This window comes from Sphingomonas sp. ABOLG (genome assembly GCF_003950435.1).
Taxonomy (GTDB): domain Bacteria; phylum Pseudomonadota; class Alphaproteobacteria; order Sphingomonadales; family Sphingomonadaceae; genus Sphingomonas; species Sphingomonas panaciterrae.
Map to the genome: position 1 here is coordinate 112263 of NZ_QQWW01000006.1, position 112672 is coordinate 224934.

109 protein-coding genes, 3 tRNA genes and 1 pseudogene (2 of these 113 only partly in view) are annotated in these 112672 nt (G+C 67.4%); 72 read left to right on the top strand and 41 right to left on the bottom strand.

Going from position 1 to position 112672, the window contains the following annotated elements:
* Positions 1-185, top strand: the final stretch of a protein-coding gene (locus CA236_RS09080) for a hemolysin family protein (protein ID WP_125945352.1). 1111 nt of this gene lie to the left of the window's left edge; only the last 185 of its 1296 coding nucleotides appear in the window; the start codon falls outside the window, past its left edge; the stop codon is at positions 183-185.
* 111 nt (positions 186-296) lie between these two features.
* Here CA236_RS09080 and lgt read toward each other — a convergent pair whose 3' ends face one another.
* The gene (gene lgt, locus CA236_RS09085) at positions 297-1178 is read right to left on the bottom strand and encodes a prolipoprotein diacylglyceryl transferase (protein WP_125945353.1); all 882 of its coding nucleotides are present in this window, start codon (positions 1176-1178) and stop codon (positions 297-299) included.
* Positions 1179-1243: 65 nt separating this feature from the next.
* On the opposite strand from lgt, the gene CA236_RS09090 reads away from it, so the two are divergent.
* Positions 1244-2953: a class I adenylate-forming enzyme family protein gene (locus CA236_RS09090; RefSeq protein ID WP_125945354.1), complete on the top strand. Its 1710-nt coding sequence runs from the start codon at positions 1244-1246 to the stop codon at positions 2951-2953.
* 68 nt (positions 2954-3021) lie between these two features.
* On the opposite strand, the gene CA236_RS09095 is transcribed toward CA236_RS09090, so the two are convergent.
* Both CA236_RS09095 and CA236_RS09100 read right to left on the bottom strand, forming a co-directional pair.
* Complete coding sequence (locus CA236_RS09095) at positions 3022-4038, bottom strand: LLM class flavin-dependent oxidoreductase (protein ID WP_125945355.1); 1017 nt, start codon at positions 4036-4038, stop codon at positions 3022-3024.
* Between the two features lie 144 nt (positions 4039-4182).
* Positions 4183-4995 (bottom strand): DUF1134 domain-containing protein, encoded by an 813-nt coding sequence (locus CA236_RS09100; RefSeq protein ID WP_046409383.1) that lies wholly within the window; start codon positions 4993-4995, stop codon positions 4183-4185.
* Between the two features lie 179 nt (positions 4996-5174).
* Here CA236_RS09100 and CA236_RS09105 point away from each other — a divergent pair.
* Positions 5175-5264 (top strand) — tRNA-Ser (locus CA236_RS09105).
* 46 nt (positions 5265-5310) lie between these two features.
* On the opposite strand, the gene CA236_RS09110 is transcribed toward CA236_RS09105, so the two are convergent.
* Positions 5311-6297, bottom strand: a complete 987-nt coding sequence (locus CA236_RS09110) for a bile acid:sodium symporter family protein (RefSeq protein WP_125945356.1) — start codon at positions 6295-6297, stop codon at positions 5311-5313.
* A 295-nt stretch (positions 6298-6592) separates the two neighbouring features.
* On the opposite strand from CA236_RS09110, the gene CA236_RS09115 reads away from it, so the two are divergent.
* Positions 6593-6838 (top strand): hypothetical protein, encoded by a 246-nt coding sequence (locus CA236_RS09115; protein ID WP_346962765.1) that lies wholly within the window; start codon positions 6593-6595, stop codon positions 6836-6838.
* Positions 6839-6883: 45 nt separating this feature from the next.
* Here the strand turns inward: CA236_RS09115 and CA236_RS09120 are convergent, their stop codons facing one another.
* From CA236_RS09120 to CA236_RS18750, 5 genes are all read right to left on the bottom strand, one after another.
* Entirely contained in the window at positions 6884-7300 is a 417-nt protein-coding gene (locus CA236_RS09120; RefSeq protein WP_125945357.1) for a hypothetical protein, read from the bottom strand.
* Positions 7301-7407: 107 nt separating this feature from the next.
* Entirely contained in the window at positions 7408-8181 is a 774-nt protein-coding gene (locus CA236_RS09125) for an SDR family oxidoreductase (protein ID WP_125945358.1), read from the bottom strand.
* A 39-nt stretch (positions 8182-8220) separates the two neighbouring features.
* On the bottom strand, positions 8221-8565 hold the full coding sequence (locus CA236_RS09130) for a hypothetical protein (RefSeq protein WP_206430537.1): 345 nt from the start codon (positions 8563-8565) through the stop codon (positions 8221-8223).
* Positions 8566-8604: 39 nt separating this feature from the next.
* On the bottom strand, positions 8605-10134 hold the full coding sequence (locus CA236_RS09135) for a GGDEF domain-containing protein (protein WP_125945359.1): 1530 nt from the start codon (positions 10132-10134) through the stop codon (positions 8605-8607).
* Between the two features lie 29 nt (positions 10135-10163).
* Positions 10164-10334, bottom strand: a complete 171-nt coding sequence (locus tag CA236_RS18750; protein ID WP_156167238.1) for a hypothetical protein — start codon at positions 10332-10334, stop codon at positions 10164-10166.
* Between CA236_RS18750 and CA236_RS09140 the strand changes: the two genes are divergently transcribed.
* The 3 genes from CA236_RS09140 (at position 10323) to kynU (ending at position 13809) form a co-directional block, all read left to right on the top strand.
* Positions 10323-11660, top strand: a complete 1338-nt coding sequence (locus CA236_RS09140) for an MFS transporter (protein ID WP_125945360.1) — start codon at positions 10323-10325, stop codon at positions 11658-11660. The two genes, CA236_RS18750 and CA236_RS09140, sit on opposite strands and share 12 nt — an antisense overlap.
* A 74-nt stretch (positions 11661-11734) precedes the next feature.
* Positions 11735-12556 (top strand): tryptophan 2,3-dioxygenase family protein, encoded by an 822-nt coding sequence (locus CA236_RS09145; protein ID WP_125945361.1) that lies wholly within the window; start codon positions 11735-11737, stop codon positions 12554-12556.
* Between the two features lie 8 nt (positions 12557-12564).
* Entirely contained in the window at positions 12565-13809 is a 1245-nt protein-coding gene (kynU, locus tag CA236_RS09150; RefSeq protein WP_125945362.1) for a kynureninase, read from the top strand.
* Between the two features lie 41 nt (positions 13810-13850).
* On the opposite strand, the gene egtD is transcribed toward kynU, so the two are convergent.
* The 5 genes from egtD to CA236_RS09175 form a co-directional block, all read right to left on the bottom strand.
* Positions 13851-14828: an L-histidine N(alpha)-methyltransferase gene (egtD, locus tag CA236_RS09155; RefSeq protein ID WP_125945363.1), complete on the bottom strand. Its 978-nt coding sequence runs from the start codon at positions 14826-14828 to the stop codon at positions 13851-13853.
* Between the two features lie 60 nt (positions 14829-14888).
* On the bottom strand, positions 14889-16142 hold the full coding sequence (egtB, locus tag CA236_RS09160) for an ergothioneine biosynthesis protein EgtB (RefSeq protein WP_125945364.1): 1254 nt from the start codon (positions 16140-16142) through the stop codon (positions 14889-14891).
* A gap of 155 nt (positions 16143-16297) precedes the next feature.
* Complete coding sequence (locus CA236_RS09165; RefSeq protein ID WP_046409368.1) at positions 16298-16534, bottom strand: twin transmembrane helix small protein; 237 nt, start codon at positions 16532-16534, stop codon at positions 16298-16300.
* 10 nt (positions 16535-16544) lie between these two features.
* Positions 16545-17372, bottom strand: coding sequence for a tRNA glutamyl-Q(34) synthetase GluQRS (gene gluQRS, locus CA236_RS09170; protein WP_125945365.1), 828 nt, complete (start codon positions 17370-17372; stop codon positions 16545-16547).
* A gap of 66 nt (positions 17373-17438) precedes the next feature.
* Positions 17439-18242 (bottom strand): enoyl-CoA hydratase-related protein, encoded by an 804-nt coding sequence (locus CA236_RS09175; RefSeq protein ID WP_125945366.1) that lies wholly within the window; start codon positions 18240-18242, stop codon positions 17439-17441.
* A 99-nt stretch (positions 18243-18341) separates the two neighbouring features.
* On the opposite strand from CA236_RS09175, the gene CA236_RS09180 reads away from it, so the two are divergent.
* The 12 genes from CA236_RS09180 to CA236_RS09235 all read left to right on the top strand — a co-directional run bounded on the left by CA236_RS09180 (position 18342) and on the right by CA236_RS09235 (position 31536).
* Positions 18342-18911 carry an HNH endonuclease gene (locus tag CA236_RS09180; RefSeq protein ID WP_125945367.1) on the top strand — a complete coding sequence of 190 codons (570 nt, stop codon included), beginning with the start codon at positions 18342-18344 and terminating at the stop codon, positions 18909-18911.
* 23 nt (positions 18912-18934) lie between these two features.
* Positions 18935-19348, top strand: coding sequence for a hypothetical protein (locus CA236_RS09185; protein ID WP_125945368.1), 414 nt, complete (start codon positions 18935-18937; stop codon positions 19346-19348).
* Positions 19349-19380: 32 nt separating this feature from the next.
* Positions 19381-22050, top strand: coding sequence for a phosphoenolpyruvate carboxylase (ppc, locus tag CA236_RS09190; RefSeq protein WP_125945369.1), 2670 nt, complete (start codon positions 19381-19383; stop codon positions 22048-22050).
* A gap of 100 nt (positions 22051-22150) precedes the next feature.
* Entirely contained in the window at positions 22151-22846 is a 696-nt protein-coding gene (locus tag CA236_RS09195; protein ID WP_241212588.1) for a PepSY-associated TM helix domain-containing protein, read from the top strand.
* Between the two features lie 18 nt (positions 22847-22864).
* Positions 22865-23335 (top strand): DUF2271 domain-containing protein, encoded by a 471-nt coding sequence (locus CA236_RS09200; protein ID WP_125945371.1) that lies wholly within the window; start codon positions 22865-22867, stop codon positions 23333-23335.
* Between the two features lie 11 nt (positions 23336-23346).
* Positions 23347-24210, top strand: coding sequence for a DUF4198 domain-containing protein (locus tag CA236_RS09205; protein WP_125945372.1), 864 nt, complete (start codon positions 23347-23349; stop codon positions 24208-24210).
* Positions 24211-24226: 16 nt separating this feature from the next.
* Positions 24227-25219 (top strand): FAD:protein FMN transferase, encoded by a 993-nt coding sequence (locus tag CA236_RS09210; protein WP_241212589.1) that lies wholly within the window; start codon positions 24227-24229, stop codon positions 25217-25219.
* A gap of 163 nt (positions 25220-25382) precedes the next feature.
* The gene (locus tag CA236_RS09215; RefSeq protein WP_046409360.1) at positions 25383-25664 is read left to right on the top strand and encodes a hypothetical protein; all 282 of its coding nucleotides are present in this window, start codon (positions 25383-25385) and stop codon (positions 25662-25664) included.
* An 85-nt stretch (positions 25665-25749) separates the two neighbouring features.
* Complete coding sequence (locus CA236_RS09220; RefSeq protein WP_125945373.1) at positions 25750-27777, top strand: amidohydrolase family protein; 2028 nt, start codon at positions 25750-25752, stop codon at positions 27775-27777.
* A 90-nt stretch (positions 27778-27867) separates the two neighbouring features.
* The gene (locus CA236_RS09225) at positions 27868-28452 is read left to right on the top strand and encodes a GDSL-type esterase/lipase family protein (RefSeq protein ID WP_125945374.1); all 585 of its coding nucleotides are present in this window, start codon (positions 27868-27870) and stop codon (positions 28450-28452) included.
* Between the two features lie 135 nt (positions 28453-28587).
* Positions 28588-30825: a catalase/peroxidase HPI gene (gene katG, locus CA236_RS09230; protein ID WP_125945375.1), complete on the top strand. Its 2238-nt coding sequence runs from the start codon at positions 28588-28590 to the stop codon at positions 30823-30825.
* 120 nt (positions 30826-30945) lie between these two features.
* Positions 30946-31536, top strand: coding sequence for an exopolysaccharide biosynthesis protein (locus CA236_RS09235; protein ID WP_125945376.1), 591 nt, complete (start codon positions 30946-30948; stop codon positions 31534-31536).
* 21 nt (positions 31537-31557) lie between these two features.
* Here CA236_RS09235 and CA236_RS09240 read toward each other — a convergent pair whose 3' ends face one another.
* From CA236_RS09240 to CA236_RS09255, 4 genes are read right to left on the bottom strand one after another with little or no spacing between them, the layout of a single operon-like run.
* Positions 31558-31848 carry a hypothetical protein gene (locus CA236_RS09240; protein WP_125945377.1) on the bottom strand — a complete coding sequence of 97 codons (291 nt, stop codon included), beginning with the start codon at positions 31846-31848 and terminating at the stop codon, positions 31558-31560.
* A gap of 2 nt (positions 31849-31850) precedes the next feature.
* On the bottom strand, positions 31851-34388 hold the full coding sequence (locus tag CA236_RS09245) for a cbb3-type cytochrome c oxidase subunit I (protein WP_125945378.1): 2538 nt from the start codon (positions 34386-34388) through the stop codon (positions 31851-31853).
* Positions 34385-35407, bottom strand: coding sequence for a cytochrome c oxidase subunit II (coxB, locus tag CA236_RS09250; protein WP_125945379.1), 1023 nt, complete (start codon positions 35405-35407; stop codon positions 34385-34387). The genes CA236_RS09245 and coxB overlap by 4 nt, the downstream gene beginning before the upstream one ends.
* Positions 35370-35750, bottom strand: a complete 381-nt coding sequence (locus CA236_RS09255) for a c-type cytochrome (protein WP_241212590.1) — start codon at positions 35748-35750, stop codon at positions 35370-35372. Before CA236_RS09255 ends, coxB begins: the two co-directional genes overlap by 38 nt.
* An 80-nt stretch (positions 35751-35830) precedes the next feature.
* Between CA236_RS09255 and CA236_RS19330 the strand changes: the two are divergent.
* Positions 35831-36385, top strand: a pseudogene (locus CA236_RS19330) (c-type cytochrome); the annotation flags it as partial.
* 79 nt (positions 36386-36464) lie between these two features.
* Here CA236_RS19330 and CA236_RS09265 read toward each other — a convergent pair.
* From CA236_RS09265 to CA236_RS09290, 6 genes are all read right to left on the bottom strand, one after another.
* Positions 36465-37124, bottom strand: a complete 660-nt coding sequence (locus tag CA236_RS09265; protein ID WP_125945381.1) for a cytochrome b — start codon at positions 37122-37124, stop codon at positions 36465-36467.
* A complete protein-coding gene (locus tag CA236_RS09270) occupies positions 37121-37867 on the bottom strand; it encodes a cytochrome c oxidase assembly protein (RefSeq protein WP_125945382.1) in 747 nt (248 codons plus the stop codon). Before CA236_RS09270 ends, CA236_RS09265 begins: the two co-directional genes overlap by 4 nt.
* A gap of 42 nt (positions 37868-37909) precedes the next feature.
* Positions 37910-38620 (bottom strand): peptidylprolyl isomerase, encoded by a 711-nt coding sequence (locus CA236_RS09275; protein WP_125945441.1) that lies wholly within the window; start codon positions 38618-38620, stop codon positions 37910-37912.
* Positions 38621-38708: 88 nt separating this feature from the next.
* The gene (gene coaD / locus CA236_RS09280; protein ID WP_046409351.1) at positions 38709-39215 is read right to left on the bottom strand and encodes a pantetheine-phosphate adenylyltransferase; all 507 of its coding nucleotides are present in this window, start codon (positions 39213-39215) and stop codon (positions 38709-38711) included.
* A gap of 2 nt (positions 39216-39217) precedes the next feature.
* Entirely contained in the window at positions 39218-40114 is an 897-nt protein-coding gene (locus tag CA236_RS09285) for a polyprenyl synthetase family protein (RefSeq protein WP_125945383.1), read from the bottom strand.
* Positions 40111-40347, bottom strand: coding sequence for an exodeoxyribonuclease VII small subunit (locus tag CA236_RS09290; RefSeq protein WP_125945384.1), 237 nt, complete (start codon positions 40345-40347; stop codon positions 40111-40113). Before CA236_RS09290 ends, CA236_RS09285 begins: the two co-directional genes overlap by 4 nt.
* Before the next feature lie 131 nt (positions 40348-40478).
* Here CA236_RS09290 and CA236_RS09295 point away from each other — a divergent pair, with 131 nt between their 5' ends.
* The 8 genes from CA236_RS09295 to pal all read left to right on the top strand — a co-directional run bounded on the left by CA236_RS09295 (position 40479) and on the right by pal (position 47642).
* Positions 40479-41837, top strand: coding sequence for an NAD-dependent succinate-semialdehyde dehydrogenase (locus CA236_RS09295; RefSeq protein WP_125945442.1), 1359 nt, complete (start codon positions 40479-40481; stop codon positions 41835-41837).
* Positions 41838-41937: 100 nt separating this feature from the next.
* Positions 41938-42822 carry a hypothetical protein gene (locus tag CA236_RS09300; RefSeq protein WP_125945385.1) on the top strand — a complete coding sequence of 295 codons (885 nt, stop codon included), beginning with the start codon at positions 41938-41940 and terminating at the stop codon, positions 42820-42822.
* Positions 42823-42874: 52 nt separating this feature from the next.
* Positions 42875-43342, top strand: coding sequence for a tol-pal system-associated acyl-CoA thioesterase (gene ybgC / locus CA236_RS09305; protein ID WP_046406696.1), 468 nt, complete (start codon positions 42875-42877; stop codon positions 43340-43342).
* A complete protein-coding gene (gene tolQ, locus CA236_RS09310; RefSeq protein ID WP_125945386.1) occupies positions 43339-44031 on the top strand; it encodes a protein TolQ in 693 nt (230 codons plus the stop codon). Before ybgC ends, tolQ begins: the two co-directional genes overlap by 4 nt.
* Positions 44032-44075: 44 nt before the next feature.
* The gene (gene tolR / locus CA236_RS09315) at positions 44076-44507 is read left to right on the top strand and encodes a protein TolR (protein ID WP_125945387.1); all 432 of its coding nucleotides are present in this window, start codon (positions 44076-44078) and stop codon (positions 44505-44507) included.
* A 5-nt stretch (positions 44508-44512) separates the two neighbouring features.
* The gene (gene tolA / locus CA236_RS09320; RefSeq protein ID WP_125945443.1) at positions 44513-45592 is read left to right on the top strand and encodes a cell envelope integrity protein TolA; all 1080 of its coding nucleotides are present in this window, start codon (positions 44513-44515) and stop codon (positions 45590-45592) included.
* A gap of 107 nt (positions 45593-45699) precedes the next feature.
* Positions 45700-47064: a Tol-Pal system beta propeller repeat protein TolB gene (gene tolB / locus CA236_RS09325; RefSeq protein WP_241212594.1), complete on the top strand. Its 1365-nt coding sequence runs from the start codon at positions 45700-45702 to the stop codon at positions 47062-47064.
* Positions 47065-47123: 59 nt separating this feature from the next.
* Positions 47124-47642, top strand: a complete 519-nt coding sequence (gene pal / locus CA236_RS09330; RefSeq protein ID WP_046406691.1) for a peptidoglycan-associated lipoprotein Pal — start codon at positions 47124-47126, stop codon at positions 47640-47642.
* A gap of 119 nt (positions 47643-47761) precedes the next feature.
* On the opposite strand, the gene CA236_RS09335 is transcribed toward pal, so the two are convergent.
* The 8 genes from CA236_RS09335 to CA236_RS09370 form a co-directional block, all read right to left on the bottom strand.
* On the bottom strand, positions 47762-47968 hold the full coding sequence (locus tag CA236_RS09335) for a Trm112 family protein (protein WP_125945388.1): 207 nt from the start codon (positions 47966-47968) through the stop codon (positions 47762-47764).
* On the bottom strand, positions 47965-48582 hold the full coding sequence (locus CA236_RS09340; protein ID WP_125945389.1) for an LON peptidase substrate-binding domain-containing protein: 618 nt from the start codon (positions 48580-48582) through the stop codon (positions 47965-47967). Before CA236_RS09340 ends, CA236_RS09335 begins: the two co-directional genes overlap by 4 nt.
* Positions 48579-49475, bottom strand: coding sequence for a tetratricopeptide repeat protein (locus CA236_RS09345; protein WP_125945445.1), 897 nt, complete (start codon positions 49473-49475; stop codon positions 48579-48581). The genes CA236_RS09340 and CA236_RS09345 overlap by 4 nt, the downstream gene beginning before the upstream one ends.
* A gap of 110 nt (positions 49476-49585) precedes the next feature.
* On the bottom strand, positions 49586-50428 hold the full coding sequence (locus tag CA236_RS09350; protein ID WP_125945446.1) for a TorF family putative porin: 843 nt from the start codon (positions 50426-50428) through the stop codon (positions 49586-49588).
* 178 nt (positions 50429-50606) lie between these two features.
* Entirely contained in the window at positions 50607-52136 is a 1530-nt protein-coding gene (locus CA236_RS09355) for a SulP family inorganic anion transporter (RefSeq protein WP_046406683.1), read from the bottom strand.
* Positions 52136-52834 carry a carbonic anhydrase gene (locus tag CA236_RS09360; RefSeq protein WP_046406681.1) on the bottom strand — a complete coding sequence of 233 codons (699 nt, stop codon included), beginning with the start codon at positions 52832-52834 and terminating at the stop codon, positions 52136-52138. Before CA236_RS09360 ends, CA236_RS09355 begins: the two co-directional genes overlap by 1 nt.
* 90 nt (positions 52835-52924) lie before the next feature.
* Entirely contained in the window at positions 52925-54244 is a 1320-nt protein-coding gene (locus CA236_RS09365) for an ATP-binding protein (protein ID WP_125945390.1), read from the bottom strand.
* Complete coding sequence (locus CA236_RS09370; RefSeq protein WP_046406678.1) at positions 54241-54951, bottom strand: response regulator transcription factor; 711 nt, start codon at positions 54949-54951, stop codon at positions 54241-54243. The genes CA236_RS09365 and CA236_RS09370 overlap by 4 nt, the downstream gene beginning before the upstream one ends.
* A 152-nt stretch (positions 54952-55103) precedes the next feature.
* On the opposite strand from CA236_RS09370, the gene CA236_RS09375 reads away from it, so the two are divergent.
* The 7 genes from CA236_RS09375 (at position 55104) to CA236_RS09405 (ending at position 60473) form a co-directional block, all read left to right on the top strand.
* A tRNA-Gly gene (locus CA236_RS09375) sits at positions 55104-55178 on the top strand.
* 155 nt (positions 55179-55333) lie between these two features.
* The gene (locus tag CA236_RS09380) at positions 55334-56134 is read left to right on the top strand and encodes a DUF72 domain-containing protein (RefSeq protein WP_125945391.1); all 801 of its coding nucleotides are present in this window, start codon (positions 55334-55336) and stop codon (positions 56132-56134) included.
* Positions 56135-56193: 59 nt separating this feature from the next.
* Positions 56194-56655: a GNAT family N-acetyltransferase gene (locus CA236_RS09385; protein ID WP_125945392.1), complete on the top strand. Its 462-nt coding sequence runs from the start codon at positions 56194-56196 to the stop codon at positions 56653-56655.
* A gap of 64 nt (positions 56656-56719) precedes the next feature.
* On the top strand, positions 56720-57772 hold the full coding sequence (locus CA236_RS09390) for an SAM-dependent methyltransferase (RefSeq protein WP_125945393.1): 1053 nt from the start codon (positions 56720-56722) through the stop codon (positions 57770-57772).
* Positions 57769-58284, top strand: a complete 516-nt coding sequence (locus tag CA236_RS09395; protein ID WP_125945394.1) for an N-acetyltransferase — start codon at positions 57769-57771, stop codon at positions 58282-58284. The genes CA236_RS09390 and CA236_RS09395 overlap by 4 nt, the downstream gene beginning before the upstream one ends.
* Before the next feature lie 11 nt (positions 58285-58295).
* A complete protein-coding gene (pgeF, locus tag CA236_RS09400) occupies positions 58296-59087 on the top strand; it encodes a peptidoglycan editing factor PgeF (protein WP_125945395.1) in 792 nt (263 codons plus the stop codon).
* 171 nt (positions 59088-59258) lie between these two features.
* Positions 59259-60473: a UbiH/UbiF/VisC/COQ6 family ubiquinone biosynthesis hydroxylase gene (locus CA236_RS09405; protein ID WP_125945447.1), complete on the top strand. Its 1215-nt coding sequence runs from the start codon at positions 59259-59261 to the stop codon at positions 60471-60473.
* Positions 60474-60502: 29 nt separating this feature from the next.
* On the opposite strand, the gene CA236_RS09410 is transcribed toward CA236_RS09405, so the two are convergent.
* The gene (locus tag CA236_RS09410) at positions 60503-61336 is read right to left on the bottom strand and encodes a TauD/TfdA family dioxygenase (RefSeq protein WP_125945396.1); all 834 of its coding nucleotides are present in this window, start codon (positions 61334-61336) and stop codon (positions 60503-60505) included.
* Between the two features lie 190 nt (positions 61337-61526).
* Between CA236_RS09410 and CA236_RS09415 the strand changes: the two genes are divergently transcribed.
* Positions 61527-62183, top strand: coding sequence for a Crp/Fnr family transcriptional regulator (locus CA236_RS09415; protein WP_125945397.1), 657 nt, complete (start codon positions 61527-61529; stop codon positions 62181-62183).
* Between the two features lie 162 nt (positions 62184-62345).
* Here CA236_RS09415 and CA236_RS09420 read toward each other — a convergent pair.
* Positions 62346-62432: transfer RNA gene (locus CA236_RS09420), tRNA-Leu, on the bottom strand.
* Between the two features lie 100 nt (positions 62433-62532).
* On the opposite strand from CA236_RS09420, the gene CA236_RS09425 reads away from it, so the two are divergent.
* The 4 genes from CA236_RS09425 to gltB all read left to right on the top strand — a co-directional run bounded on the left by CA236_RS09425 (position 62533) and on the right by gltB (position 70423).
* Positions 62533-63459 (top strand): complex I NDUFA9 subunit family protein, encoded by a 927-nt coding sequence (locus tag CA236_RS09425; RefSeq protein ID WP_125945398.1) that lies wholly within the window; start codon positions 62533-62535, stop codon positions 63457-63459.
* Positions 63460-63526: 67 nt separating this feature from the next.
* Entirely contained in the window at positions 63527-64327 is an 801-nt protein-coding gene (locus CA236_RS09430; protein WP_046407926.1) for an undecaprenyl-diphosphate phosphatase, read from the top strand.
* A gap of 133 nt (positions 64328-64460) precedes the next feature.
* Positions 64461-65909: an NAD(P)-dependent oxidoreductase gene (locus tag CA236_RS09435; RefSeq protein WP_125945399.1), complete on the top strand. Its 1449-nt coding sequence runs from the start codon at positions 64461-64463 to the stop codon at positions 65907-65909.
* On the top strand, positions 65909-70423 hold the full coding sequence (gene gltB / locus CA236_RS09440; RefSeq protein ID WP_125945400.1) for a glutamate synthase large subunit: 4515 nt from the start codon (positions 65909-65911) through the stop codon (positions 70421-70423). The genes CA236_RS09435 and gltB overlap by 1 nt, the downstream gene beginning before the upstream one ends.
* Positions 70424-70466: 43 nt before the next feature.
* Here the strand turns inward: gltB and CA236_RS09445 are convergent, their stop codons facing one another.
* Positions 70467-72575, bottom strand: a complete 2109-nt coding sequence (locus CA236_RS09445) for a transglycosylase domain-containing protein (RefSeq protein WP_241212591.1) — start codon at positions 72573-72575, stop codon at positions 70467-70469.
* 128 nt (positions 72576-72703) lie between these two features.
* Between CA236_RS09445 and CA236_RS09450 the strand changes: the two genes are divergently transcribed.
* From CA236_RS09450 to CA236_RS09500, 12 genes are all read left to right on the top strand, one after another.
* Positions 72704-73276, top strand: a complete 573-nt coding sequence (locus CA236_RS09450; protein WP_241212592.1) for an NADPH-dependent FMN reductase — start codon at positions 72704-72706, stop codon at positions 73274-73276.
* A gap of 212 nt (positions 73277-73488) precedes the next feature.
* Entirely contained in the window at positions 73489-74601 is a 1113-nt protein-coding gene (locus CA236_RS09455) for a hypothetical protein (RefSeq protein WP_125945402.1), read from the top strand.
* Positions 74598-76007, top strand: a complete 1410-nt coding sequence (locus CA236_RS09460) for a phosphotransferase family protein (RefSeq protein WP_125945403.1) — start codon at positions 74598-74600, stop codon at positions 76005-76007. Before CA236_RS09455 ends, CA236_RS09460 begins: the two co-directional genes overlap by 4 nt.
* The gene (locus tag CA236_RS09465) at positions 76004-78271 is read left to right on the top strand and encodes a CoA transferase (protein WP_125945404.1); all 2268 of its coding nucleotides are present in this window, start codon (positions 76004-76006) and stop codon (positions 78269-78271) included. The genes CA236_RS09460 and CA236_RS09465 overlap by 4 nt, the downstream gene beginning before the upstream one ends.
* 11 nt (positions 78272-78282) lie before the next feature.
* Positions 78283-79086, top strand: coding sequence for a crotonase/enoyl-CoA hydratase family protein (locus CA236_RS09470; RefSeq protein ID WP_046408016.1), 804 nt, complete (start codon positions 78283-78285; stop codon positions 79084-79086).
* 2 nt (positions 79087-79088) lie between these two features.
* Positions 79089-80597, top strand: a complete 1509-nt coding sequence (locus CA236_RS09475; RefSeq protein WP_125945405.1) for an acetyl-CoA acetyltransferase — start codon at positions 79089-79091, stop codon at positions 80595-80597.
* 127 nt (positions 80598-80724) lie between these two features.
* The gene (locus tag CA236_RS09480; protein ID WP_125945406.1) at positions 80725-82767 is read left to right on the top strand and encodes a malate synthase G; all 2043 of its coding nucleotides are present in this window, start codon (positions 80725-80727) and stop codon (positions 82765-82767) included.
* Positions 82768-82903: 136 nt separating this feature from the next.
* Positions 82904-83356: a ribose 5-phosphate isomerase B gene (rpiB, locus tag CA236_RS09485; protein ID WP_046407939.1), complete on the top strand. Its 453-nt coding sequence runs from the start codon at positions 82904-82906 to the stop codon at positions 83354-83356.
* Positions 83353-84675, top strand: coding sequence for a serine hydroxymethyltransferase (glyA, locus tag CA236_RS09490; protein ID WP_046407940.1), 1323 nt, complete (start codon positions 83353-83355; stop codon positions 84673-84675). Before rpiB ends, glyA begins: the two co-directional genes overlap by 4 nt.
* A gap of 7 nt (positions 84676-84682) precedes the next feature.
* Positions 84683-84859, top strand: coding sequence for a hypothetical protein (locus CA236_RS18755; RefSeq protein ID WP_164518900.1), 177 nt, complete (start codon positions 84683-84685; stop codon positions 84857-84859).
* A 62-nt stretch (positions 84860-84921) separates the two neighbouring features.
* A complete protein-coding gene (gene nrdR, locus CA236_RS09495) occupies positions 84922-85383 on the top strand; it encodes a transcriptional regulator NrdR (protein WP_125945407.1) in 462 nt (153 codons plus the stop codon).
* A gap of 61 nt (positions 85384-85444) precedes the next feature.
* Positions 85445-86176 carry a TrmH family RNA methyltransferase gene (locus CA236_RS09500; RefSeq protein ID WP_125945408.1) on the top strand — a complete coding sequence of 244 codons (732 nt, stop codon included), beginning with the start codon at positions 85445-85447 and terminating at the stop codon, positions 86174-86176.
* Between the two features lie 22 nt (positions 86177-86198).
* Here the strand turns inward: CA236_RS09500 and CA236_RS09505 are convergent, their stop codons facing one another.
* A complete protein-coding gene (locus CA236_RS09505; protein WP_125945409.1) occupies positions 86199-86891 on the bottom strand; it encodes a DUF2490 domain-containing protein in 693 nt (230 codons plus the stop codon).
* Between the two features lie 78 nt (positions 86892-86969).
* Here CA236_RS09505 and CA236_RS09510 point away from each other — a divergent pair, with 78 nt between their 5' ends.
* The 3 genes from CA236_RS09510 to CA236_RS09520 are packed head-to-tail and all read left to right on the top strand — an operon-like array spanning position 86970 to position 90300.
* Positions 86970-87932 (top strand): alpha/beta hydrolase, encoded by a 963-nt coding sequence (locus CA236_RS09510; protein ID WP_046407945.1) that lies wholly within the window; start codon positions 86970-86972, stop codon positions 87930-87932.
* A 45-nt stretch (positions 87933-87977) separates the two neighbouring features.
* Positions 87978-89279: a teichoic acid transporter gene (locus tag CA236_RS09515; protein WP_125945410.1), complete on the top strand. Its 1302-nt coding sequence runs from the start codon at positions 87978-87980 to the stop codon at positions 89277-89279.
* Entirely contained in the window at positions 89272-90300 is a 1029-nt protein-coding gene (locus CA236_RS09520; RefSeq protein ID WP_125945411.1) for a glycosyltransferase family 4 protein, read from the top strand. Before CA236_RS09515 ends, CA236_RS09520 begins: the two co-directional genes overlap by 8 nt.
* On the opposite strand, the gene CA236_RS09525 is transcribed toward CA236_RS09520, so the two are convergent.
* Positions 90249-91748, bottom strand: a complete 1500-nt coding sequence (locus tag CA236_RS09525) for a hypothetical protein (RefSeq protein ID WP_125945412.1) — start codon at positions 91746-91748, stop codon at positions 90249-90251. The two genes, CA236_RS09520 and CA236_RS09525, sit on opposite strands and share 52 nt — an antisense overlap.
* 159 nt (positions 91749-91907) lie before the next feature.
* On the opposite strand from CA236_RS09525, the gene CA236_RS09530 reads away from it, so the two are divergent.
* The 5 genes from CA236_RS09530 (at position 91908) to CA236_RS09545 (ending at position 95565) form a co-directional block, all read left to right on the top strand.
* The gene (locus tag CA236_RS09530) at positions 91908-92486 is read left to right on the top strand and encodes a putative colanic acid biosynthesis acetyltransferase (protein WP_125945413.1); all 579 of its coding nucleotides are present in this window, start codon (positions 91908-91910) and stop codon (positions 92484-92486) included.
* Positions 92483-93655, top strand: coding sequence for a glycosyltransferase (locus CA236_RS09535; RefSeq protein ID WP_125945414.1), 1173 nt, complete (start codon positions 92483-92485; stop codon positions 93653-93655). The genes CA236_RS09530 and CA236_RS09535 overlap by 4 nt, the downstream gene beginning before the upstream one ends.
* Positions 93656-93719: 64 nt before the next feature.
* Positions 93720-93881, top strand: coding sequence for a hypothetical protein (locus tag CA236_RS18760; RefSeq protein ID WP_164518901.1), 162 nt, complete (start codon positions 93720-93722; stop codon positions 93879-93881).
* The gene (locus CA236_RS09540; protein ID WP_125945415.1) at positions 93878-94147 is read left to right on the top strand and encodes a hypothetical protein; all 270 of its coding nucleotides are present in this window, start codon (positions 93878-93880) and stop codon (positions 94145-94147) included. The genes CA236_RS18760 and CA236_RS09540 overlap by 4 nt, the downstream gene beginning before the upstream one ends.
* Positions 94144-95565, top strand: a complete 1422-nt coding sequence (locus tag CA236_RS09545; RefSeq protein ID WP_125945416.1) for an SGNH/GDSL hydrolase family protein — start codon at positions 94144-94146, stop codon at positions 95563-95565. The genes CA236_RS09540 and CA236_RS09545 overlap by 4 nt, the downstream gene beginning before the upstream one ends.
* 30 nt (positions 95566-95595) lie before the next feature.
* On the opposite strand, the gene CA236_RS09550 is transcribed toward CA236_RS09545, so the two are convergent.
* The gene (locus CA236_RS09550; protein ID WP_164518902.1) at positions 95596-96129 is read right to left on the bottom strand and encodes a hypothetical protein; all 534 of its coding nucleotides are present in this window, start codon (positions 96127-96129) and stop codon (positions 95596-95598) included.
* A gap of 238 nt (positions 96130-96367) precedes the next feature.
* Here CA236_RS09550 and CA236_RS09555 point away from each other — a divergent pair, with 238 nt between their 5' ends.
* The 3 genes from CA236_RS09555 (at position 96368) to CA236_RS09565 (ending at position 100448) form a co-directional block, all read left to right on the top strand.
* Entirely contained in the window at positions 96368-99511 is a 3144-nt protein-coding gene (locus CA236_RS09555; RefSeq protein ID WP_052742443.1) for a TonB-dependent receptor, read from the top strand.
* Between the two features lie 373 nt (positions 99512-99884).
* A complete protein-coding gene (locus tag CA236_RS09560) occupies positions 99885-100142 on the top strand; it encodes a hypothetical protein (RefSeq protein ID WP_125945418.1) in 258 nt (85 codons plus the stop codon).
* Positions 100143-100190: 48 nt separating this feature from the next.
* The gene (locus tag CA236_RS09565; protein ID WP_125945419.1) at positions 100191-100448 is read left to right on the top strand and encodes a hypothetical protein; all 258 of its coding nucleotides are present in this window, start codon (positions 100191-100193) and stop codon (positions 100446-100448) included.
* A gap of 98 nt (positions 100449-100546) precedes the next feature.
* Here the strand turns inward: CA236_RS09565 and CA236_RS09570 are convergent, their stop codons facing one another.
* Positions 100547-101590 (bottom strand): hypothetical protein, encoded by a 1044-nt coding sequence (locus CA236_RS09570; protein WP_125945420.1) that lies wholly within the window; start codon positions 101588-101590, stop codon positions 100547-100549.
* Between the two features lie 106 nt (positions 101591-101696).
* Between CA236_RS09570 and CA236_RS09575 the strand changes: the two genes are divergently transcribed.
* A complete protein-coding gene (locus CA236_RS09575; protein WP_241212593.1) occupies positions 101697-102950 on the top strand; it encodes an aspartyl/asparaginyl beta-hydroxylase domain-containing protein in 1254 nt (417 codons plus the stop codon).
* 36 nt (positions 102951-102986) lie between these two features.
* Here CA236_RS09575 and CA236_RS09580 read toward each other — a convergent pair whose 3' ends face one another.
* Both CA236_RS09580 and CA236_RS19335 read right to left on the bottom strand, forming a co-directional pair.
* Positions 102987-104600 (bottom strand): AsmA family protein, encoded by a 1614-nt coding sequence (locus CA236_RS09580; protein ID WP_346962766.1) that lies wholly within the window; start codon positions 104598-104600, stop codon positions 102987-102989.
* 60 nt (positions 104601-104660) lie between these two features.
* On the bottom strand, positions 104661-105128 hold the full coding sequence (locus CA236_RS19335; RefSeq protein WP_346962767.1) for an AsmA family protein: 468 nt from the start codon (positions 105126-105128) through the stop codon (positions 104661-104663).
* A 150-nt stretch (positions 105129-105278) separates the two neighbouring features.
* Between CA236_RS19335 and rpmI the strand changes: the two genes are divergently transcribed.
* The 8 genes from rpmI to CA236_RS09620 all read left to right on the top strand — a co-directional run.
* A complete protein-coding gene (gene rpmI / locus CA236_RS09585) occupies positions 105279-105482 on the top strand; it encodes a 50S ribosomal protein L35 (RefSeq protein WP_046407959.1) in 204 nt (67 codons plus the stop codon).
* A gap of 17 nt (positions 105483-105499) precedes the next feature.
* The gene (gene rplT / locus CA236_RS09590; protein ID WP_125945422.1) at positions 105500-105865 is read left to right on the top strand and encodes a 50S ribosomal protein L20; all 366 of its coding nucleotides are present in this window, start codon (positions 105500-105502) and stop codon (positions 105863-105865) included.
* Positions 105866-105976: 111 nt separating this feature from the next.
* On the top strand, positions 105977-107083 hold the full coding sequence (gene pheS, locus CA236_RS09595) for a phenylalanine--tRNA ligase subunit alpha (RefSeq protein WP_125945423.1): 1107 nt from the start codon (positions 105977-105979) through the stop codon (positions 107081-107083).
* 13 nt (positions 107084-107096) lie between these two features.
* Positions 107097-109448 carry a phenylalanine--tRNA ligase subunit beta gene (gene pheT / locus CA236_RS09600; protein WP_125945424.1) on the top strand — a complete coding sequence of 784 codons (2352 nt, stop codon included), beginning with the start codon at positions 107097-107099 and terminating at the stop codon, positions 109446-109448.
* Positions 109449-109501: 53 nt separating this feature from the next.
* Positions 109502-110377, top strand: a complete 876-nt coding sequence (locus tag CA236_RS09605; RefSeq protein WP_125945425.1) for an aldose 1-epimerase family protein — start codon at positions 109502-109504, stop codon at positions 110375-110377.
* Positions 110374-111258 (top strand): class I SAM-dependent methyltransferase, encoded by an 885-nt coding sequence (locus CA236_RS09610; protein ID WP_125945426.1) that lies wholly within the window; start codon positions 110374-110376, stop codon positions 111256-111258. The genes CA236_RS09605 and CA236_RS09610 overlap by 4 nt, the downstream gene beginning before the upstream one ends.
* Positions 111259-111316: 58 nt before the next feature.
* The gene (msrB, locus tag CA236_RS09615; RefSeq protein WP_125945427.1) at positions 111317-111712 is read left to right on the top strand and encodes a peptide-methionine (R)-S-oxide reductase MsrB; all 396 of its coding nucleotides are present in this window, start codon (positions 111317-111319) and stop codon (positions 111710-111712) included.
* Between the two features lie 143 nt (positions 111713-111855).
* Positions 111856-112672, top strand: the start of a protein-coding gene (locus CA236_RS09620; RefSeq protein ID WP_125945428.1) for a PBP1A family penicillin-binding protein. 1319 nt of this gene lie beyond the right edge of the window; only the first 817 of its 2136 coding nucleotides appear in the window; the start codon lies at positions 111856-111858; its stop codon lies beyond the right edge, outside the window.

Consider the following 112672-nt stretch of genomic DNA (forward strand, 5'->3'; position numbering starts at 1 on the left):
TGGCTGAGCGCCTCGGCATCGAGCTTCCCGAGGACCGCGATTATGCGACCGCCGCCGGCCTCGCGCTGGCGATCTTCCGCCACTTGCCGGTCGAGGGCGAAAGCTTCGTCGAACAGGGCTGGCGCTTCGAGGTGGTCGATCTCGACGGCCGCCGGATCGACAAGCTGCTGGTGCGCACCGCCTGACCGGCGCGTGGGGCGGGGGCAGCCCGCTGCTCCCCGTCCCTCTGGCTATCCCCGCCACCATTTGCCGATCATTTCGCCAGCGCGCGCGGTGCGGCCACGCGCGCCGCGCGATCAGGCGACGCTCTGCCCGCCAGCGATCGGTTCCACCCGCTGGCGCCGCCCGGGCGCGGTCAGGATCAGGTAGAGCCCGCCCGCAATCATCGGCAGGCACAGCACCTGCCCCATGTGGATGGTGGTGGCGAAGAAGGTGCCGGCAAATTGCGAATCCGGCTCGCGGAAGAATTCGACGACGAAGCGCGCCGTGCCATAGCCGAGCAGGAACAGCCCGGTCAGCTTGCCCGGCTGGTACCGTGCATTGGTGCGCCAGAAGAAGAAGTAGAGGAGCGCGAACAGCGCCACGCCCTCCAGCCCCGCCTCATACAGCTGGCTCGGGTGGCGCGCCGGCTCGGGCACGCCCGCCGGCACGGTGCGGGAGAAGACGATCGCCCAGGGCACGTCGGTCGGCTTGCCCCACAATTCGCCGTTCACGAAATTCGCCAGCCGGCCGAAGAACAGCCCGAACGGCACCACGCACGCGACATAATCGTGGATGCGCAGCCAGTTCAGCCCATTGCGCCGCGCGAACAGGATGATGGCGAGGCTGGTCCCGATGACCCCGCCATGGAAACTCATGCCACCGTCCCACAATCGCAGGATGCGTAGCGGGTGCAGCAGCATGTCGGGCGCGTAGAACAGGACGTAGCCGATCCGCCCGCCCAGGATGATGCCCAGCGTGGCGTAGAACACCAGGTCGTCGGCATGCCGGCGCGCCATCGGGGCGCCCGGCTGGTCCAGCAGCTTCAGCAGATACCACCAGCCGATGACGATTCCGGCGATGTAGGCGAGACTGTACCAGCGCAGCGTGAAAAATCCGATCGAGAAGACGTCCGGGTGCAATCCCAGGTCCTCGAACCGGATATGGCTCGCTGCGGCGGCGAAGATGGGCAGGATCAAGGCTTTTCCCTCTGGCTTCACGTCTGCATAAGGGCCCTCAAGACCAAGACCAAGCGGAGAGACGCATGAAGACCGAACTGGACCTCAAGATGGACGCGACCATGGCCGCGTTGACGGGAGAGGGCGGTCCGCTTGCGCTCGGCACGATCGAACGTTTCGGCCAGACACTGCCCATCATCGCTGCGGCACCGCCGACGCTGCCGGCCTATTTCGCTCATTATGCGCAGCAGCATGCCGGCACGGAGTTCCTGATCGCCGGGGATGAGCGGCTCACCTATGCCGACGTTTATGGCCGCGCGCAGAAGGTGGCCGACGCGCTGGTAAGCGGCTTTGGCGTGAAGAAGGGCGACCGGATCGGCATCGCCGCGCGCAACTCGCCGTCGTGGATCATCATCTACATGGGCGTGCTGATCGCGGGCGGCGTCGCCACCTTGCTGAACGGCTGGTGGCAGGCCGAGGAGCTACAGGCAGGCGTCGATGACGTCGGCTGCTCTTTGGTATTTGCCGATCCGCCGCGCTGCCGCCGTCTCGCGGCGCTGCCGAACCTGTCGGCCCCGGTCGTGGAGTTCGACGATCTGCAGCCGATCGATGCGGCGCTGGCGCCGATCCTCGATCGCGGCACGGGCAATGCGACGATGCCGGAGATCGGCCCGGACGATCATGCCACGATCCTGTTCACCTCCGGCTCGACCGGCCAGTCGAAGGGCGCCTTGTCGACCCATCGCCAGGTGACCCAGGGCGTGTTCAACTATCTCGGCTCCGCGTTGATGATGCTGGCGATCAGCGCGCAGGACGGAACGGCACCGAGCGATCTTCAGCCCTCGACGCTGCTCAACGTGCCCCTGTTCCACGTGACGGCGGAAGTGCCGGTGTTCCTCCAGTCGTTCGCCATCGGGCGTAAGCTGGTGCTGATGCCCAAGTGGGACGCCGAGGAGGCGATGCGCCTCATCGAAAAGGAAAAGATCACCTATTTCGTCGGCGTGCCGCTGATGAGCTTCGAGATGCTCAACCACCCGAACCGGCACAAATACGACCTGTCGAGCGTCGCGGACATCGCCGCGGGCGGCGCGCCGCGCCCGGTCGAACACGTCAAGCGGATCGATCAGGAGATGGAGGGCAAGCCGCTGATCGGCTATGGCCTGACCGAAACGAACGGCATCGGCACCGGCAATTGGCGCACCAATTACCTCGCCAAGCCGAACTCGGCCGGCCGGCCCTCGCTGCCGCTCGTCGACCTCGCGATCCTTGATGATGCCGGCAAGCCGGTGCCGCAGGGCGAACGCGGCGAAATCTCGATCCGCTCGGTCGCCAATTTCCAGGAATATTGGGGCAATCCGGAAGCGACCGCCGCGGCCTTCACCGCCGACGGCTATTTCCGCACTGGCGACATCGGCTACCTCGACGAGGACGGCTATCTCTTCATCGTCGACCGCAAGAAGGACATCATCATCCGCGGCGGCGAGAATATCAGCTGCCAGGAGGTCGAGGACGCACTGTACCAGCATCCCGACGTGGCCGAGGCGGCGGTGTTCGGGCTGCCGGACGAGAAATATGGCGAAGTGCCCGGCGCGGTCGTCCACCTGCGCAAGGTGGGCGCGGTGGCCATCGAGGATCTATGGGCATTTCTCGCGCAGCATATTGCGGCATTCAAGGTGCCGCAGCGCATCTGGCTCGCCGACGATCCGCTTCCTCGCCTCGGCACGGAGAAGATCGACAAGGTCAGCCTGCGCACCAAATATCGCGAACTGGCGAAGCTCGACGAGGTCGAGATCTGATCAACCGCCTGTCAGGTCCGCCCATGGGCGGACCTGACGGTCGTTACGGGGCGCGCGGACCGATCGGGTCAGCGCCAGCCCAGCGCCGGCGCGACATGCGTCAGGATGCTTTCCAGCACGTGCGCATTGTAATCGACGCCCAGCTGGTTGGGCACGGTCAGCAACAGCGTGTCGGCTTCGGCGATCGCCTCATCCTGCCGCAGCTGCTCGACGAGCCGGTCGGGCTCCGCGGCATAGGAGCGGCCGAACACGGCGCGCATATTGTCGATGACGCCGATCTGGTCGCTGTCCTCGCCGCGGCCAAAATATTGCCGGTCCCGATCGTTCACCAGGGCGAAGATCGATCGTGACACCGACACCCGCGGCTCGCGGGCATGGCCGGCCTCCTTCCACGCCTCACGATAGAGGCGGATCTGCTTGGCCTGCTGGATATGGAACGGCTCGCCGCTCTCATCGGCCTTCAGCGTGCTGCTTTGCAGGTTCATGCCCTTTTGCGCCGCCCAGACGGCGGTCGCATCCGCGCCTGAACCCCACCAGATGCGCTCGCGCAGCCCGGCGGAGAACGGCTCCAGCCGGAGCAGCCCCGGCGGGTTGGGGAACATCGGCCGCGGATTGGGCTTGGCGAACCCCTGGCCCTTCAACAGCTCCAGGAACACCTCGCCGTGGCGGCGGCCCATGTCCGCATCGGTTTCGCCCGGCGCTGGCGTGTAGCCGAAATGGCGCCACCCTTCGATCACCTGCTCGGGCGAACCACGGCTGATCCCCAGCTGCAGCCGCCCGCCACTGATCAGGTCGGCCGCGCCGGCATCCTCCGCCATGTAGAACGGATTCTCGTAGCGCATGTCGATGACGCCAGTGCCGATCTCGATCCGCTTTGTCCTGGCACCGACGGCGGCGAGCAGCGGAAAGGGGGAGGCGAGTTGCTGCGCGAAATGATGGACGCGGAAATAGGCGCCGTCCGCGCCCAGCTCCTCGGCGGCAACTGCCAGGTCGATCGACTGGAGCAAAACGTCGCTGGCCGAACGCGTCGCGGAATGCGGCGCGGCCGACCAATGGCCAAAGGACAGGAATCCGATCTTCTTCATTGTTATCATCCCGATCGCGCCGGCCCGGACAGGGCCGGTCGCGGTTCACGGAACGATATGGGCCTCCCGCACAGGGCGCCCAAGCTGCCGAACAGAGACGCTTCGTTTCGCGTCGCCGCCGGTCGGCTCATCAGCGCGCGGGAATCAGAACGGCAGCCAGTTCGATTTCTGGGTGAACTTCATATAGCCAACGTTGACACCGGCACGGTAGCCGACGCCCAGCCGCACCGGGATTAGCACCACATTGCCGCGCCGCAGGTATGTCGCGGCAAAGCCACCGACGAAGTACAGCCGGCCTTCGGCCGCCGGGAACCGCCGGTACAATTCCGCCGTGTCGTACAGATTGTACACCAGCACGAAGACCTTGTTGGCATCGCCGCCGACGTCAAAGCCGACCGACGGGCCGGTCCAATAAACCGGCATCTGCCCCTCGACCTTGTGGGTCATGATCCCCGAGCCGTAGCGCAGGCCGAGCACGAACGCGCCCGCCGCCTCACGGCCGGCGATATAGGCATTGGGCTCGCCCTGCTCCGACAGGATCTTCTCGATCAGCGAGGCAAAGCCTTCGGCGCCCTTGCCGAACACGCCCTCGCCCGCACCGATCAGGTCGTCACGCTTGAACGTCGCGGCGGCGTCGGTGGTCGCCTGCGCCTGCGGGTCCACGTTGCCCGTGGTCGGTGCCGAGCGGCTGGGTGCCGGGGCAGGGGCCGGCGCGGGGAGTGGCGCCTCCAATGGCGGGGAGTCCTGATCGGCCGGCGCCGTGTCGGAATAGGTCGGCTCACGATAGCTCTGGTCGCGATCGGCGGGCGCTGGCGTGCGCGCCGGCGGGGGCGGAACGCGCGGGCCGTCGAGATCGCTGTCGATCTGTTGGTTGGGGTCGATGGTACGCACCTGCGCCGGCGCGATGCCCGACACCATCGTGGCGATCAGTCCCATCGCGATCATCAACTTGCGCATCGTTACTTACCCCCTGGGCACGCCCGGTTTCACCGCACCATAACGGATAGACGCCTTGCGCGGCAATGAATGGCGCGCCGGAGCGACTCGGCGACAAGTCGGGACGAAGTTGCTTTCCCCCCCACCAGCCAGTTGATCGGCTCCGCGCACCTCGCTATAGGCCCCGTTCCGCCAGGCCCGGAGACGTGGGTGAGTGGCTGAAACCAACGCTTTGCTAAAGCGTCGTACGGGAAACCGTACCGAGGGTTCGAATCCCTCCGTCTCCGCCACTTTGCCTCATCGCCATTGATCCCGGTCGTCGCCAGGCCCCTTGAATCACGCTGGCGCCCGCACCGGCGCGGCTTCTCCGTCCTCCTGAGCATAGCGCTGCGCCAGATGCGCGCAGACCAGCAGCTGGATCTGGTGAAAGATCATGACCGGCAGGATGATCGGCCCGACCTGCGCCGCCGGGAACAGCACGCCGGCGATCGGCACGCCGGATGCGAGGCTCTTCTTCGATCCGCAGAACAGGATGGCGATCCGGTCGGCGCGATCGAAGCCCAACCGCCGGGCGATCCACGCGGTCGCCACCATGATGACCGCCAGCAGGATGGCGCAGATGATGCTGAGCACGGCGAGCTGCCAGATCGGCATCCCCGACCACAGTCCCTCGACCACCGCCGCGCTGAACGCGGTATAGACCACCAGCAGGATCGATCCGCGGTCAACGGTCGACACCAGGCGCGAATGGCGCGCGACGAAGGCCTTGGTCAGCGGGCGGGAAAGATGCCCCGCGACGAACGGCACCAGCAGCTGGAAGACGATCGTCCAGATTTCGTCCCCCGCCACCTTTGCCTCGCCCCCGATCAGCAGCGCGACTAGCAGCGGGGTGAGTGCGATGCCCAACAGGTTGGAGGCAGACGCGCTGCATACCGCCGCCGGGACGTTCCCACGCGCCATCGCGGTAAAGGCGATCGACGACTGGACCGTCGAGGGCAGCAGCGTGAGGAACAACAGCCCGGTCGCCAGCGACGGGGTCAGCATCGTGCCTGCGACCGCCGCGGTGCCGATCCCGAGCAACGGGAATAGGCCGAAGGTGATCGCCAGCACGACCAGGTGCAGGCGCCAGTTCGTCAAACCCTGCACGATCGCCTCTCGCGACAACTTTGCGCCGTGTAGAAAGAACAGAAGCGCGATCGCAACGGTCGTCAGCGCGCCGAACAGGCGCGCGCCTTCGCCCCTGCACGGCAATAATGAGGCGACCAGCACGGTGAAAAGCAGCAGCAGGCTGTAGCGATCGATCTTGCGAATGGCGGAAAGCAGGGCAACTTCCTCTTTGTCATGGCCGGTTTTGAGGTCCGGCGGCCAGGTAGCACATGCGCGCGTGCCTTTGCACAGACCTTTCCCCCGACACCGGTGTCAGGGATCAACCAAGTTCTTTGCCCGAAGCAGCAATGCTGTTGGTGCATGCATGGCGCGTGATGCATGTGGAACACAGCAAGCGGGAAAACTACGTAGCGCTTGTTGATAATCGTCGTTCTGTTGACACTTTGCGGGCAGTCTGGCGTTGCTACGCGCGGCGGCTTCGGCTGCGCCTTGAAGGGAGATATTTGGGATGATGAAGATTCTATCCGGCCTCGCGGCCAGCGCGCTTGTTCTTGCGCCAATCTCGGCCACCGCGGCTCCGGCCGCTTCGGCGTCGAAGCTTTCGGTCGCCTCGTCGGCCCGCGTTGGCACCGCCACCGGCAAGTCCGATCGCGCTGTCGCTGGCGGCGGCATCGTTGCGGCCGTTCTGGCAGCGGCAATCGTTGTCGGCGGCATCGTGCTGATCGCCGACAACGACGACGACTCCGACAGCAACTGATGTAACGCGGCGGTGGCGTCCCATGGCGCCACCGCCGTTGTTCACCTACGCCGCCGGGCTCCCGGCGCCCCCCTCGGCCAGCAGCGCTTCGATCTCGTCGGCCGGCAGGTGGAACGCCGCGGCGAGGCTGGCGATCGACGCTCCCTTGGCGGCGAGAGCACGGACGCGCTGACGATCGACCACCATCGTATAGCCCGACGTATCGCGCTGCTCCCGGACAATATCCTTGCGTCCCGAACCGCGGCGGCGCTGCTCGGCCGCGCGATGGGGGTCGCTGGCGGTCAGCTCCGCATCGGCACGACGTCGCTCCTGCCGCAGCACCTCGCGTGCCTGCGCCGCTGCGGCGCGCTCCGCCGCCCGCGCCTCGAGACGGGACAGCGTCGCATCGTTCCTAGCGGGTCCCGCGCCGGGCGCGTGGCGTTGGTCGGCGCCAGCGCCTGCGCCCCAACTCTTGTGTACCATGGCGCGATCTACTCCTCGTTTGCGCACTCCATTGCGACCCGGCGACCATGCGGCGGCTACGCGCGGAGGGGCTCCTTAGCGATCACGCCTGCTTTTTGAACCCGGTCCTATCGGTCCTGCCCGCCATCGACCGGTACGATCGCGCCGGTCACGAAACTCGCCATCGGGCTGAGCAGGAAGGCTGCCACCCGGCCGATCTCCTCCGGCCTGCCGAACCGCTGCAACGGCACCTCGCGCCGAATCCAGCGCCACCATGTCTCGGCGCGCGGGCCGGTCGACCGCTCTTCCCAGTCCCCGCCAGGAAAGATGATATTGCCCGGCGCGATGGTGTTGACCCGCGCCCCGCTCGGCCCCGCGATCGCCGCCAGCTCCTTGGCCAGATGCCCCAGTGCAGCCTTGGCCGTGCCATAGGTGAGGGGCGTGCCCAGCGCCGCCAGCCCGGCGATCGATCCGATCATCAGCACCGACCCTTCCTGACGCGGGGTCAGGCGGCGCAGGGCGGCGCGGGCTAGAAAGAAGGCCGAATCCAGGTTCTGCGTCATCCCGCCGCGCCACGCATCGTCGGGAACGTCGAAGCCTGGCGGGCAGGGATGCAGCCCGACATTGGCCACCGCGCCCCACAAGGGGCCGAGCGCCGCTTCGGCGGCGGCCATCGCCTCCTCCACCGCTCCTGGATCGGTCATGTCGCCGGCGGCGCTCCATAATCGGTCCGCGCCAAAGCGCGCGCTGAGCGCCTCATGAGTCTGCGCCAACGCCTGTGCGCCGCGCGCGGTGAAGGCGACCTTCGCACCCTCGGCGAGACAGGCTTCCACGATGCCAAGACCGATACCGCGGCTTCCTCCGGCAACGAAAATGGTCTTGCCCGAAAGTCCCAGGTCCATGCGATCCTCTCCCCTATGCCGCCGCCTGCCGGACGGTTGTTACGTCGTGGCGGGCAGGTCCTCGGCCGCCGCCGCCCGCACCGGTGTCCGCTCGCGCCGCCAGCGCAGCCCGAGGAACAGCACGGTGGGCCAAAACAATGTGTTGATCGTGTCTGCGATCGTATCAGGCCAGCGCCACGATCCGTGATTGTAGCGGTCGATACATTCGTTGAGCAGCTGGAGCGCGGCGACACAGGCGAGCGGGATCGGCGTCGACAGCGATCGGCGGGTGATCAGCCGCGCCAGCAGCAACACGGCCATCCCCCCATGCATGTGCGCCAGCGCATCGGGATTGGCGGGCGTGATCAGGCCCGCCACGACATTCTTCAACGCGACATAATCCATGCGCTGCTTGTGCGGCGGCGCCGATGGGAGCGCAACTGTTCAGCGAGGGGCTGCGCGGGGATAGCGTATCTGGTTGGGCCGGTCTGCCGATGGCCCGGTGGTTTCCGGCGGCAGGTCGCTCAGCCACTCCACCCGGTTGCGGCCCTTGCGCTTGGCCCGGTACAGCGCCTCATCCAGCTTCCGGAACAGATCAACATGGTCGACCGCCGCCCGATCGAGACAGCAGGCAGCGACGCTGACGGTCGCATTGACCACTCGGGCGTTCCAGAAGATCCGCTGCGCGGCGAAGGTGTCCCGCAGCCGCAGCACTAGCGCTTCGGCACTCGCCGGATCGGCGACCCGCGCGATGATCGCGAATTCCTCCCCGCCCAGCCGCGCGATCAGATCGCCCTCCCGACAGCAATCGCGCGCCGTCTTGGCGAACAGCTGGAGCATCGCATCGCCCGCCAGATGGCCATGCTGGTCGTTGATCCGCTTGAAATGATCGATGTCGAGCCACAGCACCGCCAGATGCCCGCTGTCGTCACGCCGCGCGGCCAGTCGCTTGCGCAGCTTTTCCTCGAACGCGCGGCGATTGAGCAGGCCGGTGAGCGGATCATGGTTCGCGGCATCGCGCAGCTTGTGGAGCAGGCCATCATGCACCGCGATCGCGCTGCTGATGGTCAGGGGGACCAGCACCAGGAATGCCACCGCGACCCGAACGGACACGACATTGTACGGATTGGCCATGTCCTGGCCGATGTCGATGATGCCAAGGCCGATTGCCGTCAGGCACCCGACGCCCATCGCCATGGAGATGACGGCCGTTGCAGGAACGCTATAGGCTAGGGCACACAGCAGCAGCCCCGGCATGGGAAACATGATGCTGCCCGGCCCATCGAAGCGCACCGCGGCGATGCACGACGCCACCAGCAGTAGCAGCGGCCAGCGCGGCCTGGTCGAACCGCGGATGCAGGCCAGCAATTGCCGCGGCGTGACCCGGCGCACGGGCATGTTCAGGATCGCGGGCAGCACGACCAGATAATTGACCAATTCGCCCGCCGGCCAGGTAAGCAGCGCCTGCGCGGGGGAGCCGTTGAACGCGATCACCACCAGTGCCGCACCGCAAAGCCCTGCCGCGAGGCACGCGGGAAGCAACGACATCACGATGCGCAGCACGGAATGTACCCGCTGAAGCGCCAGGTCGCGCGGGTCGAGCCGCATCAGGAACATCGTCGCCACCATCGCGCCGACCACGTTGGTGATCGCGAACATCACCGCCAGCGACAGCGGTCGCCCGAACATCAGGTCCGTGGCGATGAAGCCGGCAAGCGCCCCCACCCAGCTCGGCCAGCAGCGAAGCCGCGGATTGCGCACCATCAATCCTGCCAGCAGTGCGTTGGCCGGCCACAAGGACACCGAAAACGCCTGATGCGTCGCCAGGCCGACGGCGCTCGCGGTCAGGATTGCCAGCCCGATCAGCACCATCGCGCGCGCGCCGACGATCAACTGCTCGCGTGACGACGCCGCGCCGCCATGCGTCGCCCGACGTTCGCTGACGTCTGCTGATGAGGCGACGGGAAAGGACATGCGCAGCCCGATAGACTGGAACGGTAAATTTACGGTGAGGACGCTGCCTGCGCCAGCTGGTTAACCATTGCAAGTCGCTGTTTTCGTGTAAGCGTTTCCATGTACGCCACGCGATCGTTGCTGGTGATCATTTTGCGCGCATCGCCGACCATGCTGGCAATGTCGGACGCCGTCGCTAGAAAAGTCGCATGACCGATCATGGCGCGACCAGCTCCGCTTATCTTCGCCGCGTCGTCGGTGCCTCGATGGCTGGCACCATTGTCGAATGGTATGAATTCTTCCTCTACGGGACCGCTGCGACACTGGTGTTCGGGAAATTGTTCTTCCCGCCGACCGGCAACAGCCTTGATGGAATCATCGCGGCCTTCGCGACCTATGCCGTTGGCTTCATCGCCCGCCCGCTGGGCGGCGTGGTGTTCGGCCATGTCGGCGACCGGATCGGTCGCAAGTCGCTCCTTCAGGTCAGCCTGGTGCTGATCGGCGCCTCGACGTTCCTGATGGGGTGCCTGCCCGGTTTTGACAGCATCGGTTATTGGGCGCCCGCGCTGCTGGTGACGCTGCGCTTCATCCAGGGCTTTGCCCTTGGCGGCGAATGGGGCGGGGCAGTGCTGCTGGTGACCGAACACAGCCCGGACGATCGGCGCGGCTTCTGGGGCAGCTTCCCCCAGGCGGGGGTGCCGCTGGGCAATCTGCTGGCGACGCTGGTGCTGCTCATCCTGTCGGCCATGCTGACGGACGAGGCGTTCCTCGCCTGGGGCTGGCGGGTCGCCTTCTGGCTGTCGGTCGTCATCATCGTGATCGGATATTACATCCGCACACAGGTCAGCGATTCGCCGCTGTTCCAGGCCGCGCGCGAACAGGCTGACCATGCCGCCGACTATGGCCTCGTCGATGTCTTCCGCCGCTATCCCCGCGCGCTCCTCACCGCCATGGGCCTGCGTTTCGGGGAAAACATCCTCTATTACATGGTCGTCACCTTCTCGATCACCTACCTCAGTTATCGCGGGATCGAGACGGGCCGCATCCTGACGTTGCTGTTCCTCGGCCACGTCGTGCACGTTCTGGCGATCCCCGCGGCCGGCATGGCGGCCGACCGCATCGGTCGCCGACCGGTCTATCTCGCCGGCGCGGCGCTGGCGATCGGTTGGCCTTTCGCCGCTTTCCCCATGTTCGACACCGGCGACACGGCGATCATGCTGGCCGCCGTCATCGCGGGGCTCGGCGTACACGCGCTGATGTATGCGCCTCAGCCGGCGATCATGACCGAGATGTTCCCGACGCGGATGCGCTATTCGGGCGTCTCGCTCGGGTATCAGGTAACGGCGATCGTCGCTGGCTCATGGGCGCCGCTGATCGGCACCGCGATCCTGCGCAACCACGACGGCTGGCTGCTGCTCGCGCTCTATATCGCCGGCAGCGCTGCGGTCAGCTTCGTCGCGGCGCTCATGATGCGCGAAACGCGCGGCATTTCACTGACTGCGATCGACCGCGCCGACACGCAGCGTCTCGTCGCCGCGGGGCGCTGAGCGCGCGACATCCGATCTGGCCGGATTGCGCCGGCTCATGAAGCAAAAGCGGCCGAAAGCGGCTAAAGAAGGCCATGGACACCCAAAGCGATCCCGCCGTCGCCCCGGCAAAGGGCCCAAGCTACGCCAGCTACCTGCGCCTCGACGACCTTCTCGCCTGCCAGTCGCCCTTGTCGGGTACGCACGACGAAATGCTGTTCATCGTCATCCATCAGGCATCCGAGCTGTGGATGAAATTGTGCCTCCACGAACTGACCGCCGCGCGCGACGCCATCGCCACATCGCGCCTCGAACCGGCGTTCAAGATGATGGCCCGCGTTGCGCGCGTGCAGCAGCAGCTGATCGGCAGCTGGGAGATTCTCGCCACCATCACCCCGGCCGATTATTCCGCGATGCGCGGGAAGCTGGGCACCAGCTCGGGATTCCAGTCGCATCAATATCGCGCGATGGAATTCCTGATGGGAAACAAGAACGCGGCCATGATCGACGTCTTTGCCGACGCGCCGCCGACCCAGGCCACGCTCACCGACGCGCTGACGCAGCCGAGCATCTATGACGAGGCGCTGCGCGCCCTTGCGCGCGCCGGCCTGCCAGTGCCCGAGGATCGACTGACGCGCGACTTTTCAAAGCCTTATGTCGCCTCGCCCCAGGTCGAGATGTGCTGGCGCACCGTCTATGCCGAGCCGGAACGCCATTGGGATCTCTATGAACTCGCCGAAAAGCTCGTTGATCTCGAATATCGCTTTCAGCTCTGGCGGTTCGGCCATCTCAAGACCGTCGAGCGCGTGATCGGGTTCAAGCGCGGGACCGGCGGCACCGCCGGCGTGCCGTACCTGGCGCGGGTCATCGACCAGGTATTCTTTCCCGAGCTGCTAACCGTGAGGGCTGTATTGTGAGCGCGCCCATGACCACCAACTGGCCTGATCTCGACGCGGTCCAATCGTGGGATGCCGCTGATCCGCTGGCGGCCTGCCGCGCGCGCTTCGCGCTTCCCGTGGGAACGATCTACCTCGACGGCAATTCGCTCGGCGCGCTGCCCCGTGCGACGGCCGCCCGCGTCGCCGATGCCGTTACGCGGCAATGGGGCACCGATCTGATCGCCAGCTGGAACAAGCACGGCTGGATCGAAGCGCCCGCCCGCCTCGGCGCGCGCATTGCGCCGCTGATCGGTGCTTCGCCCGACGAAGTGATCGTGGCGGATTCCACCTCGGTCAATCTGTTCAAGCTGCTGGCGGCCGCCTGTGCCGCGCGCCATGACCGGTCCACCATCCTGGCTGAACCCGGCAATTTTCCGACCGACCTGTACGTTGCCAATGGCGTCGCGAAGATGATGCCGGGCCGCACCGTCCGCACCGTGCCGGCGGCGCAGATCGCGACGGCGATCGATCATGACACGGCCGTCGTGCTGCTGACCCACGTCCATTACAAAACGGGCGCTATGCTCGACATGGCAGGGATTACCGCTGCGGCACATCGTGCGGGCGCGTTGATCCTCTGGGATCTCAGCCACAGCGCGGGCGCTGTCGAACTGGATCTCAACGGCTGCAGCGTCGATCTCGCCATCGGGTGCGGCTACAAGTATCTGAATGGCGGGCCGGGCGCGCCAGCCTTCCTGTTCGTCGCCCGCGCCTTGCAGCAGACGCTGTCGTCACCGCTGTCGGGCTGGATGGGTCACGCCGCCCCGTTCGACTTCGGAGACGAATATGCGCCCGCGCCGGGTGTTCGTCGCTTCCTCTGCGGGACTCCGCCGATCCTGGCAATGAGCGCGCTTGAGTCCGGGCTGGACACCTTCGACGGCACGACGTTGGCGCAACTGGTGGCGAAAAGCCGAAGGCTCGGGGACCTGTTGATCGCGGGTATCGAGGCGCGCTGCGTCCGGCATGGCTTCACGCTCGTGACCCCGCGCGATCCGTTGGCACGCGGCAGCCACGTCAGCATCGCGCACCCCCATGCCTGGGAGATCTGCCAGGCGCTCATCGCCCGCGGCGTGGTGGGCGATTTCAGGGCGCCGGATGTCCTACGCCTCGGGCTGACCCCACTTTACACCAGCTTCGAGGATGTCTGGCAGGCGGTCGACCGGCTCGCCGCGGTGATGGACGAGGGCGCGTGGCGCGATCCTGCCTTTGCGGAGCGCGCAGCGGTGACCTGATCGACCGGGCGGCCGCCGATCGCCTAACCGGCAATCAACGATCAGGGCGCGGGGCGTTCCGGCTGCGCCTCCGCAAGGATCACCGCGAACAGTCCGTCCGGATCGGTCCACTCCGCAACCGGCGTCCAGCCGCCGGCGCGCAGCAGGATACGGGCGTCGCGCGGCCCGTATTTGTGGCTGTTCTCGGTATGGATCGTCTCGCCGGCCGCGATCGTGAAGGGGCGGCCCTCCACCGTGAAGGCGGCGTCCTTGGTCGCCTCCAGATGCATTTCCACCCGCGCCCGATCATCGTTCCAGATCGCCCGGTGCCGGAAGGCGTCAAGCGGGATGGTGCCGTCCAGCTCGCGATTGATCCGGGCGAGCAGGTTGCAGTTGAACGCCGCAGTCACGCCCGCTTCGTCATCATAGGCACGCTCCAGCACCGCCTGATCCTTGATCCGGTCCATGCCGATCAATAGATGCGCGCCCTCACCCAGCGAGCCGCGCATTGCGCGCAACAGGTCCACCGCCGCCAGCGGGATCAGGTTTCCGATCGTGGATCCGGGGAAGAAACCGAGCTTGGGTGATGCCTCGGTCGTGCGCGGCAGCGTCAACGTGCGGGTAAAGTCCGCCTCGAACGGCAATACGAACAGCTCGGGATAGCGCGCTGACAGGTCACGCGCCGAATCGCGCAGGAAGTCGCCCGATATGTCGATCGGCACGTAAGCAGAGGAGCGGACCGCATCGATCACCAGCGGGGTCTTGGTCGATGAACCCGAACCGAATTCCACCAGCGCGGACCCCTCCGGGACACGTGCGGCCAGGTCGGCGGCTATGTCGCGGAGGATACCGGTTTCGGTCCGGGTCGGGTAATATTCCGGCAGCCGCGTAATGTCCTCGAACAGCTCCGACCCGCGCCGGTCATAGAACCACCGTGCTGGGATCGCCCGGGGGCGGCGTTCCAGCCCGCTGAGCACATCCGCGCGAAACTGCGGGTCCGTCAGCGAGGCTTGTCCGTCCTCCATTTCCGGCTTCAGCATCAGCGTCCCTTTCCGATCGATGTCGATGTGGCGCCACCACGGTGGGACGGCGCCTTGTCCTCAGAGGTCCTTCGCCAACCGGACGCCGGTGAATTGCCAGCGCTGGTGGGGGTAGAAGAAGTTGCGGTAGCATGCGCGAGCATGGCCGCGCGGCGTGGCGCAGGATCCGCCGCGCAGGACAAACTGCCCGCTCATGAACTTGCCGTTATATTCTCCCACTGCCCCATCGACGGGGGCAAAGCCGGGGTAGGGGCGATAGGCGCTGCCGGTCCATTCCCAGACGTCGCCGAAGAATGCCGGCCCCTCGGCGGACGGGCGCGGCTCCACCGGCCCGGCTTCGTCCATCTGGTTGCCGCCGGCGGGATCATGGCCCGTTGCTGCCGCCTCCCATTCAAATTCGGTCGGAAGCCGCGCGCCGGCCCAGCTTGCATAGGCATCGGCCTCAAAGAAGCTGACGTGTGTGACCGGCGCGGCCGGATCCACCGCACGCCGCCCGTCGAGGCCGAAGCGTGTCCACACGCCGTCGCGCTCTTCCCAGTAGAGCGGTGCGGTGATGGCCTCTCGCTGGACCCAGGCCCAGCCATCGGACAGCCACCAGCGCGGCTCGCGATAGCCACCATCGGCGATGAACTGCTGCCATTCGCCATTGATGACGGTGCGGCTGGCAATCGCATGCGGCGCAACCAGCGCGCGATGGCGCGGCCCCTCACAATCGAAGGCGAAACCGGCGCCGCCATGGCCGATCTCTACGATCGCTTCCTCCCGTTCGAGCCACTCGATCGCCGCGGGCATCGCAACGGGGACTTTTGGGGCGGCGGCCCATAGCGCCGGCTCGAGCGGGTTCTCGGCAAAGAGATGCAGGGTATCCGTCACCAGCAGCTCCTGATGCTGCTGTTCGTGGTGACAGCCCAGCTCAACAAGCGTGCGCGCCGCCGGCGAAAGGGTGGGAAGTGCGGCGACCACCGCATCATCCACGGCCGCGCGGTAGGTGCGCACCTCATCCAGCGTCGGCCGCGTCACCATGCCGCGGCGGCTGCGCGCATGGCGCCGTCCCTCGGCCTCGTAATAGCTGTTGAACAGGAACGGGAAGCGGCGGTCGTGCAGTCGATAGCCCGGCACATGGTCGCGCAGGACGAATGTCTCGAAGAACCAGCTCGTATGCGCCAGATGCCATTTGGCGGGCGAGGCATCGTCCATCGACTGTACGGTGGCGTCGGCGTCGCTCAACGGCGCCGCCAGCGCGTCAGTAAGCGCGCGAGTCGCCTTGTAGAACCCGGCGGTCGGGTCTTCGTCGGCTGCGTGTCGCACGTGCATCCTGTGCTCTCCCCAGTTCACGGCACGCATTCACGGCAGGCGATCAGCGCATGGATCAGAGGCGACAGGAATGGTTATCCCTGCCGCTAATCTGGATCAGGAGAAGGAACGAGCAACCGGCTTTTTTGTTCAACGCGCAGCGTTGAAGGCTCGCGTCAGTTGCGCCCAGCGGCGAACAACATGACCACGACGATCAGGATCGCGAGCGCCTGGAACAGGATGCGCTGTTGCATCATGCGGTTGGACTTCAGCTGGCTGGCGGTCGGCCCCGTCTGCCCGGTCCCCCGCGCCTCCGCGCTGGCGTTCTGCAGAAACGCGACAATGCCGCGGATCAGTGCGACGAGCGTCGCGATGAGCGCCGCGACCAGGAGGATGACCAGAAACGTCTGCATGCCACCCAATCTAGGTGGTGTGGAGGCCGTTGGGAACCCGCCCCGCGCGCAGACCGGCAGCAATGGCACGTCCATCCACGCCGCTCTCGCGCATCGCGGCCAGCGTCGGGGCACCGTGCCGCTTGGCAAGCCGCTGCCCGTCCTCGCCAGCGAGCAGGCCGTGGTGATGGTAATGCGGCGTCGGCAGGTCGAGCAACGCCTGCAATAGCCGATGGACATGGGTGGCCGCGAACAGGTCGCGCCCGCGCACCACGTCGGTCACCCCCTGCCACGCATCGTCGACGGTGACCGCCAGATGATAGCTCGCCGGCGCATCCTTCCGCGCTAGGACAACATCGCCGGCCGATAGAGGATCAGCGGGGATCGTCCGTTCCCCGTCGCGCCACTCCAGCGCCCCGGCCTGCGCGACCGCGCGCGCCATGTCGATGCGCCAGCAGAACGGTCGGTCGCTCGCCTCCTCCCGCCCGCGGCAGGTGCCGGGATAGACCGGCTCGGTACCATGCGGCGCGGAAAGGCTGGCGGCGGCGATCTCGGCGCGCGTGCAATAGCAACGGTAGAGCAGCCCCATCTCCCGCAGGCGATCGAGCGCCGCGGCATAAGCGGGCAGGCGATCGGACTGGTGCACGACCGGTCCGTCCCAACTCAGGCCCAGCCAGGTCAGATCGTCCATGATCGTCTGCACATGCTCGGGCCGGCTGCGCGTCCCGTCGATATCCTCGATTCGCAGCAGGAACCGGCCGCCGGCGTCGCGGGCAAGATCATGCGCCAGGATCGCCGACCATGCATGGCCAAGATGCAGGCGACCGGTGGGGGAGGGGGCGAAACGGCTGACGATCACGCCGCGCGATGTGCGTCGCTTCGCCCCGCTCGGCAACCCCGCCGTGTCCCTCTCGCGGTTCGGGTCTCAGCGTCCGCTGAACACCGGCTCGCGCTTCTCCATGAAGGCGGCGACCCCTTCCTTGTGATCCTCGGTCGCCATCAGCCGCCGGATCGTCTCGATCGCCCAGCCATCCAGGTCACGCGGATCGCCATAAGCGGCACGGCGCAGCCCTTCCTTCATGTAGCGCAGGGCAAGCGGCGGATTGGCGGCAATCCGGCCTGCCAGCGCGCGCGCCGCGGTCAGCAGTTCCTCATGCGGCACCACTTCGCGCACCAAGCCAATGCGATAGGCCTCGGCCGCGTCGATCACGTCGCCCGTGAACAGCAGCTCTGCGGCCTTGGCCGGGCCGACGATTGAGGGAAGGCGGTAAAATCCGCCCACGTCGCATACCAGGCCGCGCTTGATGAACAATTCGGCGAACTTCGCCTTTTCCGACGCTATGCGAATGTCGGCGTAGAGCGCCAATTCCATGCCCCAACCAACCGCGGCGCCGTTCACCGCGGCGATCACCGGCTTGTCGCATTCGAGCGCGGCGATAGCCGCGGGGGTGGGCTGGTACCGCACGATTGGCGGCGCCTTGCGCTTCGCAAACGCGTCCGGCCCGGCCATGATCTCGCCCACGTCATCGCCGGAGCAGAAGGCCGGGTCCGCCCCCGTGACGATCACGCAGCGCGCGTCCTCGTCGCTGACGGCGCGGCGGAAGGCCGCTTCGAGCTTGGCGTAAGCGTCCCAGTTCAGCGCGTTGCGCCGCGCCGGTCGGTTGAGCGTGATCGTGGCGATATGGTCGGCCACGTCATAGGTGACGCTCTCGCTCGTCTGGTCGTTCATTCGTCCTCTCCCCTTGACCCGGCTTTTCTCCGGCTGTCATCATGGCGTCATCGCGGGACGCGACACGGTCCGGCGACACGGTATCGAAGGGGAGCGCGCTTGTTCCATCCCGATCTGATCCGGCATCCGGACGCCTGCCCGGCGCTCGTGCTGAACGCCGATTACACGCCGTTGTCTTATTATCCGCTCAGCATCTGGCCGTGGCAGACTGCGGTCAAGGCCGTGTTTCTCGACCGCGTCGATATCGTCGCCCATTATGAGCGCGAGGTGCGCAGCCCCAACCAGACGATGCGCCTGCCGTCGGTGATCGCGCTGAAGCAATATGTGAGGCCGTCACAATTCCCCGCCTTCACCCGCTTCAACCTGTTCCTGCGCGATCGCTTCGCCTGCCAATATTGCGGCGGGCACCTGCGCGACCTGACCTTCGACCATGTCGTGCCGCGTGCGCAGGGCGGCCGCACGACCTGGGAGAACGTCGTCACCGCCTGCGCGCCGTGCAATCTGCGCAAGGGCGGGCGGACCCCCAAACAGGCCGGCATGCCGCTCCATATCGAACCGATCCGCCCGACCAGCTGGCACCTGCAGGAACATGGGCGAAGCTTCCCTCCCAACTATCTCCATGAGACATGGCACGATTGGCTCTATTGGGACGTTGAGCTCGAAGCCTGATCTTGAGGGAGGTTGATACGGCAATGCGATCATGGATCGTCGCCGCGGCGATTGTGCCGCTTTTTCTGGCTGCGTGCGGCGCGCGTGACGAGGATGAGGAAACGCCAGCGGCTGCGAATTACAGCCCTCCCACGGTCACCTCGCGGCTCGATTTCGGCAGCGAGATCGAACGGCGCTTCCATGACAATGACGTCAATCGCGATGACAAGATCACGCCTGACGAACTGCCGGAACGGTTGCGGCCGATGATCGCGCGCGGCGACAAGAACGGCGACGGCGCGCTTAGTGCAGAGGAATGGGGCAATTTGCTGCTCGACTGGTTCGATCGCAACGATCTGAACAAGGACCGCACCCTGACCAGCGAGGAGCGTGAAACCTATCGTGCGCAGCAGCGGGCGCGCCGTGCCGCTGCGGCACCTGACGGATCTGCGCGTTGACGATGGAAACCGGTGAGGCGCAGCAAGGCGAGATGAACGCATTACCCCCGGTCACGAACACTGACGATATCCGCTATCTCGGTCGCGTTCTCGGCGACGTCATTCGCGAAATGGGCGGCGAGCGGCTGTTCGAGGCGACCGAGGTAATTCGATCCGCGTCGGTCGACCGGCATCGCGGCGGTGGCCCGCCCGTGGATCACCATCTCGACGCGTTGTCGCTCGATGAGACGCTCGATTTCGTCCGCGGCTTCATGCTGTTTTCCATGCTGGCGAACCTCGCCGAGGACCGTCAGGGCGTCGCCGCGGAGGAGGGCGCCGACGTCGCGTCCGCGCTGCAGAAGCTCGCCGGGGAGGGCGTGGATCACGATCAGGTCTGCGCCCTGCTCGATCATGCGCTGATCGCCCCGGTCCTGACGGCGCACCCGACCGAGGTGCGGCGCAAGAGCATGATCGACCATCGCAACCGCATCGCCGCGCTGATGGCGCTGCGCGATGCCGGGGCGGAGGAAACCTCCGCCGGCGACCGGATCGACGAAGCGATCATGCGACAGGTCGCCTTGCTGTGGCAGACGCGCGTGCTGCGGCGCGAACGCCTGTACGTCACGGACGAGGTGGAAACCGCGCTCAGTTATTTGCGCGACGTGTTCCTGCCGGTCATCCCGGCGCTGTATCAGCGTTGGGACCGGGCGATGGGACGCCGCCTGCCGGCATTCCTCAAACCGGGAAGCTGGATCGGCGGCGATCGCGACGGCAATCCTTATGTGACCGCCGATTCGTTGCGCACGGCGCTGTCAAAGGCATCTGCCGCCGCGCTCGGCTATTATCTCGATGAACTGCACGCGCTGGGCACCGAACTGTCGATCTCGTCGGACCACGCGACGATTGATGAGGCGGTGATCGCGCTGGCGGAGGCAAGCGGCGATACCGGCGCCAGCCGCAGCGACGAACCGTATCGGCGCGCCCTGTCCGGAATCTACGCGCGGCTGGCTGCCACCTATCAGAAGCTGGTCGGAACGCCGCCGCCGCGCCCGGCTGCGCGTGTTGCCGAGCCTTATCCCGACCCGGCTGCCTTGCGCGCCGATCTCGTCACGCTCGCGCGCCCCTTGTCTGAAGGCGCTGGCGGCCTGCTCTCCAGCAGCGGCGCGATCGGGCGGCTGATCCGCGCGGTCGAGGTGTTCGGCTTCCACCTCGCGACGCTCGACCTGCGGCAGAACAGCGCAGTGCACGAGCGGGTCGTCGCCGAGCTGCTCAAGAACGCCGGTGTGTGCGACGACTATCTCGCCCTAGACGAGGCAGAGCGCGTTGCGATGCTCAATCGCGAACTCGCCAGCGCAAGGGGGCTCACCAGCCGCTTCATCACCTATTCCGAGGAAACTACCAAGGAACTGGAGATCGTTGCCGCGGTCGCCGAGGCGCATGCGACCTACGGGCCAGCGAGCATTCGCCAGTATATCGTGTCGATGTGCCAATCGGTCAGTGACCTGCTCGAGGTGCATCTGCTCTTGAAGGAAGCCGGGCTGTACGTGCCCGGCGATCCACCCCGCGCGGCGGTGATGGCGGTCCCGCTGTTCGAGACGATCGGCGATCTGGAAGCCGCGCCCACGATCATGCGTGCCTGGTTCGCCCTGCCGGAGGTGGCGGCGATCGCCCGGGGGCGCGGGCATCAGGAAGTGATGATCGGCTATTCCGATTCGAACAAGGATGGCGGCTATCTCACCTCTGGTTGGCAATTGTCCAAGGCTTCGACCGCGCTGAAGCCGGTGTTCGAGGCAGCTGGCGTGGGCATGCAATTGTTCCACGGGCGCGGCGGTGCGGTGGGACGCGGCGGCGGCTCGGCCTTTGCAGCGATTCGCGCGCAGCCGCCCGGCACGGTGCAGGGCCGCATCCGCATCACCGAACAGGGCGAGGTGATCGCCGGCAAATACGGCACGCGGGAAAGCGCGATCACCAATCTGGAGGCGATGACCTCGGCGACACTGCTCGCCAGCCTCTCGCCCGCGCCGCTGTCGAACACCGAGAATGAGACGTTCGCGGCGGCAATGGACACGCTTTCCGACACCGCGTTCCATGCGTATCGCGACCTTGTTTACGGCACTGAGGGCTTCAACGCCTTCTTCCGGCAGATGACGCCGATCGCGGAGATCTCCGGCCTCAAGATCGGCAGCCGTCCGGCCAGCCGCAAGAAATCGTCCCGGATCGAGGATCTGCGCGCCATTCCCTGGGTGTTCAGCTGGGCACAGGCGCGGGTCATGCTGCCGGGCTGGTACGGTGTCGGCCATGCGCTTGCGGCGTTTCAGGACAAGGCGCTGCTGGCCGACATGGCAGAGGGCTGGCCGCTGTTTGGCGCGATGCTCGCCAACATGGAAATGGTCCTCGCCAAGTCCGACATGGGCATTGCCGAGCGCTACGCCGGGCTGGTCGAGGACGAGAAGCTCGGTGCGCGGATTTTCGGCCGGATTCGTGACGACTGGCAGCAAACCTGTGATGGCTTGCTGGAGGTGACCGGCCAGTCCCGCCTGCTGGAAAAGCACCCGGCGCTCGACGCATCGATTCGCCTGCGACTGCCCTATATCGAACCGCTCAACCTGCTGCAGATCGAACTGATGCGGCGGCACCGTGCCGGCGAGGACGATCCGCGCATCGCGGAGGGCATCCTGCTGTCGATCAACGCCATCGCAACGGCATTGCGGAACTCCGGCTGACCGATTTGCTGTTGCGAATTATTCGCGACTGTCTTAGCGACGGCTCATCAGGCAATGGTGCCTCCCGAGCGGTGGAATGCAGGCAAGCGAGACGGACAGGGTGAGGGAGCGGCAACCGGCGCCGGCATGTGGCGGCGTCACGCCCGCGCCGCGCGGTACAGCCGGCCGTACCCGACCCCCTCGCCCGCGCAAGAAGGTCCGCGCATTCTGGCTGAAGCAGCTGCATACCTGGCACTGGGTGAGCGCAGCGGTGTCGCTGGCCGGCATGTTCCTGTTCGCGATCACCGGGATCACGCTCAACCATGCCGCCTCGATCGGCGCAGAACCGCAGGTGACGCAGGTGGAGGCAACACTGCCACCGCAGCGCCTCGCCGAACTGCGCGGCGACCATGCCGCAGCCGCGCCGCTGCCGCGCGCCGTGGCAGAGGCCGTGGCGTCAGCCGTGGCGCTCGATCCTGCCGGTCGTGCCGCCGAATGGTCCGATGACGAAGTCTATGTCGCCATGCCGGGGCCAGGCCGCGACGCCTGGGTCAGCATCGACCGGACGAGCGGGGCGATCACCGCGGAAACCACCTGGCGCGGCTGGACCTCCTACCTCAACGATCTACACAAGGGCCGCAACACCGGCGATGCCTGGTTCTGGTTCATCGACGCCTTCGCCGTGGTGTGCATCGTCTTCACCCTGACCGGGCTGCTGCTGCTCCAGCTTCACGCCCGTCATCGACCCTCCACCTGGCCGCTGGTGGCGACGAGTGTGATCGTCCCGCTGCTGCTGGCCGTGTTCCTGATCCACTGAGAGGAAGCCGCTAACCTCATGCGTCCTGTCTATCTCCTCGTCGCCGGCGCGATCAGCGCACCTGCGACCGCGCAGACCGTCAGCGTGGCCATTCCGCAGCTGAAAGTGGCCGAATATCACCGGCCCTATGTGGCGGGATGGCTTGAACCGGCCGCCGGCGGCCCGGCGCGCACGGTGTTCGTGTGGTACGACGTCAAGAAGGGCGGCGCGGAACCTGGCACCAAATGGCTGGCGGACCTACGCAGCTGGTGGCGCAAGGGTGGTCGCACGATGAAGCTGCCGGCCGACGGCGTAAGCGGCGCGACGCGGGCCCCGGGCACCTATCAGATCCCGCTGCCCAAGGGGCTGGCCGCAGGGCAATATGTGCTGAACGTCGAGGCTGCACGCGAGACGGGCGGTCGTGAGCTGGTCCGCGTGCCCATCACCATCCCGGGCAAGGGCGGCACTGCCAAGGGCAGCGCCGAGCTCGGCACCATCACCGTTCGTTGAGGAAGATCGCCATGCGTCTGAAGACCCTCCTGCTCGCCGCCGTCGGCGCCGCTAGCCTGGCCGCCCCGGCGATGGCGCACCGCCAGTGGTTGCTGCCGTCGACCACTACGTTGTCGGACACCAACCAATATGTGACGGTCGACGCGGCGGTATCGAACGACCTGTTCTACCCGGATCACGTCGCGATGCGCCCGGACCAGATAAAGGTCTGGGCGCCGGACGGCACCACCGGCACGATCGAGAATGCCGCCACTGGCCGTCACCGCACCACGTTCGACGTGAAGGTCGACAAGCCGGGCACGTGGAAGATCGGCACCGAAATGTCGTCGGTCATGGGCAGCTTCAAGCTGAATGACGAGGAATGGCGCGTCGGCGGCCGACGCGGTCCGCCGCCGGCTGCGGGTGCTGGTGCGCAAGCTCGTCCGCGGGTGCAAAGCGTGGCAACGCCGGCAGAAATCCCGGCCGGTGCGACCGACGTCAAGCTGACCGAGGTGTCGAGCCAGAACGCCACTTTCGTCACCGCCGGGCCGCCGAGCGAGACGGTGTTCAAGCCGACGGGTAAGGGGCTGGAGTTCCAGCCGATCTCCCATCCCGGCGCGCTCGTCGCGGACGAGGAGGGGCAGTTCCGCTTCCTCGTCGATGGCAAGCCGGCGGCCGGGGTGAAGGTGACGGTGGTGCCGGGATCGAAGAAGTTCCGCGAGGCGGAAGGCGCGCAGGAGCTGGTCACGGGTGCGGACGGCGTGCTGCGGGTCAGCTGGCCGGTGCCGGGCATGTACTGGCTGAGCGCGACGCTGACCGACGCCAACACGACCGTCCCGCGCGCGACCGAGCGGCGCATGACCTTCACCACGACGCTGGAGGTGCCCGCGCCCTGAGCGCGGCATCGCCGGCATGGTAGCTGACGCGCGTGCGGATCCGATCCGCTACGTCGTACCGCCGATCGACCCCGCGGCGCTGAGCCGCTGGGATCGATCGGCACGCGTCGTGGATCATGGCGGCGCTACCATGGGGACCCGCTGGCATATCCGCTATGCCGCGCCAGATGACGTCGTGGCCGAGCGGCTGTACGAGGCGATAGAACGGGTTTTCGCCGGCGTTATCAGCGACATGAGCCATTGGGCCGCGGATTCGCGGCTCAGCGCGATCAATCGGTCGGCGCCGGGTGAGTGGCATTCGATTTCGGACGAATTTGTAGAGGTGCTTGCCACATCATTGGAGGTGGCGGCGGCGTCGGGCGGTGCGTTCGATCCGGCGATCGGTAAGCTAGTCGAGCGTTGGGGACATGGGCCGGTGGCGGTGGATCGTCTGCCCACCGTCGACGAAATTGCCGCAGCGCGTGCCGGCGGGGGGTGGCGCCAGCTCGAGCTTGACCGGGCCGGGTGCCGGGTCAGGCGGCACGGCGAGGCGCGGCTGGACCTGTCCGGCATTGCCAAGGGGCATGCCGTTGACCGTCTTTCCAAGATATTGACAGAACACGGTATTTCCCACCAACTGGTCGAGATCGGCGGCGAGTTTGTCGGGCGCGGGTTGCGGCCTGACGGTGATCCCTGGTGGGTGGAACTGGAGACGCCGGGCGGCTGCGCGGCGCCGATCCGGGTGGCGCTTCATCAATGCGCAGTGGCGACGTCGGGTGATTATGTCCGGGGGCGGCATACGATCGACCCGCGGACGGGCTATCCGGTGGCGCATGCGCTGGCGGTGAGCGTGATCCATGACACGGCGATGGCGGCGGATGCGTGGGCGACGGCGCTGAGCGTCTTGGCGCCGGCGGAGATGATGGCGATGGCGACGCAGCGGGGGCTGGCGGTACGGGCGCTGACGCGGCGTGAGGGGCGGGTGGTGGAATGGCTGAGCCCGGCACTCCGCGCGATGATCGACGATTAGGCCGGCGCAAAACGGCCTCGATCACCGGAGCTTCGGCCTGCCTGCGGCGCTGAATCGGCGCACATTGGCCGCGCCCGCGGTCCTTGCGGCCAGATGTTCCGATGAACGATTCGGACCGTCCGTCCGCGCGGTGCGTTGACCCCCGTTAGCAACGGGAGGTGTTATGCAGATCGTGAAGCTGCCGGCCGGCGAGGCACCCCCGCCCGACACCGATTGCATCCGCATCCAGCAGCGCGACGATGGTCGTTTCCTGCTGGAAGGATCGGTGCTGTTCCGCTGCGGCGACGTGGATTCGGCCGAATCCGTCTCGCTGGTGGGTGGCGACACCTATGCCAGCTATGACGATGCGGAGGCCGCCGGGCTGGCCTGGGCCGACGATCACTGCGTCGAGACGCTGCATGTCGCGCGGTCGGCGGGGAGCGAGCCGTTGCCGGACGCGGCGTAAAACCGCCTGGCGGGATGCGCAAATCCCATATGTGACGCAACGACATATTGTTGCGCGTGAAGCGCCGCGACCGTAACGGTCGGGTATGAAGCTCCTGTCCTCTGCGGCCTTTGCTGCGCTCGCCCTGTGTCTTGCCACCAATGCCGCCGCGGAAATGCAGCGTTACAGCGTGATCTTCGGCGGCAAGACCGTCGGGCACCTCAACGCCGACGTCGAGGGTGACCGCACCGCGATCGATTTCGACTACAAGAACAACGGTCGCGGCCCGACGATGAAGGAGACGCTGCGGCTCGATGCGAACGGCCTGCCGGTGGCCTGGGACATTGCCGGGACGACGACTTTCGGATCGAAGGTCGAGGAGCATTTCGCGCGCAGCGGCAAGGGTGCGACCTGGACCGATGCGACGGGGAAGGGATCGGTCGCCACTGCGCCGGCGGGGGCGGTCTATGTCGCGCAGAGCGGCAGCCCCTGGTCGACGGGCCTCTATGCGCGCGCGATCCTGAAGACCGGCGGCACCACGCTGGCCGCGCTGCCGGGCGGCACGCTGACGCTGACCAAGGGCCAGACGCTGAACATGACCGGCGCGAACGGCCCGCTGAAGGTGACCGCCTATGACGTCGGCGGGATCGAGACCACGCCGGACACCATCCTGCTCGACGACAAGGGCGACATGTTCGCCGCGATTTCGCCGCGCCAGGTGATCGTGCGTGCGGGTTACGAGGGCGAGGCCGAGCGGCTGAAGACGCTGGCGGCGCAATGGTCGACCGACCGGTTCGTGGCGATCAACAAGAAGGTCGCGCATCGCTATGCCGGGCCGGTGCGAATCCGCAACGTGCGCGTGTTCGATCCCAAGGCGGGGACGCTGGGCAATCCGGTGTCGGTGCTGGTGTCGGGCAACAAGATCACCGCTGTCGAGCCGGTGGCCAAGACCGGCGCGGCGGGCGAGACGGTGATTGATGGCGCTGGCGGCACGATCGTCCCCGGCCTCTACGAAATGCACGCGCACACCGGGCAGGAAGGCGCGCTGCTGAACCTGGCCGCGGGCGTCACCACGATGCGCGACATGGGCAATGACAATGCCGTGCTCGACACGCTGGTGGAGCGGATCGACAAGGGCGTGATCGCGGGGCCGCGGATCGTGCGCGCCGGCTTCATCGAGGGGAAGAGCCCGTTCAGCGCCAACAACGGCATCCTGGTCAACAGCGAGGCGGAGGCGGTCGCAGCGGTCCGCTGGTACGCCGATCACGGCAAGTTCTGGGGCGTCAAATCGTACAACAGCATGAACCCGGCGTGGATTCCGGCGCTGGTGAAGGAGGCACATGCGCGCGGGCTGAAGGTCGCCGGGCACGTCCCCGCCTTCGCCACCGCGGACCAGATGATCGAGGCCGGGTTCGATGAGCTGACGCATATCAACCAGTTCATGCTGGGCTGGGTGATCAAGCCGGAGGAGGATACGCGCACGCTGTTCCGCCTGACCGCGCTGAAGCGGCTGCCCGCGCTCGATCTCAACAGCCCCAAGGTGCAGAAGACGATCGGCATGATGGTCGACCGCAAGCTGCCGATCGACGTGACGCTGGGCATCCACGAGAACCTGCTGCTCAACCGCGACGGGCAGATTGCGCCGGGGGCGACCGATTATGTCGATCACCTGCCGATCGGGGCGCAGCGCAGCCTGAAGCAGGCGTGGATTGATGCCAGCGCACCGGGCGACGATGCCGCCTATCGCGGCGCCTATGACAAGATCGTCGCGACGATTCGCATGCTGAACGAGCGCGGGGTGATGATCGTGCCGGGGACCGACACGGGCGGTTCGTTCACGTTTCACCGCGAGCTGGAATTGTACCAGAAGGTTGGCATGACCCCGGCGCAGATCCTGACCCGCGCCTCGTGGGACATGGCGAAATACCTTGGCCAGGACGCGACGCTGGGTTCGGTTGAGCCGGGCAAGCTGGCCGATTTTTTCCTGGTGCCGGGTGATCCGACCAAGGACCTGAAGGCGATCAAGCGGATCGCGATGGTGGTGAAGGACGGCACCTTCTTCTACCCGGCGGAGGTGTACCCCGAGTTCGGGATCAAGCCGTTCACGCCCAAGCCGGCGATCACCAGCAACTGATCGTTGTTCCTGCCGCGCGCCATGCCGAGGGGGCGGCGCGCGGCAGGGGCTGCGGTGACATTGGCCGGGCGGCCCCTATCTTAAGCGGCGATGCCAGCCGAACCACCGTATCTCCTCGCCTTTGGTGACAGCCTGATCGCCGGTTACGAGCTGGCGGCCGATGATGGTCTGGCCGCGCAGCTGCAACGCGGGCTGGCCGGGCGCTTTCCGGGGGCGCGGGTGCTGAATGCCGGCGTGTCGGGCAACACGACCGCCGACGCGCTGCGCCGATTGCCGCGCGTGTTGGCCGCGATGCGCGCGCCGCCCGACCTGGCGATCATCCAGATCGGCGCCAACGACGTGCTGCGGGGCGTGCCGCCGGGCGAGACGCGCGCGAACCTCGACGCGATGCTCACCGAACTGGGGCGGTGCGGCATTCCGGTGCTGCTGACGACGATCGATCCCCCGGCGCTGATCCGGGCGCGGGCGGAGCCCTACCTTGGCGTGCATGGCGCAGTGGCGGCGCGGCATGGCGCGGCGGTGAGCGACTTCTTTCCCGCCGGGATCATGGGACGCGCCGACATGGTGCTGCCCGATCGCGTCCATCCCAACGCGCGGGCGATCGCGGCGGTGGCGGCGCATCTGCTGCCGACGATCGAGGCATTGCTGGCGCGCAGCGCGGCGGACGCGGCCTGATCGATCATCGGCAATTTTGCACAAGGATCGCTTATTGATCGATTTCGCCTGTCGTACTGACGAATTTATGTCGCTTCCATCACCGCGCGATCGGCCTAGTCTCCTCGCTGATAATCGCGACGAGAGGAACACGACATGGACGCACCCACCAGTGGCTGCCCGGTTACCGGAAGCCCGCTGAGCGATCATTCGAAGGAGCCGGCCGCGCTGCGCAAGCTGCTGGGGCGCACCAACCGCGACTGGTGGCCGAATCAGCTGTCGCTGGAAATCCTCCAGCAGGATGGCCTGTCGGGCAATCCGATGGGCGACGATTTCGATTACGCCGCCGAGTTCAAGACGCTCGACCTGGAAGCGGTGAAGGCCGATCTTCGCGCGCTGATGACCGACAGCCAGCCGTGGTGGCCGGCAGATTACGGTCACTATGGCCCGTTCTTCATCCGCATGGCCTGGCACTCGGCCGGCACGTATCGCACCGGCGACGGGCGCGGCGGTTCGTCCTCGGGCGCGCAGCGCTTCGCGCCGCTCAACAGCTGGCCGGATAACGGCAACCTCGACAAGGCGCGGCGCCTGCTGTGGCCGATCAAGCAGAAATACGGTCGCAAGCTGAGCTGGGCGGACCTGTTCATCCTGACCGGCAATGTCGCGATCGAATCGATGGGCGGCCCGGTGTTCGGCTTTGGCGGCGGGCGCGAGGACGTGTTCGAGCCCGAAAAGAGCATCTATTGGGGGACCGAGGAGGAATGGCTCGGCCAGACGCGGATCGACGAGAAGTCGGGGCTGGCGCTGGAGAACCCGCTGGCGGCGATCCAGATGGGCCTCATCTACGTCAATCCCGAAGGGCCGGGCGGCGAGCCTGATCCCAAGGGGTCGGCGCGCGACATCCGCGAGACGTTCCACCGCATGGGCATGAACGACGAGGAAGTCGTCGCGCTGACCGCCGGTGGCCATACCTTCGGCAAGGCGCATGGCGCTGGTGATGCGAAGCTGGTCGGCGCGGAGCCGGAAGGCGCGGACATTGCGCAGATGGGCCTCGGCTGGGCCTCCACCCACGAGACCGGGATGGGCGATCACACGATCACCAGCGGGATCGAGGGCGCGTGGACGCCGACGCCGATCCAGTGGGACATGACCTATTTCGAGATGCTGCTCGACCACGATTATGAGCTGGTGAAGAGCCCGGCCGGGGCGTGGCAGTGGCAGCCGGTGGGCAACCCGCCCGAGACGCTGGCGCCCAAGGCGCATACGCCGGGCGTCAAGGTGCCGACGATGATGACCACGGCCGACATGGCGATGAAGGTCGACCCCAAGTATCGCGAGATTTCCGAGCGGTTCCGCAACAACCCGGACCTGTTCGCCGACGCCTTTGCCCGCGCCTGGTTCAAGCTGTGCCACCGGGACATGGGGCCGAAGATCCGGTATTTGGGATCGGACGTGCCGGCGGAGGACCTGATCTGGCAGGATCCGATCCCGAAGGCCGATTACGCCCCGATCGATGCCGCGGACGTCGCGGCGCTGAAGAAGAAGATCGCCGACGCTGGCCTGTCGACGAGCGAGCTGGTGAAGACGGCCTGGGCCTCGGCCGCGACCTATCGCCAGTCGGACCATCGCGGCGGCGCCAATGGCGCGCGAATCCGGCTGGAGCCGCAGCGCAACTGGGACGTCAACGAGCCGGAGAAGCTGGCCCGCGTGCTCGACGTCTATGAGCGCATCAAGGCGGACTTCGACGGCAGCGCGAGCGGCGGCAAGAAGGTGTCGATCGCGGACCTGATCGTGCTGGGCGGCAGCGTGGGGGTCGAGCAGGCGGCGAAGGCGGCCGGCCATGACATCGAGGTGCCGTTCACCCCAGGGCGTACCGATGCGACGCAGGAGCAGACCGATGCGGCGAGCTTCGACGTGCTCGAGCCCAAGGCGGACGGTTTCCGCAATTACCTGCAGGTGCGGTTCAACGTGCCGACCGAGGAGCTGCTGGTCGACCGGGCGCAGCTGCTGGGGCTGAGCGGGCCGGAGATGACGGTGCTGGTCGGCGGGATGCGGGTGATCGGCGCCAACCATGGCGATACCGATCATGGCGTGCTGACCGAAAAGCCGGGGCAGCTGACGAACGATTATTTTGTCAACCTGCTCGACATGGGCACGGCGTGGAAGGAAGTCGATGAAACGGGCGACGAGCTCTACATCGGCACCGATCGCGCGACCGACGAGCCGCGCTGGAAGGCGACGCGGACGGACCTGGTGTTCGGCGCCAATTCGCAGCTGCGTGCGCTGGCCGAAGTCTATGCCTGCGACGACGCCAAGGAGAAGTTCGTCAAGGACTTCATCGCGGCGTGGACCAAGGTGATGGAGGCCGATCGCTTCGACCTGAAGTACAAGTGATCGCAGGCTGAGCGACGACAAGGGGCCGCGGCATCCACGGGTGCCGCGGCCCTTTTTCTTTACCTATGTTGGACCGTTACGGTGGCGGAACCGTGAGCCGCGTCGCGCCGTTCACCGGCGATGGCAGATGAACCCCATAGCGTCGGCGATATCCTGGACCGGCTGGACGAACTAGCGAACGAGAAGGACGAGGTATCGCTGGGGCAGACGATCGAGGCGTTCGGCAATCGCAGCTATGCGCCGTTCCTGGTCATCCTGCCGCTGATCGACATATCGCCGGTGGGGTCGATCCCCGGCCTGCCGACGCTGCTGGCGCTGGTGATCGTGCTGACCGCGGGGCAATTGCTGTTCGGGCGCAAGCATATGTGGCTGCCGGGATTCCTCGCCAACCGATCGCTCAAGTCCGAAAAGGTCGCCAAGGCGGTGAAGAAGCTGCGCCCGGTGGCCAAGCGGATGGACAAATGGTTTCACGGGCGGCTGCCCGCGCTGACCCAGGGGCCGATGGTGCGGGTGGCGGCGGCGGCGATCATCATGCTGACGCTGTCGGTGCCGCCGCTGGAGCTGTTGCCGATGGCGACGACCGCGCCGATGGCGGCAATCGCGGCGTTCGGCATGGCGTTGCTGGTCAAGGACGGGCTGCTGATGATTGTCGCCTTTGTCGCGGCGGCGGGGGCGATTGCGGCGGCGGTCGGCCTGTGGGGTTCGCGCTGACGCCCGGAGGGCGAACCCGGGCTAGACGAGCAGCGCGGGCAGCCCCTGCCACAGCACTGCGACCAGCGAGAGGCCAGCGCCGCCCAGCGCGATCCAGCGCATCCAGTCGCTGAACGAATCCTGCGTGCCGGCGCGCGCCTGCCGGAGCCGCGCGATCAGCCAGCCGTCCGCCGCGAGGCACGCCAGCGTCATCATCACCGTCAGGATGCGCGCGATGTCGGTGGTCAGGAACACGCTGGCGACGATGTAGACGGCGAAGAAATGCACCGCCCAGACGATCATCCCGCCGAGCATCCAGGCCCAGGCGCGCATCGTCAGATCGTGCCCGGGAAGAGCCGCGCGAGGAGCGCGATGACGCTGCCCTGCGCGGCGGTGTAGCACATGAACATGACGGTGAGGTCCATCGAGTTGTTGCGCGGGCGGACGATCAGCGCGCGGCTGTTGCGCGCCGCCATATAGCCCGCCATCAGCACGCTGATCGCGACGATCAGCCCCTGCAGCGTCTGGAAGGCATAGACGATCGCGCCCTGGCCGCTGGCGGTGGGCCACAGGCCGTGCGCCGTCCAGTTCCAGCAATCGACGCCGAAGCCGATCGCGAGCCCGGCCGCCGCGCAGCACAGCAAGACGCCCGGCGTCCACAATTCGGTCTTCTCGCGCGCCAGCATGTAGCGGGCGAGCAGCGCGAAACCGGCGCCGCCGCCATGGCCGAGCAGGATCGGGAGCAGCCATACGGGATCGGGCGCGGCGATCCAGAATTGCGGGTGGATGCCGTAGAGATAGAAGAAACCGAAGATCGCCATGACGAACATCATGCCGATGACGATCAGGAGGATGATCATCGCCCACCAGCCGTGGGTGCGCGGGCCGGTGGCATAGGTCGGCAGCATGATGCCGGCGCCGACATCGACCTTCTTCTCGGGCACCAGCCGATCGGTGTCCCACAGCCAGCGCAGGATGCAGGCGACCGCCAGGATGCCGCTGACGAAGGAGATGAAATAGGCCTGCACCGTCAGGATCAGGAAGAAGCCGGCGGTGAAGATCGCGCCCAGCAGCGGCCAGGGCGAGGGGGTGGGGAGGATCTGCACATATTGCGGCTCGGCGCGCAGCGGGCTGGTGATGATCGTTTCGCGCAGGCCGGTCGCGGAGCCGGGGAGGAAATAGCGGCCCTCGTCGACATCCTCGGCCAGCTTCGGATCGTCCCACAAGGGATAGCGGCTCTTGATCACCGGGATGCTGCGGGTGGAGAACAGCCCGGTGGGGAGCCATTCCAATGTGCCGCCGCCATAGACGTTGCCCGCGTCATGATCGGTGGTGAAGCGCATGTTGCGCGCGCAATCGATCAGGAACAGCAGCACGCCCGCGCCGAACAGGAAGGCGCCGACGGTCGAGATCATGTTGGTGAGATCCCAGTCGCGGCCGGGGAGATAGGTATAGACGCGGCGGGGCATGCCCATGAAGCCGGTGAGGTGCATCGGCAGGAACGTCACCTGCATGCCGATGAACATCAGCCAGAAAATCCATCGGCCAAGCCGTTCCGACAGCGGACGCCGGCTGGTCATCGGCGTCCAGTAATAAAGCGCGGCGAAGAAGGGGAAGACCATCCCCCCGATCAGCACGTAGTGGAGGTGCGCGACGATGAAATAGCTGTCGTGCGCCTGCCAGTCGAACGGCACCATCGCGACCATGACGCCGGTCAAGCCGCCGATGACGAAGGTGATGAGCCCGCCGAGCAGGAACAGCGTCGGCGTGTTGTAGCGCGCGCGGCCGATCGCAAAGGTCGCGATCCAGGAGAAGACCTGGATGCCGGCGGGGACGCTGACCGCCATGCTGGCGGCGGAGAAGAAGCTGACCGACAGCGTCGGCATGCCGGTGGTGAACATGTGGTGCGCCCACACGCCGAAGCTGATGAAGCCGGTGGCGAGGAAGGCCAGCACGACGAGATTGTGCCCGACCAGCCGGGTACGCGCGACGGCCGCCACCACCATCGAGACGAGGCCCGAGGCGGGGAGGAAGATGATGTACACTTCCGGGTGGCCGAAGAACCAGAACAGGTGCTGCCACAGCAACGGATCGCCGCCGCGGGTGGAATCGAAGAACGGCCAGTTGAACGCGCGCTCCAGCTCCAGCAGCAGGGTGCACAGGATCACCGAGGGGAAGCCGATGATGATCATCACCCCGAACACCAGCATCGCCCAGGCGTAGATCGGCATTTTCGCCAGCGTCATGCCGGGCGCGCGGGTGCGCAGCACGCCGACGATGATCTCGATCGCGCCGGCGATGGCGGAGATCTCGATGAAGCCGATGCCCAGCAGCCAGAAATCGGCGTTGATGCCGGGCGAATAGGTGGTGCTGGTATAGGGCGGGTACATGAACCAGCCGCCGTCGGGGGCAAGGCCGACGAACAGCGAGGCGAAGAAACACAGGCCGCCCACGGCATAGGCCCAGAAGGCATAGGCCGAGAGGCGCGGGAACGGCAGGTCGCGCGCGGCCAGCATCTGCGGCAGCAGCAGCACCGCCATCGCCTCCATCGCCGGCACCGCGAAGAGGAACATCATCACCGTGCCGTGCATGGTGAAGAACTGGTTGTAGGTTTCCTGCGGCAGCACGCCCATCAGCGGCAGCGCAAGCTGTACCCGCATGACCAGCGCCAGCACGCCGGCCAGGATGAAGAAGGCGAAGGCGGTCGCGACGTAATAGAAGCCGATGTAATTGTTGTTGACCGCGGTCAGCAGCTCCCAGCCCTTGGGCTTGCACCAGATCCGTTCGAGCTCGGCGCGCTCCCCGGCCGGTCGCTCCCCCTTGGTCGGGAAGCGATCGTAGAGCGACGTGTCGAAGCCGGTTTCCGAGGTCACTTCTGCGCCTGCATGTAATCGGCCAATGCCTGAAGATCCTCACCGGGCAGCATCGTGTAGGGCGGCATGCGGTTGCCCGGCTTGATCGCCTGGCTGTTGCCGATCCAGCCGATCAGCGTGCCGCGATTGTTCGGCAGGATGCCCGCGCCGAGCGACTGGCGGGTGCCGATATGGGTAAGGTCGGGGCCGGCGAGGCCGTTCGCCTGCGTCCCCGCGACACGGTGGCAGGCGGCGCAGCCGGTGGACTGGAACAGCTGCGCGCCGCGGCTGACCGATGCGGGCGTCGCCGTGGCGGGGGCGGCCTGTTGCAGACGCTGCTTGCGGGCGGCGAGCCAGCGGGCGAAATCGGCCGGTTCGTGCGCGACGACGACAAAGCCCATCAGCGCGTGCGGACCGCCGCAATATTCGGCGCATTGCCCACCATAGACGCCGGGCTTGTCGGCCTGGATCTTCATCACGTTGCGGCGGCCGGGGATCATGTCGAGCTTGCCCGACAGGCGCGGCACCCAGAAGCTGTGGATGACGTCGTTCGATTCGAGTTCGAGCAGCACGGTGCGGCCGGTGGGAATGTGCAGTTCGTTGGCGTCGCGCAGCTGCGGCTGGCCGTTGTCGCCCAGGTAATCGACGCGCCACCACCACATTTCGCCTGTGATTCGCGCCTTCATCGCCACCGGGCCCGGCGGGGCGGTGAGATTGCGGGTGAGCGTCAGGCCATGGACCAGCAGCACGCTGAGCACGACGACGGGGAAGGCGATGCCGCCGATCCAGATCGCCTTGCTGCCGCCCAGCCGCTCACGCAGCCGATCCTTGCCGAACAGCGCGATCCACAAGGCGACGAGGACGACCAGCAGGACGCCGACGCCCATCGCGAACAGGATCCACGACAGGGTGGAGATCGAACCCGCGAACGGCCCGGCGGGATCGAGCACGGGCGGCGGCCAGCCGGCGAGGCTGTTCGCCAGACCATCGACGGGGCCGGCGTTACCGGGAGCGGAGGGTGTAGAGGTAGGCGGCGACATCGCGCGCTTCCTTCTCGCTGAGCGGCATGGCCGGCATGGTGGTTCCCGGGACGAGTTCGGGTGCGCGGCGCACGAAATGCGCCAGCACGTCGGGGCGGTTGGGGAGGCGGCCGGCGATCATGCCCTGATCGCCGAAACTGTCGAGCGCGGGGCCCAGTTCGCCCTTCGGCCAGCTGAGCCCGGGGATCGAATGACAGGATCCGCAGCCGACGCGGCGGATCGCGGCGAGGCCGGCGGCGGGATCGGCCTGTGGCATATGCTGGCGCTCGTCAGGTGGCGGCTTGCAGGCGCCGACGGGCAGCGCAAGCGCAAGCAGCGGCAACAGGGCGCGAAGCGTCGGCAATGATCCCCCTTCATGGCCCGGCACGAACCGGTGCCGGTCGTTTCGGAACCGATCGGATCGGCGGAGGTTCCGAGGAAGCGATGATTACGGCTGCACCCTCCCGGCGACGGCCGCTCGCCGGCCTTGCGTTTCTGTTGCTGGCGGCGTGCGGGACGGCGGACCGGACGGCGGCCGACCGCTTCGTCGAGACCGGGCAATTGGTGGCGCTGAGCGGCGGCGATGCCGGTGCGGCGAGCGCGTGCCTGGTGTGTCACGGCGTCGATGGGCGCGGCAATGGCGCGGGCGCGCCGCGGCTGGCGGGGCTGGACCTCGGCTATCTGACCGCGCAGCTGGAGGCCTATGCCAGCGGGCGGCGCAAGAATGCCGAGATGGAGTGGATCGCCAAGCGGCTGACCCCGGCCGACCGGCAGACGGTGTCGGCTTATTATGCCGCCATGCCCTATCAGCCGGCGGCGGCTGCGGCGGCTGCGGCGGGTGCGGCGGGGGCCAGCGCGAACACCGGGCCGGCGGCGCTGCTGTACCAGCGCGGCGATGCGGCGCGCGGCCTTCAGCCATGCGCGGTGTGTCACGGTGCGGCGGGCGAAGGCGTGGGTGCGGGCAATCCGGCGCTGGGCGGGCAGCCGGCGGGCTATCTGTCGGAGCAGCTGATCGCGTGGCAGAAGAGCGAGCGGCGCAACGATCCGGGCAATGTTATGCTGGAGATCAGCCGCAAGCTCACGCCGGGCGAGGTTGCCGGTCTCGGTGCTTATGCGTCCGGTCTCCCTGGGGGTCTTCCTCGTCCGGGATCTCCGGCAGCATCCCGCTCAGCACATCGTGACGATCCCAGAAATGATGCTTCAGCGCCGCGCCCACGTGGAGCGGAATGACGAGGAACAGCGCGAACACCACCGCGAGGTGAACGTCCTCCGCCACGTCCATGATCTGCCAGCGCAAGGTCAGCGGCATGTCGCCGAGCGGGAAGGGCGGCCAGGGGACGACACCGGCGAGATAGAGCGGACCGGGCTCCGCGATCGCCGACCACATCACCCAGCCGCTGATCGGCAAGAGGAAGAAGGTGGCGTAGAAGATATAGTGGATGACGACCGAGACGGTCGTCTGCCAGCCCTGCTTGTCGGCGTCGTTGATCGGGCCGGGGACGGCGAGGCGCCAGGCGAAGCGCGCCAGCGCCAGCAGGATCACGGCGAGCCCGGCGGCGCTGTGCACCTGATAGGCGGCAAGCTTGTCCTCGCCCACCGGCAGCCGGCTCATCGACCAGCCCCAGCCGAGCTGGAACAGGATCAGGAAGGCCATGATCCAGTGGAAGGCGATGCCGACCGGGGAATAACGGCCGCGTTCGGTGTGGCCGCGGGCCCATTCGCGCAGCTGGCGGATCATCGCGGTGCCACCTCACGCTCCTCCGCGACGAACCAGCGCGCGAGCAGCCACAGCGCGCCGCCGAGGTAGAGGCCGGCGGCGGGCGCCCACATGATGAGGCCGGCGAGCTGCTGATCCTCCAGCGGGGAGAAGCCCCACGCCTGGGTGGTGAGATAATGCGGGGCGTAGAGCGCGCCGCTGTTGAACACGAGCAGCGCGCCGAGCAGCCCCATCTGCACCATCATCGCCAGCAGGGCGGCAATGCCCATCGGCATGGGGGCGGTGCGGATATGCGCCCACATGCCCCAGGCGGTGACGAGCAGGCTCGCCTGCATCAGCCAGTAAGCGGCGTTGCTCGACAGCGCCCAGGCATAAGCGGGCGGCGCATGCCAGACCCAGAAGGCGAGCGTGTGCGCGACGGTCCATAGCGCGAGCCCGCCGCGCGGCGGGCGGACGGTGGAGGCAAGCGCGATCGCGAGCAGCGGCGCGACCAGCGCGGTCAGCAGCACATGATGGACGGTGCGCGCGGCAAAGAGCGCGGAGGTGAGCGCGCAGAGCGGGGAGACGAAAAGGAGGAGGCACAGGGCCAGCGCGGCGGCGAAGGCCTGTCGCTGCGACGCGCTGGCGCCGGGGCGCCGGTAGAAGGCGAGCGCCGCAAGCAGCAGCGCCGCGAGCAGGATCGGATCGCCGTTCCAGCGCCCGATCAGCGTGTCAGGAAGCGGCGCGATGCCGCAATAAGGTAGCCAGGCCGCCGCCTGATTCACGTCATCTTCCCCCGTCCGCTGGCGCAGTGAACGAGGAAGAGACTATCGACGCGGGCGCGAGTTCCGTGCAGGCGCCGCTGGCTTTGTTCCGGGCAGCGTCACCGGCGCCTCCTGCGTCACCGGCGCGGGGGCCGCCTCGGCGCGAAAGGGCGGAGGGTTATCGGCGGCGATATAGGCGTGGAGGATGCGCGTCGGGTTGGCCGGCGGCTCGCCCTTTTCGATCGCGTCGACATATTGCATGCCCTCAAGCACGCGGCCGAACACGGTGTATTTCCCGTCGAGGCTGAGCCGCGGCATCAGCATGATGTAGAACTGACTGTTGGCGCTGTTTTCATCCTGCGCGCGTGCCGCCGCGACCGCGCCGCGCACGTGCGGCAGGTAATTGAACTCCGCCTTCACGTCGGGGAGGTCCGAGCCGCCGGTGCCGTCGCCCTGCGGATCGCCGCCCTGCGCCATGAAGCCGTCGATGACGCGGTGGAAGGTCAGGCCGTCGTAGAATTTGCGGCGCGTCAGGTTCTTGATCCGGCGCACCATGTCGGGCGCGACGTCGGGGCGCAGCCAGATCGACACGCGCCCGCCGCTCGACAGGTCGAGCAGCCAGGTGTTTTCGAGATCGGTGGTGGGCGGCGGGGTATAGCGCTGCTTCGTCGCCTGTCCTGCCTTGGCCGCTTCCTCCATCGCCTTGCTCTGGGCCATGGCCGGGCCGGCGAGCAGCGTGGCGGCCAGCATCGCAATCAATCCAACAAAGCGCATCGTCATCCCAACCCGATCGTGTCAGCAGCGCCCTAAACTAGATCGCGGCTTGCGCCAATCTGAACCGGGGTGCGCCGTTGCCGGAAACCTATTGTCCGCCGCGCCGCCCGGTCTGTTCCACACGTGCAACGACTTCGTCGCGCACGGCGGGGCTCACGAACTTGCTGATGTCGCCGTTGAAACGGGCGATTTCCTTGACCAGCCGGCTGGCGATCGGCTGCAACGCCACATCGGCCATCAGGAAGACCGTTTCGATCCGGTCATTCAACTGCTGGTTCATCCCGGCCATCTGATATTCATATTCGAAATCGGCCACTGCGCGCAGCCCGCGCACGATCATGCTGGCGCCTTCGCGCTCGGCGAAATCCATCAGCAGCAGATCGAAACTGACGACGCGGATGTCGGCGTCGAGCCCGGCGCATTCGCGCTCCACCTGCGCCATCCGCTCCTCAAGCGAGAACATCGGGCTTTTCGACGGATTGGTCGTGACGCCGATGACCAGCCGGTCGACCAGCTTCGCGCCGCGCCGGATGATGTCCATGTGGCCCAGCGTGATCGGGTCGAACGTCCCCGGGTAAACACCGATTCTCGCCATGCTCAATGATCCCTTGAAAGCACGAAGCGCGCGATGTCGCGGAGCAGGTCGGCCTCGGGGCCGTAGCTGCGCAGGTGCGCAATCGCCTGATCCACCAGCATCCGGCACCGCTCCCGTGCCGCATCCACCCCGAGGAGCGAGACAAAGGTTTCCTTGCCCGCCCCGTCATCCTTGCGCAGCTTCTTTCCGGCCAGCGCTTCATCCCCCTCCACGTCGAGCAGGTCGTCGACGATCTGGAAGGCAAGTCCGATATCGCGGGCATAGCCGCGCAAATGTGTGCGCCCCTCGGGCGGGATGCGGCCGAGGATCGCCCCTGCCTCCACCGCGGCGAGAATCAGCGCGCCGGTCTTCATCGCCTGCAGCCGGGTGACGGTGGCAAGGTCGAAGCTGGCGCGTTCCGCCTCCAGATCCATCATCTGGCCACCGGCCATGCCGGCGGGGCCGGCGGCGCGCGACAGATCGAGCACCAGTTCGGCGCGGACGAAGGGATCGGGATGGGTGGCGGGATCGGCCAGCACCTCGAACGCCAGCGCGTGGAGGCAGTCGCCGGCGAGGATCGCGGTCGCCTCGTCAAACTGCTTGTGCACGGTGGGACGGCCGCGACGCATGTCGTCATTGTCCATCGCCGGCAGATCGTCGTGGATCAGCGAATAGACATGGATCGCCTCCAGCGCGAGCGCGACGCGCCCGGCACAGTCCATGTCGCAGTTGAACAGCCGCGCGGTGGCGACGACCAGCAGCGGGCGCAGCCGCTTGCCACCATCGATCGCGGCGTGGCGCATCGCGCGATAGAGGTCGGCGCGGGGATCGTCCGGCACCGCCAGCAACGCATCGAAGCGCGCGTCGATGTCGCGCGCGGTATCGGCCAGTGCCGCCGAAAGCGTCGGGGTGAGGGTCATCCGGCGGTGAAGGGTGTCGTCGTGGCGCGGCCCTCGGCGTCAAGCCGGATCGCCTCGATCCGGGCCTGCGCGGCATCGAGCCGTTCGGCACAGCGCGCCCGCAGCTGATTGCCGCGTTCGTACAAGGCGATTGCATCCGCAAGCGGCGTATCGCCGGATTCAAGGCGCGCTACGATCGCTTCGAGCTCTTTGAGCGCGGCCTCGAACGTCAGGCTGTCGACGGGCGTGTCCATGGCGGTGCTATGGGACAGGCGCGGGCGAGGGGTCAAGCAGGCGCGGCGCCGCGGGGCGGCCGGTGCGACAGGACGAGGCAATAGGGGGAATGGCGGAGGATACGGGCGTGCGCGCGATCGTTTCAGGCGGCATGTTCCAGAGCATCAATCCCGCCACCGGCGCGCCCGGCGCCACCCATCCCGAACACACCGACGCGGAGGTGGAAATGCACGTCGCCCGCGCGCATGCCTTCTGGGCGGAATGGCGCACCACCGACCTGAAAACGCGCACCGACCTGCTGGCGCGGATCGCCGAGGCGTTCGAGGCGGACAAGCGCAGGCTGGGCGAACTTGCGACGCAGGAGATGGGCAAGACGCTGAAATCCGCCATCGCCGAGGTGGAGAAATGCGCGGCGGCGTTCCGCTATTATGCGCAGAACGGGCCGGGGATGCTGGCACCCCGCACGGTCGACGTGCCGGGCGGCAAGGCGACGAGCCATTACCTGCCGATCGGCGCGGTGCTGGCGGTGATGCCGTGGAATTTTCCATACTGGCAGGTGGTCCGCTGGCTGGCGCCGACGATCCTGGCGGGGAATGTCGGGCTGCTGAAACATGCCTCGCTGTGCCAAGGCGTCGCCGCCGCGATCGAGGAAACGGTGATCGCTGCCGGGGCGCCGGCCGGACTGTTCCAGAATGTGGCGATCAGGAGCGGCAAAGTCGGCGCGCTGATCGCCGATGACCGGATCGCGGCAGTGACGCTAACCGGCAGCGAGGGCGCCGGCGCGAAGGTCGCCGAGGCGGCGGGCGCCGCGCTGAAGAAGGTGGTGCTGGAACTGGGCGGATCGGATCCGTTCATCGTCATGCCGTCGGCCGACCTCGACGCGGCGGCGAAGGCGGCGGTGACGGCGCGCACCCAGAATACCGGCCAGTCGTGCATCTGTGCCAAGCGGATGATCGTCCACGCCGATGTGTATGACGCGTTCCTCGAGCGCTTCTCGGCGGGCATGAAGGCGGTGGTCGCCGGCGACCCAATGGATGCGGCGACCGACATGGGGCCGCTGTCGAGCGAGGAGCAGCGCCAGACGGTGATCGACCAGCTGGCGCAGATCGAGGCGGCGGGCGGTCGGCTGCTGCTGGGCGGCGAGCCGCTGCCGGGGAAGGGCGCCTTCATGTCGGCGGGCATCCTGGTCGATGTGCCGATCGATCATCCCGCCGCGCAGGAAGAATTGTTCGGGCCCGTTGCGATGCTGTTCCGCGCCGAGGACATCAACGCCGCGATCGCGCTGGCCAATGACGTGCCCTTCGGCCTTGGCGCGTCGGTGTGGACCAGCGACCCGGCCGAGCAGGAGCGCTTCACCCGCGACATTGCCTCGGGAATGATGGCGGTGAACAAGATGCTCGCCTCCACCCCCGAGGCGCCGTTCGGGGGGATCAAGAAATCGGGCCACGGCCGCGAACTGGGTGCCTATGGCCTGCACGAATTCATGAACCTGAAGACCGTGTTCGACTGACGCGCGGCGCGAGGTGGCGGCTCATCGCATCCTTTACTCCGCGTTTACCTTCCGGGCGCAGACCCGTGGCAACGGGAATCCGGGGGAGAACGGAGCCGCCATGTCACGCGTTACACAAGCCATCGTTGCCACGGCCGCCATTGCGGCGCTGGCCGCCTGCGCCACGCGCACCAAGGAAGTGGCCGTTGCCACCCCGCCACCAGCGTCCGCCCCGGTGCCGGTCTATGTCACGCCGGCGATCACGCCGATCAACCGCGGCCTCTCTCCCGCGGCGACCGTGTGGCACATGCGGGTCGCACTGAACGTCGCGGCGCTGGCGTGCCGGGGGGCGCAGGGGAACCAGATCGTGGAGGGCTATCGCACGCTGCTGACCAACCAGAAGGCGGCGCTGGCCACAGCGGAAACCGCGCTGGAGAGCCAGTATCGCGCAATGGGTGGCGACTGGCAGGACCGCTATGACGACGCGATGACGCGGCTGTACAATTTCTTCTCCCAGGCGCCGGCGCGTGACCCGTTCTGCACCGCGGCGGCAGCGACGCTGACCGAGGCGGAGCGGCTGGGGCCCAACGAGCTGCAGGCCTTTGCCGCCGCGGTGCTGCCGACGCTGGATGCGCCGTTCGCCGAAATGCTGGCACCGCGCCCAGTGATCGCGCTGGCGGCGCAGACGTCTGCACCCGCGCCAGCGCCGGTTGTCGGCGCGGTTGCCGCCACCGCGGCGCCCGCGGCGGCGATTGCCGCGCGCCCGGCGCCGGTGGCGGTGTCGGGGACGAGCATCAGCGCGGTTCCTGCGCTGGCGACGGCCCCGGCGGTGGTGACGCCGGCAGTGGCGGTGCGCGCGGCGACACCGGCAGCGCCTGCACCGGCCAGCGCAGCCCGCACGACAGCGGCGTTGCCGGCCGTGGCGACCCGTGCGGCGGCGGCCCCGGTGGCGGTCGGCACGCGTGCGCCGCGGATCGAGGTCGATCCGGCGGTTCTTCAGGACTGACCACCCGCCACGGGACTGTTCGCGACGATCCGCTTCGGTTAACAGGCCGGTAATGGAGACCGGCCGCATCGATCAGCCTGTTGAAGGCCGCTTCGTCGGGGTCGAACATCGCCTGCCGATCCGCGTCTATTTCGAAGACACGGACCTGTCGGGCATCGTGTACCACGCCAATTACCTGCGCTTCATGGAACGCGGGCGATCGGACATGCTGCGGCTGGCCGGGATCGACCAGCGCGCGGTGCATGAAGCGGGCGAGGGTGCCTATGCCGTCACCAGCCTGGCGATCCGCTATCGCGCGCCGGCACGGCTGGACGATGCACTGGTCGTCGTCACGCGAGTAACCGAGGTGCGCGCGGCCAGCGTTTCCATTCATCAACGAGTCATGCGCGACGCGCTTGTGCTGGCCGACGCGGATGTCGTCGCGGCGCTGGTGGCACCGTCGGGGCGACCCCGGCGGCAACCGCGTGACTGGATCGAACGTTTCGGCGCACTTGCCGACAAGGGGGACTTGAGGCCTTGAACCCGTTCTTCAATACCGACGCTGCTACCCTGTCGCCCATCGCCCTGTTCCTGCAGGCCGATTTCGTGGTGAAGGGCGTGATGTTCGGCCTGCTCGCTGCCAGCATCTGGACCTGGGCGATCATCTTTTCCTTCTGGCGCAAGCTGGGCCGGACGCGGAAGGCGACCGAGAAGTTCGAGCGCGATTTCTGGAAGGCGGACGATGTCGACGCCTTCTACAAGACGCGCGCCGAAGAGGATCTGCCGAGCGCCCGCGTCTTTGCCGCCGGCGTCGCCGAATGGCGGCGATCGACGCAGGGATCGGTGATCGATCGCGGCGGCACGCGCGAGCGGCTGGCGACCACCATGGGCGCGGCGGTCGCCAACGATATCGACAATCTGTCGGACCGGCTGAACGTGCTGGCGACGGTCGGCTCGGTCGCGCCGTTCGTCGGCCTGTTCGGCACGGTGTGGGGCATCATGCGCAGCTTCACCAGCATCGCCAGCCAGCAGAATACGAGCCTCGCCGTCGTCGCGCCTGGCATCGCCGAGGCGCTGTTCGCGACCGCGATCGGGCTTTTCGCGGCCATTCCGGCGGTGATCGCCTACAATCGCTTCAGCCACAGCATCAACCGGATCGAGGCACGGCTGAACCGCTTTGCCGACGGCTTCCACGCGACGCTGTCGCGCCAGCTCGATCGCGAGCGGTGAGCATGATGCCGTCGATCGATCACGCCGTGCAGGAGGGCTGAGCCATGGCGATGCAGCTACCCTCGCAGCGATCCGGCGGGCGCCGCGCACCGATGGCGGAGATCAACGTCACGCCGCTGGTCGACGTGATGCTGGTGCTGCTGATCATCTTCATGGTCACTGCGCCGCTGCTGACCGCGGGCGTGCCGGTGAACCTGCCCGACAGCCGCGCCAAGCCGCTGGACCAGGACAAGGAGCCGACCGAAATCTCGCTCGACGCCGATGGCCGGATCTTCATCGCCAAGGACGAAATAGCGGCCGACGCGCTGCCCGCGCGGCTGGACGCGATTGCCGCCGAATCCGGCGAGGGTGATCCGCCGCAAGTATATCTGCGTGCCGACCGTGCGCTGGATTACGGGCAGGTGATGCGCGTGATGGGCGAGCTGAACCGCGCCGGGCTGAACCGCGTCGCGCTGGTGACGATCGGGGACGAATGACCCGGATGGACCGGTCGGAACGCATCGGGCTGGGACTTGCGCTGGCAGGACATCTGATCCTGTTCGGGTTGCTGTCGGTCGGCTTCCTGGCGACGCCCAATCCCGAAAAACTGAAGCAGCAGCCGATCGAGGTGAGCCTGGTCAAGGACGTCGGGCTGGAGGCAACGGCGCCGCAAGCGGTGGAGGAGCCGGCACAGTCGGTCGCGCCCGAGACGGGCGAGCCGGACGATGCCGCGCCGCCCGCCCCGGCGGAGCCCGAACCCGCGCCGGCGCCCGCACCCGCGCCGCCCCAACCTGCGCCCAAGCCGGCGCCCCCCGCGCCTGCGCCCAAGGCCGCACCGAAGGCGGAGCCCAAGCCAAAGCCCGCGCCGCCCAAGCCGCAGCCGGCCCCTAAGCCGGTTGAGAAGCCCAAGCCTGCGCCCAAGCCCAAGGCGAATCCGGCGGCCGAGCGCGAGGCGGCGAAGAAGGCGGCTGCCGCGGAGGCAGCGGCCAAGGAAGCAGCGGCCAAGGCGAAGGCAGCGGCCGATGCGAAGGCGAAAGCCGCGGCGGACGCCAAGGCCAAGGCAGCGGCGGACGCAAAGGCGGCGGCGGATGCCAAGGCCAAGGCGGCAGCGGCAGCCAAGGCGCGCGGATCGGGATCGGACAGCGGATCCAAGGCTGCGCGGCCCAAGGGCGGCCGGCTGGGCGACGATTTCCTGAAGGGGCTGAGCACCGAGAAGTCGACCAGCCGCAGCCAGACGCCGCGCGCGGCGAAGATCGACGGCGCGGCGCTCGCCTCCATCGTCCAGGCGATCGCGCGACAGATCCAGCCGTGCGCCGATCGCCAGGTCGACCCAGGCCCCGGCGCGAACGAGATCGTCACGACCCTGAACCTCATGCTCAATGAGAATGGCACGCTGGCGGCGACGCCGACGATGGTGCGTCAGACCGGGGTCACGCCGCAGAACGAGCGTTATGCGCAGCGCGTGAAGGACCTGGGCATTGCCGCGTTCAAGGGCTGTTCACCGTTGAAGCTGCCACCGGAATATTACGACACGCCCAATGGCGGCTGGAACAACATCAACTTCAAATGGAAGCTGCGGTGATGACCGATCACGATTTTGACCGTCACGGGCCGCTTGGGCGTTCGCCGGCACCCGCGCGCGCCGATGCGCCTTCCCGCCGGATGCGCGCCGGCGCGATGGCGCTGTTCATGACGCTGCTGGCGACGACCGCCTCGGCGCAGGACGTGCCGCCGACGCCGCTCAACGTGCCCGCACCAGCGACTGCGGCGGCGCCGGCGCAGACCACGGGCGGCCCGCTGGAGGTCGACGTGACGGGCGGCATTTCCGCGCCGATGCCGATCGCAATCCCGTACATGCCGCCCGCCACGGTGGTGCAGACGCCGGCGGGATCGACCGACGCGCTGGGACGGCAGCTGGCCGAGATCGTCACCAACGATCTGCGCAATTCGGGGCTGTTCTCGCCGTTGCCGCCGGCACAGCTGCGCGCGGTCATGTTCCCCGAGGTGCAGAGCCCGGCGTTCAGTTACTGGGGCGGGACGGGCGCGCAGGCGCTGGTGCAGGGCTATATCCGCGCCAATGGCGACGGGACGCTGACGGTCGGCTGCTATCTGTACGACGTGTCGGCGCAGACCGAGCTGATGCGCCAGGGCTTCGTCGTGCCGCCGTCCGACTGGCGGCGCGCGGCGCACAAATGCGCCGACATGGTCTATACCCGCCTGACCGGCGAGGGGCCGTATTTCGACAGCCGCGTCGTGTACGTGTCGGAGACCGGGCCCAAGGACAAGCGCATCAAGCGGCTGTCGATCATGGACCAGGATGGCGCCAACCACCGTTTCCTGACCAACGGCCAGTCGATCGTGCTGACGCCGCGCTTCTCGCCCAATCAGCAGTCGATCGTGTACATGAGCTATGTCGGGCGTGTGCCGGGCATCTATGTCTATGAGATCGGCAGCGGGCGGCAGCGGCTGGTGGTGCAGAATGTCGCGACGACCTTCGCGCCGCGCTTCTCGCCCGATGGGCGCTGGATCCTGTTCTCGATGGCGACGGGCGGCAACACCGACCTTTATCGTGTGCCCGCCGCCGGCGGCACGCCGCAGCGGCTGACCAATTCGCCGGGCATCGACACCGGCGGCAGCTATTCGCCCGACGGCAGCAAGATCGTGTTCGAGAGCGACCGGTCCGGCGGCCAGCAATTGTATGTGATGAACGCCGATGGTTCGAACCAGCAGCGCATCAGCTTCGGCGGTGGGCGCTATGGTACGCCGGCATGGAGCCCGCGCGGCGACATGATCGCCTTCACGCGCATGTCTGGCGGATTCCGCATCGGCATCATGAACGCCAATGGCGGGGGCGAGAAGATCCTGACCAACGGCTGGCATGACGAGGGGCCGAGCTGGGCCCCCAACGGCCGGGTGCTGATGTTCTACCGCTCCGCGCAGGGACGCAGCGGCAAGGCGGACCTGTGGTCGGTCGACCTGACGGGCGTCAACGAACGCCGCGTGCCGACCCCGCTCGACGGGTCGGACCCGTCATGGGGTCCGCTTCGGCCATAAAGTTGTTACTGGATACTGTTACCTGGGGGGCAACGGGGCAGAAAATGGGAGAAAAGAGAATGGCCAGACTAACGACCACCATCCTGCTCGCGACGGCATTGGTGACCACTGCGGCCTGTTCCAAGAAGCGGCCGGAAGTGCTGCCGCCGGCGCCGGGCGAGGCGCCGACGACGGGCCAGACCGGCCAGACGGGGCCGGTGGATGGCGTAGTGACGCCGGGTTCGGCCGAGGATTTCAAGCGCTCCGTCACCAGCGACACGGTCAATTTCGGGCTGGACCAATATGACATCGACGGTACCGCGCGCGGCATCCTCGACAGCCAGGTCGTGTGGCTGCAGCGTTACCCGAACGTGCGCGTGACGATCGAGGGCCATGCCGACGAGCGCGGCACGCGCGAATACAACCTCGCGCTGGGCGATCGCCGCGCCAATGCGGCGAAGAACTACCTCGTCGCGCGCGGCGTGTCGCCGAGCCGCATCACCACGATCAGCTATGGCAAGGAGCGTCCGCTGGCGCTTGGCTCGGACGAGGAGAGCTGGGCACAGAACCGCCGTGCGGTGACGGTGGTGCTGAACTGATCCGCCGGGGCGAGCGCGCGCGATCGGGCGCGCTGCTCGCCTGCGGTCATGCAAAGGGCGCCGGTGCCAGTCGCGCCGGCGACCTTTTTTGCGCCTGAACGTCCGGCCGGCTGGGCCGATCAGTCGGTTGTGGTCGGCGCGATCGGGCGGGCTTCCTCGACCAGCAGAACAGGTACGCCATCGCGAATCCGATAGGCGAGGCCCGCGGCGGCGGAGACAAGCTCGCCAGCCGCCGCGTCCAGCACCAGCGGGGTGCGCGTGACGGGGCAGACCAGCCGTTCGAGCAGCCAGGGATCGATCGTCGCTGCCGGCTTGTCTCCGGTCATTGCAGCGTCACCCGGTCATCGCCGTCGTGGCGGCCGAAGAATTGCATGAGCTGCACGATCAGGTCGGCGCGTATCTTGATGCCGTCCGCCTCGAGCAGCGCCTGCTTGGCGGCGACGTCGAAGGGGGCGATCTGCGCAATCCCGTTGACGAGGCTCTGGTCGTCGAGCCGGGCGACCGCTTCCCAGTCGACGGCATAGCCCTGATGATCGGCGAAACGGCGTGCCTCCAGTTCCAGCGCGGAGCGTTCGCCCAAGGACAGCGTCTCGGGCTCGGGCTCGGGCAGCAGCGTCGCCTCGACCTGACGGAACAGGGTGGCGACATCGAGCTCGCGCTCGATGCGGAACAGGGCGACGCCCTCAAGCACCAAGTTGGAGCGGCCATCGTCCAGCATCTCGATATCGGCGATCCGCCCGACGCAGCCGATGTCGTAGAGCGCCGGCTTGTCGCCAGCGCCCGCCTCCATCATCCGCGGCTGGACCATGCCGATCCGCCGGTCGCGGGCCATCGCGTCCGAGATCATCGCGCGGTAGCGCGGCTCGAAAATGTGCAGCGGCAGGTGCATGCCCGGGAAGAGGAGGGCGCCCGGCAGGGGGAAGATGGAGAGCCGGGTCATCCGAACAGGATGGCGGACAGCCGGCGGCGCTGCGCCGACACCCACGGATCCTCCAGCCCGACGACCTCGAACAGTTTCAGCAGCTGCTGCCGCGCCGCGCCCTCGTTCCAGTCACGCTCGCTGGCGATGATGGCGAGGAGGTTGTCGGCGGCGGCATCGCGGTTGCCCGCCGCCATCTGCGCATTGGCGAGGTCGAAGCGCGCCTGATGATCGTCCGGGTTGGCGGCGACGGCGGCCTCAAGCGGGGCGAGGTCATCGACGACAGGAGCCGATTGAGCGAGCGCCAAAGCGGCACGGGCGCGTTCGATGTCGGGGCGCTTGGCGACCTCCTCCGGCAGCGTATCGAGCATCGCCTGCGCCTCGTCATGCGCGCCGACGGCGACCAGCGCGCGGATGCGGCCGGACAGGACGGCGGGATGCTCGGGCGCCATTTCGACGAGCTGGTCGAAGATCGACAGCGCGCGTTCGGCATCGCCCTCGGTCAGTACCTGTTCGCCCATCGCGATCAGCGGCTCCAGCTCCGCCTCCTGCGACTGCGCCTCGCCTTGGATCGGGAGCTGGCGCAGGAGCTGGTCGAGCATCGTGCGGAGCGCCGATTCGGTGCGTGCGCTGGTCAGGTCGGCGACCAGCTGACCCTGGAACATCGCATAGACGGTCGGGATCGAGCGGATCTGGAATTGCGAGGCGATGAACTGGTTCTTGTCGGTATCGACCTTGGCCAGCACGACACCCTTGTCGGCGTATGCGGCGGCGACCTTTTCCAGGACCGGGGTCAGCGCCTTGCACGGGCCGCACCATTCGGCCCAGAAATCGATAATGACGAGCTTCGTCATCGACGGCTCGACCACATCCGTGCGGAACGCCTGGACGGCTTCCTTTTCCGCGGCACTCATTCCCAGCGTAGCCAAGGGCTGCTCCCGATTGATGGTTCGCGCCCTTATGTGGGGACGGGCGAGGGGAAGCAAACCCCCCGCCCGCCGCTAAAGCACAAGTTCAGGGCGGATCAGAACGCCGCAGCGACCGAGAAGACCACCTGATCCGAATCGATCCGGCTGCCGTTCTTGGTGGAGGAGAAATTGGGCTGGAGATACGCGATCTCGCGCTTCTTCAGGTTGGTGTCGACGAACGCGACGCCCAGCGTGAGCGGCGTGTTGGGGACCGCAAAGTCCAGCCCGATCATATAGTCGAGATATTTGCCGGTCGGCGCGATGCTGGTGCCATTGGGGCCGAGGCCGCGGTTGCCGTCGGAAAAGCCGATATGCGCCTTGGCGGTGAGCGGCGTCGAGGGGATGCCGACCGAGCCGTCGACCCAGAGGTAGAGATTGTCCTCCTTGTCGCCCGGATCGTTGTAGATCCCCGCGGCCGCATCGGCGCCGGAGAAATACCAGCGGCCGAGCGCCTGCTGCTGGGGCGCATAGGCGATACCGGTGAGGAGGGTAACGGGGCCGAGCGTGCCCGAGACCTTCACATAAGGTTCGGCAAAGTCGGTCTTGTTGGCGCCGCCGGGGTACATGTACCAGGTGAGGCCGACGTCGAGGTTGACACCCGGCGACACTTCGGTGGCAAAGCCGCCGATGAGGTCGAGTTCCATGTTGGAACCGCCAAACGTGCCCCAGCCGGCGAGGTTGGATGCCCAGACGCCGGCATAAACGCCGCTTTCGTGGCTGACGGTGATCCCGCCCTGGATCGCCATCTCCTTGTCGGTCTGCGACACGCCGCGATAGCGATAGTCGGAGACAAGGGCGACGCTGCCACTGACGGTGATGGGCTTGGGAGGCTCTTCCTGGGCCTGAGCGGGAAGAGCGGCGACCGCGAGGAGCGCGGCAGGCAGATACTTCAGAAACATCATGGAACCTCCTGTTGGCAGAGGCTCCTCCTGCTTCCGGTCCGCTTGCGCTCCTCCTCCCTCTAAGGGAGCGGTCGCTCGCTGGCCGGACACCTTGACGCTATCGCAGCAAAATGAATGTAATATTGCTGGATTGCGTCAAAGTGTTTCCGGGTGGGTCGTTGTTAGTGGTTGATGGTCAGACCGCGAGCGCGGCGATGCGCCCGCGCTGGCCGCGCAATTCGACTGGCGTACCAGCCGCCTTGCGACGCTGGAACCAGTCACGCAGCAATTCCGCCGACGTATGGTCCACCGCATCGAGCTTCGACACGTCGAGGCGGACCGGGGCGCCTGCGGGCACGCGATCGAGCGTGGCCGACAGCTTGGGCAGGGTGACGAAGGTCGCCGCGCCGTCCAGCGAAATGGCGTGCGATTCGCCCTCCTGCTGCTCGAACACGCGCAGGCGGAGGCGGCGCAGGTTGGGCACCAGTTCCAGCACCGTCAGGCCGATGCCGACCAGAACGCCGGTCAGCAGATCGGTGGCGACCACCATGATCAGCGTCGCGGCCCAGATCACGACCGGCAGGACGCCATAGTCACGATACAGGTGCTGCGCATGCTTCAGGCTGACCAGGCGCCAGCCAGTGACGACCAGCACCGCGCCCAGCGACGCCATCGGGATGGCGCGCAGCAGCCACGGCAGCAGCGCGACGAAGCCGAGGATCCAGACGCCGTGCAGGATCGCCGACGACCGGGTGACAGCGCCGGCCTGCACATTGGCGGACGAACGCACGATCACGCCCGTCATCGGCAGCGAGCCGGCGAAACCGCACAGGAGGTTGCCGATGCCCTGCGCGCGCAGTTCCTTGTTATAGTCGGTGCGCACGCCGTCGTGCATCTTGTCGACCGCGGCTGCCGACAGCAGCGTTTCGGCCGAGGCGATGAAGGCGATGGCGACCGCGGCGGTCAGGATGGCCGGTTCGGCGAAACGGCCCAGGAAGCCGCTTTCGGGCGGGGTGATCGCGCCGATGATCGATTCGGGAACGACGACCTTGGCGACGTCGAGGCCGAGGATGACGGTGAGCAGCGTCGCCGCAACGACGCCGACGAGCGCGCCCGGCACGAGGCGCAACGATTTCGGGCGGAATTTCTCCCAGCCGACCATGCCGCCGATGGTGAGCAGCGCGATCATGAAGGCGAGTTCGGTGGCGCGCAGGTCCGACGACAGGCCGAGCAGGCGCCCCGGCATCGCTGCCAGATTCTCGAGGCCCGACGACAGCGGCTTGTGATCGAACAGCACGTGGAACTGGCCGACGACGATCAGCACGCCGATGCCCGCAAGCATGCCGTGGACCACTGCCGGGCTGATCGCGCGGAACCATCCGCCGAGGCGGAAGATGCCGGCGACCACCTGAATCCCGCCAGCGAGAATCAGGATCGGACCCAGTGCCGACAGGCCAAGATCACGCACCAGTTCGAAGACGATGACCGCGAGGCCAGCGGCGGGGCCCGACACCTGAAGCGGGGAACCCGCCAGCGCACCGACGACGATGCCGCCGATGATGCCGGTGATCAGGCCCTTTTCCGGTGCCACGCCAGAAGCGATCGCGATGCCCATGCAAAGGGGCATCGCGACGAGGAAGACCACGATCGAGGCGGTGAAGTCCCGACCGAAGAACTTCAATGAAGGTATGGAGACGCCAGGGCGCTCGATCGCATCCTGTCTCATTACTCGGCTGCCTCTTGCATGATGAAGTCAGCCGCCAGGCGCTTCCCGGCGGGAAGGGCGACCGGCAGCGGCTTGTCGGCACGGACGGCCTCGAACCGCGAGGTTTCGCCGTTCAGCGCCAGCATCTGGCCATTGTGGATGTCGACGAACCAGCCGTGCAGCGCGATCTCGCCGCGCGCGATGCCGGCGGCGACCGACGGATGGGTGCGCAGGTGCGCGAGCTGAACCACGACGTTCTCGAGGCTGATCGCGCGGATGCGGGCGCCATCCTCCAGTTCGGTATAGCTTGAATCGACGACCTGGCGGGCGGCGGAGCCGTGACGCAGCCAGGCGGCGACGTTGGGCATCGGCTCAAGCTTCGCCGGATCGCCAGCCAGGCCCTTCATCGCGCCGCAATCGGAGTGACCGCAGACAATGATGTCGCGGATGCCGAGAGCCGCGATGGCGTATTCGACCGTGGAGGTGACGCCGCCATTCTGTGTCGCGTAAGGCGGCACAATGTTGCCGGCGTTGCGGCAGACGAACAGGTCGCCCGGCTGCGCCTGCATGATCTGCTCAGGCACAATACGCGAATCCGCGCAGCTGATGATCAGCGCCTTTGGTTCCTGCCCATGATTGGCGAGCTTCGAATAAAGCGCGCGGCTATCTTCATAGACCTTCTTTTCGAAGTCGAAGACGCGGCCGATGAGTTCGTTCACGGGGCTGCTCCTAAAAAAACTGGAACAGCTTATTTAGTTGCTGCGCTTTTCTGGACCGCAGCGCCAACGTTACATTTAATGTCTGGTGGATCAGGCGAGGCGGGTGATGGGTAAGGTGACCGTGGCCACCAATCCGCCGCTGGCGCGGTTGGACAGCATCAGCTGCCCACCCTCTGCCGCGATCGCCTGCACGACGATCGGCAGGCCGAGTCCGAAGCCAACCGTGTCGCGCCCGCGCGCCGGGTCGAGCCGCACGAACGGTTCGAGCACCGCGTCCATCTGGTTTTCGGGAATGCCCGGCCCGTCATCCATCACGCGAATCGTCACCACCCCGTCGCCCGGTTCCAGCACGACGGTGACCCGCTCCCCATAATGGAGCGCATTTTCGACGAGGTTGGTCAGCGCGCGCTTCATGGCGAGGCGACGCAGCCGCAGCTCGAAATGGTCGGGGCCGACATAGGTCGCCTCATGACCGCGGTCGGTCGCGTCATCGACCAGCGTCGCGCACAGCACGGCGAGATCGAGCGCGGTGGGCTTCTCCGGATCGCTATCGCCGCCCAGGAAGGCGAGCAGCGACGCAATCATCGCCTCCATTTCGGACACGTCCTGCCCGATCGCGGCGCGCACCTCGTCGCTGGGAATCGATTCGGTGCGCAGCCGCAGCCGGGCAAGCGGGGTGCGCAGGTCGTGGCCGACCGCGGCGAGCGACTGGGTGCGCGCCTCGATCAGCGCGGCGATTCGCGCCTGCATCCGGTTGAACGCCGTGACCAGTCGCCGAACCTCACGCGGGCCGTCCTCCGGGACCGAGCCGACCTCATAATGGCCGACACGATCAGCCGCCTCCGCCAGTTGCTTGAGCGGTTTGAGCGTCCGGCGCAGCATCAGGCCGCCGAGAATCATCAGCGCGACCGCCGGGACCAGCCCCAGCAGCACGCGTTCATAGGCGAAGTCGAGCTTCGCCACCGCCTCCAGCGTGCGGAATTGCAGCCAGCTGCCATCGCGCAGCCGCAGCGCCCCCATCACCTTGGAATTGCGCGCCGGCGCGATCAGCCGGAGCCGGATGTCGCCGGTGCGCAAGGCCGGCTCCCACTCGACAATCTGGCGGCGCATCGGATCGAGCGCGGGATCGGGGGCGGGCGGTACCAACGTGGCATCGTGCCACTGCACTTCGTAGCGATCGGTGGTCAGCTCGTTCGCCAGCGCCGGCCGCTGCGACGCCGAGCGATCCTCCATCAGCCGGCGGGTGATGACGAGATGTTCGGCGAGGCGCCGTGCCTCGTCATCCCGGACGGAAAACTCGCTCGCCCGCTCGTACAGCGCGGTCGACACGCCGAACTCGATGACCATGGTGAGGAGGAGAATCGCGACGACCTGCCCGAGCAGGCCGACGGAGGGGATCCAGCGCCTCAACTGCGCTCCACGGGAACGTTGAGCATGTAGCCGACGCCGCGCACGGTGACGATCGGGGCCTGTTCGCCCGCGCTCGACAGCTTGCGCCGCAGCCGGCTGACCAGCACGTCGATCGAGCGGTCCGAACTGTCGCCGAGGCGTGTGCGCGACAATTCGATCAGGCGTTCGCGCGCGATCACGCGCTGCGCATGATCGGCAAGCGCCACCAGCAGATCGAATTCCGCGCCGGTCAGGTCGACAGAGGCGCCGGTCGGCGAGGTCAGCTCACGGCGCGGCAGGTTCACCGTCCAGCCTTCGAAGCGGAGCATGCCATGGTCGCCCTCACCCGAGCGGCGATCGAGCGCCGGACGGCGCAGCACGGCGCGCACGCGCGCGACGAGCTCGCGCACGCCGAACGGCTTGGCGATGTAATCGTCCGCGCCAAGCTCCAGCCCGACCACGCGATCGGTTTCGCTGGAGCGCGCCGACATGAAGATGATCGGCACGTCGCTTTTCTGGCGCAGCGATCGACACAGATCGATCCCGCTGGTGCCCGGCAACATGATATCGAGCAGCACGAGATCGACCGGGCCCGAATCAAGCGCGAGCCACATTTCGGGCGCGGCCGAGGCGGGCCGGACGTTGAAGCCGTTTTCCTGGAGCGCGCGAGCGGTGAGCATACGCAGCGCCGGATCGTCCTCCACGAGCAATATGGTAGGGGCGGTCATGCAAGGGGCGGACTAAAGGGGAAGGGCCGCTTCGGTCAATGTTTCAGACGGTGACGTAACGTTTCTGAATATTTTGGGGTTGCAGGGTCAAAAAGTCGCTGCTAGTGGCCGCGCCTCACCCAGCCCGGAAGCATCCGGGACACGGCGCCAGAGCGGGCGTAGCTCAGGGGTAGAGCACAACCTTGCCAAGGTTGGGGTCGAGGGTTCGAATCCCTTCGCCCGCTCCAGTCGCTGCCAATCAGGGCAGCGACCCAGCGAGAATGATCTCGCGCCAATCATCAGCACAGCCCGCCACATCATTGGATGTCGCGACTTGTTTCGCGGGCGCAGCGCGTTTCGCGGGCGGGGTTCGCTTGGGCGTCCGGCGCGCTACACATCGGGCATGACGGATGCACCGATTCGCGTTGGCATTGGCGGCTGGACCTTCGAGCCCTGGCGCGGAACCTTCTATCCCCCGAAATGGCCGATCAAGCGCGAGCTGGAATATGCCGCGAGCCATCTCACCGCGATCGAGGTGAACGGCACCTTCTACTCCAGCTTCAAGCCGGCGACCTTTGCCGGCTGGGCCAAGACGGCGCCCGACGGCTTCGTCTTTGCGCTGAAGGCGTCGCGCTATTGCGTGACGCGCAAGGTGCTGGCGGAGGCGGGCGAATCCGTTGCGCGATTCGTTGGACAGGGGATCGTCGAGCTGGGCGACCGGCTGGGGCCGATCCTGTGGCAATTCGCCGCCACGCGAAAATTCGATGCGCAGGATTTCGCCGCTTTCCTGGCGCTGTTGCCGGCGGCGCATGAGGGCGTCGCGCTGCGTCACGCGGTGCAGGTGCGACACGACAGTTTCGCGGTGCCCGAGTTCGTTGCGCTGTGCCGCGCGGCGGGCGTCGCCATCGTGTTCGGTGATTCGGCGAGCTATCCCGCGATCGCCGATGTGTCGGGTGACTTCGTCTATGCCCGGCTGGAAAATGCGGTGGAGGAGGAGCCGGCCGGCTATGCCCCCGCTGCGCTCGACCGCTGGACGCAGGTGGCGCGTGGCTGGGCGGCGGGCCAGCAGCCGGAGGGGCTGCCCTATGTCGCGGCAGAGCCAGCGCCGGTGCGGCCGCGCGAGACATTCGTGTTCTTCATCAACGGCGCCAAGGTGCGCGCGCCGCATGGGGCGATGGCGATGATCGATCGGCTGGCGACCTGAACGGCAAGGGGGATCCCATTGCCATCAATCTTCCGGCTAAACCCATTCGCGCGGATATCATGCCCAGTCAGCCCATCATCATCCGCCCTTTCGCCGGAGCAGCCGACACGACGACATTGTCGCAGGTCTGGCTCGACGCCTGCCTGATCGCCCATTCCTTCATCGGGGAGCAGCGCCTGATCGAGCAGCGTTCGCTGATCGAGGACCAGTACCTTCCGCATTCCGAGACATGGGTGGCGACGATCGAGGGCGCCCCGGTCGGGTTCATCAGCCTGCTCGATTCCTTTGTCGGTGGGCTCTTCGTGGCGCCGCAGATGCAGGGGCGGGGAATCGGCCGCCGGTTGATCGACCATGCGATGGCGCTGCGGGGCGAGTTGGAACTGGACGTCTATGTCCTGAACGCGGCAGCGATGCGTTTCTATCGGCGGATCGGCTTTCAGGAGGTGTCGCGGCGGGTGGTGGACGACGAGGGCATGCCGTTCGAGAATGCGCGCCTGCGCCTGGCTGGTGCCGCCGCCTGAGCAATGCCTGCCCGTATGCGCCCGGGTTGCGGCGCGCGGCGGCGGCGGGCATGTCGCCGGGCTGATGAGTGACCCCGCCGTTCCCGCTTCGCCCGACCCGATGGAGGGCAACCTTCCCGAACGCCTCGCCCGCGCGATCGCGCTGGGCGGGCCGATCCCGGTCAGCCAGTTCATGGCCGCCGCCAACGCGCATTATTATGCGACGCGTGACCCGCTGGGCGCGGAGGGTGATTTCACCACCGCGCCCGAGATCAGCCAGATGTTCGGCGAGCTGATCGGCCTGTGGGCCGCCGACCTGTGGGACCGCGCAGGACGGCCCGAGGTGCGCTGGGTGGAATTGGGGCCGGGGCGCGGCACGTTGACCGCGGATGCCTTGCGCGCCGCTGCAAAGGCCGGCTTCACCCCGCCGGTTCACTTCGTCGAGACCAGCCCAACGCTGCGCACGCGGCAGGCGGCGGCGGTGCCGCAGGCGGTGTGGCATGACGATGTCGAGGACCTGCCGACCGATCGCCCGCTGATCATCATCGCCAATGAATTCTTCGACGCGTTGCCGATCCGCCAGCTGGTGCGCGGGCCGGCGGGATGGCGCGAGCGGCTGGTCGCCTGCCAAGACACGTTGTTCCTGCCGATCGGCGGCGCGACCGTTCCGGACAGCATCATTCCCGAGCATCTGCGCGATTCGCCGGTTGGTGCGATCATCGAGACCTCGCCCGCCAGCGTGGGGATCATGCGCGTGCTCGCCGCGCGGATCGTGGCGCAGGGCGGCGCGCTGCTCGCAATCGATTATGGCTATGAGGGCCCGGCGGTAGGCGAGACGCTGCAGGCGGTGCGCGGCCACGATTTTGCCAATCCGTTCGAGGAGCCGGGCGACCGCGATCTGACCGCGCATGTCGATTTCGCGACGCTGGGCATGGTGGGGACGGCGAGCGGCGCGATCGTTTCCGGGCCCGTGGGACAGGGCGATTTCCTGACGCGGCTGGGCATCGATGCGCGCGCCGCGGCGCTGGGGCCCAGGGTGGCGCCGGATCGCGAGCGGCTGGTCGTCGCCATGGGCACCTTGTTCAAGGTGCTGGCGATGCGCCATCCCGACTGGCCCAAGCCGGCCGGTTTCGCATGATCGACTATCGCCCGGCGACGCCCGCCGACGCCGAGCCGCTCGACACGATGGCACGCGCGGTGTGGCTGGCGACCTTTGGCCATTCGGCGCCCGCAGACGACATCGCGGCTTATGTGGCGCAGCATTATGGCGCGGCGGGAACGCTGCGCCGCCAGTTGCTCGACCCCGCGTTCGACTTCCAGCTGGCGGTCGATGGCGCGGGGGTGGTCGGTTATTGCAAGCTGGGGCCGACCTTCTTTGCGGGCGAGGTGCCGACCGACGACGCGCTTCATCTCCACCAATTGTACGTCGATCCCGCGCGGCATGGCAGCGGCGTGGCCGCCCGGCTGCTCGACTGGGCTTATGACGTCGCGCGCAGCCGCGAAAAGAGCGCGGTCCTGCTGACCGTCTGGGAAGAAAATGGCCGAGCGCGCGCCTTTTACGCCAAGCACGGCTTCGTCCATGTCGGCGATTATGCGTTCCAGACCGGGTCGCAGATCGACCGCGACCTCATCATGCGGCGCGAATTGTGAGCGGAGTTGATATGGATAGCGGCGTAGGTTTGAGCGGCGGCGACGGGAACGGTGTGGAAGTGATCCGGGCGCGCAGTCTGGGCGACGTGGCGCATGGATTCCTCGGTCGGCGCGGCGGGGTGTCGCAGGGGCTGCATGGCGGGCTCAACGTCGGGCTTGGCTCCGACGATGATCGTGCCGCGGTCGATGAAAACCGCCGACGCGCGGTGGCGGCGGTGTTTGGGCGCGCGCCGCTCGTCACCTGTTTCCAGGTGCATTCGGCCGATTGCGTGACGATCACGCAGGACGTGGCCGAACGCCCGCGTGCCGATGCGATGGTCACTGACCGGCCGGGCCTCGCGCTCGGCATCCTGACCGCCGATTGCGCGCCCGTGCTGCTGGCCGACCGGGAGGCGGGCGTCGTCGGCGCCGCCCATGCGGGGTGGAAAGGCGCGATCGGCGGGGTCACCGACACGACGATTGCCGCGATGGAGGCGCTCGGCGCGCAACGCGATCGGATCGCCGCCGCGATCGGCCCGTGCATCGCGCGCGCCAGCTATGAGGTGGACGAGGCGTTCCGCCGCCGCTTCGAGGAGGAGGATCCCGCGAATGAGCGGTTCTTCGTCGATGCCCGCGCGGGCCACGCCAAGTTCGACCTTGAGGCCTATGTCACGCATCGGCTGGCGAGCGCAGGGGTGCAGCGGATCGAGGCGCTGGGGCTGGATACCTATGCCGATGAGGACCGCTTCTTCAGCTATCGCCGCGCGACGCACCGGAGCGAGCCCGATTACGGCCGGCAGATCGCGATCATCGGCTTGCGCTGAGCGCCGCGTGGGCCCTGGCTCTGCTTTCGCTGGGCCTATGCTTTCACTGGGCCTGTGCTTTCGCTGGGCCTGTGCTTTCGCCGGGGCGATGCAACCGCTAGAGCCCCGGGGGACTTGTCATAAGCGGCAGCGACAGGCTGGCGGCGGAAAAGAGCGTATCGGATGACTCACATGCAACACGCGGACGTCCTGATCCTGGGTGGCGGGCTGGTCGGCGCGACGCTGGCGCTGGCGCTCGATCGCCACGGCATTTCGACCATCGTCGTCGATCCGGCGGACCCGGCGGTCACGCTGTCGGCCGGGTTCGACGGGCGCGCCTCCGCGATCGCCAGCGCGAGCCACCGGATGCTGGAGGCGATCGGCGTCGCCGACCGGCTACGCGGGCAGGGGTGCGCGATCCGGCAGATCCGCGTCAGCGACGGGCTGGAGCCGGGTGCGCTCGATTTCATTCCCGATGCCGATGATGGCGCGCTGGGCACGATGTACGAGAATCGCGCGCTGCGCCGCGCGCTGGCCGACAGCATGAGCGAGAGCAATGTCGACTTCCGCCCGCTGACCCGTGCGGTCGAGGTCGATCGCTCTGCCAGTGGCGTGCGCGCGACGCTGAGCGACGGCAGCATGGTCACCGCGTCGCTGCTGGTCGCTGCCGAGGGGCGCAACTCGCCCACCCGCGCCGCGGCGGGCATCACCACCGCCAATTGGCGCTACGATCATGCCGCGATCATCGGTGCGTTCCACCATGAGCGGCCGCATGAAAGCATCGCGTTCGAGATCTTCTATCCCACCGGCCCCTTCGCGCTGCTGCCGCTGGTCGACGACGATGACGGGCATCGCTGCGCCATCGTCTGGTCAGTGAAGCAGGCGCAGGGCCCGGCGATGCTGAAACTGTCCGACCGCGCCTTCCTCGCGGAGGCGGAGAAGCGGATGGGCGGGTTCCTTGGCACCCTCTACAAGGCGAGCCCGCGCGCGAGCTATCCGCTGGGCTTTCACCATGCCGCCACGATCACCGCCGAGCGGCTGGCGCTGGTCGGCGACGCCGCCCATGGTATTCACCCGATCGCGGGCCAGGGGCTGAACCTTGGCTTCCGCGATGTCGCGGCGCTGGCCGAAGTGCTGGTCGAGGGACGACGCCTCGGGCTGGAGGCGGGCGATGCGCAATTGCTTGACCGCTATCGGCGCTGGCGCAGCCTCGACACGATGATGGTCGCGGGCGCGACCGACGTGCTGACCCGCCTGTTCGGCATTCCGGGGCGAACGGCGAGCGCGGTGCGCCGCTTCGGCATTTCCGCCGTCAACGCCATCCCGCCGCTGAAGGACCGCTTCATGGCGGAGGCGCGCGGCGAGAGCGGCGCGCTGCCGCGGCTGCTGCAGGGCATGACCATCTGATCCAGCCGCGGGCGGGCGCCGCGGGGCGATCAGTGCAGCGGCTCGCCCGAGATCGTGATGCGGTGCATCAGCCGCCGGTGCCCGTGATAATCGTTCATGGCGAGATGCCAGGTTGAGCGGTTGTCCCAGATGGCGAGCGACCCCGGTGCCCAGCTGACGCGGCAGTGGAACCGATCCTGCATCGCCACCTGATAGAGGTAGGTCAGCAGCGGCATGCTCTCCTCCCGCGTCCAGCCTTCGAAATGGAGCGTGAAGGCGGGATTGACGTACAGGATCTCGCGCCCGGTCTGCGGGTGCCGGATGATCACCGGGTGGACGGCGCGGGTACGCTCGTCATGGCCCTTCAGATCGGCGGCCTGATCGGTCTTCGCGTAGATGCCGTCGGCGCTGTAGATGTGATCGGCCGAATGGACCGCGCGCAGGCCGCGCAGCGTCGTTTTCAGGCCGTCGGACAGGCTGTCGAAGGCCGCACCGAGGCTGGCGAACAGCGTGTCCCCGCCGGTCGGCGGCGTCTCGCGCGCCAGCAGGATCGAACCCATGGCGGGCACCTGGTCATAACTGTGATCGGTATGCCAGCCGCCGCCGATATTGGTCTGCTGATTCTCCGCCTTTCGCACCTCGGCGATTTCCGGGTAGCCGCCGTTCGCCGGGAAGTATTTGTTGACGTCGATCGGCCCCCAGCGCCGGGCGAAAGCGATATGCTGTTCGGGCGTCAGGGTCTGGTCGCGGACGAACAGGACGCCGTGGTCCGCCACCGCCCGCCGCAGCGCGTCGAACCCCGCGTCGTCGATCGTGTTCAGGTCGACGCCGTGCGCCTCTACGCCGACATGCGCCGCCAGAGGGTGCATTTCGGGTATCGCCATTGATCCTCTCCTTGTTGGTTGCTGCTGACCGTACCGCCGCCGTGTTCAGGTCGACGCCGTGCGCCTCTACGCCGACATGCGCCGCCAGAGGGTGCATTTCGGGTATCGCCATTGATCCTCTCCTTGTTGGTTGCTGCTGACCGTACCGCCGCGGCTGGCCTGAAAATGTCCCGCGGGTTACATTTGGCGCATGCTGCTGGAGGAGCTTCGGGTCAGTCGCTGGTTTGCTCGCCAGCCGGGTACGCTGCGGGACCGCCTTGCCGCGGCTGGGCGCCTGCGGGCGCTTGGGGCGGGGCAATGGGTCTATGGCGAGGGCGATGATGCGACGGGGCTGGTGATGGTGCTCAGCGGCATGCTGCGGCTGGAGGCGATGGTCGATGATCGCACCATCCTGGTCGGCGTGGCGCAGGCCGGCGGCGCCTTTGGCCAGTCACAGCGGCATGGCGGCGGCCCACGGATCGTGACCGCGCGCGCCGGGCCGCCGAGCCGCGTGTTCACGGTCAGCGATGCCGCGCTGGCGCGCGTCGGTGCCGAGGAGCCGCTGTTGTGGCAGTCGGTCAGCACGCTCGTCTATGCGCAGCTGGACGCGAGCGTTCATTCGCTGGCGCAGATGCTGGCGCTGCCGCCCCGCGCGCGGATCGCGCGGCGGCTGCTGCCGTTTGCCGCGGTCGGGGAGGCGCCGCTGTCGCAATCGGACCTGGCCGAGCTGTGCGGCCTTTCTCGAAAAGCGGTGAATGCGCATCTCGCGGCGCTGGAGCGGGCAGGGGCGATCGGCAGGGGCTACGGCCATGTCAGGGTGATCGACGCGGCGCTGCTGGAGCGGGCGGGGACTGACGATGCAACGTGATGCGGCCGACCAAGCGCAATGCCAGGTGCAAGAAAAACCGTCGGTTCCCGCCGCTGGCGCTAGTGCGGTGGTTATTCCGGATAGACGATCGGAGGAAGAAAGGCGAAGCTCGCCGTGATTTTCCGTCAGGGAGGGCGCAGTGCCCATCCCTGACCGGAAAAGTGGTGCCCAGAAGAGGACTCGAACCTCCACGACCTTGCGATCGCCAGCACCTGAAGCTGGTGCGTCTACCAATTCCGCCATCTGGGCACGGGGTAGGCCGGCGCCTCTAGGGCCCAGGTGGCAGCCTTGTCAACAGGTACATCGCACGGCTAGGGGCAAAGCGAATTTTTCCTCGGCGGAGCGTTAAATGAAGGACAAACTGGTCACGCTGATCGGCGGTGGCGGTTTTCTCGGCCGGTACGTCGCGCAGACCCTGCTTGCCGCTGGCGCCCGCGTGCGCATCGCGCAGCGCGATCCGCGCGAGGCCTGGTTTCTGAAGCCGCTCGGCGGCCTGGGGCAGACCCAGTTCGTGGCGGCGGATATCACCCGCCCCGATACGCTGGTGCGCGCCGTCGCGGGATCGGACGCGGTGGTGAATCTGGTCGGCAGCTTCACCGGCGACCTGTTGCGCATCCATGTCGATGGCCCGCAAGCGCTGGCCAGCGCGGCGCGCGAGGCGGGCGTCCAGGCGCTGGTGCACGTTTCGGCGATCGGGGCGAATGCCGATGGCGATTCCTATTACGCCCGCACCAAGGGCGAAGGCGAGGCGGCCGTGCGCGAGGCGTTCCCGGCCGCGACGATCCTGCGCCCGTCCACCGTGTTCGGGCGGGAGGACAAGTTCATCAACATGTTTGCCGGCATGATCGCGCGGCTGCCCGTGGTGCCGGTGCTGAAGCCCGACACCCGTTTCCAGCCGGTGTTCGCGGGTGACGTGGGTGACGCGGTGGTCGCCGCGCTCTCCGATCCGGCGACTTACGGTGGGCGCACCTTCGAGCTCGGCGGACCGGACGTGTTCACCATGATGGAGCTGAATCAGTGGATTGCGCGCGCCATCGGCCGCCGTCCGTCGTTCGTCCGGGTGCCCGACGCGCTGGGCGGAGTGCTGGCGGCGGTGCCGTTCATCCCGGTCTCGCCCGATCAGTGGAAGCTGCTGCAGAAGGACACGGTGGTGACGCCGGGTGCCGAGGGGCTGACCGCGCTGGGCATCACCGCAACGCCGCTGGCGAGCGTCGCGCCGGGCTGGCTGGTGCGCTACCAGCGCAACGGCCGCTTTGCCCGTCCCACCGCCGCCTGAGCATCGTTTCGCGCGCGTTTTTTCGCGCGCGCCCGGACCTGGGCGGCGCGTGACCTGAAAGGCACCCATGTCCGATCTGCTGACCGCCATCCTCCTCGGTATTGTCGAGGGCGTGACCGAATTCCTGCCGGTATCCTCCACCGGCCATCTCGTCCTCGCCACCGAGTTGCTGGGCTATGATCCGCAGCGCTGGGCGGTGTTCAACATCGCCATCCAGCCAGGCGCGATCCTGGCGATCGTGGTGCTGTACTGGCGCACGTTCATGGCGGTGCTGTCCGGCCTGATGAAGGGCGAGAAACACTCGATCGCCTTCGTCCGTAACCTGTTGATCGCGTTCATCCCTGCGGTTGCGCTGGGCCTCGCCTTCAACGACCAGATCGAGGCGCTGCTGGAAAATGCCGTCGTCGTCGCCTGGGCGCTGATCATAGGCGGGGTCGCGATCCTGATCGTCGAGCGACTGGCGAAAACCCGCGACGTCGGGGGCATCTCGGGCGTTTCGGTGTCGCAATCGGTGAAGATCGGCCTGGTCCAGTGCATGGCGATGATCCCGGGCGTGAGCCGGTCGGGCGCGACGATCATGGGCGCGATGGCGTTCGGCATTGATCGCCGCACGGCTGCGGAATTCTCCTTCTTCCTGGCGCTGCCGACGCTGACCGGCGCCACGGTGCTTCAGATGTACAAGCATCGTGATGCGATCACCGCCAATGACCTGCAGCTGATCGGCGTCGGCGCGCTGGTGTCGTTCGTCGTCGCGCTGGTGGTGGTGAAAGCGTTCATGGCTGTGGTGACGAAGCACGGTTTCGCGCCGTTCGCCTGGTACCGAATCGTCGCCGGGAGCGTTGCTCTGCTGGTGCTCGCAGCAAAGTAGGTCCGGAACAGGACTATTATCTCCGGAAAAATACGTGCGGACTGACGATCTAACGGGGCAGGCTGGAAAATAGGACAGCAATGTTGACTTGATGGCATCCGGCCGATGTGAGAACCACGTCGGCGGAGGGCTTATGGCTGCTGATTCCATGCTTCGTTTCGTCGTCACCCCGCAATCCTACCCGGACAAGCGGGCGCCGGACGCGCGTGCGGAGGACTTTCGCGAGATTGCGGATCGCTATGCGGTGCCGCGCGCCGAGGAGCAGGCGGGGCGGTGTTCGCAATGCGGCGTGCCTTACTGCACGGTGCATTGCCCGCTTCACAATCACATCCCCGACTGGTTGCGGCTGACCGCCGAAGGGCGGCTGCGCGAAGCCTATGAGCTGTCCAACGCGACCTCCACCATGCCGGAAATTTGTGGACGGATCTGTCCGCAGGACCGCCTGTGCGAAGGCAATTGCGTCATCGAATTCTCCGGCCATGGCGCGGTGACGATCGGCTCGGTCGAGAAGTTCATCACCGACACCGCCTGGGAAGAAGGTTGGGTCGAGCCGCTGGTGCCGGGCCCCGCGCGCGGCCAGTCGGTCGGCGTGATCGGGGCCGGTCCGGCCGGGCTGACCGCAGCGGAATATCTGCGCGCCAATGGTTATGAGGTGCATGTCTATGACCGGCACGATCGCGCCGGCGGGCTGCTGACCTATGGGATCCCGGGCTTCAAGCTGGAGAAGCCGGTGGTGATGCGCCGGGTCGACCGGCTGAAGGCGGGCGGGATCGTCTTTCACGAGGGCTTTACAGTCGGCGATGATGCCTCGCTTGCGGACCTGCGCGCGCGGCATGATGCGCTGCTGATCGCGACCGGTGTCTATAAGGCGCGGGCGATTGACGTGCCGGGCAACGATGCCGCCGGCGTGATCGCCGCGCTCGACTATCTCACCGCTTCCAACCGCAAGAGCTTCGGCGATTCGGTGCCCGCCTTCGACAATGGCGGGCTGGATGCCGCGGGCAAGAATGTGGTCGTGATCGGTGGCGGCGATACCGCGATGGATTGCGTGCGCACCGCGATCCGCCAGGGCGCGAAGAGCGTGAAATGCCTCTATCGCCGCGACCGCGCCAACATGCCCGGGTCGCAGCGCGAAGTGGCCAATGCGGAAGAGGAAGGCGCCGAATTCGTCTGGCTGTCCGCGCCGCATTCCTTTGTGGGAGACGAGAAGGTCACGGCGGTGCGCGCCAATCGCATGCGGCTGGGCGCGCCCGATGCAAGTGGCCGCCGCGCGCCGGAGGTGGACCCGGGCGGGCCGATCGACATGCCGGCGGACATGGTGATCAAGGCACTGGGCTTCGATGCCGAGGAACTGCCGCATCTGTGGGATGCGCCTGAGCTGGGCGTCACCCGCTGGGGCACGGTGCTGGTCGATTCGAGGACGTTGATGACCAGCCTCGACGGGGTGTTCGCGGCGGGCGACATCGTGCGCGGCGCCAGCCTGGTGGTGTGGGCGATCCGCGACGGGCGCGACGTGGCCGCATCGATGCACCAATATCTGAAGAGCAAGGCCGCGGCATCGACCGCGAAGGAGGCCGCGTGATGGATCAGCGCGAATATCTCGCCACCCATGGCATGTACCGTCCCGAGTTCGAAGGCGACGCCTGTGGCGTTGGCCTGGTCGCGGCGACTGATGGCAAGCCGTCGCGCCGCGTCGTCCAGTCCGCGATCGATGCGCTGAAGGCGGTGTGGCATCGCGGTGCGGTCGACGCCGATGGCAAGACCGGCGACGGCGCCGGCCTGCATGTCGACCTGCCCGTGCGGTTCTTCGACGATGCGATCGCGATGGGCGGGCACAAGGTGCTGCCCAATCGGCTCGCCGTCGGCATGGTGTTCCTGCCGCGCACCGATCTCGCCGCGCAGGAGACGTGCCGCACCATCGTCGAGAGCGCGATTATTGAGGCGGGCTACACCATCTATGGCTGGCGCCAGGTGCCGGTCGACGTCAGCGTCATCGGCCTGAAGGCGCAGGCCACGCGGCCGGAGATCGAGCAGATCATGATCGCCGGCCCGCTGCCCGAGGCGGTCGACGAGGCCGAGTTCGAGAAGAACCTGTATCTGGTCCGCCGCCGCATCGAGAAGCGGGTGATCGCGGCGCAGATCCAGGGATTTTACATCTGTTCGCTGAGCTGCCGGTCGATCATCTACAAGGGGCTGTTCCTGGCCGAGAGCCTGTCGGTGTTCTACCCGGACCTGACCGACAAGCGCTTCGAAAGCCGGGTCGCGATCTTCCACCAGCGTTATTCCACCAACACCTTCCCGCAATGGTGGCTCGCCCAGCCGTTCCGGTGCCTGGCGCATAACGGCGAGATCAACACGATCCGCGGCAACAAGAACTGGATGCTGAGCCACGAGATCCGCATGGCGTCGATCGCGTTCGGCGAGCATTCGGAGGACATCAAGCCGGTGATCCCGGCGGGCGCATCCGACACGGCGGCGCTCGACGCGACCTTCGAGGCGATCTGTCGTTCGGGCCGCGATGCGCCGACCGCGAAGCTGATGCTGGTACCCGAGGCATGGCAGGGCGACGTCAGCGGTGACATGCCGCCCGCGCATGCCGCGATGTATCAATATCTCGCCTCGGTGATGGAGCCGTGGGACGGCCCGGCCGCGCTGGCGATGACCGATGGCCGCTGGGCGGTGGCGGGGATGGACCGCAACGCGCTTCGCCCGCTGCGCTACACCCAGACCGCCGACGGCCTGCTGATCGTGGGATCGGAAAGCGGCATGGTGGTTGTTCCGGAATCGACGATCGTTGCCAAGGGCCGGCTGGGGCCGGGGCAGATGATCGCGGTCGATCTGGCCGAGGGGCGGCTGTACCATGATCGCGAGGTCAAGGACCGGATCGCCGGCGAGGCCGATTATGCCGGGATGATCGGCAATTTCGCGACGATCGAGGATCTGCCGCCGCCGCCCGCCGCAGGCGTACCGCGCTATGACCGTGCCGAACTCGCGCGGCGCCAGGTCGCCGCTGGCCAGACGCTGGAGGACATGGAGCTGATCCTGGCGCCGATGGTGGAAACGGCAAAGGAAGCGATCGGATCGATGGGCGATGATACGCCACTCGCCGTCATTTCCGACAAGCCGCGGCTGATCAGTCAGTTCTTCCGGCAGAATTTCAGCCAGGTGACGAACCCGCCGATCGATTCGCTGCGCGAACGCCATGTGATGAGCCTCAAGACGCGGTTCGGCAATCTCGCCAACATCCTCGACACCGAGGATCGGCGCGAGCGCGTGCTGGTGCTCGATTCGCCTGTGCTGACGTCGACGGACTGGGCACGGCTGAAGACCTATTTCAACAACGCCGCGGCCGAGATCGATGCCACGTTCGAGGCGGACGGCGGGCCGGAAAAGCTGCGCGCCGCGATCCAGCGCATCCGCAACGAGGCGGAACAGGCGGTGCGCCAGGGCAAGAGCGAGATCTTCATCACCGACGAACATGTCGGACCGGCGCGGATCGCGATCCCCGGCGTGCTGGCGGCCGCGGCCGTGCACACGCATCTCGTGCGGCGGGGCCTGCGCTCCTACGCCTCAATCAACGTGCGCACCTCCGAATGCCTCGACACCCATTATTATGCGGTGCTGGTGGGCGTGGGCGCGACCACGGTGAACGCCTATCTGGCGGAAGCCGCAATCGCCGATCGTCAGTCGCGCGGGCTGTTCGGTGACCTCAGCCTGGAGGAGTGCCTGAAGCGGCATCGTAAGGCGATCGAGGAAGGGCTGCTGAAGATCATGTCGAAGATGGGGATCGCGGTGATCTCCAGCTATCGTGGCGGCTACAACTTCGAGGCGGTGGGCCTGTCCCGCGCGCTGGTGAACGATTTCTTCCCGGGGATGCCGGCGAAGATCTCGGGCGAGGGCTATGCCTCGCTCCACGTCAACGCGAAGGGGCGGCACGATGCCGCTTATGACGACGCGGTGGTGAACCTGCCGATCGGCGGCTTCTATCGCCAGCGGCATACCGGGGAGGCGCATGCCTATTCGGCGCAGCTGATGCACCTGCTGCAAACCTCCGTCAGCACCGACAGCTATTCGACCTATCTGCAATTTTCGCGCGGGGTGGCGGATCTGCCGCCGGTGTATCTGCGCGACCTGTTGCAGTTCAACTTCCCGGCCGAGGGCGTGCCGGTCGATCAGGTCGAGCCGATCACCGAGATCCGCAAACGCTTCATCACGCCGGGCATGAGCCTGGGCGCGCTGTCGCCGGAGGCGCACGAGACGCTGGCGATTGCGATGAACCGCATCGGCGCCAAGGCCGTGTCGGGCGAAGGCGGCGAGGACAAGAGCCGGTATCAGCCGTATGAGAATGGCGACAACGCCAATTCGGTGATCAAGCAGATCGCGTCGGGGCGCTTCGGCGTGACGGCGGAATATCTGAACGCCTGCGATGAGATCGAGATCAAGGTCGCGCAGGGTGCCAAGCCTGGCGAGGGCGGGCAGCTGCCGGGTTTCAAGGTGACCGAGTTCATCGCCAAGCTGCGCCATGCGACGCCGGGCGTGACGCTGATTTCCCCGCCGCCCCACCACGACATCTATTCGATCGAGGATCTGGCGCAGCTGATCTACGATCTGAAGCAGATTAATCCGCGGGCGCGGGTGTGCGTGAAGCTCGTCTCCTCCGCCGGCATCGGCACGGTGGCGGCGGGCGTCGCCAAGGCGCATGCCGACGTGATCCTGGTATCCGGCCATGTCGGCGGCACCGGCGCCTCCCCGCAGACCAGCATCAAATATGCCGGCACGCCGTGGGAAATGGGCCTTTCCGAGGTCAACCAGGTGCTGACGCTGAACGGCCTGCGCGGCCGGATCAAGCTGCGCACCGACGGCGGCCTTCGCGTCGGGCGCGACATCGTGATCGCCGCAATCTTGGGGGCGGAGGAGTTCGGCATCGGCACGCTCAGCCTCGTCGCGATGGGCTGCATCATGGTGCGCCAGTGCCATTCGAACACCTGCCCGGTCGGCGTGTGCACGCAGGATCCGCGGCTGCGCGAGAAGTTCGTCGGGACGCCGGAAAAGGTCATCAACCTGATGACCTTCATTGCCGAGGAAGTGCGCGACATCCTGGCGCGGCTGGGCGTGCGCAGCCTCGACGAAGTGATCGGGCGTACCGAGCTGCTGCGGCAGGTGAGCCGCGGTGCGGAGCATCTCGACGACCTCGATCTCAACCCGATCCTCGCCAAGGTGGATGCCACGGACGCGGAGCGGCGCTTCTCGCTCAGCACCTTCCGCAACGAGGTGCCTGACAGCCTGGACGCGCAGATCATCAAGGATGCCGCCGCCGTCTTCTCGCGCCGCGAGAAGATGCAGCTGACCTATTCGGTGCGCAACACGCACCGCGCGGTCGGCACGCGGCTGTCGAGCGAGATCACGCGCACCTTCGGGATGAGCGCGCTCAACGACCATCACGTGACGATCCGCCTGCGCGGCTCGGCCGGGCAGAGCCTGGGCGCCTTCCTGTGCAAGGGCATCACGCTGGAGGTGTTCGGCGACGCCAATGATTATGTCGGCAAAGGCCTGTCCGGCGGCATCATCGTGGTGCGCCCGGCGGTGTCGTCACCGCTGCGCAGCCAGGAAAATACGATCGTCGGCAACACCGTCCTCTATGGTGCGACCTCCGGCGCGTTGTTCGCGGCCGGACAGGCGGGCGAGCGGTTCGCGGTCCGCAACTCGGGCGCGACGGTGGTGGTCGAGGGCTGCGGCGCGAACGGCTGCGAATATATGACCGGCGGCACGGCTGTGGTGCTGGGCGCCGTCGGCCAGAATTTCGGCGCTGGCATGACCGGCGGCATGGCGTTCGTCTATGACCATGACGACAGCTTCGCCCGGCGCGCCAATCCGGAAAGCATCACCTGGCAGCGGCTGTCCTCAGCGCATTGGACGCAGGTGCTGCACGATCTGATCGCGCGTCATGCAAAGGCGACCGATTCCAAATGGTCGCGCGGCATCCTGGAGGATTGGGACCGCAGCGTCGGCCGGTTCTGGCAGGTGGTTCCGCGCGAGATGCTGGACCGGCTGTCGCACCCGCTGGACGACAGCCTCGTGATGGAAGCGGCCGAATGAGGGACGCGCCCGCCGCTCGTGACCCGAGCGGCGAGCGGCGCGACTAGTAGAAGCCTGGCGGTCCGTCCTCGAAGACCGGTTCGCGTTCCTCGCGCCGGCGCGGCGGGGGCGGGCCCTCGGGACGGGCGATGCTGACCGAGCCATCCGGCCCGATCTGAAGATCCATCCCCAACCCCTCGATCGGCGCGGTGATCGGCGCGATTTCGTTTTCGACGTCGGCGATCAGCCCGGCATCGGGATCGACATCCTCGACCACCGGCGCCTTCACGACCGGCGCAAGATCGAGTGCGCTGACCATGAAGTTGCGCCAGATCTGCGCCGGGATGCCGCCGCCGTGAAGGCCGGGGTTGGGGGTATTGTCGTCATTGCCGACCCACACGCCCACGACCAGATCGCCCGCAAAGCCGATGAACCACGCGTCGCGGCCCGATTGCGACGTGCCCGTCTTGCCATAAGCATCGACCGACAGCGCCGCCGCGCGGCCCGTACCGCGCACCGAGGCGGCAAGCAGGGTCAGCATGTCGTCATGGATGCGGCGCGGCATCGTGCGTTGGCCATCGGTCAGCGCCTGGTACCAGCTCTTGTCCGCAACGTTGCGCAGGCCATGCGGCTGCACCGGATAGCGCCCCTCTGACACGCCGGCGAAGGCCGCGGTCAGTTCCAGCAGCGATACTTCGGACGTGCCGAGCCCAATCGTCGCTTCATTGGCGATCGGCGTCGTGATGCCGAGGTCGCGCGCGGCGCGGATCACGTTGCGCACGCCGACCTCCTGCGTCAGTCGCGCGGCGACGACGTTGGAGGATCGCTGGAAGGCGCGTTGCAGCGTGATGTCGCCGAGATAGCGGCCGTCGTCGTTCTTCGGCTTCCATCCGGCGATCTCGACCGGCGAATCGTCCACGATCGTGTCGGGCGACATGCCGGCGCGCAGCGCGGCGAGGTAGACGAACAGCTTGAACGTCGATCCCGGCTGGCGCCTCGCCTGGGTGGCGCGGTTGAACGGGCTTTTCTTGTAATCGCGCCCGCCGACCATCGCGACGACCTCGCCATTGCGCTTCATCGCCACCAGCGCGGCCTGCGCCTGGCGCAATCCGGCCTGGCGGATGACGCGTTCGGCATAGCGCTGCAGATCGCGGTCCAGCGTGGTGCGCACCGTCGCCTCGGTCTGCACCTCGCCGGCCTGGTCGCGCGCATCGGGCAATACCCAGTCGGCGAAATAGGTGCCGGTGGGCAATTGCTGGGCGCGGCGCGCCTTGACGCGCTGCGGCTGCACGTCGGCTGCCTCGCTTTTGGTCAGGAAACCGGCGTCGACCATCGCCGCGACGACCACCTTCTGGCGATCGCGCGCGCCCTTCAGGTTGCTGGTCGGAGCGAGCCGTGACGGCGCCTTGACGAGGCCGGCCAGCATCGCTGCCTGGCCGATGTTCATCTTCTCCGGCTCCCGCCCGAAATAATGGTTCGACGCGGCGCGCAGGCCATAGACGTTGTCGCCGAAATAGACGTTCGACAGATAGCGGGAGAGGATCTCGTCCTTGCTTAGCCACGCCTCCAGCCAGAAGGCGATGAAGACCTCGCGGATCTTGCGCGCGGCGGTACGATCGGAATCGAGAAAGGCGTTTTTGGCCAGCTGCTGCGTGATCGTGCTGCCACCCTGACGCACCCCGCCGGAGCCGAAATTCGCCCAGGCGGCACGCGCAATGCCGCGCGGATCAATGCCCCAGTGCGAATAGAAGCGCCGGTCCTCGATCGCCATGAACGCTTCGCGGACATGCGCGGGCAGCTTCGCAGCATCGACCGGCTGGGCGATGATTGCGCCGCGCCGCGCGATCGGCGTGCCGTCGGACGCTGTGAGCGTGATCGACGGGGGCGTCGGCGGTTTCAGCGATTGCGACAAGGGCGCGGTGATCGCCAGCCAGATGATCGCCAGCACCAGCAGGATGACGGCTGCCCCGAGCCCGCGCATGATCCAGCGCATCGACACCCGTGGCAGGCGGAAGCGCGTTGCGCGGCTTGTCGCCGCTCCGTCCTCGCCCGGCAGGTCGCCGTCGCGCCACGCCGCGAAATCGGGCATGGGATCACGCGCCTCGCCGGGGGCATGGTGATAGCGGATGCGGCCACCGTCGTGCTGGCTGGGATCGAAGGGGTTAGGGCGCATGGAGCTCGGGCGCATGGAATCATCTCGGCGGTCAGCCATCGGGCGTATTACTTCAGTATGACAGTTGCCGCAAGGGTGCGCACCGTGCGAGGGATAGGCGCATGAGCGGCGAAGAGAAAGCATTTCAATTGGACGACAGACCGTTGGTCGTGGGCATTGGCGGCACCATTGGTGGCATATCCTCCACCGAACGCGCGCTTCGGATCGCGCTGGACGCGGCGGGCGAGCAGGGTTTCTGCACGCGCCTGTTCGGTGGTGCCGACATGGCGAAATTCCCGCTCTATGACCCCAAGGCGCCCGGCCGCACCGCCGAGGAGCAGGAATTCGTCGACGCGGTGCGCGGCGCGTCGGCGCTGATCATCGCCTCGCCCGGCTATCACGGCAGCATTTCGGGCGTGGTGAAGAACGCGCTCGACCTGCTGGAGGAAACCGCGCGCGATGCCGAGCGGACCTATCTTGCCGACATGCCGGTGGGGCTGATCGCGACTGCTTATGGCTGGCAGGCGACGGGATCGACGATCGCCGCGCTGCGATCGATCGTCCATGCGCTGCGCGGCTGGCCGACGCCTTTCGCCGCCGCGATCAACAGCGCGATCACCAAGTTCGATGCCGAGGGCGGGGCGAACGACCCGGCGGTGGTCGAGCAATTGCGCATGGTGGGCAAGCAGGTCGCCCGCTTCGCACCGCTCGCGCGCGGCTGAGCCAGACCGGAGGCGCACGGGTGGCGGCTTTGCCCCGCCCGTGTCGCCGGGTGGTTGGGCCAGTGTCTGCTTGGTTGACGCACCCGCCCGCACCAGCGCGTCATCGTAACGTAACTTCTGTTATCTTGGCGTTGACAGGGCCGCCGCCGCTGGTCCACCTCCGCCCTTGAGCCGACGACAGATCGGCCAAGGATGTGATGGAGAGAGCGGGCATGGTGCTGACCAAGGGCGACGAATATCCGATCCACCAGACGGCCGAGCCGGTCGCTTATGCGGGGACGGACCGCAATTTCTACGATCGCTTCTTCTTCAACGGCTATGCCCCCGGCGCGGACGAAGACGGCTTTTTCGCCGCCGCGATGGGCGTCTATCCGCATATCAACATCATCGACGCGAGCTTCTGCTGGCTGAAGGACGGCAAGCAGGTGAATCTGCACGCCAGCCGCGGCCTCAACATGGAGCGGATGGACACGCAGGTGGGCGGGATCGCGGTCGAGGTGCTTGAGCCGTTGCAGTCGGTGAAGCTCACGGTCAATTCGCCCGAGCACAAGATCCGCGCCGAGCTGACCTTCACCGGCCGCGCCTTCCCGCTGGAGGAGCCGCGCTTCACCCGCCGCAACGGCCCGCGCGTGCTGATGGACGTGACGCGGATGACGCAGAACGGCAGCTATCAGGGCTGGATCGAGGTCGATGGCGAGCGCACCGAGGTGAACGGCTGGCTGGGCACGCGTGACCGCTCCTGGGGTGTGCGCCCGATCGGTGCGCCCGATGCGCAGCCCGCCAGCCCGCCGATTGCACCGCAATTCTTCTGGCTGTGGAGCCCGACCGCGATGGAGGACGGCGACTTCTATTTTCACACCAACGACGACGAGCATGGCCGCTTCTGGAATCGCCGCGCGGCGTGGAAGCCGCTGGGCGGCGGGATCGAGGACGAAACGCATTTCGAATCCGACTATCAGGTGCAGTGGAAGCAGGGATCACGCCACGCCCAGGCTGCAAGCGTCACGCTGAAGGACGAAGAGGGTCAGGAAACGAAGGTCGAGTTCGACCTGGGCCAGCAGTTCATGATGCTTGGCCTTGGCTATACCCACCCCAAGTGGAGCCACGGCCGGCACCAGGGCGACGGGCTGACGGTGGAGCGCGAGGATTTCGTACCCGCGGAGATGGACCCGATGCAGCCGCACCATCTGCACGTCCAGGCGCTGGCCACCGTCACCATGACGGGACCTGACGGCAAGGTGCGGCGCGGCAAGGGGGTGCTCGAACAGCTCGTGATGGGGCCGCACGCGCCGTCGGGCTTCAAGGGCGTGCTCGACCCGGCATGACCACGCTGACCGCAACCGAGATCGAGGCCTATCTCTCGCGTGTCTGGGAACAGCCGGTGCGGGTGGCGGATCTGACCCGGATTCCCGGCGGCGCGAGCCGCGAGACCTATCGCTTCGATGCCCATGCCGGGGCGGACATTCACCGGCTGATCCTGCGGCGCGAGCCGGCGAAGGGCCTGATCGACACCGAAAGCGCGACCGAGTTTCGCGCTTATCAAAGTGCAGCAGGGGTCGTTCCCGTGCCGCGTGCGGTGGCGCTGGAGCCCGATGGCGCCGAGCTTGGCCGGCCGTTCTTCATCATGGAGCGGATCGAGGGCGGCGAAGTCGCGAGCAGCTTCGCGCGCGATCCGTTCGGCGTGCATGGCGCGGCGCTGGGCGAGGCGTTCTTTGGTGCGCTGGGCCGGCTGGCGGCGCATGATCCGGCCGGCACGCCGCTCGCCGACCATGTACCGATGCCCGAGCCCGACCAATGCTGGCGGATCGCGCTCGATTATTGGGAAGGGGTGATCGAGGAGGACGCGCTGCAGCCGCAGCCGATCGCGCGCGCCGCGATCCGCTGGCTGCGCGCCAATCCGCCGCCGCCGGCGCAGCGTGTTGCGATCGTTCATGGCGATTACCGCTCCGGCAACGTCATGCACGACGGCGCGGGCGGGATGCGCGCCATGTTTGACTGGGAAATGGCGCATCTCGGCGATCCGCTGGAGGATCTGGGCTGGGCGCTGGACCCGATCTGGGATCATTTCATCCCCGGCGCGGCCAGCGGCATGCTGCCGCGGCCAGACGCGATCGCGATCTGGGAGCGCGCCAGCGGGCTGACGGTCGATCCCGCGGCAATGCGCTGGTGGTCGTTGTTCGCATCGGTGAAGGGAATGGCGATCTGGATCTCCGCCTTTCGCGAGTTCGTCGACGGCGGGCGGCAGGATCCGGTGCTGGCGGTCTCGGGCTGGTACACCGCGCGGCGGCAGGAGGCGATCATCGCCGCGCAGCTTGGCGGATCGGTGTTCGATCCGGTGCCGGTCCTCCCCACCAGCGATCTGGCGCAGGTGTTGATCGGTGCTGGCATCGCGGCGGCCGGGGCGGGGGAGAAGGTGGGTGCGAGCGATGCCTTCGCCGGATCGACGCTGACGGTGGCGGCGCTGCTCGCGCTGCTCGGCGCGCAGGAGGCGGAAAAGGCCGCCGCCTGGCGCCGCGCCGATATTGCCGACATGCGCCGGCTGCTCGGCGACGATGCTCCGGTCACCAATGAGGGCGAGACGCTGGACGCGCTGGACGGCGCCTGGGCGACGCTGGCCGAGGCGCTGATCGCGCATCATGACGAGGTCGCGCGGACGCGCGGCGACGAGCGGCCGCTGCTCGATTTCTACCGCGAAAGCGCCGCCCGGCGGGAACTCGCCTGGCCGCTATGACCGACCTGCCGCTCACCGGGATACGCGTATTGGATGCCGTTCCCGGCGTGCTCGGATCGGCGGGGCGGCTGTTGGCGGAACTGGGCGCCGAGGTCATCCGCATCGAGCCCCGCGGCGGGGGCACGGATCGGCGGAACGGTGCGATGGCCGGCGACATCAGCCTCGACTTTGTTGCGGCGAACCTTGGAAAGCGCGCCGTCACGATCGACCTGCCGCGCGATCAGGATCGCTTCCTGGCGCTGGCGGCGGGGGCGGACATCCTGCTCGAGGAGCAGCTCCCCGGGCTCGATCACGCGGCGATACGCCATGCGGCGCCGCAGATCATTCATGTCACGCTGAGCGATTTCGGCACCCTCGGCCCGTGGAAGGACTGGCGTGCGAGCGACGCGGTGCTCCATGCGCTGACCGGCAGCCTGTCGCGCTCGGGCCTGCCGGACCGGCCGCCGCTGCTGCCGCCGGGCCGGCTGACGCTGGAAACGGCTGCGACGCAAATGGTGGTCGCGACGCTCGGCGCGCTGATCCGCCGCTTGCGCACGGGCGAGGGCGATCACCTCGACATGACGCTGCTCGAGGCGGCGATGCAGGCGCTTGATCCCGGCTTCGGCCTGAACGGCAGCGCGCAATCGGGCGTGCCAAGCTGGAAGCAGCCGCGCGGGCGAACCGACGAACGCTATCGCTATCCGATCCTGCCCTGCGCTGATGGCTTCGTGCGGCTGTGCGTCCTCGCGCCCCGCCAGTGGCGCAGCATGTTTGCCTGGCTGGGGGAGCCGGAGGAGTTTGCCGGGCCGGAGTGGGAGAAGCTGATGACCCGCTTCCGCTCCACCACCTTGCTGCCGGCGATCACCCGCTTCTTTGCCGACAAGACGCGCGCGGAGATCGAGGAAGAGGCGGCGCGGCGCGGAATCCCGGCCGCCGGGCTGCTCACCGTCGAGGAAGCGATCGCGACGGCGCAGATGACGGCGCGCGAGGCGTTCGTGCCGGTGGAAATAGCGCCGGGCATCACCTTGCCCTTCCCCAACGGCACGATCGAGATCGACGGTGAGCGCGCCGGGGTGTCGCCTGCCGCGCGCGTCCCGCTGGCAGGCGAGAATACGGCGTTCGCGACGGCGCGGCCGCGCTTCGATCCGCCGCCAGCGGCCGATTACCCGCTCGCCGGCCTGCGCGTGCTCGACATGGGAATCATCGTCGTCGGGGGAGAGGCCGGGCGGCTGCTCGCCGATCTTGGCGCCGACGTGGTGAAGGTTGAGAATGCCGCTTTCCCCGACGGCCAGCGCCAGTCGCGCGACGACGATCCGGTCAGCCTGACCTTTGCCGCGGGCCACCGCAACAAGCGCGGTCTGTCGATTGATCTCAAGGCGCCGGAGGGACGCGCGCTGTTCCTCGATCTGGTGCGGCAGGCCGATGTGCTGCTGTCGAACTTCAAGCCCGGCACGCTCGACGCGCTGGGGCTGGATGCCGCGACGCTGGCTGAGGCCAATCCGGGGCTCGTCAGCGTCGACAGCTCCGCCTTCGGGCCGACCGGGCCCTGGTCGCGTCGGCTCGGCTATGGCCCGCTGGTGCGCGCCTCCGCCGGGCTCAGCACGCAATGGACCTATCCGGGCGAGCCCGACAGCTTCTCCGACACGGTCACCGTCTATCCCGATCACGTCGCTGGCCGGATCAGCGCGATCGGCGCGCTGGCGCTGCTGATCCGGCGGATGCGCACCGGCACCGGCGGGACGGCGAGCGTCAGCCAGGCGGAAGTGATGCTGGGGCACAAGGCAGTGGAGATCGCCGCCGCCGCCGCCCGCGCGCAGGGACTGACGGTCAGCGACGATCCGGCGGAGGATCGTCTTCTTCCCTGCGCTGGCGACGACGAATGGTGCGTCGTGACGCTGCGTGACGCAACGGATCGCCGGGCCCTGCATGCGATCACCGGCGACGAGCCCGAACAATGGTCGCGATCGCAGGCAGCCGGAGACGTGATGGCGCAGCTTCAGTCGGTCGGGCTGGCGGCGGGCATGATGGTCCGCGTGGTGGACCTTCCCGACCTTCCCGTGTTTCGCGCACTCGGCACGTTTCGCACCGCGCGGCACCCGCTGCTGCCCGACCCGTTCATCGTCGAGGGCGCGCTCACCCGCTTCGACCGGGTGCCGCCGCCGGACCAGCGGCCCGCGCCGCGGATCGGCGAACACAGCGCCACCGTCATCAAGGATTGGCTGGGGTGGAGCGACGATCGCGTCGCTTCGCTGCTGGCCCGGAAGATCATCGAACAAGCAGCATGAAAGGGATCAATATGGCCGACCTTGGCAATGAAGCCGTCACCGTCGAAACGCGCGGCAATGTGATGCTCATCACGATCAACCGCCCGGAAGCGCGCAACGCGGTCAACCGCTTCGTCCATGAGGGCGTAGGCGATGCGCTGGAGGCGGCGGACAAGGATCCAGAGATCCGCGTCGTCATCGTGACGGGCGCGGGCGACAAGTCGTTCTGCGCGGGTGCCGACCTCGTCGCGCTGTCGCGTGGGGAGAGCCTGGCGCCGGACGACAAGACCAAGGCCGCATGGGGCTTTGCCGGGATCGTCAGCCACGCCATTTCCAAGCCGGTGATCGCGGCGGTGAACGGCATGGCGCTGGGCGGTGGGCTGGAAATCACGCTGGCCTGTGACCTCGCCGTGGCCGTTGATGAGGCGAAGTTCGGCCTGCCCGAGCCCAAGCGCGGCCTGTTTGCGGCCGCTGGCGGCGTGTTCCGGCTTCCGGAGCAATTGCCCAAGAAGATCGCGATGGAAATGATCCTGACCGGCGACCCGATCGACGCCAATCGCGCGCTGGAACTGGGGCTGATCAACGCCGTCGCCCCGCGTGAGCAGCTGCTCGACACCGCCTTCGCGCTGGCCGAGCGGATTGCGGTCAACGCGCCGCTGTCGGTGCAGGCGTCGAAGCGGATGGCGCAGGGCATTTCGAACGGCCGGGTCGAGCGCGAGGAAGCGGCTTGGGCGCAGAACCGCGAGGAAACCAAGATCGTCTTCACCAGCGAGGACTCGCGCGAAGGGCCGAAGGCATTTGCCGAGAAGCGCGCCCCGGTGTGGAAGGCGCGCTGAACATGGCGGCTGATCCGGAGAAGGTCGCCGTCATCGTCGGGGTCGGGCAGGTCAATGACCGCCCGGCCGATCCGATGGCGGGCAAGGATGCGCTGGGCCTGATGATCGCCGCGCTGGAGGAGGCCGACAAGGACGCGGGCGGCGGCTGGCTGGCGGATGTCGATTCCGTCGCGGTCGTGCAGCAGATCAGCTTCCGCAAGGACAATCCGCTGGCGCAGAAGGTGGCGGACGGGATCGGATCGACGGCGGCGATCGTCTATGAATCGGTCGGTCCCAATGGTGACAGCCCGATCCTGCTGCTGAACGAGGCGGCGAACCGGATCGCGCGCGGCGAGATCAAAATCGCGGCGGTGACTGGCGGCGAGGCGCTGCGCACCGCCAGCCAGCGTGCGGCGATCGCGGCGAAGACGAGCGTGGCGGACCAGAACCCGCTGCGCACCCTCAGCAAGGGCGCGAAGCCCGGTTATCGCCAGATCTATGGCCTGGCGACGCCGGTCGACGTCTATCCGCTCTACGAGAATGCCGGGCGTGCGGCTTATGGCCAGACGCTGGACGAAGGGCAGCGTGAGTCAGGCGAGATCTGGTCACGCTTTTCCGAGATCGCGGCGCAGACGCCGGCGGCGTGGATCCATGCGCCCAAGTCACCGCAGGAGATCGTCGAGCCGACCGCGGACAATCGCCCGATCGCCTTCCCCTACACCAAGCTGATGGTGGCCAATTCGAGCGTCAATCAGGGCGCCGGCTTCATCGTCACCAGCCTTGCCGAAGCACGACGGCGCGGCGTGCCGGAGGAGCGGATCATCTATGTCGGGCGCGGCGCCAGCGCGCATGAGGCGGACGATTTTCTCGCTCGTGACCGCTACGACACGTCGCCCAGCATGGAAGTGTGCCTCCGCCGCACGCTCGAGTTCAACGAGATGACGGCGGACGATCTCGACCTGGTCGAGCTTTATTCCTGCTTCCCCTGCGTGCCCAAGATGGCGCGGCGGGTGATCGGCTGGCCGGTGGAGAAGCCCGCGACGGTGTTCGGTGGCCTCACCTTCGGCGGCGGGCCGATCGGCAATTACATGGCGCATGCCGTGGCCGAGATGGTCGACGCCCTGCGCGCCGGCGAGGGCGAGAAGGGGCTGCTGTTCGCCAATGGCGGCTTTGCCACGCACAATCACGCGATCGTGCTCGGCACAAAGCCGCTGCCGGGCGCGGGGGAGGCGCATGCGTTCGACCTGCAGGCGGAGGCGGATGCTGCGCGCGGCGCGGTGCCGGAACTGGTGAAGGACTATAGCGGACCGGCTGAGGTCGAGACCTACACCGTGTTCTACAACCGTGACGGTTCGGCAAAGGCCGGGGTGGTCGTGGCGAAGCTGCCGGATGGGAAGCGCACGCTGGCGCAGGTGCCGGCGAGCGACGCGGCGACGATCGCTTTCCTCAGCGATGGCAGTTCCGAACCGGTCGGAACGGCCGGCCAAGTGGTTGCCGAGGGCGAACTGATGGTGTGGAAACGCGCCTCCTGATCCGGCCCGATCAATCCTCCCCGGGCGGACCTCGGGGCGGAATTGGGCGTTGCACTCCCACCGCGGCATCGACTAATCGCGGCGGTGCCCTCCCCAGGCGCTGTTGGTAACGTCAGGAGGAATCCCCATGCAGACCCGCGCCGGCCTTTCGGTCGATGATCGCCTCGCCGCCTTTGTCGAGGAGGAGGCGCTTGCCGGCACCGGCATCTCGGCTAACGCCTTCTGGCAGGGGGCGGCGGCGATATTCGATCTTTTCACGCCGGAGAACAAGGCGCTGCTTGCCCGGCGCGAGGAGCTGCAGGCGGCGATCGACGCGCGCTATATGGCCGGAGAACCGGTCGACGAGGCGTTCCTGACGCAGATCGGCTATCTCGTGCCAGAGCCGGCGCCGTTCACCATCGGCACCGAGAACGTCGATCCCGAAATCGCCACCATGGCCGGGCCGCAGCTGGTGGTGCCGAGCCTCAACGCGCGCTTCGTGCTGAACGCCGCCAATGCGCGCTGGGGCAGCCTTTACGACGCATTCTACGGCACCGATGCGCTGCCGGGGAAGGCGAAGCCGGGCGGCTATGATGCCGATCGCGGCGCGCAGGTGATCGCGCGGGCGCGGGCGTTCCTCGATGAAACGCTGCCGGGCTGGGAAGCGGCGCTGACGGGCGGTGACTGCCCGCATCGCTTCGCGCGCTTCGATAAGGGCGTGATGTTCGTCCATAACGGGCTGCACATCGAGATCGTGGTCGATCGCGAGTCCCCGATCGGCAAGACCGATCCGTTCGGCATCGCCGACGTGATCCTCGAATCGGCGCTGACGACGATCGTTGACCTCGAGGATTCGGTCGCCGCGGTCGATGCGGAGGACAAGGTCGCGGCGTACCGCAACTGGCTGGGCCTGATGCGCGGCGATCTTGTCGAGACGTTCGAGAAGAACGGCGCGACGCTGACCCGCAAGCTGGCCGGCGATCGGACCTATCAATCGCCGAGCGGCTCTAGCTTCACGCTGCCGGGCCGTTCGCTGCTGTTCGTGCGCAACGTCGGCCATCTGATGACGACGCCCGCGCTGCGCCTCGAAGATGGCAGCGACGCGCCGGAGGGGATCCTCGACGCGATCGTCACCTCGCTGATCGGGCTGCATGATCTGAAGCGGCTCGGCACGCTGCAGAACAGCCGCACCGGATCGATCTATATCGTGAAGCCCAAGATGCATGGGCCGGACGAAGCGGCGTTCACCAACCGGCTGTTCGATGCGGTGGAGGATCTGCTCGGCCTCGACCGCCACACGATCAAGGTCGGCGTGATGGACGAGGAGCGCCGCACCTCGGCCAATCTTGCCGCCTGCATCCATGCGGTGCGCGACCGGATCGCCTTCATCAATACCGGCTTCCTCGATCGCACCGGCGACGAGATCCACACCGCGATGCGCGGCGGCGCGGTGATCCGCAAGGCGGAGATGAAGGGCGCGGAGTGGATCAAGGCCTATGAGGATCGCAACGTGCGCATCGGCCTTGCCTGTGGCCTTTCCGGCAAGGCGCAGATCGGCAAGGGCATGTGGGCCGCGCCGGACATGATGGCCGACATGCTGGAGCAGAAGATCGCACACCCGAAGAGCGGCGCCAACACCGCCTGGGTGCCGTCGCCCACCGCGGCGACGCTCCACGCGCTGCATTACCATCAGGTCGACGTGTTCGCGCGGCAGAAGGAGATCGCGGGCGAGGCGCCGCCGCCGCTGGCGAAGCTGCTGGCCGTGCCGTTCGCGGCGCCGGGTCGCAACTGGACGCCGGAGGAGATCCGCGAGGAACTGGACAATAACTGCCAGGGGATACTTGGCTATGTCGTGCGCTGGATCGACCAGGGCGTCGGCTGTTCCAAGGTGCCCGACATCCATGACGTGGGACTGATGGAGGATCGCGCGACGCTGCGTATTTCCTCGCAGCATATCGCCAACTGGCTGCTCCACGGCGTGTGCACCGAAGATGAGGTGGACGAGGCGCTCGATCGGATGGCGAAGAAGGTCGATGCGCAGAATGCGGGCGACCCGCTGTATCGCTCGCTCGACTGGGACGGTCATGCCTTCCGCGCTGCCCGCGCGCTGATCTTTGAAGGGGTGGAGCAGCCGTCGGGGTACACCGAGCCGCTGCTCCATCGTTTCCGCCAGGCAGCCAAGGCCGCCTGATCCGCGCCCTGTCCCCCGCGCCCGGCCATGTCCCGGCGCGGGGGAGGCGAGCATGGCGATCGCGACGGTGGCATTATCGTGACACCGCGGCTAAAGGGCCGCGCATCCACCACTGCCGAGAGCATCGCTGAACCTCATGCGAGTCGCCGTCGCTTCCGATCACGCCGCCGTGTCGCTGAAGGCGACGCTTGTCGCCTGGCTGCGCGAGGCCGGGCATGATGTGCTGGACCTCGGGCCCGACACCGACGCGCGGGTCGATTATCCCGATTACGGATACAAATTGGCCGAAGCGGTCGCCGCGGGTAAGGCCGAGCGCGGGATCGCGCTGTGCGGTTCGGGCATCGGCATTTCGATCGCGGTGAACCGCAATCCCGCGCTGCGCTGTGCGCTCGTGTCCGATCCGCTCGCCGCCGCTTTGTCGCGCGAGCATAATGACGCCAATGCCATCGCGCTTGGTGCCCGCCTGATCGGCGAGGACATGGCCAAGGCCTGCGTCACCGCCTTCCTCGACACCGCCTTTGCCGGCGGCCGCCACGCCCCCCGCGTCGACAAGCTCGGCGCGCCTGATTTCCAGAAGGAGCCAGCATGAGCACCAACCCAACCACGCTGAACGAGGTTCAGACGCCTTATGCTGTCGAGGGCGGCTTCTTCACCCGCGGTCTCGCCGATGCTGATCCCGCGGTGTTCGCCGGTGTCGAGCATGAGCTGGACCGTGAGCAGACTCAGATCGAGCTGATCGCGTCCGAGAACATCGTCTCCAAGGCGGTGCTGGAGGCGCAGGGCTCGGTCTTCACCAACAAGTACGCCGAGGGCTATCCCGGCAAGCGTTACTATCAGGGCTGCCACCCGTCCGATGAGGTGGAGCAGCTCGCGATCGATCGCGCGAAGCAGCTGTTCAACTGCGGCTTTGCGAATGTGCAGCCGCACTCGGGCGCGCAGGCGAATGGCGCGGTGATGCTGGCGCTGGTGAAGCCGGGCGACACGATCATGGGCCTCAGCCTCGATTCGGGCGGGCACCTGACGCACGGCGCGCGCGCGGCGATGAGCGGCAAGTGGTTCAACGCCGTGCAATATGGCGTCACGCCGGACACGCACCTGATCGATTATGACGCGGTCGAGCGTCAGGCGATCGAGACACAGCCCAAGCTGATCATCACCGGCGGTTCGGCCTATCCGCGCCACATCGATTTCGCCCGCTTCCGCGCGATCGCGGACAAGGTCGGTGCGTTCTTCATGGTCGACATGGCGCATTTCGCGGGCCTCGTCGCTGGCGGCGTCCATCCGACCCCGTTCGGCCATGCGCATGTCGTCACCACCACGACGCACAAGACGCTGCGTGGCCCCCGTGGCGGCATGATCCTGACCGATGACGAAGCGATCGCGAAGAAGATCAACTCGGCGGTGTTCCCGGGGCTCCAGGGTGGCCCGCTGATGCATGTCATCGCCGCCAAGGCAGTGGCGTTCGGCGAGGCGCTGCAGCCGGAGTTCAAGAGCTATGCCGCCGCAGTGGTGGAAAACGCCAAGGTGCTGGCGGCAACACTGAAGGAGCGCGGTGCGGCGATTGTGTCCGGCGGCACCGACACGCATCTGGCGCTGGTCGACCTCACCCCGCTCGGCGTCACCGGCAAGGATGCGGACGAGGCGCTGGAGCGTGCCGGCATCACCTGCAACAAGAACGGCATCCCCAACGATCCGCTGCCGCCGGTGAAGACCAGCGGCATCCGCGTCGGCACCCCGGCGGGCACGACCCGCGGTTTCGGCACGGCCGAGTTCCGCGAGATCGGCAACATGGTCGCCGACGTGCTCGACGGTCTGGCCAAGAAGGGCGAGAAGGGCGATGCCGAGGTCGAGGCGGCCGTGCGGGAACGAGTTCGCGCGCTGTGCGCTCGTTTCCCCATCTACAAGTGAGGTGAACGTGTCCAAGATCGAGGAAGTCCAGACCACCGTCCAGAACACGCCGGGGCTCGGCAAGAAGATGGCCAAGTACGGCGCGATCGGCGCGGTCATCGCCATTCCGGTGCCGTTCGTCGGCCCGGTGCTGGGCGCGCTTGTCGGTGCCGGTGTCGCTTATGCCCGGCGGGACAAGATCTGATCCTGTCATCCTGCGTCCCTGTCGCGGCTGCGGCGGGGGCGTCCAACCAGAAGAGTTGAACGATGCGCTGCCCCTTCTGCGGCCATGATGCGAGCCAGGTGAAGGACAGCCGCCCGACCGACGATGGCGCCGCGATCCGCCGCCGTCGTCAGTGCGAGGGCTGCGCCGCGCGCTTCACCACCTTTGAACGCATCCAGCTGCGTGAGCTGACCGTGGTGAAGTCGGAGGATCGGCGCGAGCCGTTCGATCGCGAGAAGCTGCTGCGATCGATCGGGATCGCGGCGCGCAAGCGGCCGCTCGACGGCCTCGCCATCGAGCGGCTGGTCAGCGGCATCCAGCGCCAGCTGGAAACCAGCGGCGAGGCCGAGGTCACGTCCAAGCGGATCGGCGAAATGGTGATGGAGGCGCTGAAGGGCCTCGATTCGGTCGCCTATATCCGCTTCGCCAGCGTCTATCGCGATTTCAGCGAGGCGCGCGATTTCGAGGAGTTCGCCGGCACCGTGGAGGAAGCGGCGCGCGGCTGAGGCGCCCGAGCGCCGCTGCGATACTTGTCGAACGCGACCCTTGGCGGATAGGCGCAGCACCATGGCTTCTTTCCAACCCCCCGTCATCGTTCTCGTCCGTCCGCAACTGGGCGAGAATATCGGCAAGGCGGCGCGCGCGATGCTCAATTTCGGGCTGACCGAAATGCGCCTGGTGTCGCCGCGCGACGGCTGGCCCAATCCCGCCGCGGGCCCCGCCGCCTCGGGCGCGGACATCGTGCTGGCACAGGCCAGGGTGTTCGACAGCGTGGCGGAGGCGGTGACCGACTGCCCCAACGTCTATGCGACGACGGTGCGAAAGCGCGGGATCACCAAGCCGGTGGTAACGCCCGAACAGGCGGCGACCGACATGCGCGGCGCGGCGGGGCGCAGCGCGATCCTGTTCGGGCCGGAACGATCGGGGCTGGAAACCGACGACGTCGCGCTCGCCCGCACGATCCTGACGGTGCCGATCAATCCCGAATTCGGCAGCCTCAACCTCGCCCAGGCGGTGATCCTGGTCGCCTATGAATGGTCAAAGGGCGAGGCGCTCGCGTCACCGCCGGAAGTGACGCTCGATCCGCCCGCCCCGCAGGAGGAGCTGGAGGGGCTGATCGGCCAGCTAGATACGATGCTGGAACAGGCGAATTTCTTCTTTCCGCCCGATCGCACGCCGGCGACACGCCGCACGCTGCGGACGTTGCTGACCAAGCCGGCATGGACCAGCCAGGAAGTGCGCACCATGCGCGGCGTGCTGTCGGCGCTGGCGGGGGCGAAGGCGAAGCGCAGCAGCTGAGCTTCCGCGCCCTTCGTTCAGGTCAAAGGCGAACGAACAGCGTCAGTGAAGCGACGTGCGCCATGTCGACGCGGCGCCCGGACGCGTCGCGGGTCTGGTTGAGATATCCCGCCTCCAGCGTCGACGTGCCCGGCAGCGGGATTTCCAGCCCCACAAAGGTGCGCACCTGATCGAACCCGGTGACGCCGCCCCAATCGGCTGACTTCAGGCCGACAAAGCCCTCCACCGATCCCAGCGCCGCGACTCGCCTGGTGCCCGGCGCGAGCGGATACTCGAACCGCATCATCTGCCGCGCGCGCAGCGACATGCCGTCACCGTCGGAGCGCCAGCGCTGTTCCAGCCGGGTGCGCGATTGCACCTCCAGCTGGCCGATCTTGCCGACATTCCACGTCACTTGCTGGAACAACCGGTCCTCGCTGCGGTCGGGCCTGTTTTCCAGCGGCTCGATGACATGGGCATAGCCCTGATACACCGTCACCGCCGGCGAGATCTGATAGCCGATCGCCGGGCGCAGCAGCACCTGCGACAGCCGCGATACACCGTCCGTTACGCGCGGCTGCACCTCGGCGAAATATACCAGCGGTCCGGAAATGCGGCCCATCACCGTGGCATTGACCCACAGCGCCTCGTCGTGATTGGTCTGTGCCGCGACCGGCGCGGCGGCGATGGTGGTCAACAGGGCAAGGGCGAGGGTCGGGACAAGGATACGCGACATGGCGCGGTCTCTAGCCTCGCCCTCCGCAACTTGTCATGGTTCAACGCGCAACAGCAATAAAACGTCAGGAGAGAGTGGATGCCCGAATTTCGCATGATCGATACGGGCCGCGTACGGCTGCGTGTCGCGGTGGAAGGCGCGGGTCCATTGGTCCTGATGGTGCATGGCTTTCCCGAAAGCTGGTATTCGTGGCGGCATCAGCTGGGCCCCGTCGCGGCGGCCGGCTTCACCGCGGCGGCGATCGACGTGCGCGGCTATGGCCAGTCCGACCGGCCGGGGCTGGTCGAGGATTACGCCATGGAGCATCTGGTTTCCGACATAGCGGCCGTGGCCGACGCCTTTCAGCCTGACCCCGCCATCCTCGTCGGGCACGACTGGGGCGCGCCGCAGGTGTGGAATTCGGCACTGACCCGGCCGGAGCGGTTTCGCGCGGTGGCCGCGCTGTCGGTGCCTTATGCCGGCGTGCCGGCGCGGCCGTTCACCGAGGTGTTCCGGCAGGCCTTCACCAACAAGGGGCGCTTTTTCTACCAGGAATGGTTCCAGGAAGTGGGGCCGGCCGAGGAGGAGGCGCAGCGCGATGTGCGCGATTTCCTGCGCAAATTCTATTACGGTATTTCCGGCGACGCGCCCGATGGCACCTGGCCCAACAAGCCGGCCGGGTCGACGCTGCTCGACGGGATGGTCGATCCCGATCCTTTCCCGGCGTGGCTGACGCCGGCGGACCTCGATTATTATGTCGGTGAGTTCGTCCGCTCGGGTTTCTTCGGGCCGATCAGCCGTTACCGCAACCACGAGCGCGATTTCGCCTGGCTGCAGCCGTACAAGGATCGCCGGATCGAGCAGCCCGCGCTGTTCATCGGCGGCACCCGCGACCCCGCGACCACCTTGTTCGGGGCGGTGCCCGATCCAATCGCGCTGATGCGCCCGCATGTGCCGGGCGTCGAGGGCCATTTGCTCGAGGGCTGCGGCCATTGGACGCAGCAAGAGCGCCCCGATGTGGTCAATCGCCTGCTGGTGGAGTGGCTCGGCCGCCTCGGGTGACGCGGCGGATGGGGTGCGCGGGCGCGGCGGATCGGGGCGGGCGCGGTGCTGCGCGCGCTTGACCGGTCGATCACGCGCCGCCTGGGGCGCACGCTGTCTGCGCAGGGCTATGCCCAACTGGTCACGCTGGCGGTTCAGCTGGCGCTGGTCCCGGTGCTGCTTCGCGCCTGGGGAACGTCGCTGTACGGCGCGTGGCTGGTGCTGTCGGCCGTGCCCCTCTACCTCAGCTTCAGCGACTTCGGCCTGACGTTCGTCGCCAAGAACGCGATGGTCATGGCCGTCGCGGGCGGGCGGCGGGACGAGGCGCTGCGCATCTTCCACACGGTCTTTGCGCTACTGTGCGCATTGTTGCCGCCGCTGCTGATGGGGAGCGCTGCGCTGATCCTGTTGTTCGACCCTGACATGCTGCCAGGGCTGGCGGGGGTGGCGCCCGGCACCGCGCGAGCGGCGCTGCTGCTGCTGGCGCTGAACATGGCCGCCTACCAGCTGTTCCTGCTGGTCTGCGCCGGGATCAGGGCCGAGAATCGTCCGGCGAGCGAAGTAGCCTGGGCGGCGACGGCACGGCTGGGGGAAGGCGCGGCGATTGCCGGCGCCGCGCTGGCCGGTGGCGGGCTGGTGGCGGCGGCAGCCGCCATGGTCGCGATCAGGCTGCTGTTCCTTCTCGCCGCCTATCGCTGGCTGCGCGGCACCGCGGGCTGGCTGGCGCTGGGCTGGCGGGCGGCCGATCGCGCCACAGCGTCCGCGCTCTGGCGACCCGCGCTGGCGTACATGGCGATGCCGGTCGGCCACGCCCTGCTGCTGCAAGGGCCCGTGCTCGTCGCCGGCAGCCTGCTGGGTGCCGGCGCGACGGTGGCCCTTGCCACGACCCGCACGGTCGCGCGGCTCGGGACGGCCGCGATCAACATGATCAACAACAGCGTGGTCAGCGAATATGCCGCGCTTCACGGCAAGGGCGCGCGGGCGGCGGCATCCGTGCTGTTCCGCTGGCATGTTGGCGCAACGCTCGTCGCCACCTTTTGCTATGCCGCCGCCATCATCCTGCTCGCCCCCGCGGCGGTCGCGCTGCTGACGCATGATGCCGTCCGCGTCGCCGCGCCGTTCCTCCTGTGGCTGGTGCTGGCGGTGGTCGCCGAGATGATCTGGTCGGCGCTGTTCAGCCCGGTCGCAGCGATCAACCGCCACGCGCGGCTCGCGATCGGCTTCGCGGCACTCGCGCTCGCGGGCGTGGGTGCCGCCTGGCTGCTCGCGCCGTGCTACGGATTGAGCGGGATCGCCGGTGCGCTGGCGGCCGCGCATCTCGCAATGGTCGCGCTTTGCCTGTTCACGGGTCGGCGGCGGCATGGGTAACCCGCCGGGCCAAGGCCGCGCGCTGTTTGTCGGCATTGCCGCGCATGGCCATGGCGGGATCCAGGCGTTCAACCGTCGCGTCGCCGCGGCATTGGCCAGCCTTTCCGTGCCTGCCGACGTGGTGATGCGGGCGGACGAGGGCGACTGGCGCTTCGCCCGCAGGGCGCTTCGCCTGCTCCCCGCCTCCGACCTGCTGCTGATCGGCCATGTCAACCTGCTGCCGCTGGCTGCGCTTCACCGGCTGGTCCGCCCGCGCGGCCGGCGCATCCTGTTCGCGCACGGGATCGAGGTGTGGGGCGACCCCACCTATCGCGCGGTGCGTCGCTGGGAACCGGCGCTGTTGTCCCGCACGATCAGCCAGGTGGCGGTGGTGAGCGGCTATTCGCGCGATCGCATGGCCGCGGCGTTCGGGTTGCCCCATGCACGTTTCACGATCTTCCCCAACGCCGTGGATCTGCCACCGGATGCCCCGCCAGCACCGGGCAAGCGCGAGCGGCTGGTGCTGGCGGTCAGCCGACTGGGTGCGGCGGAGGGGGCGAAGAACCTCGATGCGCTGATCCGCGCCTTGCCGCTCATCCCCGACGCCCGGCTGATGATCGTAGGGGAGGGGCCGCTGCGCGATTCTCTGCGGCGGCTGGCCGAGATGCTGGGCGTCGCGGGGCGTGTCGACCTGCCCGGTGCGCTCGATCCTGCCGCGCTGGCGCATGCCTTTGCCGTCGCCAGCGTCTTTGCCCTTCCCTCTTCAAAGGAGGGATTCGGCATCGTCTATCTGGAGGCGTGGGCCGCTGGATTGCCGGTTGTCGGATCGTGCCACGGCGCGGCGGGGGAGGTGATCCGCGATGGCATCGATGGTTTCACGATCGATCCGGCGGACATAGCGGCGCTTGCCGAGCGGCTGCGTCGCCTGCTCGACGATCCCGCGCTCGCCCAGGCGATGGCCGCCGCCGGGCGCGCCCGAATCGCGCAGCATTATTCCGCGCCGGCGTTTGTCGCCAATCTCCGCGCGCTGATCGGCGCATAGTCCCGCCCACCGCCCGCTGCCGTCGCCCGTCGCGGCCGCCGCGCGACCAGCAGCAGCGCCCCGCCGACGATCAGGATGAAGGGAAAGCTGCGGCAGAAGAAGGCCAGCATGGTGCTCGCCTCGCGCTCTGCGAGGAAGGCGGTGGCAGCGAGCAGGAACACCCCCCAGACGTTGCCGGAGAGGCGCCCGCCCACGAGGTCGAGCAGGGTGAAGCTGATCGCGGCGGTGGCGCCCGGCAGCAGCAGCACGCCGGCCAGCCCGAACGCCGCCAGGCTGCTGGCGATCAGCCCGACGACCGGCCGCGCGATCGACCCCTTGGCGCGGAAGCCGTAATGCCAGGCGATCCGGTCTGGCGCGGTCACCAGCGATTTCCTGATCAGAAAGCCGGGCAGCAGCGCTTCCGCGGGATCGCGCCACAGGTCAGCGCTGCCCATCGTGCCGTGTTCCGCCAGCCCGCGCGCGACCTGGTCGATCGGCTGGATCATGGTGAAACGCTCGCTGTTCCAGGTCAGCGGGTGGACGTAGCTGTCGGTCCAGGCAAAGCGATAGCCGGTGGCGACCCGCGCCTGTGCTGCACTGAGCCGCGACGCGCTGAAGCCATGCGCGCGCAGCACGTCCCACGTCGCCGCGATCCGCGCCGTGCCACGCACGTCGGGATCGGTGCGCACGATCTGAATCGCGGGAAGGAGCAGGGCGAATATACAGGCGGCGGCGATACTGCCCGGCACCACCCAACGCCAGCGGACACGCCCGTTCAGCGCCACGAAGGCAAGCGCGACGACGAACAGGAAATCGAACAAGGTCCGCTTGGTGTTGTCGGCCAGCGTCAGCGCGAGGATCGTCGCCGCCATCGCTGCGAGGACCAGCCCGTGGCGTCGCTGGTCAGGGCGCCGGATGACGAGCGCCGCCTGCATTGCCGCGCCCAGCATCAGCAGCGGGTAGAAGGTGCCAAAGCCGCCAAATCCCCCAGCGGTGAAGCCGCCCGACACGGCGATCGCGCGAAACTGTGTCTGGAGGAGCAGGAACATCGCACCCAGCGCGAAGATCGGTACCGCGAACCGGCGCAGATTGGGTTCGTGCCCGGTCACGCGGCGCAGCGCGCGGGCGAAGCGGAGCGGCCGGCGCACCCCCTGGCTCAGCCCGTAGCCGATGGTGATCGAGCCGAAGCCGGCCAGAAGATAGGCGGCGGACAGATCCGGCACATGCAGGTTGGATTGCACCGGCTGCCCCGCCAGCGTCTTCACCACCAGGGCGCCCGTGCCGAAATAGACGGTCATGATCGCGTACAGGCCGTCGGACACCCGCCATCCGCCGCGCGTCAGCGGCAATAGCGCCGCGGCCGCGATCAGCAGCAGGATCGCCAGCAGCCAGACGTCGGCGCGCAGGGCGAGCTGCACGCCGCCAAGCCCAGCGAGCGCCAGCAGATATAGCCAGCCGAGCCCCCTCACGACCGTGCCCTCTCCTCCCTGTCTGTGCCCAGCCTAGGCAGCGCGCGGTCGCCCGTCGAGAGCATGATGAGCAAGCGCGGAACATGGTTAACCTGAATGATTGCGCGCGCTTCGCGCAGCCCCTAGCGTTCGTGTCGGGGAGCAGGGGGAACAGGGGCGATGACTCAGTCGCACGACGCGCGTGGCGCGCCGATGTGGGAGGGGGGCGCCAGCTTTCCGCTCCGCAACCGGCTGTATCGTGCCGGCTGGATCGTCGCTTGGCTGCTCTTGATCAGATGGACCCCGCCGCCGCTGCGCGCATGGCGCCGGCTGGTGCTGCGGGCATTCGGCGCGCAGGTCGCACCGACCGCCAATGTCTATGGCAGCGCCCGCATCTGGTCTCCGGCCAATCTGGCGATCGGCGATCATGCGACGATTGGGCCGGGCGCGCACATCTATTCGATGGGAAAGGTGACGATCGGGCGGTTCGCCATCGTCTCGCAACGCGCGCATCTGTGCGCCGGCACGCACGATAGCGAGGATCCCGCCTTCACGCTCCACACACGGCCGATCATCGTCGGCGCGCGCGCCTGGGTCGCGGCCGAGGCGTTCGTCGGCCCCGGCGTTACCGTCGGCGAGGGTGCGGTGCTCGGCGCGCGGGGCTGTGCCTTCGCCGATCTGGCGCCCTGGACCGTTTATCGCGGCAATCCTGCGGCCGCGATCCGAGCGCGCACGATCCGCTTCGCGGAGGCTGCATGACCCGCGTGCTGCGGATCATCACGAGCGCCGACCCGCGCGCCGGCGGCCCTATCGAGGGCGCGCGCCGGCTGGGCGAAGTGTGGGCGCGGCAGGGACATCGGCAGGACCTGCTGACGCTCGATCCGCCGGACGAATTTCACTTGCCGGATTACCCGGGCGCAATCGTGCCGCTCGGCCCGCCGCGCGGCCGCAATCCGCGGCAGCTGTATCGCTATTCGCCCGCGATGGTCCCCTGGCTGCAGCGCCATGCGCGGGGCTATGACGCGGTGATCGTCTCGGGCCTGTGGCGCTATGGCGCGCGCGGCGCGGCGCAGGCGCTGGCCGGCGGGCCCGTGCCCTATTTTGTCTTTCCGCATGGCATGCTCGACCCATGGTTTCGCCGGACGATGCCGCTCAAGCATCTCGGCAAACAGCTGAGCTGGTGGTGGGCGGAAGGTCCGCTGCTGGCCGGCGCGCGTGCTGTGCTGTTCACCACGGAGGAGGAACGACGGCGGGCGGAGGGCGGGTTCCGGCCGTGGCGCATGAATGCGGTGATCACGCCTTATGGCACGGCGGACTTGGCGGGGGATCCGGCCACGCAGATCCAAGCGTTTCGCCAGCAGATCCCAGCGCTGGGCCAGCGCCCCTTTCTGCTGTTTCTTGGCCGCATCCACCGCAAGAAGGGGTGCGACCTGCTGGTGGAGGCGTTCGCCACGATCGCGCGGCGTGACCCCGGCATCGACCTGGTGATCGCCGGCCCCGACGAGGCGGCGCTGGTCGCCGGGCTTCGCGACCGCGTTGCCCGGCTGGGCATCCGCGACCGCGTCCATTTTCCGGGCATGCTCTCGGGCGCCGCAAAGGCGGGCGCCCTGCGCGCAGCGGCGGCGTTCGTGCTGCCGTCACATCAGGAGAATTTCGGGATCGCCGTGGCGGAGGCGCTGGCCGCCGGCACGCCAGTGCTGGTGAGCGATCAGGTCGCGATCTGGCGCGAGATCCTGGCCGATGGCGCCGGGATGGTGGCCCCGGCCACTGCCGCCGATACGGCGACGATGCTGTCCCGATTTTGCGCGCTTCCTGTCCGCCAGCGAAGCGTGATGGGGCGGCGCGCGCGCCATTGCTTCGCCACCCGCTTTCGTATTGAGGCTGCGGCCGATCACCTCCTGCAGCTGATCGATCAGCACCGCGCCTGACGCACGCCTGTCCTACATCTACCTGCCCGCTGTAGAACATAGCACGAACAACAGGAGGCGTGCGATGGTCGCGGAAGTGGAAGTACCAGCGGGGTTCGTCCCGCAATATGCGGTGGCGTTCGGTGCCGTCGATGGGCCCGCGGTGGCGGTACAGGCGGACAATCCGTTGCCGGTGCACGCGGTGCGCCGCCCGGCGCAGTCTGCGCCGCTCGCGGCACGATCGTGAGCAGCGCCATCGTAGGGCCATTCGTGCCGGAGCTGGATCGGCCCATCTGGCTGAGCCTGTCCGGCCAATGGCAGGGGCAGGTCGACTTCCTCCGCTCGGCCGATGGCGGGGCAACCATGCTGCCGCTGACGATCGCCGGTGAGCGCTGGGGACGGTTTGTCGGCGGCACCAACGAGGCGGTGGCGGACGAGAGCGAGGCGGGCGCGACCTATTATCTTGCCGTCACGCTGCTGGGTGGCGCGCTGACCTATCGGGTGGCGCAATGAGCGGCCCGGACCTGATCGCGCGCGGCCTGGCGGTGCAGGCGCGGGCGACCCAGCGCGCCGCCGCGCGGCATGCGCGATTGCTTCGTGCGGCGGACAGCGCGCAGGGGCGCAACCCGGCGACCGCGCCGCCCTGGCTCGCGCCGCCAGCCTATGCGCCGGGCAGCGCCTATGCGCCGGGGCAGGTCGTCGCGCATGCGGGCGCCTGGTACATGTGCGGGATCGGCGGGGTGGCCCCCGCGACTGGCCCCGGACCGACCGGGCGGCACCATGGGCAATATCTCCCCGACGGAACGGGCGGCCTCTACTGGACCTGCCTTGGCGGGGCGCGGCATCCCGATGCGGCCGATGGCGCCCCAGTGGTCACGCTGCTGACCAGCAATCCCGCGCTCGGCGCCAACTGGCTGCCCGCGCTCGTCCCCGGCGCTTACGCTGTGCGCGGCGCGCGCCCGGTGCCGCTGCGCGCCAGTTTCTGGTCGCTGGAAACGCTGGAAGCGAAGCCGGATATGATGACGTGCGCGGGGGCCTCGGTCGCCTTTGACAGCGATGCCGATCGACTGGCGCTCTTCCTTCCCGCCAATTCGGCGCAGCTGCGCGTGCTGGTGGAGGAGCGGTATCTCCATCCCGGCAGCATCGTGATCGGAGGCCAGGATCAGTGGCTGATGATCGACTGGACGATGAGCAGCGGCCGCCGGATGCGCCGGTACGAGCTCGAAACCGGCAAGAGCGCGGCGCAGTTCGGCTGCGCGCAGACCGGCACCGCGGCGACGGTCACCGCGGCGCCGGCATCGGACCCGCGCCTGGTGGTGATCGGCGACAGCTATAATGCCGGCTCGTCCTATGGCCCGTGGCTGGCCGGCGGGTCGATCGCACAGCTGCTGGGCAAGCGGCTCGGCTGGCGTGACACCTGGAACCTGTCGGTCGGCGGGACGGGTTATTGCAACACGGGTGCGGGCCTGCGCACCTTTGTCGATCGCGTCCCGCAGGCGCTGGCGCTTCGGCCGGATGCGGTGCTCGTGATGGGATCGACCAATGACGTTGGCTATTCACCCGCGACGGTGGAGGCGGCGGCCGTGGCCATGCTGCGCGCGTTGCGTGGCGGCACGCCCGCGCCGATCATTGTCGTGGGCGTGCCGTCGATCAATCTGCCTGGGGCGCGTGCGACGGAGCAGGCACTCGCCGCCGCCGTCGCCGCTATCGTCGACCCGCTGACGTTCTTCGTCCCGGTCACCACCGCCACGCCGCCTTGGGTGCTCGGCGGCTGGAACAATGCCGTCGGGGTGCCGTCCGGCACCGCCAATGCAGCGCTCTACATCGCCGGGGATGACGTCCATCCGCCGGAAATCGGCTATGATTATTATGCGCAGCGGATCGAACAGGCGATCCGCGCGCAGGTGCTACCCGCCCTGGCCGCCGGATAGCCGGCCGACGCGTGCGCCGGCCGCTCCCGGTCAGCGCACGCGCATGCCGCGAAAGGTCTTGCCGTCCACGGCGAGGAAGTAATTGCCCATCACGCCCTTGCGGATGCGGATCGCCTCGCCCTGCTTGGGCGGGAAGGGCATCGGATCGGTGGTCACCCACACGGCTCCCGATTCATCGCCCAGCCGGATCTCGACGCGATTGTTCGCCAGCGATCGCGTGCTCGCCACGGTGGTATTCACCTCAGCGAAGTCCTCCTTCTGATCCTTTTCATCGGGCTCACCGAACAGGTCGATGCGCGGCAGCGTGAACCCGAACAGCGAGCGGCGTGCCTTTCGCACGTCGGTCCGGTCGACGATCCGCACGTCTTTCGCCTTCACCGCCTGCTCCAGCGCCGCTGCGGCGGAATCGAAACAGGCGAGCCGCTGCGCAGGGTCGGCCTGCGTCCGGCATTGCGCGAAGGATTGTAGCACGCGCTCCCCCGCGGCGTCCTGCCCGGCCGCGCTTGCAGTTCCTGCAATCATCATGGCGCCTGCGCCCGCCATCACAATGCCCCACCCTGCCATTTTGCATCTCCCAAACCCTGATTGGGGATAGAGTGTGTCGCTAAAACGGACAAGGCAGACACTAAACTGTTGCCTTCCTGTTACACATGCGCCGCAATGTTGCAGTTGCGCAGAGCAAACATTGCGGCACGATGAATAGCGTTCTAGCCCCTGACCTATGTGGGTCGATCTTGGTCGATTGCACATTGGGAATGCCGCAAAACCGGGTTGGACCGGGGCAACAAAAAGGGAAAAATGCATGCGCACAAATCTTCGTTCGCGCCTGTTGACGACGACGCTGTTCGTCGGCGCCGTGATGGCGTCGGGCACCGCGTTCGCGCAGGACGCCGATCCCGCCAATCAGCCGAAGACTGGTATCCAGAGCAACGATCCTGCTGCGCCTGCTGCCGGGATTTCGAGCCAGGACGCTGCTCCCCCGGCTTCTGAGAACACCACCGGCGACATCGTCGTCACCGGCACCCTGATCCGCAACCCCAACCTTGTGGCATCCAGCCCGATTACCGTCGTCGGCCAGGAAGAGCTGAGCCTGCGTCAGACCAACACCGCCGAGCAGGTCCTGCGCGACCTCCCGGGCAACGTTGCGTCGATCGGTTCGGCCGTGAACAACGGCAACGGCGGTTCATCGTACGCCGACCTTCGTGGTCTCGGCTCGTTCCGTAACGTCGTCCTGCTCGACGGCAGCCGCATCGCCCCCTCGGGCCTCGTCGGCCGCGTCGACCTCAACAACATCCCGCTCGCCCTCGTCGAGCGCGTTGACTCGCTGATCGGCGGCGCCGCCACCACCTACGGCGCCGACGCCGTGTCGGGCGTCATCAACTTCATCACCCGCTCCGACTTCTCGGGCATCGAGGCGAACGTCTCGAACCAGATCACCGAGCGTGGCGATGGCGCCTACTTCCGTGCCGACCTCACCATCGGTGCCAACATGGACGACGGCCGCGGCAACGTGGTTCTGTCGGTTGGCTACCAGCAGGCCGACCCCGTCTATCAGGGCGATCGCGACTTCTCGATCCTCGCGCTGAACTCCTTCACGCCGAACAATCTGGCCCTCGCCGGCTCGGGCACCGCGGTCCCCTCGTCGATCTCCGGCACGCGCCCGATCGACCCGGCAACCGGTCTGCCCAGCACGGATCCGGCTGTCGCCAACGGCGGCCTGCGCCAGATCGATCCGACCACGGGCCGCGCAGTGACGGCGTACGCGCCGTACAACTTCAGCCCGTTCAACATCTTCCAGACGCCGTTTGAGCGCTACAACATCTACGGTGCTGGCCGCTACGAACTGGCGGACAACATCGAAGTGTACAGCCGCGGCCTGTTCTCGAAGAACACCGTTGAGACGATCATCGCACCGTCGGGCGCGTTCGGCGTGCCTGTCGCTGTGCCGCTGTCCAACCCGTACCTGCCGACCGCGCTGCGCAACCAGCTTTGCGCCTTCAACGCTGCGCCGGTCGTCAATGGTGTCGTGACCGGCTACGTCCCGCGCTTCACGGCCGCCGAGTGCGCCGCTGCCGCGGTTGCGACCGACCCGAACGATCCGAACTTCCGCACCGCGAACATCAACGTGTCGCGTCGTACCCCGGAAGTCGGTCCGCGTGTCGGCCGCTACACCACGACGATCTTCGACTATAAGGCGGGCATCCGTCTCGGCATCACCGACTCGATCAACCTCGACGTGTCGGGCGCCTATGGTGAGTCGGAGCTCGACAACACCTCGCAGAACTACACGCTGAACTCGCGCTTCGCGGCTGCGGCCTATGCGACCAGCACGACGGCCTGCCTTGCCTCGGGTCCGGGGCGTCCGGCGACCGCGGCATCGATCGGCGCAGGCTCGGGCTGCGTTCCGGTCAATCTCTTCGGTCCGGAAGGCTCGATCACGCCGGATCAGACGCGTTACCTGACGGCGGAAAGCACCACCACGATCCGCACTACGTTGACGCAGGCACGTGCGCTTCTGTCGGGCGATCTCGGCTTCTCCAGCCCCTGGGCGGCTGAGCCGATCGGCTTTGCGGCTGGCGCGGAATATCGTGAGTACCAGGCCTCGCAGCGCGCCGATTCGCTCGCTCAGGCGAACGACCTCGGTGGTGCCGGCGGCGCCTCGCCGAACATCGACGGCGGTTACAAGGTGTATGAGGGCTACGGCGAAATCATCGCGCCGCTCGTCGCCGACGTCCCGGGCTTCCGCAGCCTGACCCTCGAAGCTGGCATCCGTTACTCCAGCTACGAGATCAAGACGCCGACCGCGCCGAAGTTCGACACCACGACCTGGAAGGCCGGCGGTAGCTGGGAGCCGTTCGACGGCCTCAAGATCCGCGGTAACTACCAGCGCGCGGTTCGTGCGCCGAACATCAGCGAGCTGTTCTCGCCGCTGAACACCGTGCTGACCAACCTGGGCACCGATCCGTGCGCAGGCTCGGCACCGGTGACCAACGCCGCGCTGCGCGCCGTCTGCCTTGCGCAGGGTGCACCCGCCGGCACGATCGGTTCGATCCAGGATCCGACCTCGGGTCAGGCCAATATCACCACCGGTGGTAACCTGAACCTGCGTCCGGAAACGTCGAACTCGTACACCATCGGCGCCGTGATCCAGCCGAACCAGATCCCTGGTTTCTCGGTCTCGTTCGACTATTACAACATCAAGGTTGACGGCGCGATCACCACGCCGACCGTGGGCGACCTCATCAGCGCCTGCTTCGACAGCCTGAGCCCGACCAACCCGGCCTGCACCAGCATCCGCCGTAACTCGGTCACCGGCGGCCTCGACGGTCTCCCGGCGCTCGCACCGGGTCTGTTCGGCGTGCTGTCGAACCTGGGTGTCCTGAAGACCGACGGCATCGACCTCAACGTCAACTACCGTCGTGACCTGGGCTTTGCGAAGCTGAACCTCAGCTTCCAGGGCAACTGGACCAACCGGTCGCAGTTCCAGGCGACGCCGACCTCGATCAATCGTGAGTGCGTCGGCTTCTACTCGGTCAACTGCTCGTACACCGGTTCGCTGCAGCCGGAGTTCTCGTGGAACACCCGCGCGACCTTCGGCTTCGAGAACGTCGACTTCTCGGTGTTGTGGCGTCACATCGACGGTTTCCGTCAGGAGCCGCTGGATGCGCAGGAGCGTGCCTTCTGGACGGGTCCGGTCCCGAGCCTGGGTGGCGGTACTTACGACTTCACGCGCATCAAGTCGGCGGACTATATCGATCTCGCCACCCGCGTGGGCGTGACCGACAACTTCGACTTCACGCTGACCGTCACCAACCTGTTCGACAAGGACCCGCCGATCGTCGGATCGAGCGCCGGTTCCACGTCGTTCAACAGCGGCAACACCTATCCGTCGACCTTCGACGCGCTGGGCCGCCGCTATGCGATCGGTGCACGTCTGAAGTTCTGATCCCCGCGATCAGACCGAAACAAGGGAAGGGGCAGGCCGAAAGGCCGGCCCCTTTTCTTTTGTCAGCGCGACGCGGGCGGCAGCGCCAAGAATGAGGGCCATCGATCAAGCTCAGCCCATAATCGCCGGTGAGGATCCCCTGGGAAAAGATTACGTAAAAGAAGTGCTTGCGCTCAATTGACAGTCTTCGTGAAACCGGTTCTACTTCGCTCAACGGTACATGATCCTGTCCGCTGTACTATTCGCCGCTATCGCGAAGGTGTTTCGCCCGGCCCCGTCCTTCGGGCCGCGGCTAGCATGACAGGCTCCCGTGCTGACAACCGCCGGAACGGTGCGGCCGCCCGGCACGCATCCTTGCGAAAGGAATGGTTCGTTGCTGACCCTCTTGCTTACCCTCCTCGTCGCCGCTCCCGGCCAAGTGCCTGACAAGCCAAGCAAGCGCGAAGTGGCGGAACGCTCTGCCGATCCCGCGGACAAGGTGATCTGCAAGCGGTTCCAGCGGATCGGCACGCTCGTTGGCACGGAGCGCGTGTGCAAGACGAAGCGTGATTGGGATCGTGAGCGCGACGCCCTTCGCCAGCAAGGCAATGGGGGGGCGTGCGGCGTCTCGGGTGCCCCGGGCGGTTGCTGACACCCAGCTGCCCCATCCTGCAGCGGCCAGAAGCGAAGGGAATGATCGATGCTGACCCTCTTGCTTACCCTCCTCGTCGCCGCTCCCGGCCAGGTGCCTGACAAGCCAAGCAAGCGCGAAGTGGCGGAGCGCTCTGCCGATCCCGCGAACAAGATGATCTGCAAGCGGTTCCAGCGGATCGGCTCGCTGGTCGGGACCAACCGTGTCTGCAAGACGAAGCGGGATTGGGATGTCGAGCGCGAGGCTCTTAATCAGTGGAGCCCAGCAATCTCGTGCCGGCCCTCGGATGTGACCGGACGCTGCTGAACGCCGCCGCGTGCGGCTCGCGCCGGCGGGGCCCGCGCTGGTCCTAGCCCACCCAACCTCAACCGTGATCGCGGTCGGGCGCCCGCGCCGGGTGACGGTCAGCCGATTAGCGGCGCCGGTGCGTCCAGCGTGATCCCCGCGGATTGTGCGACCGCCGCCGCCCATTCGGCGACCTTGTGGATCTCGTCGGCATGGACCGCGGCGGCATCACGATGTTCCGCATCGCGCTCCGCTGTCCCGAATGCCTCGCCCGACTTGGAATGCCGCGTGAAGGCCGGCCCACGTGCCACCGCCTGCGCCTCCTCGGCGCTCAGCGACCGGCGGAACAGCGTGCCCAGCTGCGCCATTGCGGCAGCGGGATCGGCCAGCAACCGGCTGCTGTCGAGCGTCCGCACCCGCGCCGCGCCATAGCGGTCGACCATCCCGGCATACAGCTGCTGCTGCGCCAGCCAGCCGAGCGCCGCCACCTGCAGGTCGGTCTGCTCGAGATAGTCGCGCGTCGAAAAGCCCAGCTGGACCATATTGTCGTCCAGCATCCCGGTCAGCAGCGTGCGAACCCAGCGCCGCCCATCGATCCCCTTCTTGGCGATCGAGGCGAGATAGGTACGCAGCGGCGCATACATCATGATGGCGCAGGCATCGGGCCGTAGCGCCAGGATCGCTGGCGCAAGCGCGTTGATGACGGTCGACGGCTTCACCACCACCGTCTCGCCCGGCGCGAAGGGGCGTGCGAGCAGCGTCAAGACGTTGTCCAGCACGCTCGCCATGTCGGGGCCTTGGCCACCACGGCGGCGCCAGCCCACCATGTCGTTCAGGATCATCGGCTCCTTCAGCCCCATGGCCCAGCCTGGTCGATCGACCGCGCGCGACAGCAACGTCGAACAGCAATAGCCGGAGTGGAACAGGAAGTGGATCGGCGCCGCCTGTGGCCCGGTCGCCATCACATGATCCCGCCGCAGCACCACCGGGTTCAGCCCGGCGGGCAAATGATCGTCGATGAGGAAGGTGGTCGCACGATGCATGTCGCGGGGAACAGGAATGAAATGGATGGCATCGTGACCGGGATCATAGCGATGCGGGAGCCATTGCGGGTCGCGCGCGATCCCGATGAAGTCTGTCGAAGAAGCAAGTGCAGCCGTCATGATCCGGCTGATGTGGGCTGAAACAAGGTTAGTTGTCTAGCACGGGCCCTGTGATTATGCGTTGGTCGTGCAACAGGCAGCAATACAACAAATGATCAGCCGCGCGATGGCTGCCCAACAGGCAGGTCGGCAGGGCGAGGCGGTGGCGTTGTTTCACGAACTGCTGGATCGCGCGGGCGAACAGCCGCTTGCCCTGAACGCACTCGGCATGGATGCGCTCGGTCGCCGGGACTTTGCGTCAGCCGCCGCCTTCTTCGATCGGGCCATTGCCGCGGACCCGCGCGCGCCGGAATTGCAGATGAACCTTGCCAAGGCCTATCGCGAGGCGGGCGATGTCGCGGGAGAGGAACGGGCGCTGCTCGGCGCACTGGCGGTCGACCAGACGCACTTCATGGCTTTGGTCCGGCTGGCCGAACTGCACGAGCGCACGGGCGATCTGCGGCGCGCGGCGGAACGCTGGTCCAACGTGCTGGCGGTTGCCGCAGGCATTGCGGAACGCTCGCCGGCGCTGGAGATGATGCTGGAACATGCACGCGAGGTCGTGGCGCGGCAGCATGCAAGCTTCGCCGACGCGCTCGACAGCGGGCTCGCTGCGGCGCGCGCGGCGGCCGGTCCGTCGGGCCGGCGGCGCTTCGACGCCTGTGTCGATCATGTGCTGGGCCGCCGGCGGATTTACGCCAATGAATGTCACGGTCTGCACTTTCCCTTTCTGCCCGCCGACGAGTTCTTTGACCGCGCGCATTTCCCGTGGCTGGGGGAGATCGAGGCTGAGACCGACGTGATCCGTGCCGAGCTCGAAGCCGTGCTGGCCGAGGATGCGGCGCCGATCCGCCCCTATGTGGCGATGGAGCCGGGCACACCGCAGAACAAATGGTCGACGCTTGATCGATCGCTCGCCTGGGGCGCGATGCACCTGTGGAAGGACGGCAAGCGCGACGATGCCGTCTGCGCCCGCTTCCCGCGCACTGCCGCGGCGGTCGAGCGGCTGCCGCTCAGCGACCTACCGGGACGCACACCGACGGTGTTCTTCTCCCTGCTCAAGCCCGGCACGCATCTCCCCGCGCATACCGGCGTCAGCAATGTGCGCACGATCATCCATCTGCCGTTGATCGTGCCCGAGGGGTGCGAATTCCGCGTCGGTGGCGAAACGCGCCGTTGGGAAGAGGGCAAGGCCTGGGCGTTCGACGACACGATCGATCACGAGGCGTGGAATCGCTCGGATCAGATGCGCGCGATCCTGATCTTCGATGTGTGGAACCCGTACATTACGGCGGAGGAGCGCGACTTGCTGCGCGCCTTCTACGCGCTTGCCGATGAGTCGGATACGGCACCGACGGCGGCGATGCAGATCGGCGACTGATCAGCCGCGCGCGTGGCGCACCTGCGCATCGCGCGATCAGAAGATGCCGAGGAACTTCTTGCGCTGTTCCTTGCCCGGCTTCTCCTTGCCCTTTTCGTCCTTTGCCGTCGTGCCGCGGCCCACGTCGTCGCGCTTCTCGCCCTTGGTCGTGCGCTGCGCCGCCGCGGTTGCGCCGGCCAGCACCGGGCCGCACGCGGCCGACTTCGCGTCGCCGATGTCGACAAAGGCTAGCACCCCGGCGAGCGGTGCGGCCGCTACGGCAAGGCCGAGCCCGGCGCCTGCGCGGGCGAGCAGGTCCGGGCTGATCACGCTCAGCGCCGGCGCGGAGAAATAGCCAGCTAGGCCGACTGGCGACTGACCGGAAAACAGGCTGAACTTCTTGGCATCGGCGCGGACCGCCAGATCGACCGCCTCGGTGCGGAAGCTGAAGCCGCCCCGGCCCAGGATCACGTTCTTGCGCGTATCGATCAGGATCGGGTCGGCGGCTGCGATGCCGTTGCGCACGCTGAACGCCACCAGCCCGCAGTTGATGCTGACCGGCTCCTTCAGCTTGCCGGCGAACATCTTCTGCACGAACGTGCCGATGTCGAGCTCCGCCAGCTGCACGTTGCGCGTCCACAAGGCGCCCTGCGGCATGATGAAGGCGATTCGCCCGCTCGACGTCGCCAGCGAATCGGCGATCGAATCACCGCGCCCGTTCAGCTGGACACGGCCCTTGATCGTCCCCGTGGTGCCCGCTTCGGACACGCCCCAGCCAGCGAACAGCCGCCCCATCGGCGTCGGCGCGAGGCGGAAATCGTATTTCACCGCGCTCGGCCGCTGGCGCGTGTCGAACACGATGTCGCTCGACACATTGCCGCGCGACATTGAGAAGCTGAACGGCGACAGCGCCAGCCGCCCGCGATCGAGATCGAGCGTCAGTTCCATGTTGGAAATCGGCACCTTGCGCGACTTCACCTGATCGACCGTCCAGACGAGGTCGGCATCAAACGTCCGCATCTTCTCGACCGGCATGTCATCGTCCGGCAGCAGCTTGCGCGGGCCGGAGCCGGTGGCGGCCGCTGCGGCGACCGCGCCCTTGGTTTCGACGATGTCGGGATTGTAGCCGACCAGAACCGACGCATCGACGATATCGAGGCTGCGCGTGCGGATCACCGAATCGAGGTGCAGCCGCTCGCCATTCGTTACCGTCAGCTTGCCCGCAACGTCGCTCTCGCCAACGGTGCCGGCGATATTGGTGAAGCGATAGACCTCGCCATCCTTCACCATCCGGCCCTTCAGCGCATAGCGCCGCGTTTCCGGCAGGACGACGCCGATGATGCCGAGCAGTTCGGACAGGTCACGCCCGCGCGCCCGCGTCTCCAGCGGCACCTTCTCGATCTCGGCGAGCGAGGGAAGCGTGCCTGACACGTCGACTACATTGTTCGCCGCCCAGGCGCGCGCGGTCAGCTTGTTCTCGCCGCGGTTCACCGTTGCGTCGGGCGACAGCAATTGCGCGGTGACTCGGAACGGCGTGTCGCGGATCCGCCCGGTGCCACCGACCCGCACCGACTTGCCGATCTGCGCATCTTCCGAGCGGATATCCTCGATCCCGAGGTCCGCGAGCAGCCGCATGCGGGGATCGAGATAGCGCACGCTCGTGCCGCGCACCGTCGCCACGTCGATGCGGGGAAAGTCGAACGGTTCGCCTCCCTTCTTCTCGCTGAAGGTCTAGGTGTTCGTCGTGTGCCCGGCGTTCCACTCCAGGTCCGCTGCGCCATTCTCCAGGTCGAGCCAATAGAGCCGCCGCTTGCCGAACAGCAGCGACAAGGGAGCGATGCGCGTGTCGATCCTGTCCGCGCGGAACAGATAGGGCCGCGTTGCCCAGGCCGGATTGGCGATGGTGAAGCGCTCGGCGTAAAATTTGATCCTGAGCGGCGCGAAATACAGCTGGAAATCGCCGCCGACGCGGACCTCGCGGTTGGTCATCCGCCCGACGATCGTTTCGAACGGCCCCTTCAGGAACCGGCCCTTGGTGATGAACAGCACCAGCCAGATGAGCGCGGGTACGGCGAGGATGGCGATGATCGTGTTGCGCAGGATATGGCGCCGCCGCCGCGGGTCGCGCGGGCCGGTGTCGGGCGGGGTCTTCGCCGTGGACAGCGCGGGCTGCCCATCACGCTTCGTCGCCATGTCCATGAAAGCGGGAATCGCATGGCGCACGCGTTGGTTGCATTTCGCCGGTCCGCCCGCTATGCGCCCCGCTTCTTCCCAGCGAGGTGAAAAGAATCGCCCGGCCATCAGGGCTGCCGCGGCGGTTCCAGTCTCGCTCGATTTGAAAGGACCAAAATGCCCAAGCTCAAGACCAAGAGCGGCGTCAAGAAGCGCTTCAAGCTCACCGCATCCGGCCTGCTCAAGCACGGCGTCGCTGGCAAGCGTCACCGCCTGATCAGCCACAACAGCAAGTACATCCGCCAGAACCGCGGCACCAAGGTGCTGTCGAAGGCCGACACCGCGACGGTGAAGGCATGGGCGCCGTACGGCCTGCGTTGAGCGAGAGGAACTAGCACATGGCACGCATCAAGCGGGGCGTAACCACTCGCGCCAAGCACAAGAACATTCTGGAACAGGCCAAGGGTTACCGCGGTCGCCGGAAGAACACGATCCGCATCGCGCGTCAGGCGGTCGAAAAGGCCGGCCAGTATGCGTATCGCGACCGCAAGGTTAAGAAGCGGACCTTTCGTGGCCTGTGGATCCAGCGCATCAACGCCGGCGTCCGCGCCGAGGGTCTGACCTACAGCCAGTTCATGCACGGCCTGAAGCTCGCCAACATCGACCTCGACCGCAAGGTCCTGGCCGACATTGCGATGCACGAAGGCGAAGCGTTTAGCGCGCTGGTCGCTCAGGCGAAGAACGCGCTGCCGGCCCAGGCCTAAGCCTCTTCTTCTGAAGCGACACGAAGGGCGTGGGTGGCAACACCCGCGCCCTTTGCGTGTCTGGCGCCTTCGCGATTAAAGGGCGCCTACCAACCCGTACGGGCGAGACCGATGACCGAGATTGACGACCTGAAGACGCACCTGCTGACCGCGATCGATGCCGCGGCCGGGCTCGAGGCGCTGGAAACCGTGCGTGTCGACGCGCTGGGCAAGCAGGGCCGGGTCACCGCGCTGCTGAAGTCGATGGGCGGCCTCAGCCCCGAGGAACGCCAGGTGAAGGGCCCGGCGATCCACGGCCTGCGCGAGGCCGTCACCAACGCCATCGCCACCCGCAAGGCCACGCTGGAGGCCGCCGCGCTGGAGGCCAAGCTCGCCGCCGAGCGGATCGACATGACGTTGCCGGTCGATGCGCCGCTCGCCGGCACGATCCACCCGGTCAGCCAGGTGATGGACGAACTGGCGGAGATCTTCGCCGATCTCGGCTTCGCGGTCGCCACCGGCCCGGAAATGGAAACTGACTGGCACAATTTCACCGCGCTCAACATTCCGGAAACCCATCCGGCGCGCGCGATGCACGACACCTTCTATCTCGCCGGCGATCATGTGCCGGAGGACCGCGAGCGCCCGCGCCTGCTGCGCACCCACACCTCGCCGGTGCAGATCCGCACCATGCTGGCGAACAAGCCGCCGATCCGGATCATCGCGCCCGGCCGCACCTATCGCAGCGACAGCGACGCGACCCACACGCCGATGTTCCACCAGGTCGAAGGGCTGGTGATCGACAAGGGCATCACCATGGGTCACCTGAAATGGACGCTGGAGACCTTCCTCAAGGCCTTCTTCGAGCGTGACGACATCGTGCTTCGCCTGCGCCCCAGCTATTTCCCCTTCACCGAACCCTCGGCGGAGGTCGACGTCGGCTACACGCTGCAAAAGGGCAAGCGCGTGATCGGCGGCGGTGGTGACGTGCCCAACGGCGGCTGGATGGAAGTGCTGGGCAGCGGCATGGTTCACCCCAAGGTGATCGCCGCCTGCGGGCTCGATCCCGACGAATGGCAGGGCTTCGCCTTTGGCTGCGGCATCGATCGCCTCGCCATGCTGAAATACGGCATGGACGATCTGCGCGCCTTCTTCGACGGCGATATCCGCTGGCTCAAGCATTATGGCTTCTCCGCCCTCGACGTCCCGACCCTGTCGGGCGGCGTCGGCGCGGCGTGATCGGACGATAGAGATGAAATTCACGCTTTCCTGGCTCAAGGACCACCTCGACACCGCGGCATCGCTGGACGAGATCCTCGTCGGCCTCACCCGCATCGGCCTTGAGGTCGAAGGGGTCGAGAACCCCGGCGAGAAGCTCGCCGCCTTCCGCATCGCCAAGGTGCTGACCGCCGAACGCCATCCGCAGGCGGACAAGCTTCAGGTGCTGTCGGTCGACGCCGGTGACGGCCCGCTCCAGGTCGTCTGCGGCGCGCCCAACGCGCGCGCCGGCCTCGTCGGCGTGTTCGGCATGCCCGGCGCGACGGTGCCGGCCAACGGCATGGTGCTGAAGGTCGCGGCGATCCGCGGCGTCGAATCGAACGGCATGATGTGCTCCACGCGCGAGCTGGAGCTGGGCGACGATCATGACGGCATCATCGAACTGGCCGCCGATGCGCCGGTCGGCGAAGTCTATGCCGAATGGGCGGGCCTCAACGATCCCGTCATCGACGTGTCGATCACGCCCAACCGGCAGGATTGCATGGGCGTGCGCGGCATCGCCCGCGATCTCGCCGCCGCCGGCCTCGGCACGCTGAAGCCGCTGAGCGTCGAGCCCGTCGCAGGCGAAGGCCCCGGCCCCGATGTGCGCACCGACGATCCCGCCGGCTGCCCCGCCTTCTTCGCGCAGGGCGTCAATGGCGTCAGCAACGTCGCCTCGCCGGAATGGCTGGCGAAGCGGCTGCGCGCGATCGGTCAGAAGCCGATTTCGGCACTGGTCGACATCACCAATTACGTCACCGTCGATCTCGGCCGCCCGCTGCACGTCTATGACAAGGCGAAGCTCTCCGGCGGCCTCGTCGCGCGCAAGGCGAAGGCGGGCGAGACGGTCCTTGCCCTCAACGGCAAGACCTACACGCTTGATCAGACGATGACGGTCATCGCCGATGATGCCCATGTCCATGACATCGGCGGCATCATGGGCGGCGAGGAATCGGGCGTGTCGGACGCGACCACCGACGTCATCATCGAATGCGCCTTTTTCGATCCCGAGCATATCGCCCGCACCGGCCAGAAGCTGATGCTGACCAGCGATGCGCGCCAGCGGTTCGAACGCGGCGTCGACCCGGCCTTCCTGGACGACGGCCTCGCGATCGCTACCCGGCTCGTGCTCGACCTGTGCGGTGGCCAGCCGACCGGCATCACCCGCGCGGGTGAGCCGCCGCTGGGCACGCGCAGCTATGCCTATGATCCCGCCCGCGCCGAAACGCTCGGCGGCCTGGCCGTCGCGCCGGAGCGGCAGCGCGCGATCCTGACCTCGCTCGGTTTCACCGTCAGCGACGATTGGCAGGTGACCCCGCCGACCTGGCGCCGCGATGTGGACGGCCCGGCCGATCTGGTCGAGGAAGTGATCCGTATCGAGGGCATCGATAACGTCCCCTCGGTGCCGCTGCCGCGCGCGCCGGGTGTCGCGACGCCGACCGCCACGCCGGAGCAGAAGCTGGAGCGCCGTGTCCGCCGCGCCGCCGCCGCGCGCGGCCTCGACGAGGCGGTGACGTGGAGCTTCATCTCGGAAGCCGAGGCTGCGCCCTTCGGTGGCAGTGCCTTCACGCTCGCCAACCCGATCAGCGAGGACCTGAAGGTCATGCGCCCGTCGCTGCTGCCCGGCCTTCTGTCGGCCGCCGCGCGCAACGTGCGGCGCGGGGCCGGCACGATCCGCCTGTTCGAGATCGGCCGCCGCTATCTTGCCGACAAGGAGCGCCCGACGCTCAGCCTGATCCTCGCCGGCGACCGCCGCGCGCGGCACTGGCAGACGGGCAAGGCGCAGGGCTTCGATGCGTTCGACGCCAAGACAGAGGCGCTGGCGCTGCTCGCCGCCGCCGGCGCGCCGGTCGACAATTTGCAGGTGTTCGGTGAAGCCGGTGACGCTTGGCATCCAGGCCAGTCCGGCACGCTGCGGCTCGGGCCAAAGACGGTGCTCGCCGCCTTCGGCATCCTCCACCCCAATGTCACCCGCGCGTTCGATCTCGACGCCGGCGTCGCCGCGGTGGAGCTGTATCTAGATGCGATCCCCGGAAAGCGTTCCGCCGGCTTCATGCGCCCGGCCTATACACCACCCGCTCTCCAGGCCGTCCGCCGTGACTTCGCCTTCCTCGTGCCCGATGGCGTCGCCGCCGATGCACTGGCGCGCGCAGTGAAGGGCGCGGACAAGGCCGCGATCGTCTCCGCCCGCGTGTTCGACGTCTTCACCAAGGACGGCGAAACCTCGATGGCGGTAGAGATCGTGCTCCAGCCCGGCGACAAGGCGTTCGTCGAGGCCGAGCTGAAGACGATCGCCGACAAGGTCGTCGCCGCCGCCGCCAAACTGGGCGCCTCGCTCCGGGGCTGATACATGTCCGTCATCCCTGCTCCGGGGATGACGGGATTGTGAGGGAGGCGAGCATGGCCGACTGGATCACCATCGCGAACGACCATCTGTCGGCTGCGATCAACCCGCTCGGCGCGGAGCTGTCCTCGCTGAAGGACGCGGCTGGGCGCGAGCTGATGACCGATGCCGATCCGGCGTTCTGGACCGGCCGCGCCCCCTTGCTCTTCCCCGTCGTCGGCAAGCCTGCGGGCGAGGTGATCCGCATCGGCGGCCGCGAATATCCGATGAAGCAGCACGGCTTCGCCCGCCGCCTGCCGTTCACGCCGATCGAGCACGGCCCGACCCACGTCACCTTCCGCTTGCAAGACAGCGACGAAACGCGCGTCCATTACCCCTTCGCCTTTACGCTCGACGCGACCTTCCGCCTCGACGGCGCGACGCTGCACACGGACATCGTCATCAGCAATCCGAACGCAGAGGACATGCCGGCGAGTTTCGGTTTTCACCCCGCTTTCGCCTGGCCGCTGCCGGGCGGCGCGAAACGTGGCCAGCATGTCATCACTTTTGGCCAAAATGAGCCGGATGGCGTCCGGCCCATCGCCGATGACGGCACGATCAAGGCCGGTTCGCTCCCATCCCCGCTGGACGGCCGGACGCTCCACCTCGCCGACGACCTGTTTGTGCATGACGCCCTGGTGTGGGACCAAGTCCGCTCTTCCAGCGTCACCTATGGCGCGCCCGGCGGGCCGCACCTGCGCATCGACTTTCCGGACACCCCGATGCTCGGCATCTGGACCAAGCCCGGCGCCCGCTACATCTGCGTCGAACCTTGGCACGGCATCGCCGATCCGGAGGGCTATGTCGGTGAATTCGCCGACAAACCCGGCATTTTCCTGGTCCCGCCTGGCGGTTCCAAGCACATCAGCATGGCGGTAACTTTTCTCCCATGAAACTCGACACGCTCATCGGTGAACCCTGGGGCGACTATGGCCTCGTCGATTGCGGCCATGGTCGCAAGCTGGAGCGCTACGGCGACTATCGCTTCATCCGCCCCGAACCGCAGGCCCTCTGGGCGCCGGCGCACGACTTTTGGCAGGCCCACGGCGAATTCGTCCCGGGCAGCGACGAGGATGGCGGCGGCCAGTGGCATTACACCCGCCTCGTGCCGCGTGACGGCTGGCCGCTCGCCTGGGGCGTCGGCCCCGGTACCGTGCGCTTCACCGCGCAGAACACACCCTTCCGTCACCTCGGCTTCTTCCCCGACATGGCGCCGGTCTGGTCCTGGCTACGTGAGCAGCTGGACGGCGTGGCTGAGCCTGAGGCATTGAATTTGTTCGGTTATACCGGCGTCGGCACGCTCGCGCTCTCCGCCGCGGGCGCGAAGATGGTCCATGTCGATGCGTCCAAAAAATCGGTCGATGCCGCGCGCGCCAACGCCAAGTTGTCGGGCATGACCGACCGCCCGGTGCGCTGGATCGTCGACGACGCTGCGAAGTTCGTCGCTCGCGAGGTCCGCCGTGGCCGCCGCTATGACGCGATCCTGCTCGATCCGCCGAAATATGGCCGCGGACCGGACGGTGAGATCTGGCGGCTGGAGGAGCATCTCCCGGCCCTGATCGCCGACTGCCGCCAGTTGCTCGACTCCAATTCGCGCGCCCTGTTCCTCACGGTCTATGCCGTGCGCATGTCCGCGCTGGCGATCGGCGAGATGCTTCGCCAAGCCTTCGCCGACCTCCCCGGCACCGTCGAATGCGGCGAGCTTGGCGTGCGCGAGGAAGCACGCGGGCTGGTGCTGCCCACCGCGATCTGGGCGCGCTGGTCGAACGACTGACTTGTACCCTGCATCCGGCGAACCCAGATTCAGGATCAATCACGGAGACGAATGGCCCATGGATCAGTTGAACCTGTCGGAAGCCGAATGGAAAGCGCGGCTGACCCCTGAACAATATCATGTGTTGCGCGAAGCGGGCACCGAACGGGCGTTTGCCGGCAAGTACAATGAGTACAAGGCGGACGGCGTCTACCATTGCGCCGCCTGCGCGCTGGAATTGTTCGACAGTGCCGACAAATATGATTCGGGATCGGGCTGGCCCAGCTTTACCCAGCCGATTGCGCCCGATGCAGTGACTGATCACCGCGATACCAGCCATGGCATGGTGCGGATCGAATCGCGTTGTGCGCGCTGCGACAGCCATCTTGGGCATGTCTTTCCCGACGGCCCGCCGCCAACCGGCCTTCGTTATTGCATGAATTCCGTCAGCCTGGATTTCCGTCCCCGCAAGTAATCGCCGGCACACGGCGGCACATGTTTTCCGCCGTGTGACCGTTCCGCCAGCGAAATATTTGGCGCCAGCCTGTTCTTTCGCCGCGGTGGACGCCTTCATCTTGTTAAGCCCAGCCTAAGCTACTATCCGCCACATCGCATCCGATGGCCCGCCGCCCTGTTCCCCGCTCGCCCTGGCGTCGACGCCTGTCGATCGCGATCAAGATCCTGATCGCGCTGGCCGTCGTTGCCTTTGGTGCGCTGCTCACCGCCGTTTACATCGCGCGGACGCAGCTCCCCTCCTTCGATGAGCTGAAATCCTCGCCCAATGGCCAGATGATCCGGGTCCATGCCGCCGACGGCACTGTGTTGGTGTCGATCGGGCCGAGCTATGGCGAATGGCTGCCGTTCGATCGCATCCCGCGGATCATGCGCGATGCGACGATCGCGGTGGAGGACAAGCGCTTCTACAGCCATCTCGGCGTCGACCCGATCGGAGTCGCGCGATCGGTGAAGGTGCGCTTTGATCGCGGTCGCTGGGTGCAGGGCGGGTCGACGATCACGCAGCAGCTCGCCCGCAACGTCTTCCTTAACAATCAGAAGAAGTTCGGCCGCAAGTTCCGCGAGTGGATTCTGGCGCTCGCGATGGAGCGCAAGTTCACCAAGGAACAGGTGCTCGAACTGTACCTGAACAAGGTCTATTATGGCGGCGGCGCCTATGGCATCGACGCTGCGTCGCGCAAGTTCTTCGGCCATGGCGCCAATCGCCTGACGCTGAGCGAGGCGGCGATCATCGCGGGGCTGGTCAAGGCACCGTCGAACTATTCGCCGACCGCTGACGCGCAGGCCGCGGTGGACCGCGCACAGGTCGTGCTGAATGTCATGGCCGAGAATGGCGTGATCAGCGCCGCGGAGGCGGCCGAGGCCGATCCGCAGGCGGTCAAGCTCGCGCCCGAGCCCAAGCAGAACAGCGTGCGCTATT

Excerpts from the sequence above, each read along its gene's own strand:
- CA236_RS09090 (WP_125945354.1), top strand. The coding sequence starts at position 1,244 with ATGAAGACCGAACTGGACCTCAAGATGGACGCGACCATGGCCGCGTTG.
- CA236_RS09095 (WP_125945355.1), bottom strand. The coding sequence starts at position 4,038 with ATGAAGAAGATCGGATTCCTGTCCTTTGGCCATTGGTCGGCCGCGCCG.
- CA236_RS09100 (WP_046409383.1), bottom strand. The coding sequence starts at position 4,995 with ATGCGCAAGTTGATGATCGCGATGGGACTGATCGCCACGATGGTGTCG.
- CA236_RS09115 (WP_346962765.1), top strand. The coding sequence starts at position 6,593 with ATGAAGATTCTATCCGGCCTCGCGGCCAGCGCGCTTGTTCTTGCGCCA.
- CA236_RS09120 (WP_125945357.1), bottom strand. The coding sequence starts at position 7,300 with ATGGTACACAAGAGTTGGGGCGCAGGCGCTGGCGCCGACCAACGCCAC.
- CA236_RS09125 (WP_125945358.1), bottom strand. The coding sequence starts at position 8,181 with ATGGACCTGGGACTTTCGGGCAAGACCATTTTCGTTGCCGGAGGAAGC.
- CA236_RS09130 (WP_206430537.1), bottom strand. The coding sequence starts at position 8,565 with ATGGATTATGTCGCGTTGAAGAATGTCGTGGCGGGCCTGATCACGCCC.
- CA236_RS09135 (WP_125945359.1), bottom strand. The coding sequence starts at position 10,134 with ATGTCCTTTCCCGTCGCCTCATCAGCAGACGTCAGCGAACGTCGGGCG.
- CA236_RS09140 (WP_125945360.1), top strand. The coding sequence starts at position 10,323 with ATGACCGATCATGGCGCGACCAGCTCCGCTTATCTTCGCCGCGTCGTC.
- CA236_RS18750 (WP_156167238.1), bottom strand. The coding sequence starts at position 10,334 with ATGATCGGTCATGCGACTTTTCTAGCGACGGCGTCCGACATTGCCAGC.
- CA236_RS09145 (WP_125945361.1), top strand. The coding sequence starts at position 11,735 with ATGGACACCCAAAGCGATCCCGCCGTCGCCCCGGCAAAGGGCCCAAGC.
- kynU (WP_125945362.1), top strand. The coding sequence starts at position 12,565 with ATGACCACCAACTGGCCTGATCTCGACGCGGTCCAATCGTGGGATGCC.
- egtD (WP_125945363.1), bottom strand. The coding sequence starts at position 14,828 with ATGCTGAAGCCGGAAATGGAGGACGGACAAGCCTCGCTGACGGACCCG.
- egtB (WP_125945364.1), bottom strand. The coding sequence starts at position 16,142 with ATGCACGTGCGACACGCAGCCGACGAAGACCCGACCGCCGGGTTCTAC.
- CA236_RS09165 (WP_046409368.1), bottom strand. The coding sequence starts at position 16,534 with ATGCAGACGTTTCTGGTCATCCTCCTGGTCGCGGCGCTCATCGCGACG.
- CA236_RS09175 (WP_125945366.1), bottom strand. The coding sequence starts at position 18,242 with ATGAACGACCAGACGAGCGAGAGCGTCACCTATGACGTGGCCGACCAT.
- CA236_RS09185 (WP_125945368.1), top strand. The coding sequence starts at position 18,935 with ATGCGATCATGGATCGTCGCCGCGGCGATTGTGCCGCTTTTTCTGGCT.
- ppc (WP_125945369.1), top strand. The coding sequence starts at position 19,381 with ATGAACGCATTACCCCCGGTCACGAACACTGACGATATCCGCTATCTC.
- CA236_RS09200 (WP_125945371.1), top strand. The coding sequence starts at position 22,865 with ATGCGTCCTGTCTATCTCCTCGTCGCCGGCGCGATCAGCGCACCTGCG.
- CA236_RS09205 (WP_125945372.1), top strand. The coding sequence starts at position 23,347 with ATGCGTCTGAAGACCCTCCTGCTCGCCGCCGTCGGCGCCGCTAGCCTG.
- CA236_RS09210 (WP_241212589.1), top strand. The coding sequence starts at position 24,227 with ATGGTAGCTGACGCGCGTGCGGATCCGATCCGCTACGTCGTACCGCCG.
- CA236_RS09215 (WP_046409360.1), top strand. The coding sequence starts at position 25,383 with ATGCAGATCGTGAAGCTGCCGGCCGGCGAGGCACCCCCGCCCGACACC.
- CA236_RS09220 (WP_125945373.1), top strand. The coding sequence starts at position 25,750 with ATGAAGCTCCTGTCCTCTGCGGCCTTTGCTGCGCTCGCCCTGTGTCTT.
- CA236_RS09225 (WP_125945374.1), top strand. The coding sequence starts at position 27,868 with ATGCCAGCCGAACCACCGTATCTCCTCGCCTTTGGTGACAGCCTGATC.
- katG (WP_125945375.1), top strand. The coding sequence starts at position 28,588 with ATGGACGCACCCACCAGTGGCTGCCCGGTTACCGGAAGCCCGCTGAGC.
- CA236_RS09235 (WP_125945376.1), top strand. The coding sequence starts at position 30,946 with ATGGCAGATGAACCCCATAGCGTCGGCGATATCCTGGACCGGCTGGAC.
- CA236_RS09240 (WP_125945377.1), bottom strand. The coding sequence starts at position 31,848 with ATGCGCGCCTGGGCCTGGATGCTCGGCGGGATGATCGTCTGGGCGGTG.
- coxB (WP_125945379.1), bottom strand. The coding sequence starts at position 35,407 with ATGTCGCCGCCTACCTCTACACCCTCCGCTCCCGGTAACGCCGGCCCC.
- CA236_RS09265 (WP_125945381.1), bottom strand. The coding sequence starts at position 37,124 with ATGATCCGCCAGCTGCGCGAATGGGCCCGCGGCCACACCGAACGCGGC.
- CA236_RS09275 (WP_125945441.1), bottom strand. The coding sequence starts at position 38,620 with ATGCGCTTTGTTGGATTGATTGCGATGCTGGCCGCCACGCTGCTCGCC.
- coaD (WP_046409351.1), bottom strand. The coding sequence starts at position 39,215 with ATGGCGAGAATCGGTGTTTACCCGGGGACGTTCGACCCGATCACGCTG.
- CA236_RS09285 (WP_125945383.1), bottom strand. The coding sequence starts at position 40,114 with ATGACCCTCACCCCGACGCTTTCGGCGGCACTGGCCGATACCGCGCGC.
- CA236_RS09290 (WP_125945384.1), bottom strand. The coding sequence starts at position 40,347 with ATGGACACGCCCGTCGACAGCCTGACGTTCGAGGCCGCGCTCAAAGAG.
- CA236_RS09295 (WP_125945442.1), top strand. The coding sequence starts at position 40,479 with ATGTTCCAGAGCATCAATCCCGCCACCGGCGCGCCCGGCGCCACCCAT.
- CA236_RS09300 (WP_125945385.1), top strand. The coding sequence starts at position 41,938 with ATGTCACGCGTTACACAAGCCATCGTTGCCACGGCCGCCATTGCGGCG.
- ybgC (WP_046406696.1), top strand. The coding sequence starts at position 42,875 with ATGGAGACCGGCCGCATCGATCAGCCTGTTGAAGGCCGCTTCGTCGGG.
- tolR (WP_125945387.1), top strand. The coding sequence starts at position 44,076 with ATGGCGATGCAGCTACCCTCGCAGCGATCCGGCGGGCGCCGCGCACCG.
- tolA (WP_125945443.1), top strand. The coding sequence starts at position 44,513 with ATGGACCGGTCGGAACGCATCGGGCTGGGACTTGCGCTGGCAGGACAT.
- tolB (WP_241212594.1), top strand. The coding sequence starts at position 45,700 with ATGACGCTGCTGGCGACGACCGCCTCGGCGCAGGACGTGCCGCCGACG.
- pal (WP_046406691.1), top strand. The coding sequence starts at position 47,124 with ATGGCCAGACTAACGACCACCATCCTGCTCGCGACGGCATTGGTGACC.
- CA236_RS09335 (WP_125945388.1), bottom strand. The coding sequence starts at position 47,968 with ATGACCGGAGACAAGCCGGCAGCGACGATCGATCCCTGGCTGCTCGAA.
- CA236_RS09340 (WP_125945389.1), bottom strand. The coding sequence starts at position 48,582 with ATGACCCGGCTCTCCATCTTCCCCCTGCCGGGCGCCCTCCTCTTCCCG.
- CA236_RS09345 (WP_125945445.1), bottom strand. The coding sequence starts at position 49,475 with ATGAGTGCCGCGGAAAAGGAAGCCGTCCAGGCGTTCCGCACGGATGTG.
- CA236_RS09350 (WP_125945446.1), bottom strand. The coding sequence starts at position 50,428 with ATGTTTCTGAAGTATCTGCCTGCCGCGCTCCTCGCGGTCGCCGCTCTT.
- CA236_RS09355 (WP_046406683.1), bottom strand. The coding sequence starts at position 52,136 with ATGAGACAGGATGCGATCGAGCGCCCTGGCGTCTCCATACCTTCATTG.
- CA236_RS09370 (WP_046406678.1), bottom strand. The coding sequence starts at position 54,951 with ATGACCGCCCCTACCATATTGCTCGTGGAGGACGATCCGGCGCTGCGT.
- CA236_RS09380 (WP_125945391.1), top strand. The coding sequence starts at position 55,334 with ATGACGGATGCACCGATTCGCGTTGGCATTGGCGGCTGGACCTTCGAG.
- CA236_RS09385 (WP_125945392.1), top strand. The coding sequence starts at position 56,194 with ATGCCCAGTCAGCCCATCATCATCCGCCCTTTCGCCGGAGCAGCCGAC.
- CA236_RS09390 (WP_125945393.1), top strand. The coding sequence starts at position 56,720 with ATGAGTGACCCCGCCGTTCCCGCTTCGCCCGACCCGATGGAGGGCAAC.
- CA236_RS09395 (WP_125945394.1), top strand. The coding sequence starts at position 57,769 with ATGATCGACTATCGCCCGGCGACGCCCGCCGACGCCGAGCCGCTCGAC.
- pgeF (WP_125945395.1), top strand. The coding sequence starts at position 58,296 with ATGGATAGCGGCGTAGGTTTGAGCGGCGGCGACGGGAACGGTGTGGAA.
- CA236_RS09405 (WP_125945447.1), top strand. The coding sequence starts at position 59,259 with ATGCAACACGCGGACGTCCTGATCCTGGGTGGCGGGCTGGTCGGCGCG.
- CA236_RS09410 (WP_125945396.1), bottom strand. The coding sequence starts at position 61,336 with ATGGCGATACCCGAAATGCACCCTCTGGCGGCGCATGTCGGCGTAGAG.
- CA236_RS09415 (WP_125945397.1), top strand. The coding sequence starts at position 61,527 with ATGCTGCTGGAGGAGCTTCGGGTCAGTCGCTGGTTTGCTCGCCAGCCG.
- CA236_RS09425 (WP_125945398.1), top strand. The coding sequence starts at position 62,533 with ATGAAGGACAAACTGGTCACGCTGATCGGCGGTGGCGGTTTTCTCGGC.
- CA236_RS09430 (WP_046407926.1), top strand. The coding sequence starts at position 63,527 with ATGTCCGATCTGCTGACCGCCATCCTCCTCGGTATTGTCGAGGGCGTG.
- CA236_RS09435 (WP_125945399.1), top strand. The coding sequence starts at position 64,461 with ATGGCTGCTGATTCCATGCTTCGTTTCGTCGTCACCCCGCAATCCTAC.
- gltB (WP_125945400.1), top strand. The coding sequence starts at position 65,909 with ATGGATCAGCGCGAATATCTCGCCACCCATGGCATGTACCGTCCCGAG.
- CA236_RS09445 (WP_241212591.1), bottom strand. The coding sequence starts at position 72,575 with ATGCGCCCTAACCCCTTCGATCCCAGCCAGCACGACGGTGGCCGCATC.
- CA236_RS09455 (WP_125945402.1), top strand. The coding sequence starts at position 73,489 with ATGGTGCTGACCAAGGGCGACGAATATCCGATCCACCAGACGGCCGAG.
- CA236_RS09460 (WP_125945403.1), top strand. The coding sequence starts at position 74,598 with ATGACCACGCTGACCGCAACCGAGATCGAGGCCTATCTCTCGCGTGTC.
- CA236_RS09465 (WP_125945404.1), top strand. The coding sequence starts at position 76,004 with ATGACCGACCTGCCGCTCACCGGGATACGCGTATTGGATGCCGTTCCC.
- CA236_RS09470 (WP_046408016.1), top strand. The coding sequence starts at position 78,283 with ATGGCCGACCTTGGCAATGAAGCCGTCACCGTCGAAACGCGCGGCAAT.
- CA236_RS09475 (WP_125945405.1), top strand. The coding sequence starts at position 79,089 with ATGGCGGCTGATCCGGAGAAGGTCGCCGTCATCGTCGGGGTCGGGCAG.
- CA236_RS09480 (WP_125945406.1), top strand. The coding sequence starts at position 80,725 with ATGCAGACCCGCGCCGGCCTTTCGGTCGATGATCGCCTCGCCGCCTTT.
- rpiB (WP_046407939.1), top strand. The coding sequence starts at position 82,904 with ATGCGAGTCGCCGTCGCTTCCGATCACGCCGCCGTGTCGCTGAAGGCG.
- glyA (WP_046407940.1), top strand. The coding sequence starts at position 83,353 with ATGAGCACCAACCCAACCACGCTGAACGAGGTTCAGACGCCTTATGCT.
- nrdR (WP_125945407.1), top strand. The coding sequence starts at position 84,922 with ATGCGCTGCCCCTTCTGCGGCCATGATGCGAGCCAGGTGAAGGACAGC.
- CA236_RS09500 (WP_125945408.1), top strand. The coding sequence starts at position 85,445 with ATGGCTTCTTTCCAACCCCCCGTCATCGTTCTCGTCCGTCCGCAACTG.
- CA236_RS09505 (WP_125945409.1), bottom strand. The coding sequence starts at position 86,891 with ATGTCGCGTATCCTTGTCCCGACCCTCGCCCTTGCCCTGTTGACCACC.
- CA236_RS09510 (WP_046407945.1), top strand. The coding sequence starts at position 86,970 with ATGCCCGAATTTCGCATGATCGATACGGGCCGCGTACGGCTGCGTGTC.
- CA236_RS09520 (WP_125945411.1), top strand. The coding sequence starts at position 89,272 with ATGGGTAACCCGCCGGGCCAAGGCCGCGCGCTGTTTGTCGGCATTGCC.
- CA236_RS09530 (WP_125945413.1), top strand. The coding sequence starts at position 91,908 with ATGACTCAGTCGCACGACGCGCGTGGCGCGCCGATGTGGGAGGGGGGC.
- CA236_RS09535 (WP_125945414.1), top strand. The coding sequence starts at position 92,483 with ATGACCCGCGTGCTGCGGATCATCACGAGCGCCGACCCGCGCGCCGGC.
- CA236_RS18760 (WP_164518901.1), top strand. The coding sequence starts at position 93,720 with ATGGTCGCGGAAGTGGAAGTACCAGCGGGGTTCGTCCCGCAATATGCG.
- CA236_RS09545 (WP_125945416.1), top strand. The coding sequence starts at position 94,144 with ATGAGCGGCCCGGACCTGATCGCGCGCGGCCTGGCGGTGCAGGCGCGG.
- CA236_RS09550 (WP_164518902.1), bottom strand. The coding sequence starts at position 96,129 with ATGGCAGGGTGGGGCATTGTGATGGCGGGCGCAGGCGCCATGATGATT.
- CA236_RS09555 (WP_052742443.1), top strand. The coding sequence starts at position 96,368 with ATGCGCACAAATCTTCGTTCGCGCCTGTTGACGACGACGCTGTTCGTC.
- CA236_RS09565 (WP_125945419.1), top strand. The coding sequence starts at position 100,191 with ATGCTGACCCTCTTGCTTACCCTCCTCGTCGCCGCTCCCGGCCAGGTG.
- CA236_RS09570 (WP_125945420.1), bottom strand. The coding sequence starts at position 101,590 with ATGACGGCTGCACTTGCTTCTTCGACAGACTTCATCGGGATCGCGCGC.
- CA236_RS09575 (WP_241212593.1), top strand. The coding sequence starts at position 101,697 with ATGGCTGCCCAACAGGCAGGTCGGCAGGGCGAGGCGGTGGCGTTGTTT.
- CA236_RS19335 (WP_346962767.1), bottom strand. The coding sequence starts at position 105,128 with ATGGACATGGCGACGAAGCGTGATGGGCAGCCCGCGCTGTCCACGGCG.
- rpmI (WP_046407959.1), top strand. The coding sequence starts at position 105,279 with ATGCCCAAGCTCAAGACCAAGAGCGGCGTCAAGAAGCGCTTCAAGCTC.
- rplT (WP_125945422.1), top strand. The coding sequence starts at position 105,500 with ATGGCACGCATCAAGCGGGGCGTAACCACTCGCGCCAAGCACAAGAAC.
- pheS (WP_125945423.1), top strand. The coding sequence starts at position 105,977 with ATGACCGAGATTGACGACCTGAAGACGCACCTGCTGACCGCGATCGAT.
- pheT (WP_125945424.1), top strand. The coding sequence starts at position 107,097 with ATGAAATTCACGCTTTCCTGGCTCAAGGACCACCTCGACACCGCGGCA.
- CA236_RS09605 (WP_125945425.1), top strand. The coding sequence starts at position 109,502 with ATGGCCGACTGGATCACCATCGCGAACGACCATCTGTCGGCTGCGATC.
- CA236_RS09610 (WP_125945426.1), top strand. The coding sequence starts at position 110,374 with ATGAAACTCGACACGCTCATCGGTGAACCCTGGGGCGACTATGGCCTC.
- msrB (WP_125945427.1), top strand. The coding sequence starts at position 111,317 with ATGGATCAGTTGAACCTGTCGGAAGCCGAATGGAAAGCGCGGCTGACC.